This is a genomic window from Pseudarthrobacter sp. NIBRBAC000502772 (assembly GCF_006517235.1).
Lineage (GTDB): Bacteria > Actinomycetota > Actinomycetes > Actinomycetales > Micrococcaceae > Arthrobacter.
On record NZ_CP041188.1, the window covers coordinates 3,361,177 to 3,475,107 of the forward strand.

General features: G+C 65.7%; 97 protein-coding genes, 4 tRNA genes, 5 pseudogenes and 1 riboswitch (2 of these 107 cut by a window edge). Of the genes and pseudogenes, 31 read left to right on the top strand and 75 right to left on the bottom strand.

All coding sequences use genetic code 11. The features are described from left to right. A protein-coding gene (locus NIBR502772_RS15545; protein WP_141140869.1) for a beta-ketoacyl synthase crosses the window boundary here: on the top strand, positions 1-910 show its 3' portion. Its footprint begins 326 nt before the window's first position; 910 of the gene's 1,236 nt are visible here — the last part of the coding sequence; the start codon falls outside the window, past its left edge; its stop codon occupies positions 908-910. A gap of 154 nt (positions 911-1,064) precedes the next feature. Here NIBR502772_RS15545 and NIBR502772_RS15550 read toward each other — a convergent pair whose 3' ends face one another. The 16 genes from NIBR502772_RS15550 to NIBR502772_RS15625 form a co-directional block, all read right to left on the bottom strand. Next, positions 1,065-1,568, bottom strand: a complete 504-nt coding sequence (locus NIBR502772_RS15550; RefSeq protein WP_141140870.1) for a DUF3145 domain-containing protein — start codon at positions 1,566-1,568, stop codon at positions 1,065-1,067. Positions 1,569-1,843: 275 nt separating this feature from the next. After that, complete coding sequence (locus NIBR502772_RS15555; protein ID WP_141140871.1) at positions 1,844-2,770, bottom strand: tyrosine recombinase XerC; 927 nt, start codon at positions 2,768-2,770, stop codon at positions 1,844-1,846. Positions 2,771-2,820: 50 nt separating this feature from the next. Further along, positions 2,821-4,005, bottom strand: coding sequence for a DNA-processing protein DprA (gene dprA, locus NIBR502772_RS15560; RefSeq protein ID WP_141140872.1), 1,185 nt, complete (start codon positions 4,003-4,005; stop codon positions 2,821-2,823). Between the two features lie 13 nt (positions 4,006-4,018). After that, on the bottom strand, positions 4,019-5,563 hold the full coding sequence (locus tag NIBR502772_RS15565) for a YifB family Mg chelatase-like AAA ATPase (protein WP_141140873.1): 1,545 nt from the start codon (positions 5,561-5,563) through the stop codon (positions 4,019-4,021). Then, the gene (locus NIBR502772_RS15570) at positions 5,564-5,920 is read right to left on the bottom strand and encodes a YraN family protein (RefSeq protein ID WP_056349077.1); all 357 of its coding nucleotides are present in this window, start codon (positions 5,918-5,920) and stop codon (positions 5,564-5,566) included. Positions 5,921-6,043: 123 nt separating this feature from the next. Then, a complete protein-coding gene (locus NIBR502772_RS15575; protein WP_056349080.1) occupies positions 6,044-6,370 on the bottom strand; it encodes a DUF2469 domain-containing protein in 327 nt (108 codons plus the stop codon). 93 nt (positions 6,371-6,463) lie between these two features. Next, complete coding sequence (locus NIBR502772_RS15580) at positions 6,464-7,153, bottom strand: ribonuclease HII (protein WP_371706686.1); 690 nt, start codon at positions 7,151-7,153, stop codon at positions 6,464-6,466. A gap of 8 nt (positions 7,154-7,161) precedes the next feature. Beyond that, a complete protein-coding gene (gene lepB / locus NIBR502772_RS15585) occupies positions 7,162-8,013 on the bottom strand; it encodes a signal peptidase I (RefSeq protein ID WP_141140875.1) in 852 nt (283 codons plus the stop codon). Beyond that, positions 8,014-8,691 carry a signal peptidase I gene (gene lepB / locus NIBR502772_RS15590; protein ID WP_141140876.1) on the bottom strand — a complete coding sequence of 226 codons (678 nt, stop codon included), beginning with the start codon at positions 8,689-8,691 and terminating at the stop codon, positions 8,014-8,016. 84 nt (positions 8,692-8,775) lie between these two features. Beyond that, positions 8,776-9,135, bottom strand: coding sequence for a 50S ribosomal protein L19 (gene rplS / locus NIBR502772_RS15595; protein WP_056349088.1), 360 nt, complete (start codon positions 9,133-9,135; stop codon positions 8,776-8,778). A 243-nt stretch (positions 9,136-9,378) separates the two neighbouring features. Continuing rightward, positions 9,379-10,251, bottom strand: coding sequence for a tRNA (guanosine(37)-N1)-methyltransferase TrmD (gene trmD, locus NIBR502772_RS15600; RefSeq protein ID WP_141140877.1), 873 nt, complete (start codon positions 10,249-10,251; stop codon positions 9,379-9,381). After that, positions 10,252-10,782 (bottom strand): ribosome maturation factor RimM, encoded by a 531-nt coding sequence (rimM, locus tag NIBR502772_RS15605; protein WP_141142104.1) that lies wholly within the window; start codon positions 10,780-10,782, stop codon positions 10,252-10,254. Between the two features lie 112 nt (positions 10,783-10,894). Further along, positions 10,895-11,137 carry an RNA-binding protein gene (locus NIBR502772_RS15610; protein WP_056349097.1) on the bottom strand — a complete coding sequence of 81 codons (243 nt, stop codon included), beginning with the start codon at positions 11,135-11,137 and terminating at the stop codon, positions 10,895-10,897. Between the two features lies 1 nt (position 11,138). Further along, positions 11,139-11,555: a 30S ribosomal protein S16 gene (gene rpsP / locus NIBR502772_RS15615; protein ID WP_056349101.1), complete on the bottom strand. Its 417-nt coding sequence runs from the start codon at positions 11,553-11,555 to the stop codon at positions 11,139-11,141. Between the two features lie 211 nt (positions 11,556-11,766). Next, positions 11,767-12,204: a hypothetical protein gene (locus NIBR502772_RS15620; RefSeq protein ID WP_210412308.1), complete on the bottom strand. Its 438-nt coding sequence runs from the start codon at positions 12,202-12,204 to the stop codon at positions 11,767-11,769. 113 nt (positions 12,205-12,317) lie between these two features. Next, entirely contained in the window at positions 12,318-13,193 is an 876-nt protein-coding gene (locus NIBR502772_RS15625; protein WP_141140879.1) for a VOC family protein, read from the bottom strand. Between the two features lie 155 nt (positions 13,194-13,348). Then, a riboswitch (TPP riboswitch) is annotated at positions 13,349-13,456 on the top strand. Here NIBR502772_RS15625 and thiC point away from each other — a divergent pair. Continuing rightward, positions 13,451-15,268 carry a phosphomethylpyrimidine synthase ThiC gene (gene thiC, locus NIBR502772_RS15630; RefSeq protein ID WP_141140880.1) on the top strand — a complete coding sequence of 606 codons (1,818 nt, stop codon included), beginning with the start codon at positions 13,451-13,453 and terminating at the stop codon, positions 15,266-15,268. It overlaps the preceding riboswitch by 6 nt. Before the next feature lie 4 nt (positions 15,269-15,272). Here the strand turns inward: thiC and NIBR502772_RS15635 are convergent, their stop codons facing one another. Next, a complete protein-coding gene (locus NIBR502772_RS15635; RefSeq protein WP_141140881.1) occupies positions 15,273-16,007 on the bottom strand; it encodes an alpha/beta fold hydrolase in 735 nt (244 codons plus the stop codon). 103 nt (positions 16,008-16,110) lie between these two features. Then, positions 16,111-17,691 (bottom strand): signal recognition particle protein, encoded by a 1,581-nt coding sequence (ffh, locus tag NIBR502772_RS15640; protein WP_141140882.1) that lies wholly within the window; start codon positions 17,689-17,691, stop codon positions 16,111-16,113. A gap of 88 nt (positions 17,692-17,779) precedes the next feature. Here ffh and NIBR502772_RS15645 point away from each other — a divergent pair, with 88 nt between their 5' ends. Beyond that, a complete protein-coding gene (locus NIBR502772_RS15645; protein WP_141140883.1) occupies positions 17,780-19,183 on the top strand; it encodes a glucose-6-phosphate dehydrogenase in 1,404 nt (467 codons plus the stop codon). Positions 19,184-19,312: 129 nt separating this feature from the next. Here NIBR502772_RS15645 and NIBR502772_RS15650 read toward each other — a convergent pair whose 3' ends face one another. Next, on the bottom strand, positions 19,313-19,651 hold the full coding sequence (locus tag NIBR502772_RS15650; RefSeq protein ID WP_056349123.1) for a P-II family nitrogen regulator: 339 nt from the start codon (positions 19,649-19,651) through the stop codon (positions 19,313-19,315). Then, a complete protein-coding gene (locus NIBR502772_RS15655) occupies positions 19,648-20,997 on the bottom strand; it encodes an ammonium transporter (RefSeq protein ID WP_141140884.1) in 1,350 nt (449 codons plus the stop codon). The genes NIBR502772_RS15650 and NIBR502772_RS15655 overlap by 4 nt, the downstream gene beginning before the upstream one ends. A 227-nt stretch (positions 20,998-21,224) precedes the next feature. Here NIBR502772_RS15655 and NIBR502772_RS15660 point away from each other — a divergent pair, with 227 nt between their 5' ends. Continuing rightward, positions 21,225-22,466, top strand: a complete 1,242-nt coding sequence (locus NIBR502772_RS15660; protein WP_141140885.1) for an MFS transporter — start codon at positions 21,225-21,227, stop codon at positions 22,464-22,466. Positions 22,467-22,550: 84 nt separating this feature from the next. Here NIBR502772_RS15660 and ftsY read toward each other — a convergent pair whose 3' ends face one another. The 7 genes and pseudogenes from ftsY to coaD all read right to left on the bottom strand — a co-directional run bounded on the left by ftsY (position 22,551) and on the right by coaD (position 30,662). Next, complete coding sequence (ftsY, locus tag NIBR502772_RS15665) at positions 22,551-23,768, bottom strand: signal recognition particle-docking protein FtsY (protein WP_141140886.1); 1,218 nt, start codon at positions 23,766-23,768, stop codon at positions 22,551-22,553. Between the two features lie 55 nt (positions 23,769-23,823). Further along, positions 23,824-27,414 carry a chromosome segregation protein SMC gene (smc, locus tag NIBR502772_RS15670; RefSeq protein ID WP_141140887.1) on the bottom strand — a complete coding sequence of 1,197 codons (3,591 nt, stop codon included), beginning with the start codon at positions 27,412-27,414 and terminating at the stop codon, positions 23,824-23,826. Positions 27,415-27,555: 141 nt separating this feature from the next. Then, positions 27,556-28,503 (bottom strand): bifunctional DNA-formamidopyrimidine glycosylase/DNA-(apurinic or apyrimidinic site) lyase, encoded by a 948-nt coding sequence (mutM, locus tag NIBR502772_RS15675; protein WP_141140888.1) that lies wholly within the window; start codon positions 28,501-28,503, stop codon positions 27,556-27,558. 8 nt (positions 28,504-28,511) lie between these two features. Further along, complete coding sequence (rnc, locus tag NIBR502772_RS15680) at positions 28,512-29,252, bottom strand: ribonuclease III (RefSeq protein ID WP_141140889.1); 741 nt, start codon at positions 29,250-29,252, stop codon at positions 28,512-28,514. A gap of 21 nt (positions 29,253-29,273) precedes the next feature. Next, a pseudogene (gene rpmF / locus NIBR502772_RS15685) lies at positions 29,274-29,476 on the bottom strand (50S ribosomal protein L32). Between the two features lie 36 nt (positions 29,477-29,512). Further along, a complete protein-coding gene (locus tag NIBR502772_RS15690) occupies positions 29,513-30,037 on the bottom strand; it encodes a DUF177 domain-containing protein (RefSeq protein WP_141140890.1) in 525 nt (174 codons plus the stop codon). Between the two features lie 124 nt (positions 30,038-30,161). Beyond that, entirely contained in the window at positions 30,162-30,662 is a 501-nt protein-coding gene (gene coaD / locus NIBR502772_RS15695; protein ID WP_141140891.1) for a pantetheine-phosphate adenylyltransferase, read from the bottom strand. A 43-nt stretch (positions 30,663-30,705) separates the two neighbouring features. Between coaD and NIBR502772_RS15700 the strand changes: the two genes are divergently transcribed. Then, complete coding sequence (locus NIBR502772_RS15700; RefSeq protein WP_246848550.1) at positions 30,706-31,935, top strand: aminotransferase class I/II-fold pyridoxal phosphate-dependent enzyme; 1,230 nt, start codon at positions 30,706-30,708, stop codon at positions 31,933-31,935. Then, the gene (locus tag NIBR502772_RS15705) at positions 31,935-32,723 is read left to right on the top strand and encodes a spermidine synthase (protein WP_141140893.1); all 789 of its coding nucleotides are present in this window, start codon (positions 31,935-31,937) and stop codon (positions 32,721-32,723) included. The genes NIBR502772_RS15700 and NIBR502772_RS15705 overlap by 1 nt, the downstream gene beginning before the upstream one ends. Before the next feature lie 40 nt (positions 32,724-32,763). Here NIBR502772_RS15705 and rsmD read toward each other — a convergent pair whose 3' ends face one another. Genes rsmD through thiL form a run of 4 tightly spaced genes read right to left on the bottom strand, consistent with a single transcriptional unit; the run spans position 32,764 to position 37,652 of the window. Then, a complete protein-coding gene (gene rsmD, locus NIBR502772_RS15710; protein ID WP_141140894.1) occupies positions 32,764-33,387 on the bottom strand; it encodes a 16S rRNA (guanine(966)-N(2))-methyltransferase RsmD in 624 nt (207 codons plus the stop codon). Between the two features lie 9 nt (positions 33,388-33,396). Beyond that, the gene (locus tag NIBR502772_RS15715) at positions 33,397-35,679 is read right to left on the bottom strand and encodes an ATP-dependent DNA helicase RecG (protein WP_141140895.1); all 2,283 of its coding nucleotides are present in this window, start codon (positions 35,677-35,679) and stop codon (positions 33,397-33,399) included. Further along, positions 35,669-36,679 carry a DAK2 domain-containing protein gene (locus NIBR502772_RS15720; protein WP_141140896.1) on the bottom strand — a complete coding sequence of 337 codons (1,011 nt, stop codon included), beginning with the start codon at positions 36,677-36,679 and terminating at the stop codon, positions 35,669-35,671. Before NIBR502772_RS15720 ends, NIBR502772_RS15715 begins: the two co-directional genes overlap by 11 nt. 22 nt (positions 36,680-36,701) lie before the next feature. Then, positions 36,702-37,652: a thiamine-phosphate kinase gene (gene thiL, locus NIBR502772_RS15725; protein WP_246848814.1), complete on the bottom strand. Its 951-nt coding sequence runs from the start codon at positions 37,650-37,652 to the stop codon at positions 36,702-36,704. A 212-nt stretch (positions 37,653-37,864) separates the two neighbouring features. Here thiL and NIBR502772_RS15730 point away from each other — a divergent pair. After that, a pseudogene (locus NIBR502772_RS15730) lies at positions 37,865-38,367 on the top strand (DUF3515 family protein). 76 nt (positions 38,368-38,443) lie between these two features. Here the strand turns inward: NIBR502772_RS15730 and NIBR502772_RS15735 are convergent. The 6 genes from NIBR502772_RS15735 to leuC all read right to left on the bottom strand — a co-directional run bounded on the left by NIBR502772_RS15735 (position 38,444) and on the right by leuC (position 44,972). Continuing rightward, positions 38,444-39,592, bottom strand: a complete 1,149-nt coding sequence (locus tag NIBR502772_RS15735; protein ID WP_141140897.1) for a D-alanine--D-alanine ligase family protein — start codon at positions 39,590-39,592, stop codon at positions 38,444-38,446. Between the two features lie 2 nt (positions 39,593-39,594). Next, a complete protein-coding gene (locus tag NIBR502772_RS15740; protein WP_141140898.1) occupies positions 39,595-40,644 on the bottom strand; it encodes an NAD(P)H-dependent glycerol-3-phosphate dehydrogenase in 1,050 nt (349 codons plus the stop codon). Then, positions 40,644-41,411 carry a 1-acyl-sn-glycerol-3-phosphate acyltransferase gene (locus NIBR502772_RS15745; RefSeq protein ID WP_141140899.1) on the bottom strand — a complete coding sequence of 256 codons (768 nt, stop codon included), beginning with the start codon at positions 41,409-41,411 and terminating at the stop codon, positions 40,644-40,646. Before NIBR502772_RS15745 ends, NIBR502772_RS15740 begins: the two co-directional genes overlap by 1 nt. Positions 41,412-41,421: 10 nt before the next feature. Next, complete coding sequence (murA, locus tag NIBR502772_RS15750; protein ID WP_141140900.1) at positions 41,422-42,747, bottom strand: UDP-N-acetylglucosamine 1-carboxyvinyltransferase; 1,326 nt, start codon at positions 42,745-42,747, stop codon at positions 41,422-41,424. A 158-nt stretch (positions 42,748-42,905) separates the two neighbouring features. Then, positions 42,906-43,508 carry a 3-isopropylmalate dehydratase small subunit gene (gene leuD, locus NIBR502772_RS15755; protein WP_141140901.1) on the bottom strand — a complete coding sequence of 201 codons (603 nt, stop codon included), beginning with the start codon at positions 43,506-43,508 and terminating at the stop codon, positions 42,906-42,908. Between the two features lie 9 nt (positions 43,509-43,517). Then, positions 43,518-44,972 carry a 3-isopropylmalate dehydratase large subunit gene (gene leuC / locus NIBR502772_RS15760; RefSeq protein WP_141140902.1) on the bottom strand — a complete coding sequence of 485 codons (1,455 nt, stop codon included), beginning with the start codon at positions 44,970-44,972 and terminating at the stop codon, positions 43,518-43,520. Positions 44,973-45,085: 113 nt separating this feature from the next. Between leuC and NIBR502772_RS15765 the strand changes: the two genes are divergently transcribed. Both NIBR502772_RS15765 and NIBR502772_RS15770 read left to right on the top strand, forming a co-directional pair. Continuing rightward, positions 45,086-45,805 (top strand): IclR family transcriptional regulator, encoded by a 720-nt coding sequence (locus tag NIBR502772_RS15765; RefSeq protein WP_058932091.1) that lies wholly within the window; start codon positions 45,086-45,088, stop codon positions 45,803-45,805. A 46-nt stretch (positions 45,806-45,851) separates the two neighbouring features. After that, positions 45,852-46,391 (top strand): DUF1697 domain-containing protein, encoded by a 540-nt coding sequence (locus tag NIBR502772_RS15770; RefSeq protein WP_141140903.1) that lies wholly within the window; start codon positions 45,852-45,854, stop codon positions 46,389-46,391. Positions 46,392-46,396: 5 nt separating this feature from the next. Here the strand turns inward: NIBR502772_RS15770 and NIBR502772_RS15775 are convergent, their stop codons facing one another. From NIBR502772_RS15775 to NIBR502772_RS15790, 4 genes are all read right to left on the bottom strand, one after another. Next, positions 46,397-48,013: a GTPase gene (locus tag NIBR502772_RS15775; RefSeq protein WP_141140904.1), complete on the bottom strand. Its 1,617-nt coding sequence runs from the start codon at positions 48,011-48,013 to the stop codon at positions 46,397-46,399. Next, on the bottom strand, positions 48,010-49,725 hold the full coding sequence (locus NIBR502772_RS15780) for a dynamin family protein (protein WP_246848551.1): 1,716 nt from the start codon (positions 49,723-49,725) through the stop codon (positions 48,010-48,012). Before NIBR502772_RS15780 ends, NIBR502772_RS15775 begins: the two co-directional genes overlap by 4 nt. A gap of 217 nt (positions 49,726-49,942) precedes the next feature. Further along, positions 49,943-50,018: transfer RNA gene (locus NIBR502772_RS15785), tRNA-Glu, on the bottom strand. Positions 50,019-50,161: 143 nt separating this feature from the next. Next, a tRNA-Gln gene (locus tag NIBR502772_RS15790) sits at positions 50,162-50,233 on the bottom strand. Positions 50,234-50,531: 298 nt separating this feature from the next. Between NIBR502772_RS15790 and NIBR502772_RS15795 the strand changes: the two genes are divergently transcribed. After that, a complete protein-coding gene (locus NIBR502772_RS15795; protein WP_141140906.1) occupies positions 50,532-51,926 on the top strand; it encodes a hypothetical protein in 1,395 nt (464 codons plus the stop codon). A gap of 8 nt (positions 51,927-51,934) precedes the next feature. On the opposite strand, the gene NIBR502772_RS15800 is transcribed toward NIBR502772_RS15795, so the two are convergent. From NIBR502772_RS15800 to NIBR502772_RS15815, 4 genes are read right to left on the bottom strand one after another with little or no spacing between them, the layout of a single operon-like run. Then, positions 51,935-52,672: an HAD family hydrolase gene (locus tag NIBR502772_RS15800; protein WP_141140907.1), complete on the bottom strand. Its 738-nt coding sequence runs from the start codon at positions 52,670-52,672 to the stop codon at positions 51,935-51,937. Continuing rightward, positions 52,672-54,186: a glutamate--tRNA ligase gene (gene gltX, locus NIBR502772_RS15805; protein WP_141140908.1), complete on the bottom strand. Its 1,515-nt coding sequence runs from the start codon at positions 54,184-54,186 to the stop codon at positions 52,672-52,674. The genes NIBR502772_RS15800 and gltX overlap by 1 nt, the downstream gene beginning before the upstream one ends. A 20-nt stretch (positions 54,187-54,206) precedes the next feature. Then, the gene (locus NIBR502772_RS15810) at positions 54,207-54,983 is read right to left on the bottom strand and encodes a fumarylacetoacetate hydrolase family protein (protein WP_141140909.1); all 777 of its coding nucleotides are present in this window, start codon (positions 54,981-54,983) and stop codon (positions 54,207-54,209) included. Positions 54,984-55,038: 55 nt separating this feature from the next. Next, positions 55,039-55,836 (bottom strand): MBL fold metallo-hydrolase, encoded by a 798-nt coding sequence (locus NIBR502772_RS15815; protein WP_056349208.1) that lies wholly within the window; start codon positions 55,834-55,836, stop codon positions 55,039-55,041. A gap of 99 nt (positions 55,837-55,935) precedes the next feature. Between NIBR502772_RS15815 and NIBR502772_RS15820 the strand changes: the two genes are divergently transcribed. After that, positions 55,936-56,538 carry a hypothetical protein gene (locus tag NIBR502772_RS15820; protein WP_246848552.1) on the top strand — a complete coding sequence of 201 codons (603 nt, stop codon included), beginning with the start codon at positions 55,936-55,938 and terminating at the stop codon, positions 56,536-56,538. Positions 56,539-56,639: 101 nt separating this feature from the next. Here the strand turns inward: NIBR502772_RS15820 and NIBR502772_RS15825 are convergent, their stop codons facing one another. The 12 genes from NIBR502772_RS15825 to ilvD all read right to left on the bottom strand — a co-directional run bounded on the left by NIBR502772_RS15825 (position 56,640) and on the right by ilvD (position 73,558). Then, on the bottom strand, positions 56,640-57,752 hold the full coding sequence (locus NIBR502772_RS15825; RefSeq protein WP_141140911.1) for a branched-chain amino acid aminotransferase: 1,113 nt from the start codon (positions 57,750-57,752) through the stop codon (positions 56,640-56,642). A gap of 111 nt (positions 57,753-57,863) precedes the next feature. After that, positions 57,864-58,916: a 3-isopropylmalate dehydrogenase gene (locus NIBR502772_RS15830; protein ID WP_056349215.1), complete on the bottom strand. Its 1,053-nt coding sequence runs from the start codon at positions 58,914-58,916 to the stop codon at positions 57,864-57,866. Positions 58,917-58,959: 43 nt separating this feature from the next. Further along, the gene (locus tag NIBR502772_RS15835) at positions 58,960-59,640 is read right to left on the bottom strand and encodes a class F sortase (protein ID WP_141140912.1); all 681 of its coding nucleotides are present in this window, start codon (positions 59,638-59,640) and stop codon (positions 58,960-58,962) included. Positions 59,641-59,755: 115 nt separating this feature from the next. After that, complete coding sequence (locus tag NIBR502772_RS15840) at positions 59,756-60,577, bottom strand: hypothetical protein (RefSeq protein WP_141140913.1); 822 nt, start codon at positions 60,575-60,577, stop codon at positions 59,756-59,758. A 270-nt stretch (positions 60,578-60,847) separates the two neighbouring features. Continuing rightward, the gene (gene metG, locus NIBR502772_RS15845; RefSeq protein ID WP_141140914.1) at positions 60,848-62,407 is read right to left on the bottom strand and encodes a methionine--tRNA ligase; all 1,560 of its coding nucleotides are present in this window, start codon (positions 62,405-62,407) and stop codon (positions 60,848-60,850) included. A gap of 34 nt (positions 62,408-62,441) precedes the next feature. Continuing rightward, complete coding sequence (locus NIBR502772_RS15850; protein WP_056349225.1) at positions 62,442-63,197, bottom strand: ABC transporter ATP-binding protein; 756 nt, start codon at positions 63,195-63,197, stop codon at positions 62,442-62,444. Then, positions 63,194-65,989: an ABC transporter permease gene (locus NIBR502772_RS15855; protein WP_141140915.1), complete on the bottom strand. Its 2,796-nt coding sequence runs from the start codon at positions 65,987-65,989 to the stop codon at positions 63,194-63,196. The genes NIBR502772_RS15850 and NIBR502772_RS15855 overlap by 4 nt, the downstream gene beginning before the upstream one ends. 204 nt (positions 65,990-66,193) lie before the next feature. Then, positions 66,194-67,783 carry a phosphoglycerate dehydrogenase gene (gene serA / locus NIBR502772_RS15860; RefSeq protein WP_056349234.1) on the bottom strand — a complete coding sequence of 530 codons (1,590 nt, stop codon included), beginning with the start codon at positions 67,781-67,783 and terminating at the stop codon, positions 66,194-66,196. Between the two features lie 124 nt (positions 67,784-67,907). Further along, entirely contained in the window at positions 67,908-68,933 is a 1,026-nt protein-coding gene (ilvC, locus tag NIBR502772_RS15865; RefSeq protein ID WP_141140916.1) for a ketol-acid reductoisomerase, read from the bottom strand. 100 nt (positions 68,934-69,033) lie between these two features. Continuing rightward, positions 69,034-69,546: an acetolactate synthase small subunit gene (gene ilvN, locus NIBR502772_RS15870; RefSeq protein ID WP_028271611.1), complete on the bottom strand. Its 513-nt coding sequence runs from the start codon at positions 69,544-69,546 to the stop codon at positions 69,034-69,036. 2 nt (positions 69,547-69,548) lie between these two features. Then, positions 69,549-71,456 (bottom strand): acetolactate synthase large subunit, encoded by a 1,908-nt coding sequence (locus tag NIBR502772_RS15875; RefSeq protein ID WP_104061224.1) that lies wholly within the window; start codon positions 71,454-71,456, stop codon positions 69,549-69,551. Between the two features lie 380 nt (positions 71,457-71,836). Then, positions 71,837-73,558, bottom strand: coding sequence for a dihydroxy-acid dehydratase (ilvD, locus tag NIBR502772_RS15880; protein ID WP_141140917.1), 1,722 nt, complete (start codon positions 73,556-73,558; stop codon positions 71,837-71,839). 208 nt (positions 73,559-73,766) lie between these two features. Between ilvD and NIBR502772_RS15885 the strand changes: the two genes are divergently transcribed. The 3 genes from NIBR502772_RS15885 to NIBR502772_RS15895 all read left to right on the top strand — a co-directional run bounded on the left by NIBR502772_RS15885 (position 73,767) and on the right by NIBR502772_RS15895 (position 76,095). Continuing rightward, positions 73,767-74,762 (top strand): hypothetical protein, encoded by a 996-nt coding sequence (locus tag NIBR502772_RS15885; RefSeq protein ID WP_141140918.1) that lies wholly within the window; start codon positions 73,767-73,769, stop codon positions 74,760-74,762. Next, on the top strand, positions 74,716-75,903 hold the full coding sequence (locus NIBR502772_RS15890; protein WP_141140919.1) for a PQQ-dependent sugar dehydrogenase: 1,188 nt from the start codon (positions 74,716-74,718) through the stop codon (positions 75,901-75,903). Before NIBR502772_RS15885 ends, NIBR502772_RS15890 begins: the two co-directional genes overlap by 47 nt. 116 nt (positions 75,904-76,019) lie before the next feature. Next, positions 76,020-76,095: transfer RNA gene (locus NIBR502772_RS15895), tRNA-Lys, on the top strand. 97 nt (positions 76,096-76,192) lie between these two features. On the opposite strand, the gene NIBR502772_RS15900 is transcribed toward NIBR502772_RS15895, so the two are convergent. From NIBR502772_RS15900 to NIBR502772_RS15910, 3 genes are all read right to left on the bottom strand, one after another. After that, the gene (locus tag NIBR502772_RS15900) at positions 76,193-77,575 is read right to left on the bottom strand and encodes a family 16 glycosylhydrolase (RefSeq protein WP_246848553.1); all 1,383 of its coding nucleotides are present in this window, start codon (positions 77,573-77,575) and stop codon (positions 76,193-76,195) included. 309 nt (positions 77,576-77,884) lie between these two features. Continuing rightward, positions 77,885-78,100 (bottom strand): hypothetical protein, encoded by a 216-nt coding sequence (locus NIBR502772_RS15905; RefSeq protein WP_141140921.1) that lies wholly within the window; start codon positions 78,098-78,100, stop codon positions 77,885-77,887. A 22-nt stretch (positions 78,101-78,122) separates the two neighbouring features. Then, positions 78,123-78,578: a MarR family winged helix-turn-helix transcriptional regulator gene (locus NIBR502772_RS15910; RefSeq protein ID WP_056349254.1), complete on the bottom strand. Its 456-nt coding sequence runs from the start codon at positions 78,576-78,578 to the stop codon at positions 78,123-78,125. Positions 78,579-78,673: 95 nt separating this feature from the next. Here NIBR502772_RS15910 and bcp point away from each other — a divergent pair, with 95 nt between their 5' ends. The 8 genes and pseudogenes from bcp to NIBR502772_RS15950 all read left to right on the top strand — a co-directional run bounded on the left by bcp (position 78,674) and on the right by NIBR502772_RS15950 (position 88,753). Continuing rightward, positions 78,674-79,147: a thioredoxin-dependent thiol peroxidase gene (bcp, locus tag NIBR502772_RS15915; protein WP_141140922.1), complete on the top strand. Its 474-nt coding sequence runs from the start codon at positions 78,674-78,676 to the stop codon at positions 79,145-79,147. A 156-nt stretch (positions 79,148-79,303) separates the two neighbouring features. After that, positions 79,304-79,385: transfer RNA gene (locus NIBR502772_RS15920), tRNA-Leu, on the top strand. A gap of 267 nt (positions 79,386-79,652) precedes the next feature. Continuing rightward, on the top strand, positions 79,653-80,324 hold the full coding sequence (locus tag NIBR502772_RS15925; protein WP_141140923.1) for a fasciclin domain-containing protein: 672 nt from the start codon (positions 79,653-79,655) through the stop codon (positions 80,322-80,324). Between the two features lie 196 nt (positions 80,325-80,520). Then, a complete protein-coding gene (locus tag NIBR502772_RS15930) occupies positions 80,521-82,143 on the top strand; it encodes an ABC transporter substrate-binding protein (RefSeq protein WP_210412463.1) in 1,623 nt (540 codons plus the stop codon). 79 nt (positions 82,144-82,222) lie between these two features. Continuing rightward, a pseudogene (locus NIBR502772_RS15935) lies at positions 82,223-83,724 on the top strand (malate:quinone oxidoreductase). A gap of 84 nt (positions 83,725-83,808) precedes the next feature. After that, positions 83,809-87,060 (top strand): efflux RND transporter permease subunit, encoded by a 3,252-nt coding sequence (locus NIBR502772_RS15940; RefSeq protein ID WP_141140924.1) that lies wholly within the window; start codon positions 83,809-83,811, stop codon positions 87,058-87,060. Between the two features lie 113 nt (positions 87,061-87,173). Then, on the top strand, positions 87,174-88,283 hold the full coding sequence (locus NIBR502772_RS15945) for an LLM class flavin-dependent oxidoreductase (protein WP_141140925.1): 1,110 nt from the start codon (positions 87,174-87,176) through the stop codon (positions 88,281-88,283). After that, a complete protein-coding gene (locus NIBR502772_RS15950) occupies positions 88,283-88,753 on the top strand; it encodes a MarR family winged helix-turn-helix transcriptional regulator (RefSeq protein WP_141140926.1) in 471 nt (156 codons plus the stop codon). Before NIBR502772_RS15945 ends, NIBR502772_RS15950 begins: the two co-directional genes overlap by 1 nt. A 60-nt stretch (positions 88,754-88,813) precedes the next feature. On the opposite strand, the gene NIBR502772_RS15955 is transcribed toward NIBR502772_RS15950, so the two are convergent. Both NIBR502772_RS15955 and NIBR502772_RS15960 read right to left on the bottom strand, forming a co-directional pair. Beyond that, positions 88,814-89,620 carry a transglutaminase family protein gene (locus NIBR502772_RS15955; protein WP_141140927.1) on the bottom strand — a complete coding sequence of 269 codons (807 nt, stop codon included), beginning with the start codon at positions 89,618-89,620 and terminating at the stop codon, positions 88,814-88,816. A 70-nt stretch (positions 89,621-89,690) separates the two neighbouring features. Further along, entirely contained in the window at positions 89,691-90,506 is an 816-nt protein-coding gene (locus NIBR502772_RS15960; RefSeq protein ID WP_246848555.1) for a hypothetical protein, read from the bottom strand. A gap of 94 nt (positions 90,507-90,600) precedes the next feature. On the opposite strand from NIBR502772_RS15960, the gene NIBR502772_RS15965 reads away from it, so the two are divergent. The 3 genes from NIBR502772_RS15965 to NIBR502772_RS15975 are packed head-to-tail and all read left to right on the top strand — an operon-like array spanning position 90,601 to position 92,654. Further along, a complete protein-coding gene (locus NIBR502772_RS15965) occupies positions 90,601-91,263 on the top strand; it encodes a DUF1684 domain-containing protein (RefSeq protein WP_141140928.1) in 663 nt (220 codons plus the stop codon). A 31-nt stretch (positions 91,264-91,294) separates the two neighbouring features. After that, positions 91,295-92,143: a fumarylacetoacetate hydrolase family protein gene (locus NIBR502772_RS15970; RefSeq protein ID WP_141140929.1), complete on the top strand. Its 849-nt coding sequence runs from the start codon at positions 91,295-91,297 to the stop codon at positions 92,141-92,143. A gap of 19 nt (positions 92,144-92,162) precedes the next feature. Continuing rightward, the gene (locus NIBR502772_RS15975; protein WP_104061210.1) at positions 92,163-92,654 is read left to right on the top strand and encodes a GtrA family protein; all 492 of its coding nucleotides are present in this window, start codon (positions 92,163-92,165) and stop codon (positions 92,652-92,654) included. On the opposite strand, the gene NIBR502772_RS15980 is transcribed toward NIBR502772_RS15975, so the two are convergent. The 6 genes and pseudogenes from NIBR502772_RS15980 to NIBR502772_RS16005 all read right to left on the bottom strand — a co-directional run bounded on the left by NIBR502772_RS15980 (position 92,651) and on the right by NIBR502772_RS16005 (position 99,198). Beyond that, positions 92,651-93,805, bottom strand: coding sequence for a cysteine desulfurase family protein (locus tag NIBR502772_RS15980; RefSeq protein ID WP_141140930.1), 1,155 nt, complete (start codon positions 93,803-93,805; stop codon positions 92,651-92,653). The two genes, NIBR502772_RS15975 and NIBR502772_RS15980, sit on opposite strands and share 4 nt — an antisense overlap. Before the next feature lie 7 nt (positions 93,806-93,812). Beyond that, the gene (gene nadC / locus NIBR502772_RS15985; RefSeq protein ID WP_141140931.1) at positions 93,813-94,685 is read right to left on the bottom strand and encodes a carboxylating nicotinate-nucleotide diphosphorylase; all 873 of its coding nucleotides are present in this window, start codon (positions 94,683-94,685) and stop codon (positions 93,813-93,815) included. Continuing rightward, positions 94,678-96,483 carry an L-aspartate oxidase gene (locus tag NIBR502772_RS15990; RefSeq protein ID WP_141140932.1) on the bottom strand — a complete coding sequence of 602 codons (1,806 nt, stop codon included), beginning with the start codon at positions 96,481-96,483 and terminating at the stop codon, positions 94,678-94,680. The genes nadC and NIBR502772_RS15990 overlap by 8 nt, the downstream gene beginning before the upstream one ends. Positions 96,484-96,536: 53 nt before the next feature. Beyond that, positions 96,537-97,859, bottom strand: coding sequence for a quinolinate synthase NadA (nadA, locus tag NIBR502772_RS15995; RefSeq protein WP_141140933.1), 1,323 nt, complete (start codon positions 97,857-97,859; stop codon positions 96,537-96,539). Next, positions 97,856-98,565, bottom strand: a pseudogene (locus NIBR502772_RS16000) (NUDIX domain-containing protein). Before NIBR502772_RS16000 ends, nadA begins: the two are co-directional and overlap by 4 nt. A 157-nt stretch (positions 98,566-98,722) precedes the next feature. Further along, positions 98,723-99,198, bottom strand: a pseudogene (locus tag NIBR502772_RS16005) (Lrp/AsnC family transcriptional regulator). Between the two features lie 174 nt (positions 99,199-99,372). Between NIBR502772_RS16005 and NIBR502772_RS16010 the strand changes: the two are divergent. The 4 genes from NIBR502772_RS16010 (at position 99,373) to NIBR502772_RS16025 (ending at position 102,838) form a co-directional block, all read left to right on the top strand. Next, the gene (locus tag NIBR502772_RS16010; protein ID WP_141140934.1) at positions 99,373-100,752 is read left to right on the top strand and encodes an amino acid permease; all 1,380 of its coding nucleotides are present in this window, start codon (positions 99,373-99,375) and stop codon (positions 100,750-100,752) included. A 69-nt stretch (positions 100,753-100,821) separates the two neighbouring features. Beyond that, complete coding sequence (locus tag NIBR502772_RS16015; RefSeq protein ID WP_141140935.1) at positions 100,822-101,094, top strand: biotin/lipoyl-containing protein; 273 nt, start codon at positions 100,822-100,824, stop codon at positions 101,092-101,094. A 4-nt stretch (positions 101,095-101,098) separates the two neighbouring features. Next, positions 101,099-101,845, top strand: a complete 747-nt coding sequence (locus tag NIBR502772_RS16020; protein ID WP_246848556.1) for an alpha/beta fold hydrolase — start codon at positions 101,099-101,101, stop codon at positions 101,843-101,845. A gap of 345 nt (positions 101,846-102,190) precedes the next feature. Further along, complete coding sequence (locus NIBR502772_RS16025) at positions 102,191-102,838, top strand: phosphoribosyltransferase (RefSeq protein ID WP_141140936.1); 648 nt, start codon at positions 102,191-102,193, stop codon at positions 102,836-102,838. 86 nt (positions 102,839-102,924) lie between these two features. Here NIBR502772_RS16025 and NIBR502772_RS16030 read toward each other — a convergent pair whose 3' ends face one another. Continuing rightward, positions 102,925-104,259: an MFS transporter gene (locus tag NIBR502772_RS16030; RefSeq protein WP_141140937.1), complete on the bottom strand. Its 1,335-nt coding sequence runs from the start codon at positions 104,257-104,259 to the stop codon at positions 102,925-102,927. Positions 104,260-104,484: 225 nt separating this feature from the next. Between NIBR502772_RS16030 and NIBR502772_RS16035 the strand changes: the two genes are divergently transcribed. Next, positions 104,485-105,210, top strand: coding sequence for an IclR family transcriptional regulator (locus tag NIBR502772_RS16035; protein WP_141140938.1), 726 nt, complete (start codon positions 104,485-104,487; stop codon positions 105,208-105,210). A 43-nt stretch (positions 105,211-105,253) separates the two neighbouring features. Here NIBR502772_RS16035 and NIBR502772_RS16040 read toward each other — a convergent pair whose 3' ends face one another. From NIBR502772_RS16040 to NIBR502772_RS16055, 4 genes are all read right to left on the bottom strand, one after another. Beyond that, positions 105,254-106,543, bottom strand: coding sequence for an MFS transporter (locus tag NIBR502772_RS16040; RefSeq protein WP_141140939.1), 1,290 nt, complete (start codon positions 106,541-106,543; stop codon positions 105,254-105,256). Positions 106,544-106,670: 127 nt separating this feature from the next. Then, on the bottom strand, positions 106,671-109,748 hold the full coding sequence (locus NIBR502772_RS16045) for an AAA family ATPase (RefSeq protein ID WP_141140940.1): 3,078 nt from the start codon (positions 109,746-109,748) through the stop codon (positions 106,671-106,673). Continuing rightward, a complete protein-coding gene (locus NIBR502772_RS16050) occupies positions 109,745-110,926 on the bottom strand; it encodes an exonuclease SbcCD subunit D (RefSeq protein ID WP_141140941.1) in 1,182 nt (393 codons plus the stop codon). The genes NIBR502772_RS16045 and NIBR502772_RS16050 overlap by 4 nt, the downstream gene beginning before the upstream one ends. A gap of 71 nt (positions 110,927-110,997) precedes the next feature. Further along, a complete protein-coding gene (locus NIBR502772_RS16055; protein ID WP_141140942.1) occupies positions 110,998-112,011 on the bottom strand; it encodes an MIP/aquaporin family protein in 1,014 nt (337 codons plus the stop codon). A 142-nt stretch (positions 112,012-112,153) separates the two neighbouring features. Here NIBR502772_RS16055 and NIBR502772_RS16060 point away from each other — a divergent pair, with 142 nt between their 5' ends. Further along, positions 112,154-113,236: an ADP-ribosylglycohydrolase family protein gene (locus NIBR502772_RS16060; RefSeq protein WP_141140943.1), complete on the top strand. Its 1,083-nt coding sequence runs from the start codon at positions 112,154-112,156 to the stop codon at positions 113,234-113,236. On the opposite strand, the gene NIBR502772_RS16065 is transcribed toward NIBR502772_RS16060, so the two are convergent. Together NIBR502772_RS16065 and NIBR502772_RS16070 are read right to left on the bottom strand one after the other, a co-directional pair. Continuing rightward, complete coding sequence (locus tag NIBR502772_RS16065; protein ID WP_141140944.1) at positions 113,223-113,741, bottom strand: DUF4395 domain-containing protein; 519 nt, start codon at positions 113,739-113,741, stop codon at positions 113,223-113,225. The two genes, NIBR502772_RS16060 and NIBR502772_RS16065, sit on opposite strands and share 14 nt — an antisense overlap. A gap of 109 nt (positions 113,742-113,850) precedes the next feature. Continuing rightward, on the bottom strand, positions 113,851-113,931 hold the 3' portion of the coding sequence (locus NIBR502772_RS16070; protein WP_141140945.1) for an exonuclease domain-containing protein. It continues 912 nt past the right edge of the window; 81 of the gene's 993 nt are visible here — the last part of the coding sequence; the start codon falls outside the window, past its right edge; its stop codon occupies positions 113,851-113,853.

Genomic DNA, 113,931 nt, shown 5'->3' on the forward strand with positions numbered 1-113,931 from the left:
CGTCTGGACGCTGCTGGACGCGTGGGACACGCTGAAGGAAAAGGGCCCGCGCCGCGTCCTGCCCATGACGGTGCCCATGCTGATGCCCAACGGCGTCGCAGCGGCCGTCAGCCTTGACCTTGGCGCCCGTGCCGGCGCCCACACCCCTGTTTCGGCCTGCGCGTCGGGCACCGAGGCCCTTCACCTGGGGCTGGAGCTGATCCGCTCCGGCAAGGCCGACGTAGTGATGTGCGGCGGCGCCGAGGCAGCCATCCACCCCATGCCCCTGGCCGCGTTCTCGTCCATGCAGGCCCTCTCGCGCCGCAACGACGACCCCCAGGGCGCCTCACGCCCCTATGATCTGGGCCGCGACGGCTTTGTGATGGGCGAAGGCGCCGGCGCGCTGGTGCTCGAAGCCGAGGAACACGCCATTGCCCGCGGCGCCCGCATCTACGGCGAACTGGCCGGCACCTCCGTGACGGCTGATGCCTACCACATCACCGCCCCGGACCCCCAGGGCCTGGGCGCCACGCGCGCGCTGAAGGCAGCCATGTTCGACGGCCGGATCCAGGCCGAGGACGTTGTCCACGTCAACGCGCACGCCACCTCCACTCCCGTCGGTGACAAGCCCGAGTACACGGCCCTCCGCGCATCGCTGGGGAACCACCTCGACAACGTCGCAGTGTCCGCCACTAAGTCACAGATGGGCCACCTGCTGGGCGCGTCCGGTGCCGTGGAGGCAGTGCTCACAGTGCTTGCCGTGTACCACCGCAAGGCCCCGGTCACCATCAACCTTGAGAACCAGGACCCGGAGATCCCGCTCGACGTCGTCACGTCGGCGAGGGATCTGCCGGCGGGCGACATCGTGGCGCTGAGCAACTCGTTCGGCTTCGGCGGCCACAACGCCGTGATCGCTGTCCGCAGCATCTAGCAGCAGCGCGGGAACAGCAAGTACCGCAGACGAAGCAGAGGCCCCGCCATGTGGCGGGGCCTCTGCTTTTGCTATGGAGCGCCGCCTTCCCATCCGGCACGGCTTCTGCCGGGACAGCGGACAGGAAGTACGACGTCGTGATGTCCGACGGCGGTCAGCCCACCTGGTGCAGCCAGCGGACCGGTGCGCCCTCGGCTGCGTGGCGGAACGGCTCTAGTTCCTCGTCCCACGCCTCACCCAAGGCCAGGGAAAGCTCGTGGTACACGGCGGAGGGATCGCCGGCACCCGATTCGTAGGCGTAACGGATGCGGTCCTCTGAGACCATGATGTTGCCGTGGACGTCCGTTGTGGCGTGGAAGATTCCCAGTTCGGGGGTATGCGACCAGCGGCCGCCGTCAACTCCCTGGCTCGGCTCTTCAGTGACCTCGTAGCGAAGATGGGCCCAGCCGCGAAGGGAGGATGCCAGCAGCGATCCGGTGCCCGGGGCCCCTGTCCAGGAGAGTTCGGCGCGGAACATTCCGGGCGCGGCAGGCTGAGGGGTCCACTCTAGATCCGTCCGCTTGTCCACGACGGATCCAATGGCCCACTCAACGTGCGGGCACAGTGCTGTAGGGGCTGAGTGAACAAACAGCACACCGCGGGTCATTGCAACAGACATTCCATCCTCCATAGCTGTAGGTACGTCTTCCCCAACGACCTCTGCCTGGATGAAACTGCCCGGTGCTGTATGTTCCAGCGGCGGTGTTCCCTGCCTGATTATTAAGCTGTGTCCGGACTTGCGGGTGACGCGCGAAGCGAAGTAGCTTCAAGCGAAACTTGAAAGTTGCCGGACGTGACTCTTATTGTGCCGTACGCCGCGTAATTACGCCAGTGCGATTCGCCATAGGTGACACGGTCCTGGAATTACCCCGCGTTGGCGGTAATCCCTGGCGCTCAGGCCCGGGGATGGGCCTGCTGGTAGCTGCTCCGGAGCCGTTCAACGGACACATGGGTGTAGATCTGCGTGGTGGCGAGACTGCTGTGGCCCAGTATTTCCTGGACCGCACGAAGATCCGCCCCGCCATCGAGCAGGTGCGTTGCCGCAGTATGCCTCAGCGCGTGCGGGCCGGTCGCCGAGGTGTCGCCCAAAGCTTCGAAGAGTGCATTCACCACGGTCCTGACCTGGCGCTGGTCAACACGGTTTCCTCTCGTGCCCAGGAAAAGCGCCGGTCCGCTGTGGCCGGTCGCCAGGAGCGGCCTGGCCCTGCGGAGCCAGTCGTCCACGGCCACAGCGGCCGGGACGCCATAGGGAACCGTCCGTTCCTTGTTGCCCTTGCCGACCACCCGCAGGGTCCGGCGGTCCGGGTTGAGATCGTCCACATCCAAGGCGGCCAGCTCCCCCACCCGCAGCCCCGTGGCGTATAGGAGCTCCACCATGGCCCGGTTGCGCACCGGCACCGGCGACCCTTCAGCCGCGGCTTCTTCCAGACTGTCCAGCAGCCTGAGGAGTTGGTGGGACTGCAGCACCCCGGGCAGTGACTTTTCCGCCTTGGGAGCCCTGAGACGGAGGGCAGGGTCGGTCTCGATGAGTTCTTCCCGCATGGCCCATGTGGTGAAGGATCGCGCGGTGGCCGATCTCCGCGCAAGGGTGGCCCGGGATATCCCGGCCTGGCTCTGCGCCCCGAGCCAGCGTCGGAGAGTGCCCAGCTCCAGTTCCGGCAGATCCGTGACGCCCTCGGAGGTGGCGTATTCCAGGAGGCCTCGAAGATCGGACAGGTATGCCCGAAGCGTATGCCCGGACCGGGCCCGCTCGGCGGTCAGGTATCTGGCGAAGTCGGCAAGTGCCTGCTCAAATGCCCGGGACAGTTCCTGATTCTGCACTGTTCCACTGTCCCAGAACTCCGCGGGAATCCCGTGCCGGACACAGGCAACTACGCTAATTCCTTGGCCCGCTTCCAGCCGCCCCTTTCTGAAGCTGCGAGCCCCAGCAGGCCTAGCCTGCCCAGCCCGGCCCGCACGGAGTCCGCACTGAGGCCGGCCACTGCGCAGAGCTTGTCCACGGACGTGGTGGACCGCAGCGGCAGGGCGTCCAGAAGGATCAGATCCTCCAAGGTCAGTCCGTCATGGTCGGCTGCATGCGCTGTCCCGGGCGCCGCAAGACCCACGCCGCTGGGGGATGCCAGTTCGGCGATCTCCGCGGCGTCAGTCACGCAGACAGCCCCGCCATCCCGGAGCAGCCGGTGGCAGCCGGCGGAGTTGGCGCTGTGCACGGACCCCGGCACAGCTCCCACCGCGCGGCCAAGCGTCTCCGCGTGGTGGGCCGTGTTCAGCGCACCGGACCGCCAGCGCGCTTCGACCACCACCGTCACCGCGGCCAAGGCCGCGATCAGCCTGTTCCGCTGGAGAAAGCGGTAGCGGGTGGGCGCCGACCCTGGCGGCACCTCTGCGAGCACCGCTCCCTGGTTGCAGACCGCCCTCAGGAGATCCTCGTTGCCGGACGGGTAAAACCGGTCCACACCACCAGCCATCACCGCGATGGTAGGCACCGCCGCTGATCCCCCGGCCAGTGCTGCCCGGTGCGCGTGGGCGTCGATGCCGTATGCGCCCCCGGAAACCACGGTGAAGCCCCGCTGAGCCAGGGAGTAGGCGAGGTCCCCGGTCACCGAGGCGCCGTAGCTGGTGCTGTCGCGGGACCCCACCAGCGCCACGCTCCGGGCCGGATCGGGAAGCTCCTGTTCCAGGCCCCGCCACCAAAGACAGATGGGCTCCTGCATCCCAAGGTCCCCGAGCTGGGCAGGCCAGAGATCATCCGACGGGATAATCAGCCGGCCGCCAAGGCGTGCCATGGTGGCAAGGTCACGCTCGGGCGCCAGATCCGGAATGCGGGGAGCCCAGCGTTTGAGGGAGGCAGCCATGCCCGCCCAGCTGGTTCCGGCGCCGTTGTCCGCCAGCAGTCCGGTGATCTCCCGCTCCAGTGCCGGGCCGGCGGCCGCCTGACCCGTGGCGATTTTCAAGGCGTCGGGTGCGCCGGTCGCCTGTACCAGGGCCAGTCCGGCCGCGTCCTGCGGTTCCATGAGCCGCGACAGGGCGGCCCGGGCGATCCGTTCGTTGTCCATGTGGTTTCTTCCTTCACGCAGCTGCCGAGGCAGCCTGCCGGAGGCCAAGGGCCTGGCCGATGTCGTTGGTGTCGGGCATGTCGCGGTGCGACAGGTCCGCCAGGGTCCAGGCCAGCCGGAGAACCCTGTCATAGCCCCTGGCGGTCAGCACGCCCCGCTCCAGTGAGTGGTCCAGGATCCGCGTGGCGCCGGCCGGCAACCGCAGGGGGCCGCGCAGAATTCGGCCGGGCACCTGCGAGTTCGTTTCCATTCCCAGGGGCCGCAGCCGTTCGGCCTGGCGCCGGCGTGCGTCGCCTACCCTCCGTGCCACGGCGGCTGTGTCTTCTTCGGCGCCCGCCTGGCCGAAGTCGGCCAGTGACACGCGCTCCACCTGCAGCTGGATATCCACCCGGTCCAGCAGCGGACCGGACATCCTGGCCACGTAGCGGCGCCGCATCGTGGGCGTACATGTGCAGTCCAGGCCCTTTCCCGAAGCCTTGCCGCAGGGACAGGGATTGGCGGCAAGGACCAGCTGGAACCGGGCAGGGTAGGCTGCCGTTCCTGCCGAGCGGTGAATGACCAGCTCCCCGCTCTCCAGGGGCTGGCGGAGGGCGTCCAGGACGCGCCGTTCGTATTCCGGGGCCTCGTCCAGGAACAGGACACCGCGGTGTGCCCGCGACGCCGCACCCGGGCGCGGCAACCCCGATCCCCCGCCGATAATGGCGGCGGCTGTGGCCGAATGATGCGGGTTTTCGAACGGCGGCCGCCGCACAAGCTGAACGGCGGATGAGGGAAGGCCGCAGAGGGAGTGGATGGCGGTGACTTCCATGGCCTCATTGTCGGCAAGGTCCGGCAGGAGACCGGGAAGTCTTTCGGCCAGCATGGTCTTGCCCGCACCCGGAGGTCCGGTCAGGAGCAGGTGGTGGGCACCGGCAGCGGCCACCTCGAGCGCACGTCTGGCTTCGCCCTGGCCGGAGACGTCGGCCATGTCAGGAACAGCCTGGGCCCCCGGTTCGGAGTCCCCGTGACCGGCCTCGTCCTCCGGCTCGAAGTCCAGTGCGAGCTCTTGCGGGTCTGCACCGAAGTCGAGCGCCAGCCGCGCCAGCGTGCGGTACCCCTTGACGTTGGCTCCAGGGACCAGCGATGCTTCGCCGAGGTTGGCGTGCGCGACCACCACGTCCGGATAGCCGGCCTGCACCGACGCCATCACTGCCGGCAGGATGCCGCGCACCGGCCGTAGCCGGCCATCCAGCCCGAGTTCGGCGATGAAGACGGTCCGGCCGGTGGGCTTGATGTCATTTGCGGCCCTCAGGACTGCCATGGTCACGGCAAGGTCGAAGCCGGAACCGCGTTTGGGCAGCGACGCGGGGATGAGGTTGGCCGTGATCTTCCGCCGGCTCAGCGGAATTCCGGAATTCTTGGCCGCGGAACGTATGCGCTCCTTGGCCTCGTTGAGGGCGGCGTCCGGGAGGCCCAGGATCACGAATGCCGGCAGGGTCTGGCCAATATCGGCTTCTACCTCGACGATGTACCCGTTCAATCCCACCAGCGCCACGGAGTAGGCCCGGCCCAGCGCCATCTACCCCACCCCCTTGAGGTGTTCCACCAGGGGTTCGCCGCCGCCGTCGTCCACCACGGCAATGACGTCCACGCGCCGTAGCGGCATCCGAAGCTCCCGGTCCCGGCACCACGCCGAACCGAGCCGATGCAGCCGGGCGAGTTTGTCCGGCCCCACGGCTTCGAACGGGTGCCCGTAGTCCAGGGAACGGCGGGTTTTCACCTCTGCGATGACCAGGGCGTCACCGTCCAGGGCCACAATGTCTATTTCACCCTCGGCGCAGCGCCAGTTGCGTTCCACCACCAGCATGCCGAGCGATTCAAGATAGCCGGCGGCGAGTTCCTCGCCGCGCCGGCCCAACAGGTCTTTGGATTTCATTTCTACCTCCGCAACCAGCCTGCAGTGGCAGGACAGCGGAGGACAGCAGGCTATTCGCGTATGTGGGCAACCCGGGAAAACGGCCCCAATACAGCGGGGCTGTGGAGGAGCAGTGGGCCGGCGTCAGTTGCCGAGGTCAGCGTCCTTCGGCAGGGCAAGTTCCTCGTTGCGGGGCAGTTCTTCGACGTTGACATCCTTGAACGTCAGGACACGGACTGTCTTCACGAACCGTGCCGAACGGTACACATCCCACACCCAGGCATCCTGGAGCGTCAGATCGAAGTAGACCTCGCCGTCGGCGCTTCGGGCCTGCAGGTCAACGTGGTTTGCGAGGTAAAAGCGGCGTTCGGTCTCGACAACGTAACTGAAGAGCCCGACAACATCGCGGTATTCACGGTAGAGCTGCAGCTCCATGTCGGTTTCATAGTTTTCAAGATCCTCTGCACTCATGCTTCCATCTTGCACCATCCAGGGCGCCGCAGTCGCAGCGTCCCCGCCGCATGAGCTCCAGACCAGTGCGGCAGGCACTGGAGCGGCACGGAATCAGAGTTCGCCGCCCAGGAGGTTCCAACTCACCCGGTGGTACGGTGTGGCTCCGGCGGCGCGGAGCGCGTCCCGGTGAATTGCCGTGGCGTAGCCCTTGTTGACGTCCCAGCCAAACTCGGGGTATTCACCGTGCAGGCCGCGCATCTGCTCGTCGCGTTCCACCTTCGCAATCACGCTGGCTGCGGCCACGCTCAGGCACTGCATGTCCGCCTTGATCTTGGTGTGGACCGGGGAAGGCTGCCCCGCGGGCGAGAGCCAGTTGTGGCTGCCATCGAGCAGCACCACATCTGGGCTGATGCCAGCCGCAAGGATGTCCTGCCAGGCGCGCGTACCGGCCAGCCGCAGCGCAGCGATAATGCCCAATGCGTCGATCTCCCGCGCGGAAGCGTGTCCGACGGCGGACGCAACACTCCAGCGTCTGACCAGCGGTTCCAGCCGTTCCCGTTCGGCGGGGCTGAGGAGCTTGCTGTCCCGCACACCGGCCAGGGGCTTCTGGGTGTGGAGGTCCACGACGGCGATTCCGACGCTCACCGGTCCTGCCAGCGCCCCCCGTCCCACTTCATCCACGCCGGCCAGGTAACGGGCGCCCTGCGCTTTGAACGTCCGCTCATGCCGGAGCGTCGGTGCTTTGGAGCGGACCCCGTCCGTCTTGCGGGCTGGATCCTCGGACCCGGTGGCCGGAATCACTGACACTCCTAGCCTCCCGCAGGCACGTTCCGGAAGACGGCCGGATAATTGTCAAGGACAGTGATCCGGTTCAACGGCCATGCGATGACGGCGGCTTTGCCCTCTACGTCCACGAGGTCGACGAATCCGCCATTGGATTCCAGGTGCGAGCGGGAATCCGCGGAGTGGTTCCGGTTATCGCCCATGACCCAGACCTTTCCTTCCGGAACAACGACGTCGAAAGCACGGATCTGTGGTTCCTCAGCCCCGTTGACATAGGTTTCATCAATAGGAGATCCGTTGATGGTCAGTTTACCGCCGTCGTCGCAGCAGATCACTTTGTCACCGGGAAGCCCGATGACACGTTTGACGAGGTGCTGCTCGGAGTTGTCCGGCAGCAGTCCCACAAATATCAGGCCGTCCTGGACCCAGGTGAAAGGTCCATTCGGTTCCTCCGGTGCGGTGCTCAGCCAGCCCTTGGTATCACGGAAGACCACAACGTCCCCGCGTGAGAGGGAAAACGGCTCCGGAACCAGCAGGTTCACGAAGATGCGGTCGTTGACGTCCAGGGTGCTGACCATGGACTCGGACGGAATATAGAACGCGCGGAACAGGAACGTCTTGATCAGGAAGGACAGCACCACGGCGATCACCACTACCGTGGCAACCTCCTTCAGCCAGACAAAGAGCTGGCTGGGGGCGGCGGGCTCGGAAGTCGGTGCCGCGGATCGCCTGCCGGACTGTGGCGCTGCCGGGCTGCCATCCGCCACGCCGTCGGAGGTGCCGTCGCCGGAAATCGCGTTGGCGGACATACCGTCGGTGTCGGCACCGGGGGCGCCGTCGCGAGGCGGCTCAGGTGTCCGGGCATTGTTCTCGGGCATTTACTGTCCGTCCTCTGTTGTTGATCCTGCCGCTGGCGGCCGTGGTACTGCAGCAAATCTATCAAGTGGCCAAACGATCTGGACCGGCCTGCCGATGACATGGTCCATTGGCACCATGCCTCCGCCGGGCGCACCGAGCAGGCTGCGCGAATCAGCGGATGCCGAGCGGTGGTCACCGAGCAGCCAAAGCCTTCCGTCGGGCACCACGGCGCTGAAGACCTGCGTGCTTGGGCTGTCTCCGTCGAACAGATACGGCTCGTTGAGTGCCTCGCCGTTGACGGTGATCTTTCCGTCTGCATCGCAGCAAACCACGGTGTCCCCCGGCATGCCGATGACACGTTTGACGTACGTGGTGTCACTGCCGGCCAGGCCTAGCCACTGCCCGGCCGCTGCAAGGGTATCCAGAAGGGGGCCCTTCCCACTGTGCAGGGGAGCAAACGAACCCCGGCCGTCGAAGACCACAATGTCGCCCCGACGGATGGGTTCGGCATGGAAGTCTGTCCTGGAGACCAGGATGCGGTCCCCTTTCGCAAGGACCGGTTCCATGGATTCGGACGGTATGTAATAGACATCCAGCCACAGGGAACGGACCAGCCCGCTGATAGCCACCGCCAGGACAACTGCCAGGAACGCAAAACGCCAGCCCATTCGTCTGGGCTGGCGTTTTGTCTGGTCCATGATCCGTATTCCTGGGGCGCTGTTGCGAAGGGCTCCGGCGCTGGCCTGGTACGGCTGGGGCCTGCTTTGTAGGTCCCTGGGGACTTACTTCTTGGGCTGGAAGTCGCGCTTTTCCTTGATTTTCGCAGCCTTGCCGCGCAGGTCGCGCATGTAGTACAGCTTCGCGCGGCGCACGTCACCCTTGGAGACAACTTCGATCTTGTCGATGATCGGGGAGTGCACCGGGAAGGTACGCTCCACACCGACGCCGAAGGAGACCTTGCGGATGGTGAAGGTTTCGCGGAGACCGTCGCCGTGGCGGCCCAGGACGAAGCCCTGGAATACCTGGACACGGGAGTTCTTGCCTTCGATGATGTTCACGTGAACCTTGAGGGTGTCACCCGCGCGGAAGACAGGAACATCGGTGCGCAGCGAGGCTGCATCTACGGAATCGAGAATATGCATAATTGCACTCCTGGTGAACGCCACAGGTCATTCACTTTGGGTCACGGCGGGCAAGCCCGGAAGTACCGGAAATTACCGCCGAAAATTAAGTGGGGCCGGTTCCTTCACTGATTGAAGGTCCCGGGGTGTCCAGCTGTTGGTTGCGCTCCCCCTGTGGCAGGTGCGGACCCAGCAGACACAAAGACTAATTTTGCCACACTCGCGGGCCTACAGCCAATCGCCTTGGACCACGGACGCGCCGGTTCAGGTTGAGGCGTCGGTTCCGGTGTCCGTGCTGGTATCTGCCTGCCGTCGCGCCAGGAGGTGACCGTCGACGACGTCGTACCCGAGGTCGGCGAAGGCCGTCCGGTCGGCACGTGGCAGCTTCCCTGCGTCGAACGTTTCCAGGAGGTCCGGACGGCGTTCCGCCGTCCGCCGATACTGCTCGTGGCGGCGCCACTGCGCGATCTTCCCGTGGTTGCCGCTCAGCAGCACTGCCGGGACATCCCGGTCACGCCAGCTGGCGGGCTTGGTATACACGGGGTATTCCAGCAGCCCGTCCGAATGCGACTCCTCCACCAGGGAATCAGGGTTGCCCACGACGCCTGGCAGCAACCTGCCGATGGCTTCGACCATGGCCAAAACGGCTACTTCGCCGCCGTTCAGCACATAGTCACCAAGGCTCATGGGGCGCACCGTGAAATGCTCTTCCGCCCACTCGATGACACGCTCGTCGATGCCCTCATAGCGGCCGCAGGCAAAAACCAGCTGGTCCTCTTCTGCGAGCTCATGGGCAAGGGCCTGGTTGAAGCGCTCCCCTGCCGGCGACGGGACGATCAGAACCGGTTTGGCGGGCTCGGCCGCCGTGGCCTCGGCACCCGCTGCGGCTTCACCGGATCCGGCCACAGCAGCTGCGGCAACAGCAGCCAACGCCTGTGCCCAAGGCTCGGGCTTCATGACCATGCCCGCGCCGCCGCCGTACGGCGTGTCGTCCACTGAGCGGTGCTTGTCGGTGGTGAAATCACGCAGGTCATGGACGCGCAGGTCCAACAGGCCGTCCTGGCGGGCCTTGCCAATGAGCGAGAGCTCCAGGGGCGCCAGGTACTCCGGGAAGATACTGACGACGTCGATTCTCATCTACGCGTTTTCCTCCGCTTCGCCGTCGTTGACCTCAAAGAGACCGTCCGGCGGCGTCAGCAGGACGAAGCCACCGGCCACATTGACCTCCGGAACGATCTGCTCCACAAACGGGACAAGGATTTCCTTGCCGTCCGGCGTTTCAACCACGAGCAGGTCCTGGACCGGCAAGGTGTGCAGGGCGGCGATCTTGCCGACCACCTGCGACCCGACGCGCGCCTCGAGCCCTACCAGTTCGTGCTCGTACCAGCCTTCGTCGTCGTCCTCGTCCAGCTCTTCGGTTTCGATGAAAAGCTTGGCGCCGCGCAGGGTCTCTGCCTGGTTGCGGGTCTCGATTCCTTCGAATGCGAGCAGCAGGATGTCCTTGTTCCAGCGCGCACCCTCAACAATGAGCGGGCCGGCCGATGCAGGCTCCACCACAAACTCGGTACCGGGAACAAACCGGTCCCCCGGAGCGTCGGTCAGCACCTGGACCGTCACTTCGCCGCGGATTCCATGCGGTTTGCCGATTCGTGCCACCTGAAGCTGCATCTGTTCCTCTGTTTCGGTTTGTGGATTCTCCACGGTCTTGTGGTGAAAGCACTCCGGCCCCTCCACCGTTGCTGGTGGAAGGGCCGGAGCAAAAACTGATGTTGCTGAGCGCTTAGCGGCGGCGGTCGGTATCGACGACGTCGACCCTGACCGGCTCGCCGTCTGCCAGTGCCGCCACAACGGTGCGCAATGCCCGTGCCGTACGGCCCTGGCGGCCGATCACCCGTCCCAGGTCATCCTGATGAACACGAACCTCGAGGGTGTCCCCGCGGCGGTTGTTCTTCGAGCTGACCTTGACATCTTCCGGCGAATCAACGATTCCCCGGACGAGGTGTTCGAGCGCTTCTGCCAGCAATCTACTCAGCCTCGGTGGTCTCTGCTTCGGCCGGGGCCTCGGCTGCGTCAGACTGCTTTGACTTCTTGGTGATGGCTTCCGGGATGATCACGGAACCCTTTTCCGGGGCAACAAAGGCAGCCTTCGGAGCTTTGGTCTTCAGGGTGCCTTCCTGGCCCGGCAGGCCCTTGAACTTCTGCCAGTCACCGGTGATCTTCAGGATCGCGGCAACCTGCTCGGACGGCTGTGCGCCGACGCCGAGCCAGTACTGGGCACGGTCCGTGTCCACCTCGATGTATGAGGGCTCTTCGGTGGGGTGGTACTTGCCGATCTCTTCGATGGCACGGCCGTCACGCTTGGAGCGTGCGTCCATGACGACGATGCGGTAGTACGGTGCGCGCATCTTGCCAAAGCGCTTAAGGCGAATCTTTACGGCCACTTTTGTGGTCACTCCTGTTTCAGAAAAGGGGTGAACCGACGTTCTGCACCCGTGGGGCGGGCCATACTTGAGGGTTCGAAGGACAGGATCCGGACGCGGAGAGAGGGGCCACGCAGATCGAGTACCTGTTTATTGTGCCAGATCAGCGTCCGGATTTCGACTTGACACGTCGGGATGGGGCAGCGGGCGGACCCGGCGGGCCACGGCCGGCCTACGACGACCAGACATACACCCCGGTGCGTGCGGCGTCATCGACGGAGTTGGCAAGCTCAGCGAACTGCTGGACATACGTCCGGGCCTCGGCCACGCCGAACGGCATGTCATCCTGGGCGGCCCACTTTTCAGCGACGTCGTCCAGGACATTGCCTTCGCCTTCAGTCTCGTAGCTGAGCAGGTCCGCGAGCGCACGCACCATGGCCGGCGGGACCCCGAGGAGGGAATCGCTGGCCACGTCAACCATGGCCAGCTCGTAGTCCGCGCCACCGGCGTGCACAGCAACGCCGGCAAGGTCGCCAAGCTGCTCGATTTCGAAATCGCTGATTCCGGGAATCCGCAGGGCCTGGCCCGCCGGGGAGCCGCCTGCATCCAGGACGCCCGCCCGCTTCAGCGCGGCATCGTGAGTGGAAACAAAAATTTCAGTGAAACCCATGGGAACAGCCCTCATTCCGTCGACGGTGCGGCCTGGAAGGGCAGCAGCAAGTGCCACCCCGGCCGTTCAGAATCAGCCTAGTACAAGGCAGGCCGCACATTTGGCAGCCGCACTCAGCGGACGGCGACCCGGATATTGTTGCGCCACGGGTCCTCGAAGCGAAGCTCGGCGCCCGTGTGGTGCGAGGCCACACCGGCGACCTTCAGGCGGTCGGCGAGCGCTCCGACGTCATCCCCGGAAGGGACCTCGATGAGCACTTCGCCGAGGCCCAGGGTGTCCTTGCGGGGACCGGCTCCGCGGCTGTTCCAGACGTTCATCGCCATGTGGTGGTGATACCGGCCCGCTGAGACAAACAGTGCCTGCCCGTGCCAGCCGGCGGTCTTTTCGAAGCCCAGCGTGCCCACGTAGAAATCGTGCGCAGACTGGACGTCGCCCACCTGGAGGTGGACGTGGCCCACGCCGGCTTCGCTGGCCCGCTGGCCCGCCACGGATTCCTGGGTCAGGTGCTGCTCGAGGTAGCGCTGCGGCGGCAGTGCCAGGCTGTCCATCACTACATCCTTCCCGTTCCACGACCAGTTTTCGCGGGGCCTGTCCCAGTACAGTTCGACGCCGTTGCCCTCGGGGTCGTTGAAGTAGAAGGCCTCGCTGACGAGGTGGTCGGCGCTGCCGGTGAAGGACCGGGGTTCGTACTGGGCGGCGGTGGCTACCGTGGCGGCAAGCGAAGCCTGGTCGTCAAACAGCAGTGCGGTGTGGAACAGCCCGGCCTCTCCCCTGCCAGGCAGATTCAAGGACGGGGCGGCCGCGAGATGGACCAGCGGGCGTTGAAGGCGGCCAAGATAGACGCCGCCGTCCTGTTCCGCGACGATCTCCAGGCCGAGCGCACGCTGGTAGTAGTCGGTCATCAGCTTCATGTCGCCCACCTTGAGCATCACGGTGCCCATGGAGAGGTCGGCAGGAAGGAGATCCCGGCTGGTGGCTTCTGCAGTCATGTGAAAACTCCCGGTCCGTTGGCCTTCGGATGGAAGGCGGCTATGCTTCCAATTTACTTGAAGCTTCAATTTAATTCAAGTGGCGGAGCAGACAGACTGCGACCGCTTTCCGGTGATTGCTGTCACCAGTCCACCCTCGGCCTGTGGTAGCTTCGACTTGACCACACGGGAGCCCTTGCAGGGGCTGAGATCGGGCTGACGCAGCCTGCGACCGTTGAACCTGTCCGGGTAATGCCGGCGAAGGAAGTGAGTATTCATTGAATACACAAGAAACACAGCTGATCCCTGCCCAAAATGAAGCCGACGTGGATCAAACGCTCCAGCCTGAAACCCAGTCACTGAAGTCCCACTCGCTGGCGTTTATCAACGATGAGGCCACCGGGATCCGGGTACCCGTGACCGAGATCGCGCTGGAACCGTCGCCGAACGGGGAGGCGAACGGGCCTTTCCGGACCTACCGCACGGCCGGTCCGGGCAGTGATCCGGTGGTGGGCCTCAACCCGTTCCGCTCGGAGTGGATCGCCGCCCGCGGCGATACCGCGCCGTACAGCGGACGGGAACGGAACCTGCTCGACGACGGCAAGTCGGCAGTGCGCCGCGGCGCCGCCTCTGCGGAGTGGAAGGGCGGGCAACCGGTGCCCCGCCGCGCCGTCGAAGGCAAGACCGTCACCCAGATGCACTATGCGCGGCAGGGTGTCATCACCCCCGAGATGCAGTTCATCGCCCTCCGCGAGAATTGCGACGTGGAACTGGTCCGCAGCGAGGTGGCGGCCGGCCGGGCCATCATCCCCAACAACATCAACCACCCGGAATCCGAACCGATGATCATCGGCAAGGCCTTCCTGGTGAAGATCAATGCCAACATCGGCAACTCGGCCGTGACAAGCTCCATTGCCGAGGAAGTGGACAAACTCCAGTGGGCCACGCAGTGGGGAGCTGACACGGTGATGGACCTCTCCACCGGCGATGACATCCACACCACCCGGGAATGGCTCATCCGCAACTCTCCCGTGCCCATCGGTACGGTGCCCATTTACCAGGCGCTGGAGAAGGTCAACGGCGAGGCCAACGCCCTGACGTGGGAGATCTACCGGGACACCGTCATTGAGCAGTGCGAGCAGGGGGTGGACTACATGACCATCCACGCCGGTGTGCTGCTGCGTTACGTGCCGCTGACGGCCAACCGCGTCACCGGCATCGTCTCCCGGGGCGGCGCGATCATGGCCGGGTGGTGCCTGGCCCACCACCAGGAGAACTTCCTGTACACCCACTTCGACGAGCTGTGCGAGATCTTCGCCAAGTACGACGTCGCGTTCTCCCTGGGCGACGGACTGCGCCCGGGGGCTACGGCGGACGCCAACGACGCCGCCCAGTTCGCCGAGCTGGACACCCTGGCTGAACTGACCCAGCGGGCGTGGGAATTCGATGTGCAGGTCATGGTGGAAGGTCCCGGGCACGTCCCGTTCCACCTGGTGCGGGAGAACGTGGAACGCCAGCAGGAACTCTGCAAGGGCGCCCCGTTCTACACGCTGGGGCCGCTGGTCACGGATATTGCCCCCGGCTACGACCACATCACGTCCGCCATCGGCGCCACCGAAATCGCCCGGTACGGCACGGCGATGCTTTGTTACGTCACGCCCAAGGAACACCTTGGCCTGCCGAACAAGGACGATGTGAAAACCGGAGTGATCACCTACAAGATCGCCGCCCACGCAGCAGACCTTGCCAAGGGCCACCCCGGCGCCCATGAGCGGGATGATGCACTGTCCAAGGCCCGGTTCGAGTTCCGCTGGCGCGACCAGTTCGCGCTGTCCCTGGATCCGGTCACGGCGGAGGCCTTCCATGACGAGACGCTGCCGGCCGAACCGGCCAAAACCGCCCACTTCTGCTCCATGTGCGGCCCGAAGTTCTGCTCCATGAAGATCAGCCAGGACATCAGGGACGAATACGGTTCGGCAGATTCGCAGGCGGCCATTGCCGAGGCCTACAGCGGGATGCGCGAAAAGAGTGCGGAGTTCCTGGCCGCCGGCGGAAAGGTCTACCTCCCCGAGCTTCGGATCCCGGCCGGGAACTGACGGCTCAGGAAGCCTGAACCGAGCGTGACCTGCCGACGTCGGCGATGAAGGACCGGATGGCACGGTCACCTTCGGCAGAGTCCTGGGGCCGGTGTCCTCCCGCAGCGATGCGGTGCAGGGCACCGGTTTCCTGCAGATATCCGGCGATTTCCTCGTAGAGCGGTTCCCACCCACCCGTAAGGACCATGGTGGGGACGCCCGGAACTATGTGCAGCGGGGCCTCCCAGGACGGCGCCTGCAACCGGAGCCGGCGCGCCGACCGTTTTTCCTCCGGCGTGGTGGGCTCCTGCAGGTCCGCCGCGAACATTCGCCGCACGAACTCACGTTGGAAGTCTTCATCGCTGAGCTGGTGCCGGACGTCGAACAGCGGTTGCATCAGGGCGCGGTGCGCGGCCGTGGCCGGCAGTTCGGCGGTCAGGGACAGGCACGCCGGTTCTACCAGCGTGAGGGAATACACCAGTTCGGGGCGTTCGACGGCAGCCATCATGGCCGCAATCGCGCCCTCGGCGTGGGCAACAACATGGCCCCCAGCGGCCCCGCGGCCGTCATCGGCAAGTGAGCGCAGGATGATGGCGGTATCTTCGGAGAACGAGGACTCCACGGGTTCAGCGATGGGGTCAAAACCGTGCCGCCGCAGGAAGAGGGCGTCGTACGTCAGGGCCATGCCGTGCTGGCGCAGCCACGCCGCGGCACCGAAAGGTCCGGCGCCGTGCACGAACACTACCCGCTGTTTGAACATGACCCAACCCTATTCCACGGCACCGACATCCCAATTGGGCAGCAGCCAGTGTTGTTATGAGTGCCCACAACGACGCCTGCTGCTACCCAGTCGGGAGGGGTGGTTACTTGCCGAGGAACTTGTCGAATCCCTTGGGCAGGTTCAGCTGCGACGGGTCGAAGTCGCCGCCCTGCTGGCCGAACGCTGCCCCCGTGGGGAGCGCCTTCCCCGCCCCGGCCCGCCGGGCCTCGGCGTCCTTCAGCTCCTGGGCAGCCTTGGCAGGGTTGCCTGAGCGGGCCTTCTTCTTCGGGGCGTTCTTTCCGCCCTTCCGCGCACCGCCGGGGCCGCCCATGCCAGGCATCCCGGGCATTCCGGGCATGCCGCCGCCCTGGGCCATCTTCTTCATCATCTTCTGGGCCTGGCCGAAACGCTCCAGCAGGCCGTTGACCTCGGAGACATGCACGCCGGAACCCCGGGCAATGCGTGCCCGGCGGGAGCCGTTGATGATCTTCGGGGCGACGCGTTCGTGCGGCGTCATGGAACGCACGATCGCTTCGACACGGTCGATCTCGCGCTCGTCAAAGTTCTCCAGCTGCTCGCGGATGTTCTGCGCACCGGGCATCATCATGAGCATCTTCTTCATGGAGCCCATGTTGCGGATCTGCTGCATCTGGGAGAGGAAGTCATCCAGGGTGAAGTCTTCCTGGTCGGCGAATTTCTTCGCCATCCGGGCGGCTTCGTCCTTGTCCCAGTTCTTCTCGGCCTGCTCAATCAGGGTGAGGACGTCACCCATGTCCAGGATGCGGGAGGCCATGCGGTCCGGATGGAACAGCTCAAAGTCATCCACGCCTTCGCCGGTGGAGGCGAACATAACCGGCTTACCGGTGACCGACGCAACCGAGAGTGCGGCACCGCCGCGGGCGTCGCCGTCGAGCTTGGACAGCACGATGCCGGTGAAGTTCACACCCTCGTCAAACGCCACAGCCGTGTTCACGGCGTCCTGCCCGATCATGGCGTCGATCACGAACAGCACTTCATTGGGGACGATGGCGCGGCGGATCTCGCTCGCCTGCTCCATCATCTCGGCGTCAACACCGAGGCGCCCGGCGGTGTCAACAATCACGACGTCGTGCAGCTTCTGGCGCGCTTCCTCAACGCCGGCGCGGGCGACGGCGACCGGGTCACCAGCGGGGTGCTCCAGTTCCGAAGTGGCTCCGGGGTGCGGCGCGAAAACGGGCACGCCGGCGCGGTTGCCGACAACCTGGAGCTGCGTGACGGCATTGGGCCGCTGGAGATCACATGCCACCAGCAGGGGGCTGTGGCCTTGCGCCTTGAGCCATTTGGCGAGCTTGCCCGCCAGGGTGGTCTTACCGGCACCCTGGAGGCCGGCCAGCATGATGATGGTGGGACCGGTCTTGGCAAGGCGGATCCGGCGGGTCTCGCCACCGAGGATCTCAACGAGTTCCTCATTGACGATCTTGACGATCTGCTGGCTGGGGTTCAGCGCCCCCGATACCTCTGCCCCGAGGGCACGCTCGCGGACGCGGGCCGTAAACTCACGCACCACGGGAACGGCGACATCGGCATCCAGGAGGGCGCGGCGGATCTCCCGGACTGTGGCATCGACGTCGGCCTCAGTGAGGCGGCCCTTGCCACGGAGATTCTTGAAGGTTGCTGTCAACCGGTCAGAGAGTGAATTGAACACGCGCCGCGCACTTCTTTCAGTGGATTTACAGGGGGGACTCGACTATCTAGGGTACCAAGTCGGGCTTGCCGGATGGCATGCTGGCAGGGTGACCAGCCCAACAAGTGTAAAAACCCTGCTCATTCTGGGTGCCTCAGGCGATCTGACGGGACGCCTCCTGCTCCCGGGACTGGCCCGGCTGGTGGCGAGCGGCCGCGCCGATGGCCTAACCCTGGTGGGCGCCGGCTCCGATGCCTGGACGCCGGAACAGTGGCGGACCCGGGTCCACGAAGCCTTCGCCCCCGCCGTGGCGGCCGCCGACGCGGCTGGCAAGAAGGCACTCACCGCCTTGGCGGAAGCTACCCCTTACCACCAGCTGGATGTTACGGCGGACGGAGCCCTGGCGGCATTGTTGGCAGGGCTGGAAGGCCCCACCGCGATCTATTTTGCGTTGCCTCCCCATGTCAGCCAGCTGGCCTGCGAGTCCCTGCACCGCGACCAGGTTCCGGCCGGAACACGGCTGGTGATGGAGAAGCCGTTCGGCGCAAGTGTTGCCTCGGCCCGTTCCCTCAATCACACACTCGCCGAGCTGGTGCCGGAGGACCACATTCACCGGGTGGACCACTTCCTGGGCAAGGCGACGGTGCTCAACATCCTGGGCCTGCGCTTTGCAAACAATTTCCTGGAACCCGTCTGGAACCGCGAGCATGTGGAGAAGGTCGAGATCATCTTCGACGAGGACCTGGCACTGGAGGGAAGGGCGCGGTATTACGACAACGCCGGTGCCCTGCGCGACATGATCCAGAGCCACCTGCTGCAGATCATGGCCCTGATGGCCATTGAGCCTCCGGCCACCATCGGGGAGCGGGACCTCCGGGACGCCATCGCCACCGTGCTGCGCGCCAGCAGCATCAGCGCGCCGTACGCGAACTCCACCCGCCGGGCCATCTATACGGCGGGTTCGATTGCCGGCCGGGACGTCCCGGACTATGCGCAGGAGGAAGGGGTGGACGCAGCCCGCGGGACAGAGACCCTGGCGGAAGTCCGGGTGGAGATCGACAACTGGCGCTGGAAGGGGGTGCCGTTCATCCTTCGGTCGGGCAAGGCCCTCGGGGTGAAACGCAAGGAAGCCGTGGTCACGTTCCGCCCTGTCCCGCATCTGCCGGCAGGATTCACCGGCGTGGACTCCCCCAACCAGCTGCGGATCGGGTTCGGGCCGGATACCCTGGCGTTCGACGTCGACGTCAACGGCCCCGGCAGCATCTTCAGCCTGAGCCGTACAACGCTGAATGCGGAGCTCAGCGCTTCTGAGCTGCTGCCCTATGGCGAAGTGCTGGAGGGCGTCCTGACCGGCGATCCGCTGCTCTCGGTGCGCGGCGACACCGCGGAGGACTGCTGGCGGATTCTGGAGCCGGTGCTGAAGGCCTGGCAGCGGGGCACGGTGCCGCTGGAAAAGTACGACGCCGGTTCGGCCGGTCCCGCCGGATGGCCAACTTCCGCGGCGGCTGGCTAAGTGCTCGCTGGCTAAGCGGCGGCTGAGTAGGCCAGAACAAACGGAGCGGGCAGGGAGCCTTTTGAGGTTCCCTGCCCGCTCTTTCGTGTGGAACAGTCTGCTTTGCCGATCAATCAGCTTCCGGAACTGCTAGATGGCGGCGACGCCGCGTTCTCCCGTGCGGACCCGGACTGCTTCGAAGACGTCCACGGTCCAGACCTTGCCATCGCCCGCGCGGCCCGTGTTGGAGCTGGCGATGATGACGTCCAGGATGTCATCTGCCTGCTCGTCCGTGGCGAGGACTTCAACCCGGATCTTGGGCAGAAGGTCCACGTTGTATTCAGCTCCGCGGTAAACCTCTGTGTAGCCTCGCTGGCGGCCGTAGCCGCTGGCCGCACTGACCGTCAGCCCCTGGACGCCGTAGGACTCCAGGCCTTCCCGGATGGCTTCGAGCTTCTCCGGGCGGACGATAGCTGTGATCAGTTTCATGCTTCCACGCTTTCCTTGCCCGCTGCCGGTTCGGTCTTCTTGGCGCCGGTTGCTCCGCCGTCAGTGGCCGTTCCCTTGCCCTTGATCAGTTCGTGGAGCGGCTGGAAGCTCCCGCCGTGGCCGCCCACTCCGAACTCGTACGCCGTCTCGGCGTGCAGGCTGAGGTCAACACCAACGACTTCCTGCTCCTGCGAGACGCGGAAGCCCATGGTCTTGTGGATGGCGAAGGCGATGATTGCGGTGAGGATTGCCGAGTAAGCGATGGCGATGCCTGCTGCTGCGAGCTGGGCCCAAAGCTGGGTCGCGCCGCCGCCGTAGAAGAGGCCGCCGCCCACACCGTCGGTGGGGAGGGCGATGAAGCCCAGTGCAACCGTTCCAATGATGCCGGAGACCAGGTGAACGCCCACAACATCCAGGGAGTCATCGAAGCCCCAGCGGAACTTGAGGCCGACGGCCAGGGCCGAGGCGACACCGGCGATGACGCCGAGACCGAGTGCGCCCACCGGGCTGACGTTGGCACAGGCCGGGGTGATGGCAACCAGGCCGGCAACCACGCCGGAGGCAGCACCAAGGGAGGTGGGGTGGCCGTCGCGGATGCGTTCGGTGACGAGCCAGCCGAGCATCGCCGCGGCCGGGGCTGCGAGGGTGTTGACCCAGATCAGGCCGCCCTGCTCAGCAGTGGTGGCCGCGCCGCCGTTGAAGCCGAACCAGCCGAACCACAGGATGGCTGCACCGAGCATCACGAACGGGATGTTGTGCGGGCGGTGGTTGGGGTCCTTGCCGAAGCCGCGGCGGTTGCCGATGATCAGGACCAGGACGAGGGCTGCCACACCGGCGTTGATGTGGACCACGGTGCCGCCGGCGAAGTCGATGGCCGGGCCGAGTGCCTGGCCAATGGCGCCTTCAGGGCCGAAGAGGCCGCCGCCCCAGACCATGTAGGCCAGGGGGCAGTAGACGAGCGTGACCCAGACGGGGACGAAGAGGGCCCAGGCGCCGAACTTGGCGCGGTCAGCGATCGCGCCGCTGATGAGTGCCACCGTGATGATGGCGAAGGTGGCGGCGTAGCCGACCTTGATGAGCCCGTCCGGGCTGGTGATGCCTTCAAGGCCGAAGGTGGCGAACGGGTTCCCGACAATCTGCATGTAGCCCTCGCCGGAGCTCATCGAAGCGCCCCAGAGCACCCAGACCACGCCGACCATGCCGATGGAGATGAAGCTCATCATCATCATGTTCAGTGCAGCTTTGGCGCGCGTCATGCCGCCGTAGAAAAATGCCAGACCTGGTGTCATGAACAGCACGAGTGCTGCTGCCACCATGAGCCATACGTGACCTGCGGTAAGTTCCATGGTGCACGTCCTCCCTATGATCGATGCTGCGGAATGCTCCGCCTTACTAACGCCTTTTGCGTCCTGTATCGAGTGTGTCGCTGTCGTGTTTCGCCCGCGGAGGATTTACATTGCCGGATTGTTACAACAACCTCCCGAAAGTAAATGGTGCATATCTGGCTTGTTACGGTTATGTTTCACCACTGCCGCCGGCCACCGGCTGCCTACCTTGCAAGGATCCCCGCCCCATGACGGCAACATCACGCGTGAGCCGCGCCACAACACGGATCTTGTCCGTTATCCGCCCGCAGCGGCCCACGCTTCCGCGCGACATCAAGGTGATGCTCGCTGCGGCGTTCCTGATTGCACTCGGTTTTGGCCTTGTGGCACCGGTCTTGCCCCAGTTCGCCACCACTTTCGACGTCGGGGCAACGGCCGCCGCCGTGATCGTGAGCATCTTCGCCTTTATGCGGCTGGTGTTCGCGCCGGCCGGCGGGGCCTTGATCGGCCGATGGGGTGAGCGGCCGGTCTATGTGGCGGGGCTGCTGATTGTGGCGGTATCAACGGCGGCGTGCGCCTTTGCCCAGGACTATTGGCAGCTCCTGGTCTTCCGGGGGCTCGGCGGCGTGGGCTCGGTGATGTTCACGGTGGCTTCCATGGCCCTTGTGGTGCGGCTGGCGCCGCCGGAAAGCCGGGGAAGGGTATCCGGGGCTTACGCGTCCGCGTTCCTGATCGGCAGCGTCCTGGGCCCCGTGGTGGGCGGGCTGCTCGCCGGATTCGGCTTGCGGGTGCCGTTCCTTTGCTACGCCGCCGCGCTGGTCCTTGCTGCCGCGGTGGTGCAGACCCAGCTCAGCCATGCGCCGTCCGCGGACCGGTCCACAGTGGGCCGCGCCCCGGACATGCGCTTCGCCGAGGCCTGGGGAACTGGTGTGTACCGCTCGGCGCTGCTGTCCAGCTTCGCCAACGGCTGGGCCACATTCGGTGTGCGGATGGCCACCGTCCCGCTGTTTGCCGTTGCTGCGCTGGGTGCCGGTCCCGAGGCCGCCGGCCTTGCGCTGGCCGTTTTCGCCGCGGGCAATGCCGCCGCACTGACGTTCTCCGGCCGGCTGGCGGACAGCCTGGGCAGGCGGCCCTTGATGGTCGTGGGGCTCCTGGTCGCCGGGCTCGCCACGGCCGCCATCGGCTTCACGTCCCACCTGGGCTGGTTCCTCGCCGCATCGGTTGTGGCCGGGGTGGGGTCCGGCCTGCTGGGACCTGCCCAGCAGGCCGCCGTCGCGGATGTCATTGGCAATGAGCGGTCCGGCGGGCGGGTCCTGGCGGCCTACCAGATGACCTCGGACGTCGGGGCCATTGCCGGACCGGTCCTGGTGGGCGTCCTGGCGGACCGGCTGGGCTACGGCTGGGCATTCGGCGTCACCGGCGGTGTGCTGGTGCTCGCGGCGGCCTGCTGGTCCGTGACCCGCGAGCCGCTGAAACGCATCGAGGGGTGAGGTCCCGCTGCTAAAGCCTGTGCTTAGCGGCTTAGCGGCGGGAACTCACCCCTCGTTGGTGTCGACCCGGTGTAGACCCGGTCCCTAGTTCAGCAGGGCGTCGACAAAGCCCTCAACTTCGAACGGAGCCAGGTCATCGGCGCCTTCGCCAAGACCGATCAGCTTGACCGGCACGCCGAGTGATTTCTGGATGGCCACCACGATGCCACCCTTGGCGGTCCCGTCCAGCTTGGTCAGGACGATGCCGGTGATGTTCACTACCTCGGAGAAAACGCGGGCCTGGTTCAGGCCGTTCTGGCCGGTGGTGGCGTCCAGCACCAGCAGAACCTCATCCACCTCGGCCAGCTTCTCGATGACTCGCTTGACCTTGCCGAGTTCGTCCATGAGGCCGGTCTTGTTCTGCAGGCGGCCCGCCGTGTCAATCATGACAACGTCGACTTCCTGCTCAATGCCGGCCTTGACCGCCTCATAGGCGACGGACGCCGGGTCCGCGCCGTCGACGTCGGACTTCACGGTGGGAACACCCACACGCTGGCCCCACGTGGCCAACTGCTCCGCGGCTGCCGCGCGGAACGTGTCCGCCGCGCCCAGCAGGACGTCCTTGTCCTCGGCAACGAGCACGCGGGCGAGCTTGCCCACGGTGGTGGTCTTGCCCACGCCATTGACGCCTACCACCAGCACGACGGCCGGCTTGTCCGCGTGCCGGTCGGTGCGCAGGGCGCGGTCCATGGTGGGATCCACGAGCTTGATCAGTTCCTCGCGGAGCAGTGCCTTGACCTGCTCAGGGGTCCTGGTGCCGAGCACTTTCACGCGCTCCCGCAGGGCGTCGACCAGCTGCATGGTGGGTTCAGTGCCGAGGTCGGCCAGCAGGAGGGTCTCCTCCACTTCATCCCAAACGTGTTCATCGATCTTGTCGCTGGACAGCAACGCGAGCAGGCTCTTGCCGAGGATGTTGTTCGACCGGACCAGGCGCTCCCGCAGGCGGGCCAGGCGGCCGGCGACGGGAAGGGGCGTCTCAACCTGGATGGTTTCCAGGCCCGCCACGTCATCAGGTACATCGGTGACTTCGAGGTCTTCGAGGTCTTCGAGGCCGACGCCGGCGGGAGCGTTGCGCTCGGCCGGAACCACCGGCGCGTCCTCGAGCAGTGTCCCCCCGCCTTGCGGGGTGGCGGGATCATTGGCGTCGCGCGTCCCGGGGTACTGGGTGATGTTCTTCCGCGTCTTCAACAGGACCGGGATCAGCCCGCCAATAACCGCCAGGGCAGCAACAATGGACAGAATAATGGGGAGGATGTCATTCACTCCCCTAGCTTCTCACAAACGTGGCAGGCGTCCGGGTCTGCCACCTGCGCGGACTCTAGACGTCGGCGCCCAGCCGCTGGCTGATGACGGTGGACACGCCGTCCCCGCGCATGGTGACGCCGTACAGCGCATCAGCCACTTCCATGGTCCGTTTCTGGTGGGTGATCACGATCAGCTGGCTGGACTCCCGGAGCTCTTCGAAGATGGTGATGAGCCGGCCGAGGTTGGTGTCATCAAGGGCCGCTTCGACCTCGTCCATCACATAGAACGGCGAGGGGCGGGCCTTGAAGATAGCAACCAAAAGGGCGACGGCGGTGAGGGACCGTTCGCCTCCTGACAACAGTGAGAGGCGCTTGATTTTCTTGCCGGCAGGTCGCGCTTCGACTTCGATTCCGGTGGTGAGCATGTCCGAAGGGTCGGTGAGGACCAGCCGGCCTTCGCCGCCGGGAAAGAGGCGTTCAAAGACGTGGACGAACTGGTCCCGGGTGTCCTCAAAGGCCTCGGTGAAGACGCGCTGGACCCGGTCATCCACTTCCTTGATGATGTCCAGCAGGTCCTTACGGCTGGATTTCAGGTCCTCCAACTGGGTGCTGAGGAACTGGTGGCGTTCCTCCAGAGCCGCAAACTCCTCCAGCGCCAGCGGGTTGACCTTGCCCAGGGCTGACAGGTCCCTCTCGGCTTTCCGGAGGCGCTTCTCCTGCTCCTCGCGGACAAAGGGCTTGCCTTCGGGGACCGGTGTGCCGTCGTCGTCCACGGGTGTCCGCAGTGCCGCCCATTTGTCCCCGCTTTCCTCCGCGGGGACGGGCACGGGAACATGCGGGCCGAAGTCCGCCACCAGCACGTCGGGGGTGATCCCGAGTTCCTCGATGGAACGTGTTTCCAGGGCTTCAATCCGTGCCCGCTGCTGGGCGCGGGCCAGTTCGTCCCGGTGAACCGAGTCGGTCAGCTCTGCCAGTTCGCGGGCCAGCGCATCGTTGGTTGTCCGGGTCGCCAGCAGGGCACCGTCCCGCTCTTCCCGGTTCTCTTCGGCGAGGTCGCGTTCACGCCGGGCCAGCTCGACAGAAACGTCGATGAACCGGATTGCCAGCTCCACCGCAGCGGAAACGGCGGCCGCCCGTCTGGCCTGGATCCGACGGCGCCGCGCCCGTTCTGCAGCCTCTTCACGCGCCCGTCGTTCGGTGGCCGCGGCCCGTTCCAGCGAGAGGGCCCGGTTGCGGGTGGCGGTCAGCTGCTCTTCCGTGCTGCGCAGCGACAGCCTCGCGTCCATCTCCGCGGACCTGGCCAGGGATGCGGCCAATGCGAGCGCATCACGGTGTTCGGTGGAGGGTTCCTCTTCGGCCGGCGCCTCCTGCGCCGCAGCCAGCCGCGCCGCAACGGCGGCGAGCGCCTGTTCCTCGGTCACAACATTGGCCTCGGCCCTGGCCAGGGAGGTGGCCAGCCTGTCGCTTTCGCCGACGGCGCTGCGAAGAATGGAGTTCAGGTGGCCGAGCTTTTCGGCCACGGCCGCGAGCCGGGCGTCGGAATCGTGCAGGCGGTCCAGGGCAGCCTCTGCCCTCGTCTGGGCCTCGGCGCGCCGGACCTCGGCGCCGGCCAGGGCGAACCTGTTCCGTTCCAGATCCGCGGTGACAACGGCCAGCCGGGCCTCAGCGTCGTCCACGGCGGCCTGCACCTCAAGTAAGGACGGCGCCTTCGCCGAGCCTCCAGTCACTGTGAGGGCGGTAAACACGTCCCCGGCCCGTGTCACGGCTGTCAGGTCCGGGCGTTCGGCAACCAGAAGCCCCGCACCGTCCAGGTCTTCAACGATTGCCACCCTGGTCAGGAGCGCGGCCACGGCGGGTGCGGTCACGCCCCCGCCGAATGCCAGGTCCACAGCCCAGCGTGCGCCTGCCGGCAAGGGTCCGCCCGGGCCGGAGTTTGCGTCCGGCAGGGGCAAAGCAGACTCCAGCAGCAGGGAGGCACGCCCCGCATCGTCGTCCTTCAGGAGTTGCACCACGACGGCGGCCACGGCTGGGTCCCGGACCACTATCGCTTCGGAGGCATCGCCCAGTGCCGCGGCAATCGCCGTTTCATAACCCGGCTGAATGGTGAGGCCCGAGGCAAGCGTGCCCACAACGCCAGCCAGCCCGGAGTTGAGGGCGTGCGCCGCGCCGTCTTTTCGGTTAAGGCCGAGCTGCAGTGCGTCCCGTCGGGCCACGAGGGCGTCACGTTGGCGGACAGCTTCTCCCCCTGCGGAGGTCAGATCGGCAATCTCCTGGACGACGGCGTCGAGCCCTGCGCTGGCGTCCTCGTAGTCGGCGTCGAGGCTTTCCTCCCCCTCTTCGACCCCCGCCACCTGGGTTTCCAGGGCGGTGAACTCCGACTGGGCCCGGCGGCGGCGTTCCTGTCCGGCGGCGAGTGATTCCCGCAGCCTGCCCAGTTCGGCCTGCGCTGATTCAACCCGCGATCTTGCCGCACCAACTTGTCCGGCAAGTTTCGCCAGGCCCTCGCGCCGGTCCGCTGCGGCCCGCAGGACGGCAGTCAGCCTTTTTTCCTCGGCAGACGCCTCGAGTTCGGCCCCGGTCTTCGCAGCCGTCGCTGAGTCCAGCGCGCTGCGCCGGTCCAGGATGTGGCGCTCCAGCTCCGTCAGCTCGTCCCGGACCCGGACGGCCTGCCGTTCCAGCTGCTCAGGATCCCTGCCCGAGTACGGTTCAGCATCAACGGCGCCCAGCAGCCGGCCGCGTTCCTGGGCCAGTGAGCCCAGCGAACGGAGCCGTTCCCTGGAAGCGGAGAGCCGGTACCAGGTATCCCGCGCGGCGTTGAGCTTGGGCGTGGCCTCGGCGGCGAGCTGTTCCACAGCTGCCTGCTGGCGGCGCCCCTCCTCCAGCTGCCGCTCCACGACGGCACGGCGGGCCTTCAGCGCCGTTTCGTCAGCCACGTCCTGCTCGAGTGAACTCTGCTGCTGGACGAGGTCGTCGGCCAACAGCCGTGCGCGTGCGTCCCGGACATCGAACTGGACCCGCTGGGCGCGGCGCGCCACATCAGCCTGCTTGCCGAGTGGTGTGAGCTGGCGCCTGATCTCCCCCGTCAGGTCGCTCAGCCGTTGCAGGTTCGCCTGCATGGCCTCAAGCTTGCGGACCGTTTTTTCCTTGCGGCGGCGGTGCTTGAGGATCCCGGCCGCTTCCTCGATGAAGCCGCGGCGGTCCTCCGGAGTGGCGTGCAGGACCTTGTCCAGCTGCCCCTGGCCCACGATGACATGCATTTCCCGGCCCATCCCGGAATCCGAGAGCAGTTCCTGGATGTCGAGCAGACGGCAGCTGGCGCCGTTAATGGCGTATTCAGAGCCCCCGGTGCGAAAGAGGGTCCGCGAGATGGTGACCTCGCTGTATTCGATGGGCAGCGCTCCGTCAGCGTTGTCGATGGTCAGGGACACATGGGCCCGGCCCAGCGGCGGCCGCCCGGAAGTCCCGGCAAAAATGACGTCCTCCATTTTGCCGCCGCGGAGCGTTTTGGCTCCCTGCTCCCCCATCACCCAGGAGAGGGCGTCCACCACGTTGGACTTGCCGGAACCGTTCGGCCCCACCACTGCCGTGACTCCGGGCTCAAAATCGAAGGTCGTGGCCGACGCAAACGACTTGAACCCACGGACGGTAAGGCTTTTGAGGTGCAAGGTGTTTCTGGTCTCCTGAATGGCTGAAGCGGCTGCTTTGCTGCCCCAAATCTACTGCGTCCCTGCGGGTTTCCACGGATTTCCGGGTGTCTGTCCCTGCACCGGGCAGCGCCCGATCATGGCCGGCAGGGCGGCAGCGGCCTACCAGCGGCCGTTGCGCGGGCGCGGCTGACAGACCGGGCAGGTGTAGGACGAGCGGTTCATGAACAGCTCGCGGCGGAGTATGGAGTTAATCCCGACGGCGGCACAACGGCTGCAGGGTTTCCCTTCCCGCCCGTAGGCGTTCAGGGAGCGGTCGAAGTAACCGGAGGCCCCGTTGACGTTGACGTACAACGAATCAAAGCTGGTCCCGCCGGCGGCAAGTGCGTCCAGCATGACTTCGCGCGCGCTGGTGATGAGCCGTTCCGCGTCGCCGCGTCGCAGCGTGTCGGTGGGCCTGGCGTAATGCAGTTTTGCCCGCCACAGGGACTCGTCGGCATAGATGTTGCCGATGCCTGATACGAGACCCTGGTCCAACAGCGCGCGTTTAAGGCCCGTCTTGCGCTTCCGCAGCCGGCTGTAAAAAAGGTCAAAGGAAAACGCCGGGTCCAGGGGATCCCGGGCGATGTGGGAGGCTTCCTCGGCGATGAACGCAACGGGAGATTCCGCCTGGCCGCCCGGGCCGCCGTCGTCCGTGGGAACCATGCCGGTGACGAACAGCCCGCCGAAAATCCGCTGATCCACAAACCGGAGCTGTTCAGGCATACCGGCCACGGGACTCAGGCGCAGCCTGACCTTGAGGTGTTTCTCGTCGGGCATGTCCGCGTCCTGCATCAGGAGCTGGCCGCTCATCCCGAGGTGGGCCATCAGTGCGACGGTGGGCGTGTCGGTGGCGCCGGGTGTCTCCCTCAGCGGCATCCAGAGGAATTTTCCGCGGCGCACCACGTCCACAACCGTGGCACCCTGGAGGTTGCCTCTGAAATCCTCGGCGCCCAGGGCATGGCGGCGGAGGGAACGCGAGTCCAGCACGTCCACCGATGTGATGGTCCGGCCGCGGACCCAGCTCACCAGTCCGCGGCGGACTACTTCGACTTCAGGCAGTTCGGGCACGGCTCAGCCTAGACGCTGCGGGAGGACTCTGGTGATGTGCCCTCCGCCGCTGAGGCCACGGCGACTGCCGCGCTTGGGGAGAGCTGCCGCCAGGCGTCCGCGGCAGCTTCCTGCTCCGCTTCCTTCTTCGAATGGCCCGACCCATTGCCGTAGGGCTTGCCGCCGATATTCAGGACAGCCGTGAAAGTACGGGCGTGGTCCGGCCCGGCCCCCTCAACGGCGTAGTAGATCGTGCCCATCTGCCGGCTGGCTGCCAGTTCCTGGATGCTGGTCTTCCAGTCCGTGCCGGCGCCGAGTGCGCCCGCATCCCTCAGGAGCGGCCCAATCAGGCGCATGACCAGCTGGCGGGCAGTCTCAATGTCGTTGGACACGTAAGTGGCACCAATGAGTGCCTCCATGGTGTCCGCCAGGATGGAGGCCTTGTTCTTGCCCTCGGTGAGCTTTTCGCCCTGCCCAAGGTAGATATAGTCCCCGATGCCCAGGCTGCGGCCGATGCCGGCGAGGGCGCGCGTGCTGACAACCGCAGAGCGGCGTTTGGCGAGGTCGCCTTCGGGCAGTGTGGGGTTGTCCCGGTACAAGGCATCGGTCACGGAGAAGCCCAGGATGGAGTCGCCCAGGAATTCGAGCCGCTCGTTGGTGGGGATGCCGCCGTTTTCGTAGGCGTAGGAACGGTGTGTGAGAGCAAGACGAAGCGTCCCGGCGTCAATGGAGACACCGAGACGCTTCAGAAGCTCTTCAGTTGAAGACATCATGTCAGCCAAAGCGGCCGATTAGACGTCTGCGACCTTGCGGCCCTTGTACTCAAGGAACAGCGCGGTGCCAGCCGAGTCGGTAACGACCTTTGCCTGGTGCGGCAGGCTGTAGGTAACCTGGCCGTTTTCGACAGTCTTCACCAAGTGGGGGCAGTTGCCTTCCACTGGGAGCGGCGGGCGCGGGTATTCGAGCGAGACATTTTCCGCTTCGGGACAGCCACGGCTAACTCATTTCTCTCTAGACAAACACGTACAAATCAGTTTTGCCGGTCAGGCTTAGCCAAGTCGGCTAGGGCAGCCCAGCGAGGATCTACGATCTCGTGGTGATGCCCCGGCTCGTCTTCCAGGCGGACTCCACATTCGGAGCAAAGGCCCTGGCAGTCTTCCCGGCACACCGGCTGGAACGGCAGCATGGTTACAACTGCGTCCCGCAACACCGGCTCAAGATCGATAACATCGCGCTCGACTCGATATTGCTCTTCTTCTTCTTCTTCGTCCGAAAGCACAACGCCCTCGTAGAAGAAAAGTTCTTGCACATTGACCTCAAGGTCATACGCAAGGGGATCCAGGCATCTGCCGCATTCGCCTTTTACTTCGGCGACTGCGGTTCCTGATACCAGGATTCCTTCGTGTACGGCCTCAAGCCTCAGATCCAGCTCGATGTCCGAGCCTTCCTGAACGCCAATGAGTGCCACACCAAGATCACTTGGTGCGGGTACATGTTCCTTCAGTGTCCGCATGCTGCCCGGGCTGCGCCCGAGATCCTTGACGTCGAACGCCAAGGGCGAACTAGCATCTCGTTTAATGAGAACTCCTGTTGAACATATGACCGACGTACCATCTTAGCCTGAAGAACCGCAGGGACTCAAACCAGGCGACGGACGGCCGTCGAAGTACCGGACTAGCCTACCCTCTTGCCGGCTGATCGGGCGCAGACCCGCCCGCGAGCAACCTTTTATGTACCGACCGGGGCACATAGTCGGACACGCTGCCACCCAGACCGGCCACCTCTTTGATCAGGGTGGATGACAAATGCAGGTAGTGCGCCTCCGCCGGCAGGAACACCGTTTCCACGCCGCTGAGCTGGCGGTTCATCGTGGCCATCGGAAGTTCGTAGTCGAAGTCTGAGGATGAGCGGAGACCTTTGACGATCGCGGAGACACCGCGCTGGCGGCAGTACTCGGCCAGGAGACCGTCGCCCACCGGTTCCACCACAATGCCTTTGAGGGATGCCAGGGTTTCGCGCGCCATATCCAGACGGTCCCCCAGGCTGAACATGTACTTCTTCGCATAGTTGGTCGAAACCGCCACGATCACCTCATCGAAGAGGCCGGCGGCACGGGCGATGACCTCGAGATGGCCGTTGTGAATGGGGTCAAAGGATCCGGGGCAGACAGCGCGTCTCATGCACCGAACCTACCGCATGGGACGGCCGGGATACCATGACTGGATGCATCCACCACGGGACCTTTCCATGCCCACCGTGCCTGCCCCGTGGCAGCGCACCGCCTCAGGCGCCAATCTGCTGGGACCTGCCGGCCAACTGGGCGTCACCATCTTCGAAGAGATGACCACGCTGGCGGCGCAGACCGGCGCCATCAACCTCGGGCAGGGCTTTCCTGACGAGGACGGACCGCGGGAAATCAAGGCGGCAGCGATGGCCGCCATCGAAGCCGGGGCCAACCAGTACGCGCCCGGCAAGGGCATCCTGGAACTGCGTGAGGCCGTGTCTGCCCACCAGGAGCGGTTCTACGGGCTGGCTCCTGACCCGCACACAGAGGTCATCATCACTACCGGCGCCACAGAGGGGATCGCCGCAGCGTTGCTGGCGTTCGTCGGCCCTGGCGATGAGGTGCTGACGTTCGAACCGTTTTATGACTCGTACGGCGCCGTCATCGGCCTGTCCGGCGCCACTCACGTCACCGCCCCGCTGCTGGCTCCCGACTTTTACCCGGACATGACGGCCATGGAGGCGGCCTTCACCGACCGCACAAGAGTGGTGCTGTTGAACAACCCGCACAATCCCACCGGTGCCGTCTTCCCCCGCCATGTTCTGCAGCGCGTCGTTGAGCTTGCCGCAAAGCATGACTGCCTCATCATCACCGACGAGGTGTACGAGCACCTCACCTTCGGCGCCAGGCACATTCCTGTCGCCACCCTGCCGGGTGCAGCTGAGCGGACCATCACCATCTCGTCCGCCGGAAAGACCTTCTCCTTTACTGGCTGGAAGATCGGTTGGCTGACCGGCCCGGACCATCTGGTGGCGGCTGTCCGGACGGTCAAGCAGTTCCTGACTTACAGCTCCGGTACACCGTTCCAGGCCGCCATTGCGACCGGCCTCGCACTGCCGGATGAGTTTTACGAGGGCGTTGCGGCCACTCTCCAGAAGAAACGGGACATCCTCAGCGAAGGCCTTCGCGCCGCAGGATTCGACGTTTACACGCCGCAGGGCACCTATTTCGTCAATGTGGACACCGCACCCCTTGGCATTGGCGACGCCGTGGACCTGGCCCGCAGGCTGCCCGGACTGGTGGGAGTGGCCGCGATCCCCGTCCCCGTGTTCTGCCACCCGGAGGGCGCGGAACGGACACGGAGCCTGCTCAGATTCGCGTTCTGCAAGAAAGCGGAGCTCCTCGAGGAGGCCGCCGCCAGGCTGGCGACCCTCAGCGGAAAGCTCTGATGGCGGATCCCGGCGGCACACGTTCCACGCGGTTCCTGCGGACCACGGGACAGCACGCCTCCATTGAGCCCGATGCTTTCACCGATGGCGGCTACGTCCTGAGCATCGGCGGGGCCGAGCAGTCCCACGTTAACCTGGCGCATCCTGAGGAAATCTTCTACGAGTACCTGCGACGGATCGGCCATCTGGTGGATCTCGCCGCTCCCGAAGGCCGGCCAATCACCGCACTCCATCTTGGGGCCGGAGCCCTGACCCTTGCGCGCTACATCCAGGCGACGAGGCCCGGATCCGTACAGTATGCGGTGGAGCTGGAACGCGAGCTCCTCGACTTTGTCCTGCAGCAACTCCCCCTGCCTGACGGTACCGACCTGCACACCGTCATCGGCGATGCCCGCGACGCCCTGGCGGACCTGGACCCGGAACTTCAGTTCGACGTCGTGATCCTGGACATCTTCTCCGGACCGGAAGCCCCGGCCCATATCGCCTGCCAGGAGTTCTACCAGGAGGCCCGTGCACGCCTTGCACCGGAAGGCGTGCTGATCGTCAACGTGGGTGATGAACCCGGACTGACCCTGGTGCGAAGCCAGGCCACCGCCATGCGCCGCGCCATGACCGACGTGGCAGCCTTCGCCGAAACCGGGATGTTCGCGGGCCGCTACCCCGGCAATATCATCCTCGCCGGAACGCAGACTCCGTGGCCCGCAGCCTGGACAGCCGACCTGACGGCACGAGGCCCCCACCCCGCGAAGGTTCTGGCCGGCGTGGACCTGGATAAGCTGGCCGGCTGAGCCGCAGACTCCCCGCGTCCCAGTCGTCCCGGGCCAGGCCCTAAGCCTGCTTCGGCGGCTGCTCCTCAATAACAACGTCCGGCGTGATGGCGTCCGGCACAAATGGCTCGGCGAACCAGAGCCGCGTTTCGCCGTACTTCTTCTCGGCAAACCGTTCCAGGCCGGCGGGCCAGAACGGCTCCGGTGAACGCGAGGACCGCTCCACCACTACCACGGCCGCCGGAGCCAGATGATCGGCGAGTTTGCCCAGCACCGCCGACAGGGCAGGGTCATCCAGCGGATAGGGCGGGTCCAGGAACACCAGGTCCCAGCTGGCCGTCTCCGCCGTGCGCTCCAGGAAGGACTCCACCTTGGACCGGTGGACCGTCACTGACTTGCGGCCCAGTACGCCGTTGATCAGGTCCGCGTTGCGTTGGCACACGGAACTGGCCTTGGCATCGAATTCCACGAGGTCGACGGCCTCAGCGCCCCGGCTGCCGCTCTCCACGCCCAACGATCCGGACCCTGCGTACAGGTCCAGGACCCGGGCGCCGGCAATGATCCCGAATGCGTCGAGCCGGGAGAACAGTGCTTCCTTCACGCGGTCGGTAGTGGGCCTGGTCAGGGAGCCGGGGACGCTGACCAGGGGGGTCCCGCCTGCGGCGCCCGCGATGATGCGGCTCATGGCCGCCTCCTATCCGCGCTCAAGGAACGCCTCCTTCTCGGGGTTCAAGTACTCGTCAATGGCCTCCGCCAACCGCGGATGCCGCGCCAAGGCCGGATCCGAGCCCACAATTTCCTGGGCGTCCTGGCGCGCCTGCGCAATGATGTCCTCGTGTTCCAGCACGCGCAGCAGTTTCAGGGTGGAGCGGCCGCCGGACTGCGAAGCGCCCAGGATGTCGCCCTCGCGGCGCAGCTTCAAGTCCTCCTGCGACAGTTCGAAGCCGTCCGTGGTTGCCGCCACGGCATCGAGCCGGCGCCGGCTCGGGTGCCCGCGTTCGAGGTTGGTGACCAGCAGGCACGTTCCGGGAAGCCCGCCACGGCCCACCCTGCCGCGCAGCTGGTGCAGCTGGGAAATGCCGAAGCGGTCGGCGTCGAGGATCACCATCAAGGTGGCGTTATGGACGTCAACGCCGACTTCGATGACTGTGGTGGAGACCAGGAGCTTGGTCCGGTTGGCGGTGAAGTCGGCCATCGCGGCGGATTTCACCGCGGTGTCCAAACGGCCGTGCATCGGCCCAAGGGGCACACCGGCCAGGGCCGGCACCTGCTGGAGATGTTCGACGACGGCGGTCACTGACGCGAGCTCCCGCGCACCGCCGTCGCCCGCCAGGTCAGCCGCGGAAGGTTCCGCTTCCCCCGGGCTGAAGTCGCCGTCGTCGTCTGTTCCGATCCTGGGGCACACCACGTACACCTGGTGCCCCGCGTCGATCTCCTCACGGGAACGGGACCAGATGCGGTCTGCCCAGCCGGGGTTCTCGGCGAGGCCCACCACATGCGTGGAAATCGGCGCCCGGCCGGCGGGCAGTTCGTCCAGGATGGAGGTTTCGAGGTCGCCGAAGACCGTCATGGCAACGGTACGTGGAATGGGCGTGGCCGTCATGACGAGGAGGTGCGGCGGTTTGTTGGCCTTTGACCTGAGGACGTCCCGCTGCTCCACACCGAACCGGTGCTGCTCGTCCACCACGATCAGGCCAAGGTCGTAGAACGCGACGTTGTCGCTGAGCAGCGCGTGCGTGCCGATCACGATCCCGGCCGTGCCGGATGCGGCGTCCAGCATGGCCCGTTTCCGGGCGCCGGTGGGCATGGAGCCGGTGAGGAACGTGACCTGCACCGCCCCCTCGGCCAGGCTGCCCAGCAGCCCGTCCGCGGACAGCATCGGATCGCGGGACAGGGAACCCAGGGTCCGCCGGATGGAATCGAAGTGCTGGGCGGCGAGGACCTCGGTGGGCGCCAGGAGGGCGGCCTGCCCGCCGGCATCCACTACCTGCAGCATGGCCCGCAGCGCGACGATGGTTTTGCCCGAGCCGACCTCACCCTGCAGCAGCCGGTTCATGGGGCTGTCCTGCGCCAGCTCCGTGGCCAGTGTTTTTCCGACGGCGGCCTGGCCGCCGGTGAGCGTAAAGGGCAGCTGCCTGTCGAACGCCGCCAGCAGCCCGTCGGAGGCCGGGCGCCGTGCCGTGGCTTCCTCGGCCGCAAGCTGGGCACGGCGCCGCGCCAAGGCCGCCTGCAGGACCAGGGCCTCCTGGTAGCGCAATCGCTCCTGGGCCTTCATCCAGTCAGCCTGCGATTCCGGCCTATGGATGAGCCGGTAGGCCTCGGCCACGGGAAGGAATTTCTCCCTACGGGCCACCGCCTCCGGCAGCGGATCCGGCAGGGCATCCAGATCCACGGTTTCCAGGAGCGTGGCGATGACTTTCTGAATCGACCAGCTGGTGAGCTTTGCGGTGGCCGGGTAGACCGGGATGGGCATCGCGGCGAGCTTTTCGGGGTCCATGGCCGGCATGTCCGGGTCCTCGTCGAGGAGGTGGAAGTCCGGGTTGGTCAAGCCCAGGGACGCTCCGTAGCGCGTCACCTTGCCGGAGAACATCACGCGCCGGCCCGGCAGGAGCTGCGCCTGTGCCCGGTGTCCGCTAAAAAAGGTGATCTTGAGAGTTCCGTGCCCGCTGCCGGGCCCCACCGCGGAAAGGCGCGGACGGCCGTGGGAGGCGGCGTCGTCGGTGATCACAACGTCCGTGATGGAACCACGCCGCGTATACATCTTGCGCGTGCTGTTGGAGAGCACCCGTGCAAAAAGCGTGACCTCTTCATCCAGCGGCAACTCGCTGATGGGCGTCAGTTCGCCGCGGTTCAGGTAGCGGCGCGGGAAGTAGTTCAGGAGGCCGCCGACTGTGGCGATGCCCAGGTGCTTCTCAATGGCCGACGCTGACCGCTTTCCGATCAGGCGTTCCAGGCCCAGGCCCAGTTCAGCGCTCATGCCCACTGGAGTTCACCGGAGCTGGTTCGGGTTCGCGGGCCAGGGCCAGTTCGCTGACCGAAATGTCGCTGGGCTCGCCGAGGGAACGGATCAGGGCGACCGCGGGTGCGGCGTCGGGGACGTGGACATGGACGCGCCACCGGTAGCTGCCCTCAGCATCGGCCATACTGTCCACCTGGCTCATGATGACGGACTCGCCGACCTCGTCGAGCCGCTGGCGAAGCGTGGCCGCGCTGAGCGGCGAAAGGCTGATGGTGCACATGACCTCAACGCCGTCGTCAGCCGGCATATCGGCGTGGATGTGGGGGTCCTGGACGTCGAAGCCATGCAGCCCGTCGAGGAGTTCGCCCTGCAGTTCTTCGCCCAGGACGGCGGAGCGGAGGCAGTCAAGGATGAGCAGCATGCCAACGCCCCCGGCATCGACCACATGCGCGGCTTCAAGGGCCGCCAACTGGCTCTCGGTGCTGACTACTGCCCTGAGCGCCCCGTTGACGGCAGCGTCGAGGGCTTTGCCCAGGGCCTGGTTGCTGTCGTCGCCGTTGTGGCCGGCGTCCACTGCCGCGGCGGCCCGTGCGGCGGCTTCCATTACCGAAAGCATGGTGCCTGGCACGGGGTCGCTCAACGCGGACCAGGCCCGGATCTGGGCACGGTTCAGCGCGGCGGCCAGGAGGGTTGACGTCAGGCGGGTGTGACCGGCCAGGGGTTCAGCCGCGGCGCAGAGAAAGACTGAGAAGAGGGTTCCGGAATTGCCGCGGGCCTGCTCCATGGCGGCCCTTCCGGCACGCGCCAGCACCGCTCCGACATCCGTCTGGCCGGCGTCAGCCGGGACTGCCGCGCCCTGGACCGCAGGGCCGCTGTGCAGGGCACGGGCGGCCGCCCGAACGGTCAGGTAAAGGTTGGTGCCGGTGTCACCGTCCGCCACGGGGAAGATGTTGATGGCATTGAGGCGGTCGCTGTGGTTGGCAATGGCGGTTTCAGCCTTGTCCAACCACCGCTTCATCGCTTGCGCGTTGGCGGCAACCTTAGTCTGCAAAGTGATCCCATCCCCCGGTGCCAACGGCGTGGCCCGCAATTGTGACGCCCGGAAGTGTGGCGCTTCCCAAGGCTTGTACTGAGCCTATCGCAGTGAATCCGGCAGGCAGCTGAACGCCGGCCGGGAATGTGGCCAGCAGCCCGTGGTCCTCTCCCCCGCCCAGCACCCAGGCCATGGGGTCAGTTCTGAGAAGGTCCGACGCCGGACGCAGGACTTCCGCGAGAGGCTTCAATGCCGCGGGGTCAAGGTCAAGGACGACGCCGCTGGCGGCGGCGAGGCGGCCGCCGTCGCGCACCAGGCCGTCCGATATATCCAGCATGGCAGTGGCTCCGGCTGACCTGGCCAGCGGCCCCGCGGACAGTGGCGGCCGTGGCCTGCACTGCACTGCCACGAGCGCCCATTGCGCGGGCACCAGGGATTGCACAGCAGCCTCTGCTTCCAGGAGCGCAAGCCCGGCCGCGGCCCTGCCCACCGTACCGGCCAGGGCCACAACGTCGCCCGCACGGGCCCCCGACCGCAGGACCGCGTTGCCGCCAGCCAATGTGCCCAGCACGGCGACCGTCACGGAGATTTCCCTGCCGCGGCCCAAATCGCCCCCCGCCACCGAACAGTCTGTTGCCCCGAGTTCCCTGATTCCCGCTGTCAAGCCGTCGGCCAGGTCCGCCACCCAGCTGACAGGGGTGTCGGGCGGCAACGTGAGGCTCACCACCAGCGACGTGGCCACGCCGCCCATGGCGTTGATATCGCTGAGGTTCTGCGCCGCCGCCTTCCAGCCGACGTCGAAGCCCGTGGTGCGGTACCCGTTGGGCCATTGGAGCCGGAAGTCCTGGTCCTGCACCTGGGTATCGATGCTGATTACTGTCCTGCCATCCGGAACGGCGATAATGGCGGCATCGTCCCCCGGGCCAAGCAGGGTTGCCGAACTGTACGTTCCGGCCATTTCCAGCCGCGGAAAGATCCGGGCCAGTAGTTCGGCTTCGGACAGCGCGGCGACAGTCAGCGTTTCTTCAGTCAACGGAATTTCAGGCACGCCCCTACGCTACAGCGCGGCGCCGACATTGCTGGTCCGCCCCTTGTTGTGGAGGTCCTCACGACGGGCGTCCGGTCCTTCCTGCGTCCCGCTCCATGTGGCGGCGACGCTAGGCTGGATGGATGCGCAATCCCCGTTTTCCCTTGCCTGTCCGCGTGTCCGGAATCCTGCTGACCGCGGCCCTCGCTGGAGCCGCTTTGTCCGCCTGTGCCCCGACTGTGGATGTCACCGCCGCAGGCGACGCGGCGAACCCGGCCTGCGCTCCGATGATGGTGGCCCTTCCGGACGCCATCGGCGACGCTGTCCTGCGGAAAACCAACAGCCAGGCCACCGCCGCCTGGGGGACCCGTCTCAGGTGATCCTGCGCTGCGGCGTCAACGTTCCAGGCCCAACGACGGACCGGTGCGTGAGTGTCAACGGCATCGACTGGGTTATCAAGGAGGGCGATCCGGTGTGGACGCTGACTACCTTCGGCCGCGAACCCGCCACGGAAATCCTGATGGATCCGGAGAAGATCAGCTCCGCAACTGTCCTGGCGGATCTTTCCGCCTCAGCCGGAAAGATCCCGGCCAGCCGGAACTGCGTGGGTCAGGAAGACCTGCAGAACATGCCGTCCAGTCAGTAGGGTCCCGGTGGTGGGCCCACGCCGGCAGGGTTCCCTGGCCGAAGCGGAGCGAGGTTAGGGGACCGGTGGGGACCGGTCAGCGCAGGCCTGTCTTCCGGTTCAAGGCCAGATGGATCAGCTCATCAATCAGGTCCGCGTAGTTCAGGCCTGATGCTGCCCACATCTGCGGGTACATGCTTTTGGGCGTGAACCCGGGCATAGTGTTGATCTCGTTGATGATCAGTTCGCCGTCGGGCGTGTAGAAGAAGTCCACGCGGCTCAGGCCTTCCGCACCCACAGCGTCGAAGGCAGCTGCCGCGAGTTCCCGGACCCGCACGATGGCTTCCTCAGGAATGTCGGCGGGGCAGCTCAGCGCGGCGGCGTCGTCCTCAACATACTTCGCGTTGAAATCGTAGAATTCGTGCGTTCCGGCGGCGACGGAAATTTCGCCCGGCATGGACGTCCGGGGGGAATCGGTCCCGCGTCCTTCCAGGACCGCGCACTCAATCTCTCGCCCGACGATGCCGGCCTCGATGACCAGTTTGAGGTCGTGGCGCCGGGCTTCCTCGACGGCGGCGTCGAGTCCCTCGAGCGAGTCCACTTTGGAGATCCCCATGGACGAACCCGCCCGCGCCGGCTTGACGAACACGGGAAAGCCGAGCTGGTCCACCTGTTTGCGGACGGCCTCCGCGTCCTTGACCCACTGACGGTCCGTGACGGCAATGTAGGGCCCCACGTGCAGCCCGGCGGCCTCGAACACAACTTTCATGTAGTGCTTGTCCATGCCCACAGCCGACGCAAGCACGCCGGCGCCGACGTAGCGGGTGTCGGACAGTTCCAAGAGTCCTTGGATGGTGCCGTCCTCGCCAAAGGGACCGTGAAGCAGCGGAAACACAACGTCCACCGTGCCGAGTTCCAGCGGGACCTGGTTCGGTGAGGTGACGATCAGCTGGTGCTCGCCGCCGACCTCAGCCAGTGTCACCGTTTCCGACGACGGCACGACCTCCGGCAGAGACGACGCGGACAGCGACCACTGGGCGGTATCCCCCGCAACCAGCACCCACTGCCCGGATTTGGCGATGCCGATGGGGATGACATCGTACTTGTCTTTGTTGATGGCGCCCAGGACGCCGGCGGCGGTCACGCAGCTCACGGCATGTTCACTGGACCGGCCACCAAAGAGGACCGCGACGCGGGGTTTGGCCCGGGGGGCGGAGTCCGCTGCGGTCAGGTTTTCATCGGACATCGTCAGTAATCGCCTTCGGGTTTCAGGTCCCGGGCCAGCAGCAGCGGCCCCAGTTGGTCAACGGACAGTTTGCCGGCCAGGACGGCTACGACGGCGGCGGTGATGGGCATGTCGACGCCCAGTTTCCCCGCTAGCTCGTGCACGGCCTGGCCGGATTTGATGCCTTCGGCTGTTTGGGTCATCTTCAGTGCCAGCTCGTCAAGAGTGAGTCCCTGGCCCAGCAACCGGCCGGCCGTATGGTTTCGCGACAGAGGCGAGGAACACGTCGCCACCAGATCCCCCAGGCCCGCCAGCCCGGCCATGGTCCGTGCCTCGCCACCGAGGGCAAGGGCGAGCCTGGATGTTTCGGCCAAGCCTCGGGTGATCACGGAGGCCTTAGTGTTGTCCCCCATCTGTTTACCTTCACAGATGCCCACGGCCAGCGCTATGACGTTCTTGACGATGCCGCCAATTTCCACGCCGACGACATCCGCCGTGGTGTACGGACGGAAGTACGGTGCGGTGCAGCTCCTCGCGATCCAGCCCGCGGCCGCCGCATCGGAACAGGCCACCACAGAAGCAGTCGGTTCCTCCCGGGCGATCTCCATGGCCAGGTTGGGACCGGAAACCACGGCAATGCGGTCCTTGGGAATCCCCAGTTCGTCGCTGATCACCTCACTCATCCGGGAGTCCGTGCCGAGCTCCAGGCCCTTCATCAGGGACACCACCATGGCGTCAGCGGCGATCAGCGGCTTCCATTCACGGAGCTGGAGTCGCAGTGACTGGGCAGGAACGGCCAGGACCACCAGGTCCGCGCCCGCCAGCACCTCGCTGACGTCTGTGGACGCTGTGATGCTGGGCGGCAGCTCTGTGTCCTTCAGGTACTGGACGTTTCGGTGCGTGCTGTTGATCTGCTCCACTACTTCGCTGCGCCGGCCCCAGATCCGGATGCTCCGCTGTTCCCCGGCTGCCCGAGCCGCATCGGCGAGGATCTTGGCGAACGTTGTACCCCAGGAACCGGCGCCCAGGACGGCGACAGACCGGGCGGAGCCCTGACGGCTTCCGTCAGCCATCAGGTGGCATCCGCAGCGTCGTCAGGATTGCCACGCTCAACGAAGCGACCGTGCGTGGCTTGATTGTGCTTGGAAGGGTCCCAGCGTTCGGCGGGAGGCTCCTCCCCGCGGATGTCGGCCAGCAAACCGGTCACGGCATCCATGATCTTCTCGGTAGCCGCGGTCAGCGTTGCTTTGTCCAGCGGCCGGCCCATGAACTGGCTGAGGTCAACGGGCTTGCCCACCATCACCCGGGACGTCCTGCGCGGGAAAAGGTGGAACCGCTTCGCATAACGCGGGAACACCTCATGGGCGCCCCAGTGCGCGATCGGCACCACGGGAATGCCGCCTTCCAAGGCAAGGCGGGCAGCGCCGGTGTGGCCCTTCATCGGCCACAGCGCAGGATCGCGGGTGAGTGTACCTTCGGGGTAGATAATGATGGCCCCGCCGTCCGCCACAATCTCCTGGGCGAGCTGCAGCGAGCGGTTCGCTCCCGCCGTCGAGCGTTCCACCGGGATCTGCCGGGTGGCCCGCAGGACCGCGCCCAGGACCGGAACCTTGAACAGCCCGGCCTTCGCCAGGAAGTGCGGGGCGCGGTTCTGGTTGTAGAGAATGTGCCCCACGATCAGCGGATCGATTTCCGTGCAATGGTTGGGCGCGGCAATGAACCCGCCGGCGGGGAGGTTCTCGAGGCCTTCCCACTTCTTGTTCATCATTGCGTTCAGCACCGTGCGCACTATGGCCGCGACCACAACGAAAGTGGCCCGGCTCTTGGCCGTTTCCTTCACGTACCCACCGCTACTTTGTCGAGGTGATGTCGAAGTCGGCGCCGAGGCCGGACAGCTTTTCGGTGAAACGTTCGTAGCCGCGGTTGATGATGTCGATCCCGGTCACGCGCGACGTGCCTGAAGCGGCCAGCGCCGCGATCAGGTGGCTGAAGCCGCCACGCAGGTCCGGTACGTCGATGTCGGTGCCCTTGAGCTGGGTAGGACCGGAGATGACAGCGGAGTGGAGGAAGTTGCGCTGGCCGAAGCGGCACGGCACGCTGCCCAGGCACTCGCGGTGCACCTGGATGCTGGCTCCCATCCGGATGAGCGCATCGGTGAAGCCGAACCTGTTTTCATAGACGGTCTCGTGGACGATCGACACACCTTCGGCCTGGGTCAGGGCCACCACCAGCGGCTGCTGCCAGTCGGTCATAAAGCCGGGGTGCACATCCGTTTCCAGGACCAGCGGGTTGAGCTTGCCACCCCGGTGGTAGAAGCGGATGCCGTCCTCGCCGATGTCCATGCCGCCGCCCACCTTCCGGTAGGTGTTCAGGAACGTCATCATGTCCCGCTGCGAGGCGCCTTCGACGAAGATGTCACCGCGGGTCACCAGCGCTGCCGAAGCCCACGACGCCGATTCGTTGCGGTCCGAAAGGGCACGGTGGTTGTAGCCGCCCAGGTCCCGGACGCCTTCAATGCGGATGGTCCGGTCGGTCTGGACGCTGATGATGGCGCCCATCTTCTGCAGCACGGCAATGAGGTCGATGATCTCAGGCTCGGTGGCGGCGCCGGAAAGCTCGGTGATCCCTTCGGCGCGGGTGGCGCTGAGCAGCACCTGCTCCGTGGCACCCACCGAGGGGTAGGGCAGATTGATCTTGGCGCCATGCAGGCCCTTTGGAGCCGAGATGTGAATGCCGCCCGGGCGCTTTTCCACCACGGCGCCGAACTGGCGGAGCACGTTCAGGTGGTAGTCGATGGGCCGGTCACCGATCTTGCAGCCGCCAAGGTCCGGAATGAAGGCCTCACCGATCGCATGGATCAGGGGTCCGCAGAGCAGGATGGGGATGCGCGAATCACCGGCGTGGGCATCGATCGCCGTGCTCGGGGCGGTTTTGGCCGCCTTCGGATCCAGGGTGAGGTCACCGCTGACGGGATCCTTGACCACCGTCACTCCGTGCAGCTGCAGGAGCGAGGTGACAACCTCGACGTCCTTGATCTCCGGAACGTTCCGCAACACCGACGGCTCGTTGCCCAATAATGCTGCCACCATGGCCTTGGGAACAAGGTTTTTGGCCCCCCGGACGCTGACGCGGCCTGTAAGCGGGACTCCGCCGCGGATTGTCAGAACACTACTCATATACCGGTTTCCTTACGATTACTCGCCCCAAAATCCTTGCAAAGGCTCCAGCTAAGCATAGGAGGTTGCGTTACCGAACCGAAATACGGGCGCCGAAAGCCTCCGGCGCGGCGCCGTACAGGCGGCTCCGTCCGGGGCGGGAAATTCCGCGCTCCCGCTCAGGAAAGGCGGGCCGGAAGCGTTGTGGGCATAAAGGCCGGACGGGTGGCCTCGAAGGCAGTGATGTCATCTTCGTGCTGGAGTGTCAGGCCAATGTCGTCCAGGCCCTCCAGGAGGCGCCAGCGCGTGTAATCGTCGATTTCAAAGGGTGCCACGATGGTGCCGCAGATGACAGTCTTGGAGACGAGATCAACGGTGACTTCGGTGCCGGGAGCGTTCTCGAGCTCTTTCCAGATCAGCTCGATGTCGTCCTGGGCGAGCTCAGCGGCCAGCAGACCCTGCTTGCCGGAGTTGCCGCGGAAAATATCAGCGAACCGGGACGACAGGACGGTTTTGAAGCCGTAGTCCTTCAGCGCCCAGACGGCATGTTCACGGGACGAACCGGTGCCGAAATCCGGGCCCGCCACCAGGACGGAGCCGGCGTTGAACGGCGCCTGGTTCAGGATGAAGGCCGGGTCCTTGCGCCAGGCGGAGAACAGTGCGTCCTCGAAGCCGGTGCGGGTGATCCGCTTGAGGTAGACCGCGGGGATGATCTGGTCCGTGTCAACGTTGCTCTGGCGCAGCGGCACGCCGACGCCGGTGTGGGTAGTGAACTTTTCCATGGCGGCCTCCTAGGCTGCGTCGGTGCGGATGGCGGCGGATTCGGGAGCCGGATCGAGGTCCGACGGCGAACTCAGGGTGCCACGGACGGCCGTGGCCGCTGCCACCACCGGAGATACCAGGTGAGTGCGGCCGCCCTTGCCCTGACGGCCTTCGAAGTTTCGGTTGGACGTCGAGGCGCAACGCTCCCCCACCTCCAGCTGGTCCGGGTTCATGCCCAGGCACATCGAGCAGCCGGCGAAGCGCCACTCGGCGCCGAAGTCCTTGAAGACCTTGTCCAGGCCTTCGGCCTCTGCCTCCAGCCGCACGCGGGCCGAACCGGGCACCACCAGCATCCGGATATTGGGGTCCTTCTGGCGTCCGCGGATGATGTCCGCAGCAGCCCGGAGGTCTTCCATGCGCGAGTTGGTGCAGGAGCCCAGGAAGACCGTGTCCACCCGGATGTCTTTCATCGGCGTACCTGCGGTCAGTCCCATGTACTGCAGGGCGCGTTCGGCGGCAGCCTTGGCGTTTTCGTCGCCGAAGTCCTCCGGGGACGGCACCTTGGCGGAAAGCGAAACACCCTGCCCTGGGTTGGTGCCCCAGGTGACGAACGGCTCCAGCGTGTCGGCGTCCAGGGCCACCTCGACGTCGAACGTGGCGTCGTCGTCGGTCCTCAGCGTGTTCCAGTGCTCGACGGCGGCATCCCAGTCGGCACCCTGTGGCGCGTGCGGGCGGCCAAACATGTAGTCGTAGGTGATCTGGTCCGGGGCCACCAGGCCGGCGCGGGCACCGGCTTCGATGGACATGTTGCAGATGGTCATGCGGGCTTCCATGGACAGCGCGCGGATGGCGGAACCGCGGTATTCCAGGACGTAGCCCTGGCCTCCGCCGGTGCCGATCTTGGCAATCACGGCCAGGATGATGTCCTTGGCGGTAACGCCGGGGCGCAGCGTGCCTTCGACGTTGATGGCCATGGTTTTGAACGGCTTCAGGGACAGCGTCTGGGTGGCCATGACGTGCTCCACTTCGGACGTGCCGATGCCCATGGCCAGGGCACCGAACGCGCCATGGGTGGACGTGTGGGAGTCACCGCAGACGACGGTCATGCCAGGCTGCGTGAGGCCAAGCTGCGGGCCGACCACGTGCACGATTCCCTGTTCCGCGTCGCCGAGCGAGTGCAGGCGGACGCCGAACTCCGCGCAGTTGTTGCGCAGCGTCTGGATCTGCGTGCGGCTGGTGAGATCGGCAATGGGCTTGTGGATGTCCAGCGTGGGAGTGTTGTGGTCCTCCGTGGCGATGGTGAGGTCCGGGCGGCGCAGCTTGCGGCCGGCCAGGCGCAGGCCCTCGAAGGCCTGCGGAGAAGTCACCTCATGGACGAGGTGAAGGTCAATGAAGAGGAGGTCGGGCTGGGCATTGGCTCCTTCGCCCTCGCCTTTGCGCACCACATGTGCGTCCCAGACTTTCTCGGCCAGTGTCTTTGCCACGGCCATCTCCCTTCACTGCTGTTTGGCTGTTTGGTTCCACTGAACCAGCAGGGCTGCATTTTGTGCCAGCCCAAAGATTTGCATCTCAGATAATGAGACGGCAATATCATTACATGGACAATTCTAGTGGAGTCGGTGTCATTGATAAAGCGGCCCATGTGCTTGATGCATTGGAGGCCGGCCCCACCACGCTGGCACAGCTGGTGGCCGCCACAGGCCTGGCCCGGCCCACGGTGCACAGGCTCGCCCTGGCCCTGATCCATCACCGGCTGGTAAGCCGCGACATCCAGGGCCGGTTTGTCCTCGGCAGCCGCCTGGTGGAGCTGGCCTCAGCCGCCGGCGAGGACCGTCTCATCGCCTCTGCCGGGCCGGTCCTGATGCAGCTGCGCGACGCCACCGGCGAAAGCTCCCAGATCTTCCGCCGCCAAGGCGAATGGCGTATTTGTGTCGCCTCCGCGGAACGCCCCATCGGCCTGCGCGACACCATCCCCGTTGGCACCAAGCTTTCCATGAAAGCCGGCTCCGCCGCCCAGGTGCTGCTCGCCTGGGAAGACCACGACCGGCTTCTCGAGGGCCTGCAGGCCGCCCGTTTCACCCCCACCGTGCTGGCGGGCGTACGACGGCGGGGCTGGGGACAGAGCCTCGGCGAACGCGAGCCCGGGGTCGCCTCAGTCTCGGCACCGGTCCGGGGACCGTCCGGACGCGTGATCGCCGCGGTCTCGATCTCCGGCCCCATCGAGCGGCTCACCCGCCAGCCGGGCCGCCTCCACGCCGAGGTGGTTTGCAACGCCGCGCGGATCCTCACCGAGGCACTGCGCAAGGGCAACGACTGAAGGCTCGCCTCCGTCCAGGCCTGGCTGCCCCGGCTAGGCTGTCGGCATGAACAGCTACGCAGTCTTCCTCCGCGGGATAAATGTCGGCGGGATCAACATCAAGATGGCGGACCTCAAGACTGCGCTTGCATCGCAGGGGTTCGCGGACGTCAGGACCCTGCTGGCCAGCGGCAATGTAGTGCTTGCCAGCGACGAGGATCCTGCCGCGGTCAAACAGACGTTGGAAAAATGCCTGCGTGACGTGTTTGGCTACGATGCCTGGGTGGTGGTGTTAACGGCCCAGCGGGTCTCCGACCTCGTGGCGGCCTGCCCGTACCCGGCAGACGACAAGGCAACGCACACCTACATCACGCTGGCATCGGACACCGCCATGCTCGATGAGCTTGAAGCCGCCGGCGCAGGCTTTGAAGGTACCCAGCAGAAACGCCTCGGCCCGGAGGCATTGGCCTGGCTGGCTCCGGCCGGCGGGACGTTGGACAGCCCGTTCAGCAAGATTTCGTCCAAGGCCAGGTTTAAGGCAACCACTACCACCCGGAACCTGCGGACGCTGATCAAGGTCAGGGACGCCGCAACCGCACTGGCGTAACTACCTTAGTTTCCGCCCGCAACCTTCAGTGCGGCGTTGAAGGACGCGAGCCTGCTGACCTCAATCTCAACCGGCTCCACTACGAAGTCCCGGGCAACCTCGCCCACCGCTGCCCGCAGCCGTTTCCTGGCCCGGGCTGCGCGCGCCCTCGCGGCTCCTGAGCCAATGAATTTTCCAGTCAGTGCCAGGAAGATCCCCAGCACCACACCGCCGCCGATCAACAGCGTCGGCACCGGCCAGCCCTCCACCTTGGGAACCTCGGGCACGGGCAGCTGGAGATAGCCGAGCCCGGCCAGCACACCCAGCCAGCCGAGGCCGCCCAGGACCGTCAGCAGCGCGAGCCACTGGACCACGTTGAACACGCCCCACCACCAGGACTTCCGGGACGCCATCAGGTCCGTGCCTGCGATGGCCTGGTCCAGGGCATCCGGCAACGCCTCCCGCCCTTCCCGGGCGGCACCCCTGATCGCGGCACGCCACGGTCCGGGTGCGCCCGCACTCGCCGCGTCTGCAAACTCACGGACAGCAGCATCCGTCCGGGCGCGTTCCGGGGCGCCCGCGGCCGGGAGTGAGGTCCGGTTAAGTTGGGACGGGGAAGAGCTTCTCAGATTGAGCCGGCGGAGCGGATCAGGCCGGAACCGCACCAGCCACCGCGTCACGGGCCACCCCGTGCGGCGCGTCGACTCGATGCGGTAGGACCGCGCAACTGCGTCCACCACCACGGGCACGTTGGCGGCCGTTGCCAGCTCATCGGTGAGCCGGGATTTCGACGCCGGCCTGACACCGGCGGCTTCCCCGGCGCCAGCGGCTTCCCGGAGTTGCCCCGAGGCCCGCGAAACGTCCGCGGCCAGCCGCTGCGAAAGTGCCTGGCGCTGCACCACAACATGTCGGATGGCGCCCCGGACCTTGTCCACGCCGGTGCCCTTCAGGGCGGATGCGCCCAGGACCTGAACCTTGCCCAGCCCGTCGCGGGCAAGGATCCCTTTCAAGGACTCCAGCACAGGCTGCACGTCCCGTTCGGGCAAGCGGTCCACCTGGTTGAGGACCACCAGGGTCACGGCGCCATGGGCGGACAGGGGCGCCAGGAAATCGTTGTGGACCGCCGCATCGGCGTACTTTTGCGGATCCAGGACCCAGACCAGGACATCAACCAGGCCAACCATGCGCTCCACGATCGCGCGGTTCGCGGCCCTGGTGGAGTCGAAGTCAGGCAGGTCCAGCAGGATCAGCCCCGTGCGCTCGTCGGCGAAGCCGGCCACGGGCTCGGCATGGTGGCGGTTGCGCACCTCAAGCCAGTCCAGCAGCGGCTCGCTGCCGTCCGCTCCCCAGACACCTGCCAAAGGTTCCGACGTTGTGGGGCGGCGGGCGGCCGCCGTCGCGATTTCAGCGCCGCTGACCGCGTTGAAGAGTGACGATTTTCCGCTGCCGGTGGCACCGAAGAACCCAACAACAGTGTGATCAGCCGACAGTGACCGCCGGGAGCTCGCGCGTTCGAGGAGCTGGAACACCTCGTCGAGTGCCGCATCCGGCAAGACGCCTTCAGCGAGTTCGCGGGCATCGTTGAGTGCTTCGAGCCTGCGGTCCAGCTGTGACGCCTCACGGGCTACGCTGTGGCGGCTCATGCCTTTTCCGCCAGCCGGGCCAGGGCAGCGGCGTGGCCTGTCAGGATCCGGCCGGTGTCCGCGCCGCCCTCCGGCAGGCGTTGGAGGAATTTCTGCTGCTCTGCCTGCAGCAGCCGCTGGCAACGGGCATGGAGGTCATCCCGCGCAGTCTTCGCAAGCCGGCGGACCGCGTCTTCGCCGAACACTGCCTCGAGCAGTTTCTGCCCGACGACGGCGGTACCGCCCGCCACGCCGATCTCCAGCCCGGTGAGGCCGGCGGTCATGGAAAACACCACGATCATCAGCGCGGCACCCAGTCCGTTGATCCCGAAGGAAAGCCATCTCGCCTGCGTGCGCTTGCCTTGCCCCTCCGTGCGAATCAGTTCCATCAGGCCGGTCTGCCAGGCCCGGATCTCCGCCGCAGCCACCTCGGCAAAGCCTGGGCTGGTGCCGGACAGATCGTCCGTCCCCAGGAGCTCGCGGCCGGCCGGGTCCGAGCGCCAACGCCGGTCAGTCTCTTCGCCGGCGTTGGCGGCCTCGTCCAGGATGACGGCCTGCAAACCCGTTTCGATGGCGGACTCGACGCGTACGGCCGGCGTCGGCTCGCCCCGGAAGAAGGCTCCCACGCGGTCCCGCAGCCGTCCGATGTTCTGTTCCAGCGCCCGGAAGAATTCCCCTGTTCCGACGAAGTCCTGCCAGCGCGCCAGGACTTCCCCGCGGAGGAGGGCGCCGTCCTTTGTTGCGTCCAGGATCCGGGTTCCGGCATCGCGGTAGGCGGCCTCAGCGCCTGCACGGAGCGCGTCCGCGGCACGCTCCTGCCCCTGGACCGCGTGCGCCACCGCACCGACCCGCCCGGACAGCGCCTTCACCGTCCCGTTGAGGGTACGGCGGGCAATTTCGGACCGCCCAGCGGCGTCGGCAGCAAGTTCCTGCAGCCAGCGCCGCAGCGGCTCTACGGCGCTCGTTGGCAGCATGCCAAGATGGTCCAGGTCCGTCTCCGGCACAATGAACAGTCCGGCATCGCCAAGGCCTTCCTGCCGCAGCAACGCGCGGAGATCTGCACTGACTTCGGCTTCCGCCTCCGCCGGCACACGGTCCAGGACCACGGCCACCATGATGTCCCGCGAGGACGCGTCCAGAAGCAGCTTCCACGGGACCGCGTCAGCGTAGCGGTTGGCAGTGGTCACAAAAACCCAGAGGTCCGCGGCGGCCAGCAATTGACCGGCAAGCCGGCGGTTGTCGTCGGAAATGGAGTCGACGTCGGGAGCGTCAAGCAGCGCGATCCCCTGCGGAACAGCCTGGTCGGCCACCAGCACCAGGGAGGAAATGGCCTCCGCATCGGGTGTTGCACCGGCCCGGCTGGCCGGGACGGGTTCCGAGGAAACAGTCCCCCGGATCCGGCTGAGGGTGGGCAGCACACGGTAGCCTTCGAACCAGCCGGCATCGGCCGGGTGGTGCAGCAGAATGGGCTGCCGGGTGGTGGGCCTGATGGCGCCGGAGCGTGTGACCGGGTGCCCCACCAGGGCGTTGACCAGCGTTGACTTGCCGGCGCCCGTGGAACCCCCGACGACGGCAAGGAGCGGTGCGTCCAGGCTGCGGTACCGCGGCAGGATGTAGTCGTCCAGCTGGGCCACGGCGTTCCGAGTGTCCTGGCGCGCCTGTTCGACGTCCGCAAGGGCGAGCGGCAACGACACGGCGGACAGATCCCCACGCACGGCCTCAAGCAAGGCCACGGCCGGCTCCGACGCCGCGTCGGGCCGGCCCGGCTGCGTTCTCGGTGCGCGCTTAGGCGGCGGAGGCTGCGTGGGAGGAAGCCCGTCTGAGGAGGTCACAGGATCATCATGCCAGTTGCGCCGGCTTTTCCACCGGGCCCCGGTTTTGTCCTATTAAACCGCAGCGCAGCCTCCACAACGAAAAAACGGCCCCGGGCTGATGCCCGGGACCGTTCGTTGGTGACCCCAGCGGGATTCGAACCCGCGTTACCGCCGTGAGAGGGCAGCGTACTAGGCCGCTATACGATGGGGCCGCGTACTTCCAGGAAGTTTTCACTTCCAACCGGCGCCAGGCCGGTTTGCTAAGTGAGTATTTCATACACTCAGCGCGCGTTTCAAATCGGCGAACCGATCTGAAACCACTGATTTGCCGCGGTTAGCCTGCGACCAAACAGAGCTGGGATACCAGGACTCGAACCTAGAATGACGGTACCAGAAACCGTAGTGTTGCCAATTACACCATATCCCAATGATACTTTCGGGCCGGAGTTTCGGGCTTCAAGCCGCGCTCCGTGCGCCTCAGCACGAGAAATTACTTTACCCGAGACTTTGGGCTGGCACAAATCGACACCGAAGACCAAAGGGCCTAAACCCCTTGCCAGATCACCCGGAATAAGTTTACTCTCGGTAAGTTACCCGAGAGTAACCACTCACTGCCTTTGCTGCAGGCCCTTCGGAATGTCGTTTTGCGTCCGGACTGCCGCCCCTGGTCCAGGTGGGTGGCCGGCAGATTTCACACTGCCGGCAAACCGTCGAGAGGACCCACCGTGACACAAAGTCGTGCCGCCGCGCCCACCAAGACCCGAACCCGGGCACAGCAGCTTGCTGTCGCCGTCCTGGCCCTGATGCTGATTGCTTTGCTTGGGTTTTACACCCTGGTCACCGGCAGGATCACCGACGGATCGGCCAAGCTGATGGACGGTGCGGGCCAGGCCTCGGACGGCGCTGAGCAGCTCAAGGACGGCGCCGGCCAGCTGGCGGCCGGCGCGGGCCTGGCCGACACCGGTGCCGGCAAGCTCTCCTCCGGCGCCGACAAAGTCCTCCTGGGTGTCAGCGAGAAACTGGCCCCGGGCGCTGAAAAACTGCAGTCCGGTGCAGACCAGCTCGCCGCCGGCGCTGTCAAGATCGAAACTGACGTCAACAACAAGCTCGCGCCCGGCGTGTACAAAGTGGACGACGGCGCCCGAAAGCTCGCCGCCGGAGCCACCCAGCTCGCCGCGGCACTGACGCCTACGGCCGCCGGAAATGCCGAGAACAACCTTGCGGACGGCGCGACTGCGTTGGATGCAGGTGCGGCCCGCCTGGCCTCCGGGACGGGCGAGCTGGCCGCCGGAACGGCCCAGCTGAAGGGCTACCGGGGATCGAACAACTCCCCCGAGGCAGGCACCGGCATGGCAGCATTGGCGCAGGCCCTTGAGCTGCTGGAGGCGGCGGCCTCGGACCCGCTTCAGGGTCTGGTGCCGCTGGCCGTAGTCAAGGACAAGATCGCCAAGATCACCGCTGGAGCCCATAGGCTCGACGCCGGGGCGCAGCAACTGCAGGCTGGCGCGGGGAAGCTCAATGACGGAGCGGCACAGTTGCACACTGGAACAGGGCGCCTCACCGCCGGCTTCGCCACCCTGGGTGAAAAGCTCAACAGTCGCGATCCCAACAACCCCGGCGTTGTGCTCGGTACCGAACTGCTGGCCGCCGGAACTGCCCAGATCCGCACCGGCATGGACGGCGTGCCCGGCAATGCCGACCGCCCGGGCCTGATCAACGCCGTCGCCAGTATTACTGAGGGCACCTCACGGCTGGCGGACGGCACGTTGGCGTTGAATGCCGGGATCAAGGGCGATCCGGCCGATCGCTCAAACCCCGGCCTGCTCCATGGCTCCCAGGCGCTGGCTGCGGGCGCGTCGGAGCTGGCCACAGGCAACACCAAGCTGGCCTCGGGATCGACAGAGCTGGCCACGGGTGCCGAGAAACTTGCTGATGGCAATGCCCGGATTGCGGATGGCACGGACACCCTGTACACGAGCGCAGCGGCCGTCTCGCCCACCAGTATGGTGGGGAAGTCGGATACCGCCGTTGCCCTCTGCCTGGTTGCTGTGCTTGTGCTCGGATCCGTGGGCATCTACCTGGTGCTGTGGAACAGGCGAAGGCTGCAGTCTGCGGAGTAAGCGGCCGGTCAGCCCAGCAGCTGTGACAGCGAGGTGACCTTGTGACCGGTGAAATCCGGCGCAGGCTCCCCCACCCTGTTGAGCCAGACGCCTATCAGGCCCGCCGCCGTCGAACCGTCTGCATCCAGCATTCTGTTGTCCCCAACGTAGAGCGTCTCCTCCGGGGCAGTCCCCAGCAGACGGACTCCTTCGAGGTAGATGGCCGGCTCGGGCTTGGCAACGCCTACCGTGTCCGTACCAACCAGGCGGCGGACGCGTTCCAGTCCGGCGCCGTCGAGCTTGGCCCGCTGGTAGTCGTGCACGTTGTTACTGACGGCACCGTAGGGGATGCCGGCAGCATCCAGCAGGTCCAGGAGCGGAAGCACGTCCTCAAAGGCACGTACATACGTGGGCTGCAGCCGGCCGTAGGCCGAGAGCCACCCGTGCGCTTCTTCACCGTCGGCAAGATCCACACCGAAGTGCCCCAGGGCGGCGCGTCCCCGCAGCAGGCGCTGGTCGTTGAAGGTCAGCTCCCCCGCCAGGTACCGGTCGTAGTAGTGCGTGGTCTCGTGCGTGAAGATCCTGCCGAAATGCTCCCACCCGGTCTGGTCCAGACCGGGCAAGAGGTGCTCGCTGACCTCACGCAGGGCGGTGGTCATGGCGTATTCGAGGTCCACCAGGGTGTCGTCGATGTCGAAAAGGACGCCCCGGATGGACCCGAAGCGTGTGCTCAGGACTCCGTCAGCCGTGGTGCCGGTGGTAGACATCAGCCGCGGAAGGTGCGGAGCCGGCTCAGGGACGAGCCCTTGCCCAGGATCACCATGGATTCGAAGAGCGGCGGCGAGATCCGGCGCCCGGAGATGGCCGTGCGGACAGGACCGAAAGCCAGCCGCGGCTTCAGCCCGAGGTCCTCCACGAGTGCCTGCTTCAGGGCCGTCTGGATTTCCTCCGGGTTCCAGTCCTGAATGGGCTCAAGGGCGGCAAGGGCGGCGTCGAGGACTTCGGTCAGGTTGGCGGGCAGGCCCTTAAGGGCGTCGTCTGCGACGTCGATCGCGTCGTCGGCCTTGAACAGGAAGGCGAGCATCTCCGGGGCCTCCCCCAGCAGGGTGATCCGCTCCTGGACGAGGGGTGCGGCCTCGGTGAGGATCTCCTCCTCCCGGTCCGTGAGGATCTCCCCTACCAGGTCCGCGGCCCGGAGGTACGGCACCAGGCGCGCACGGAAATCGGCCGCCTCAAGCAGCCGGACGTGCGTGCCGTTGATGGCCTCTGCCTTTTTCAGGTCAAAACGTGCCGGGTTGGCCAGCACATCGTGAATGTCGAAGTGCTCCACGAGCTGCTTGACAGTGAAGATGTCCTCGTCGGCGCTCAGGGACCAGCCCAGGAGGGACAGGTAGTTCAGCAGGCCTTCGGGAATGAAGCCGCGTTCGCGGTGCAGGAACAGGCTGGATTCGGGGTCGCGCTTGGAGAGCTTCTTGTTGCCCTGGCCCATGACGTAGGGAAGGTGGCCAAACTCCGGCATGTACTCGGCCACGCCGATGGCGTAGAGGGCACGGTACAGGGCGATCTGGCGGGGCGTGGAGCTGAGCAGGTCTTCGCCGCGCAGCACGTGCGTGATTCCCATCAGGGCATCGTCCACCGGATTTACCAGCGTGTACAACGGCGCGCCGTTGGCACGGACCACCGCGAAGTCCGGCACGGAGCCGGCCTTGAACGTGATCTCGCCGCGGACGAGGTCCTTGAACGTAAGGTCCTCGTCCGGCATCCGCAGGCGCAGCACGGCCTGGCGGCCTTCTGCCTTGTACTGGGCCAGCTGTTCCTCGGTGATGTGACGGTCAAACCCGTCATAACCCAGCTTGGGGTCGCGGGAAGCCGCACGGTGGCGGGCTTCGATTTCAGCCGGGGTGGAGTAGGACTCGTAAATGTGGCCGCCGGCCTTCAGCTTGGCGATGACATCCTGGTAGAGGTCGCTGCGCTGGGACTGGCGGTACGGCTCGTGCGGGCCTCCCACCTCGACACCTTCGTCCCACGTGATGCCCAACCACTTCAGCGCATCCAGCAGCTGGTGGTAGCTTTCCTCGCTGTCCCGCGCCGAGTCCGTGTCCTCGATGCGGAAGACCAGGGTTCCCTTGGTGTGCCGGGCATAGGCCCAGTTGAACAGCGCCGTCCGGATCAGGCCCACGTGCGGGGTGCCCGTGGGTGAGGGGCAGAACCGCACCCGGACCGGGGTTTCGGCAGTGACGGACGGGATGGCGGCAGGGTTCAGCGCGGAGGCAGTAGTCATAGTGATTCCAACTTTACCCGTCAGCGGCGGACCACCGGGTTGGACAGGCGGCCGATGCCCTCGATCTCCACGTCGTAGCGGTCCCCCGCGGTGACGAGGTCGACGCCGGCCGGGGTGCCGGTCATGATGACGTCCCCGGGGAGCAGTGTGAAGGCCCGGGACACGATGGAGACGATTTCCCGGACGCCGCGGATCATCTGGCTGGTGCTGCCGTCCTGGCGCAGTTCGCCGTTGAGCCAGCCCTTGATGGCCAGGTCTTCGGTGTCCAGCTCGGTCTCGATCCACGGTCCGAGGGGTGCCGACGTGTCGAAGCCCTTGGCCCTGGCCCACTGCAGGTCCGTTTTCTGGACATCGCGGGCGGTGAGGTCGTTGCCGCAGGTGTAGCCGAAGATGACGTCGTCGACGCGGTCTTCCGGGACGTCCTTGCAGATTCGGCCGATGACCACACACAGTTCGGCCTCGAACGAAACCTCGTCTGAGAATTCCGGCAGCACAATGGGGTCGCCTGGGCCGATGACAGAGGTGTTCGGCTTCAGGAACAGGAGCGGCTGCTGCGGGACCTCATTGCCCAGCTCGGCGGCGTGCTCGGCGAAGTTGCGGCCCACGCCGATCACCTTGCTGCGGGGAATGATCGGGGCCAGGAGCCGGACGTCTTCAAGCTTGTGCTTGACGTGGGTGCGCTCCACCCCGTTGAAGAAGGGGTCACCGTTAATGACAGTGACTTCCTCACTGCCGGGCTCACCTTCAACAACGCCGTAGAGGGGATCAGAATCGACTACAAACCTGGCAATACGCATGGTGGCTAGCCTACCGTCTTGAGCGGCGGCACCTGCCCTGCGTCACGCCGTCCTGTCAGCCGCCGGGGAGCCCACGCAGGTAGTCAAGTTGCGCGGCCACCGACATTTCGGCTGCCCGCCGGACGGAAGGTTCGACGTCGGCGTACACGTCGTCTGCCACGTCAACCACCGTCGCGTCCCCGCCATGCCGGACAAGTGCCGCGCGGATCTGCGCCAGCCGCTCGTGCCGGTGCTCGCGGTAGGCACGGGCAATGGCCGCCAGGGAGGGAAGCACCGGCCCGTGGGCCGGCAGGACGGTGGCCGGGCCAAGTGCTTCGAGCCGGTCCAGGGACCGCAGGTAATCCCCCAGCCTGCCGTCCGGGTAGTCCAGCATGGTGGTCCCGCGGCCCAGGATGGTGTCGCCGGTCAGCACTGAGCCGTGCGGGCCGTCGTCGGGAAGGTGGAAGCAGGCGGAATCCGAGGTGTGGCCCGGCGTGGCCAGGACCCGGACCGCCACTCCCGCCGCCTGGATGGTCTCGCCGTCCTGCAGTGGCTCGCCGCCGCCGTGGCAGTGCCGGGGATCGGCGGCGCGGACCGGGGCGCCGGTGAGCTCATGGAGCCGCTGGGAGCCTGCCGTGTGGTCAGCGTGCCGGTGCGTCACGAGAATGAGTTCCACGGGGCCCACATCCGCGAGGCGGCGAAGGTGGCCCTCGTCCGCCGGACCCGGATCCACCACCACGGATGTACTGGCGCCGGGGGCGGAGACGACGTACGAATTGGTGCCGTCCAGGCTCATCGGCCCGGGGTTGGGTGCCAGGAAGAAAGCCGTCAGTGGGCTGGCAGCGACTGGAATGCCGCTCGAGGTGGAGTTCACTGCACTATCTTCGCATCAGGACGGCACGGAATAACCGCACCCCCGGGGCGGGTTATGGCTGGTGAACCCACCGCCCAGAGAGAGCAGCCAGGCACCACCATGAGCACTTCACCCACCATCTCGCTGTCCGAACTGTTGTCCGGCGCCGACGCCGCGGGACACGACCATGCACTGACGGAGAAGAACAGCGGCCTGCAGCACATCCACAACCACGCGACCGGGGCCATCGTCTGGTTTCCCACGTGGCAGAAGTTCCGTGAGACCAACGACTGGCGCGAGGCGGTGGACGGTGTCGCCGAGGATTTCCGGTCACATATCGAAGACGTCGACGAATGGGCGGCCACGTTCCTGGCTGAGGATCTGGCCATACTCCTGGAGCGCGCTGCTGCCTCCGGCGACGCAAACGTTTTTGTCCAGGACAATCTCACGCACCACCTGACGCGGACCTGGGCTATTGCCGACGCCGTCGCTGAGGCAACAGGGAAGGACCTGCCCACCGGAGGCACCCAACAGACCATCTTTGCTGACTATCCCTATGACGTTTACTCCCAGGACGGCGGCGCCTTCGCCACCGCACTCTGGAACGACGTTATCGATGCCCGCCGCAACCGTGCCCTGGCCGACGAAGCGGCACGGAAGGCCCTGAAGCCGGTCTCGCGCAAGGCCCTGAAGAACGCTGCCCGGAAGGCCACCCGCCGCTGAGGGTGCCTTGCAACAGCAACGCGGGGTCACTTAACGCCCATTCCGATGGAGATAGCGGGCGTTAATTGACCCCGCGTTGTCGTGGCCAGGGTTGCGGAGGCTTAGGCCAGGCGGGTCAGCCAGCCGTGGGTGTCCGGCACGGTTCCGGTCTGGATGCCCAGGAGCTGTTCGCGGATGGCCATGGTGGTCTCCCCCGCCTTCGCGTCCTCGGAGCCGATGAATTCGGTGGTGTCCTTCAGGACACCGATCGGGGTGATCACCGCTGCGGTGCCGCAGGCGAAGACCTCGGCGATCTCACCGGAGGCCACGCCGTCGCGCCATTCATCAAGGGTGATCTTGCGCTCCGTCACCTCACGGCCCATGTCCTTGGCAACCTGGATAACGGACATCCTGGTGATTCCTTCCAGGATGGTTCCGGTGAGTGCAGGAGTCACGAGGGATCCGTCCTTCATCACAAAGAACACGTTCATGCCGCCGAGCTCTTCGACGGCGTTGTCGTTGAACTGGTCCAGGAAGAGGACCTGCTTGCAGCCGTTGGCCTCAGCCTCCTGCTGGGCGATGAGGGAGGCTGCGTAGTTGCCCCCGCATTTGGCGTCGCCTGTGCCACCGCGTCCGGCGCGGGCATACTCCCGCGAGATCCAGATGGACACGGGCTTGAGTTCGCCGCCGAAGTAGTTGCCGGCGGGCGATGCGATCACCCGGAAGGAGACTTCCCGCGCTGCCCGGACACCCAGGAACGCCTCGGTGGCGATCATGAACGGGCGCAGGTACAGGGCCTCGCCGTCACCGGCGGGAACCCATTCCTTGTCCGCCTGCACCAGTTCCCGGATGGCGCCCAGGAAGTACTCCTGGGGCAGTTCCGGAAGCGCAAGGCGTCGTGCCGACTTGTTCAGGCGGGCCGCATTCGCCTCCGGACGGAAGGTCCAGATTGAGCCGTCAGCGTGGCGGTATGCCTTGAGGCCTTCGAAGATCTCCTGACCGTAGTGCAGCACCGCGGCAGACGGGTCCAGGGAGATGGGTCCGTAGGCCTCAACGCGCGCGTTGTGCCAGCCACCCTCACCTTGCTCGTCGACGCTGTAGTCGACGACGGCGGTGTGGTCGGTGAAGTAGTTGCCAAATCCCGGGTTGGCCAGGATGGCTGCACGCTCTTCAGCTGACTTCGGGGTTGCCGAGAGCTGCTGGTTAAATTCGACGCCATGGGCGGTCTGAGTCATGGTTCCTCCACGATCGGCTGCCTTCTGAATGTGGTTCAGCACTGAACCGCAGGGCAGCATTTGGTGATTCGAAACTAGCTTACGCCGGTTAACCGAGTCTCAAGAGCAGGCCTAGAGCGCTGCGGCGATGGCGTCCCCGACGGCGCTGGTACTGCGGGCGCCGCCGTCGCGGGTTTCGACGTCGGCGATCACCGCAGCTTCGATCCTGCGGGCCGCGGCGGTGTAGCCGAGGTGGTCCAGCAGGAGCACCGCCGACAGGATGGCCGCGGTGGGATCTGCCTTCTGCTGTCCGGCGATGTCCGGGGCCGAACCGTGGACCGGTTCAAACATGGAGGGGGCGGTGCGGTCCATGTTGATGTTGCCCGACGCCGCCAGCCCGATGCCGCCGGTGATGGCTGCAGCGAGGTCAGTGAGGATGTCGCCGAAGAGGTTGTCGGTGACAATGACATCGAAGCGCGAGGGGTCTGTGACCATAAAGATGGTGGCCGCATCAACATGCAGGTAATCGTGGGTGACCTCGGGGAATTCCTGGGCCACCGCCTCGACGGTGCGCTTCCACAGGTGGCCGGCGTAGACCAGGACGTTGTGCTTGTGCACCAGGGTCACATGCTTGCGTTCCCGGGCGCTGGCGCGGCGGAAGGCATCGCGGACAACGCGCTCCACGCCATACGCCGTGTTCAGTGAGACCTCGGTGGCCACCTCGTGGGGTGTGCCGGTGCGAAGCGAGCCGCCGTTGCCCACATACGGACCCTCGGTTCCCTCACGGACGACGATAAAATCGATGGTGCCGGGATTGGCCAGCGGGCTCCCGACTGTTCCGTACAACCGCGACGGCCGCAGGTTGACGTAGTGGTCCAGGCTGAAGCGGAGCTTGAGCAGCATCTCCCGCTCGATGATGCCAGACGGAATCCGGGTGTCGCCGGGGGCGGCACCGACAGCACCGAAGAGGATCGCGTCCCGTGTACGCAGGTCGGCGAGGACCTCATCCGGAAGGGTCTCGCCGGTGGCCAGCCAGTGCTCGGCACCGAGCTGGTAGTGGGTCTGCTCGAGGACAACGCCTTCAGCGGCGACAGCCTTCTCGAGGACCTTCAGTGCCTCGGCAATGACCTCCGGGCCAATGCCGTCACCGGGAATGACAGCGAGATTGATCGTGGATGCGCTCATGCTCCAAGAATATTAAGATGATCCGCATGCCGGACAATCTGTCTCATTTGCTGAGACGAAGGGTTGGGTCCTCCGGTGAGGCCACCACCACCACGTTGGTGCCCCAGGCATCACCCGTATAGCAGGAAATCAGGACCAGCCTGTTGGGTGCCACCTGCCAGATGGGGCTGTCTTTAAGGCCGGACTTGACGTAGGTAGTCACGGAGTCCACCAGGTAGGCCACTTCGCCCGTGGCCGTGGCCACGGTCAGCCTGTCACCTGCCGCCGCCTTGGTACTCAGCCGGTTGAACGGCGCATCCCGGTCCGTCCAGCTGTGCCCGGCGATGTACGTGGTATTGACCGAGCCCGCGCCGGGGGCACCGTAAGGCGACAGCCAGTAGCCGTCCATGGTGGGGGGCGGCACGATGGTCTGGGTGGCCTGGTCCTCGCCGGTGGGCACGAGCGGATGGACCACCACATCGATGTCTGCGGCCGGGTACACCAGCCGCTGCGGCGGCGACGCCGCCGGACCCGCCGGGACCGGGGCGCCGGTGTCCGTGGAGGGCGTGGGGGTGGACGGCGCTGGGGCCTGGGTGGTCGGCTGCACAGCCACCGCGGTCACGGTCGGCGAAGCCCCCGGCCCGGCCAAGAAGGGGAGAAACCCGAACGCCAGGTAGGCCAGCACGCCGCAAAGCACCACGAAGACGATGCTTTTGGTGGTGAAGAGCCTTCGATCGCTGTCCATGGTTACCCCGCTTGTGAGTCGGATTTGCCTGGTTTGCCGGCAGGCGCCGTGCCCTTGCGGCCACGGCGCCTGCCGGTGATTCAAACAGCGCCCCTGCGGGCGCCAGTAGCCGGCGTCATTCCTTCCGGGGCCGGGATACGGTACCGCTGGCTGCCAGGGTCCTGCGGGCAGCCACTCCCGCTGCAGCGAGCATCATCACGACGATGCCAGCGGCCCAGGGGGCGATGGAAACGTCAGTCGAACCTGCCACTGCAGTCTGGACATTGAAACCAGGGTTGTTGGCGGCTACGGCACCTTGACCCGCCGGCGCACCCACAACGGCACCTCTGGGAGTTTCGCCCGGCGTCACCGGAGTAACAGCAGGCGGGACTACCGGAGGAACAACAGGCGGCACTACTGGCGGCACGGTCGTGGGAACGCAGTTGTTGTAATAGGTTGCCTGCCCGTTAGCCGTCCAGTTCTGGCCTGCAGGCAGCACCTTGCCGTTGTTCGGCGGGATGATGTCTTCAGTGTGCTGGTGGTTGGCATTGGCGTGGCCGTTGAGCCCCTGCAGGGCGATCGTAATCGGCCTGTACGGGTTCGTGTCCGAGCCGGTGGCGTGGCAGATGCTGATCTTGTGATCGCCGTTGCCATTGCCGTTACCCTCGCCTGGTGCGGCGCAGCCTGCATTCCAGATGCTGGCCTTGTCAAGGTTCTGGCCTCCGGGTAGGACTTTCCCGTCGTTGGCCGGAATGATGTCCTCATGGTGCTGGTGGCCCACGTGGGCGTTGAGCGCGTTGAGGCTGATGGTCACCGAGCTGTAGGAATTGCTTTCCGAGCCGGTGGCGTGGCAAATGGTGATCTTTTTCTCGTCCTCAGAAGGCGTCGCGGTGGCCGGCGCTGTGGCACCCAATAGCACAAGACCCGCGACACCAAAAGCGGCAAGGATCCGTTTCATTTCCGTCTCCATCCATTGTCTGGTCCAAACTGATCAGACAAGTGGAAGAACGGCGCCAACCCCGACACGGAGGGCTAAAGGCAAACGGACAGCATCGGGGGCGACGGTTCTCCCAGATGCGAATCATCAGTTTGCTAACCAGATAAGGCTAGACAGACGGGCACCATGATGTCTCCAGTACTCAGTACCCGCCTTACAAGGTGGGCCCTACTGACCGGCCCCGGAACCGTACTCAGTCCGCGTACCAGCAAGTAGCCAGCAGGGACATACCTAGGCTTCGGCCGGTTCCTCATACTTAGGGAAGACGGGCGCCGGTGCCGGCAGCGGAGTTCCGGCGACAATAGGTGTGGTGAGCGCGGAGAACTGGCGGGATCCGCCGTCGGGCTGTCCCAAGGTGTCCAACAGCGCGGCCGTGGCCGTGGGCACCACTGGCTGGGCCAGGATAGCCACGATGCGCAGTACTTCCAGCGTCACATACAGCACGGTGTTCATGCGTTCGACGTCGGTCTTCCGCAGTACCCAGGGAGCCTGCTCGGCAAAGTAGGCGTTGGTGTCCCCCAGGACGCCCCAGATGGCCTCGAGTGCGCGGCTGAATTCCTGCTTTTCGAAGGCGGTCCGGGCAGTCTCCAGGAGCCCGTTGGCCTGTGCCAGGATCGCGGTGTCTTCAGCCGTGAACGCACCCGGAACCGGGACGCGGCCCTCGCAGTTCTTGGCCACCATGGACAGCGAACGCTGCGCCAGGTTGCCGAAGTTGTTGGCCAGGTCCGAGTTCATGCGGCCCACGATGGCCTCATGGTTGTAGCTGCCGTCGGCGCCGAACGGGACCTCTCGGAGGAAGAAGAACCGTACCTGGTCCAGCCCGTACTGCGCCACGAAGTCTGCGGGTGCCACCACGTTGCCGAGCGACTTGGACATCTTCACACCGTTGTTGTGCAGGAAGCCGTGGATCATGACGCGCTTGGGCAGCTCAAGGCCGGCACTCATCAGGAACGCCGGCCAGTAGATGGCGTGGAACCGTGAGATGTCCTTGCCGATCACATGCACATCGGCGGGCCAGAACTTCTTGAAGGACTCCGAATCGACGTCCGGGTAGCCGACGCCGGTCAGGTAGTTGGTGAGCGCGTCCACCCAGACGTACATCACATGCTTGTCGTTGCCGGGGACGGGGACACCCCAGTCGAACGTGGTGCGGCTGATCGACAGGTCTTCGAGGCCGCGCTTGACGAAGCTGATGACCTCGTTGAAGCGGGACTGCGGTGCCCCGAACTCCGGCTGGGCCTCGTACAGCGCCAGCAGGCGGTCCTGGTAGGAGGACAGCCGGAAGAAGTAGCTCTCCTCAGCGGTCCACGTCACCTCGGTGTCCGTCTCCTTGGAGTACCGCACGCCGTCGTCCTTGACCAGGGTGTCGTCCTCCACGTAGAAGGCCTCGTCCCGGACGGAGTACCAGCCCTCGTACTTGGACAGGTAGATATCGCCGTTGGCTTCCATCTTCTTCCAGATGGCTTGCGACGCGGCGTAGTGGTCAGCGTCCGTGGTCCGGATGAAGCGGTCGTAGGTGATCCCTAGCGCGGCGTGGGCAGACTTGTAAATTTCCGCGTTGCGGTCCACCAGCTCCTTGGGCGTGACGCCTTCCTTCTCGGCCGCCTGCGCAATCTTCATGCCGTGCTCATCCGTGCCCGTCAGGAACATCACGTCAAAGCCATCAAGCCGCTTGAAGCGCGCCATGGCGTCGGTGGCGATGTACTCGTAGGCATGTCCGATGTGCGGAACACCGTTCGGGTAGGTGATGGCCGTGGTGATGTAGAACGGGGTTTTGGCTGTTGCGCTCACGTGCGGACGTTACCTTTGGTGCGAAGGGGCAGGGCTAGATCAGTTCAGTCAGCGTATCGCTCAGGCGGACCAGTTCGTGGTCGTGTGAAGCGACCAGTACCGCGATGCCGTCCGAGGTGGTGTCCTTGAGGATGCTGATGATGCGGTTGGCGGAGGCCCTGTCCAGGCTGGCCGTGGGCTCATCAACCACCAGGACGCGCGTACCCAGGATCAGGGCGCGGGCGATCGCCACACGCTGGCGTTCACCACCGGACAGCTGGGCCGGACGGTGCCGCATCCGGCGGCCCAGGCCCACCAGGTCCAGGAGGTCCTTGGCCATGTCGCGGCGCTGGTCCACCTCGCCGTCGGGCACGGCCGGCAGGAGGACGTTCTCGAGGGCGCTCATGCCGTCGATCAGGGCGCCGCCCTGGTCTACATAACCGATCAGGGCCCGACGGCGGTCGGCGATTTCGTCGTCGCCCATGCTTTCAAGGGAATCCCCTTCCCAGAAGACACGGCCCGACGTCGGCAGGGTCAGTCCCGCCCCCACTGTCAGGATGCTGGTCTTGCCGGATCCGCTTCGGCCGGCCACGCAGTGCATCTCGCCGGCGTGCAGCGTGAGGTCGAAGTTCTCCACAACACTGACGGCTTCGGCACCGCTTTTACCGCCGCCATAGCGGATGGTGATGTCGCTCAGTTCCAGCGGGGTCCCGTGGTCCGCGGCCTTGACGATGGTGTTGGCACGGGTCTGCAGGGGCGACTCAGCCGAGCCGGACCTCCGGCTCCGGTAAACGTTCGTCTCGTTTGTCATTGGACCACTTTCGTTGCAATCGGTATCCAGCAAAGTACAGCCACGAGGCCGGCGACGCCGGCCCATAGCGCGGCATACGGGGCAAGGAGGAGCCCGATGCCCAGCGCGCCCAGGACGCCCAGCGGCAGGGCCACCGTGCCCACCAGCGCGTTTTCGAAAAGACGGACCTGGCGGAGCATGTCCGGGTTCCAGCCCATGGCCTCAAGGATGCCCAGGTACTGGCGTTTGGCGTTCAGCTCAAACCGGCCGGTGACCAGTGTCAGGACCAGCCCCACGGCGACCCCGGCGAGTGCCAGGAGCATACTGGGCATCGCCACGCTTGCTGCGGCCAGGCCGCTGAGGGCGCTCGCTCCGGCAGCACGGGGGATGTCGATGAGCAAGGCAACCAGCCCGCCCACCGCGGCTCCGAACACGCCGACTGCGACGGCCAGGGACAGGGTGTTGAACTTGTTCGTGCTGAGCTGCCGGTTGGCAAAGGTCAACGGGGAGTCCACCGGGATCAGCCGCTCGTCGTGCTGCGGTTCCTGGTCCACCTCATCACGGTGGCGCAGCTGTTGGGCGGCGAAGAAGGCCGCTGCCGCATACAGGACCAGGACGGAGGCTGAGACGATGGCTGTGGTCACGCTCCAGCTCACCAGGCTCAGGATGATCCCGGCTACCGCGAGCAGCGCGGCGCCGACACCGAATTCCTCAAGCACCCAGTTCCTGATGCGCACCTGGGTCCAGCCCATGGCCCGGAGGGTCCCGGCTTCACGTTTGCGTTTGCGGATGTAGCTGACGGTGGAGGCGCCGGTCAACAGCGCGGCTCCGCACAGCGTCAGGAAGAGCAGAGTCACGTTGGTCCCGGTGAGGGAGCCTGAGACTGCGTCCGCTGCATTCTGCCGGACCCAGGACTGCTGGACAGTGCCCAGCGCTGACTCCTTGCCGGCGTCGTCCTTGGAGTATCCGGGGACAAAAATGCTGGCGTCCTCACGGGCGGAACCGGCCACAACAGTAGCCTCAAGACCCATTTCGCGGATCTCGCTGGCCAGCTTTTCGACGTCGGGCTGGGCTTCCTTCCAGCTTCCGGGGGCCTTGGCCCGGACACGTACGGCATCGATCACGGCGGCGTTGTCCTTATAGCCGCGTGCTGCGGCCAGGCCGTAGAAGTCGGTGATGGCACCGGCCGACTGGCTCGCCAGTCCAGTGGCACTGAGTGAAGGCTTGAGTTCGGTATCGGTGACCGTTTTGCCTTCGGCGTCCTTGGTGAGGGTAAGCGGAGTGGGGTCGTAGCCACCCAGCGGAAGGCGGTTGACGTCGCCGGCGGCCTTCTCCACAGCCGCGGGGTCGAAGGTGCCGTAGACCATGGCCAGCGGAGCCGCGAGCTTCTCCCCTGTTGCCAGGTCTTCCCGGTAGGACCGTTCATCCACGGGTTCACGCTGCGTCTGGTCCACCGGGGCGCCGTTGGCACCCTTCTCCGGCAGGCGGTTTACGGTGACCCAGTCGCGGGGAACGGCGGTCTTCTGGACGGCACCGTTGGCCGCAGCCTCGCCGTCGGTATACTTCGGCGCGGCAGCGAAGTCGGTGCTCCACGTAGCCGGGGTGTAGAGGCCCTGGTTGAAGTTGCCGGCGCTGCTGAGGAGACCGGAGTGATCGGTGGAGCCGGGCCAGGACAGAGCGAACGGGTCCTTGGACACAAACGGCAGGTAGTCCTTGCCGAGGGAACGCGTGGCGGTGCCGACGTCCTTGACAACCTTGCCCGCAGCGTCGATCTCCTCGATCTTCACGTTGTACTTAAGGTCCAGGGACGTACCGGAACGGACAACCAGGGGAATGGCCTGCGAGTCCGCGGTCAGCTGTCCGCTGCGCTTCGCCTGCTGGTACTGCGTCATCAGCGGTGCCCAGTACTTGAGCTTGACACCGAGGAAGTCAGGGCCCTCGTTGAGCTCTTCCAGGCTGATGCCGTTGGTGAAGAGGCTTTCGAAGTGCCGGCCGATGGCTCCGGCGTTCCGCGCGTCAGCGGGCGGGGCCTTCTCCAGCGGGGCGAGGAAGTCGCCTGCCGAGCCGAGCAGTGCGCGCTCGGAGACGGGGTCGACGGCGACGACGGACTCGGTAACTTCGGGAGACAGGGGCAGTGACACCGAAAGGTTGAACAGGTTATGTTCGGAGCCACCGGCTGGTGCGGGGAATTTGATGCCCGTCTCGCCTGCTGGTGGTGCGATCCGGATGCTGGTGCCACCGGCCGTCTGCTCCTCGACGAGTTTGGCCTTACCCAGGCTGCCCTCGGCCGTGGACTTGAACAGGGTCTGCTCGGAGACACCGTCGGAGCTGACGGCGCTAGCGGTCAGGCGGTACTTCTTGGCAGTGTCGCTCAGGACGGACTCGGCAGCAGGCCATTTGCTGGGATCTGTGGCGCCGGCGGCCTGGTCCGTGGTCGCTGTGCCTGCCAGCCCGGAGTTGTAGCCAAGGTAGTCCATGGCGTCGAGCCGTGGCGCTTCCAAGTTCTGCGTCACGCGGGACACCAGGCTGATGGGGGCCGCCACGGACGTTCCGGAAAGCTTCCGGATGCTCTCGAGCTGGTCAAAGCCGATGCCTCCGCCACCGTTGGCGATCTCCGGCTGCATCAGCGCCCCGGAGCCTGCCTTGGCTTGGACCAGGACGTCGTAGAGACCCCGCGAGTTCTCATCCACCGTTCGGTTGAGTGCGGCCTGCGACTGGCCTTGGACGAGGACCGACAAGCACATGGCTGCGATCAAGATGGCCGCGGTCAGCAGCAGCACTTTGCTTCTGATGAACCTCTGGACGGCGTTCATTGGGCTCCCTGAAACCTGGATTGCGTGCGCACACCGGGATCCGCAGGCGGCGGATATATAGGATTTCCTGCCTGGTGTGCAAAAAGTATTGGCCGGTCTGCCGGCGTGGTCCTGAAACAGGACCTAGCCATTGTAAGCAGACCGGCCAATCATACGTGGCCGACGTTAAGGTTCGGTCACGCGTAGTTGATGGCGGTGCAGTTCTTAGTCCTCGAGGTCCACTTCGCGGACCATTTCGGCGCCGATGCCTGCCTTGATGGCGTCAAGCACCTGCTGGGGAACGGAACTGTCGATGGTCAGCAGTGCCAGAACCTGGCCGCCTTCCGCCTGCCGTGCCACCTGCATGCCGGCAATGTTGATGTTGTTCATGCCCAGGATGTGTCCGATGGTTCCGATCACACCCGGCCGGTCGGCGTAGGCCACCACTACAAGGTGCTCGCTGATAGGGATCTCAACGTCGTAGCCGTTGACGCCGACGAGCTTCTGGATCTGCTTCGGACCCGTGAGCGTACCTGCCACGGAGATCTGGCTGCCGTCGCTCAAAGCACCCCGGATGGTGAGGACGTTGCGGTAGTCCTCCGCTTCCGCCGTCGTGATGAGGCGGACGTTGATGCCGCGCTGTTCGGCGATGACCGGGGCGTTGACGTACGAAACCTGCTCGGTCACCACATCGGCAAAGATGCCCTTGAGCGCGGCAAGTTCCAGGACCTTGACGTCCAGCGCCGCGATCTCGCCGGCCACCTCGACGTCGATCTGCGTCAGGGAGGCGTGGGTCAGCGCGGTGAAGATCCGGCCCAGCTTTTCGATCAGCGGGATGCCCGGACGGACATCGGAGGCGATCACGCCGCCGGCCACGTTCACGGCATCCGGTACGAGTTCGCCGGCCAGCGCCAAACGCACGGACTTGGCAACCGAGACGCCTGCCTTCTCCTGGGCTTCATCGGTGGATGCGCCCAGGTGCGGGGTGACCACCACGTTGTCCAGGGCGAAGAAGGGAAGGTCCGTGCTGGGTTCCTTGACGAAGACGTCCACGGCCGCGCCGGCGATCTGGCGGTCCTGCAGGGCTGCGTAGAGCGCCTCTTCGTCCACGAGGCCGCCACGGGCCACGTTGACCACGTAGGCGGTGGACTTCATCTTGGTGAACGCGTCGGCGCCGAGCATGCCGACAGTTTCCGGCGTCTTGGGCATGTGGATTGTGACGAAGTCCGACTGGCTCAGCAGTTCATCGAGGGTGACGAGCTTAACGCCGAGCTGCGCGGCGCGGGCCGAGGTGATGTACGGATCGTAGGCGAGGATTTCGGTGTCGAAGCCCTGGAGGCGTGCGGCAACGAGGGCGCCGATGCGGCCGAGGCCGATGATGCCGATCTTCTTCTCGAAGAGTTCGATGCCGGTGTACTTGGAGCGCTTCCATTCACCGTTTTTCAGCGCGGAGCTGGCCTGCGGGATGTGGCGTGCGAGGCTCAGGATGTGGCCCACGGTCAGTTCCGCTGCCGAGATGATGTTCGACGTCGGGGCGTTGACCACCATCACGCCGGCCTGTGTGGCGGCTTTAATGTCAACGTTGTCCAGGCCAACGCCGGCGCGGGCGATGACCTTGAGGTTCTTCGCGGCGGCAATGGCTTCGGCGTCCAGGTGGGTGGCGGAGCGGACCAGGATGGCGTCCACGTCCGCGATGGCGGCGAGCAGCTGGGACCGGTCGGAGCCGTCAGTCTGGCGGATCTCGAAGTCCGGGCCGAGGGCCTCGATGGTGGCGGGCGAAAGTTCTTCGGCGAGCAGTACTACGGGTTTTGACACGAGTGATCCTCTGCGTTGCAGTCCTTGGGATGGAACAAGTCTAGGCGGACGGAAAGGCCGGGCTCACATTGTTAAGTGAACCCGGCCTCATGATGGCACCCCGAGGGGCACCGGCACAGCAGACTTAGCGGGCCGCGGAGCCGTCTACGTAGTCCTCGTCCGTCTGCTGCCAGGCGAACAGGGAGCGCAGCTCGCGGCCAACGGCCTCGATCGGGTGCTGCTCAGCCTTGGCACGCAGGGCCATGAACTCGGCGCCGCCGTTGTCCTGGTCGTCAATGAAGCGCTTGGCGAAGGCACCACTCTGGATGTCGCCGAGGACAGCCTGCATGTTTTCCTTCACCGCGGGGGTGATGACGCGCGGGCCGGAGACGTAGTCGCCGTACTCTGCGGTGTCGGAAACGCTCCAGCGCTGCTTGGCGATGCCGCCTTCCCACATGAGGTCAACGATGAGCTTGAGCTCGTGAAGCACCTCGAAGTAGGCGATCTCCGGCTGGTAGCCGGCCTCGGTCAGGGTCTCGAAGCCGTACTGGACCAGCTGGGAAACGCCGCCACACAGGACAGCCTGCTCGCCGAAGAGGTCGGTTTCGGTCTCTTCGGTGAAGGTGGTCTTGATGACGCCGGCGCGGGTGCCGCCGATGGCCTTGGCGTAGGACTTGGCCAGGTCCCAAGCTGCGCCGGAGGCGTCCTGCTCCACGGCGATGATGTCCGGGATGCCACGGCCGGCTTCGAATTCGCGGCGCACGGTGTGGCCCGGAGCCTTCGGAGCGATCAGGATGACGTCAACGCCCTCAGGCGCCTCGATGTAGCCGAAGCGGATGTTGAAGCCGTGGGCGAAGGCAAGTGCCTTGCCGGGGGTCAGCTTGTCCTTGATGGACTCGTTGTAGATCGAGCGCTGGTGCTGGTCCGGTGCCAGGATCATGATGACGTCGGCCCATTCGGCGGCGTCGGCAACGGTCAGGGCCTTGAAGCCTGCTTCTTCGGCCTTGGCGATCGACTTCGAGCCTTCCTTGAGGGCGATGACAACCTCGACGCCGGAGTCGCGCAGGTTCAGCGCGTGGGCGTGGCCCTGGGAGCCATAGCCAACAATGGCGACCTTGCGACCCTGGATGATCGACAGGTCGGCGTCGTCGTCGTAGAACATTTCAGTCACTTGGGTAACTCCTCTTGAGCGTTTTTCACTGGGTAATTAGTCTGGGGTGTTGCGGTACTGCACGGGCATTGCGCCGCAGGTGGGGCCGGGCCCCGCCTTACTAAGCGCTGCGCAAAGCCCTGTCACTCATGGAGCGGGATCCCCGTCCAACGGCCAGGGTGCCGGACTGCACAATTTCGCGGATGCCGAAGGGCTCAAGCACTGAGAGCAGCGCCGTGAGCTTTTCGGGGTGGCCTGTTGCTTCAATGACCACGGAGTCTGTGGAGACGTCAACCACTGAAGCACGGAACAGGTCTGCAGCCTGGGTCACCTGCAGACGAGTCGCGGCATCCGCACGTACCTTGACCAGGATGTGGTCTCGCTGTACGGAAGATTCGGAGGTCAGCTCAACAATCTTGATCACGTTGACCAGCTTGTTGAGCTGCTTGGTGACCTGTTCAATGAGGTCACCGTCGGCGTCGACGACGACGGTCATCCGGGACATGCCCGGAACTTCAGTCGGGCCCACGGCCAGGGAGTTGATGTTAAAGGCGCGTCGGGCGAACAGGCTCGCGACGCGGGTCAGCACACCGGGCTTGTCTTCAACCAGAACGGACAATGTGTGGCGGGTCATGTTCAGTCCTCCTCTTCCCATTCCGGGGTCATGTTGCGGGCAACCTGGATCTGGTCGTTGCTCACGCCGGCGGGCACCATCGGCCACACCATGGAGTCGGGGCTCACGACGAAGTCGATAACCACGGGGCGGTCATTGATTTCGAGGGCCTTCTGGATAGTGGCATCAATATCCTCGTCCCGCTCGCAGCGGAAGGAAGCGCAGCCGTAGGCCTCCCCCAGCTTGACGAAGTCCGGGATCCGCACGGTTTCGTGGCCGGTGTTGAGGTCCGTGTTGGAGTAGCGGCCCTCGTAGAACAGGGTCTGCCACTGGCGGACCATACCCAGAGAGGAGTTGTTGATGATGGCAACCTTGATGGGGATCTTGTTGATGGCGCAGGTGGCCAGTTCCTGGTTGGTCATCTGGAAGCAGCCGTCGCCGTCGATGGCCCAGACCACACGGTCCGGCTCCCCCACCTTGGCGCCCATGGCAGCTGGTACGGCATAGCCCATGGTGCCGGCGCCGCCTGAGTTCAGCCAGGCGTGCGGGCGCTCGTACTTGATGAACTGCGCGGCCCACATCTGGTGCTGGCCAACGCCGGCAACGTAGATGCCTTCGGGGCCGGTCAGCGCGCCGATGCGTTCGATGACGCGCTGCGGGGCGCTGAGCCCGTCCTCCGGCTCGGTCCAGCCCAGCGGGTAGGTTTCCTTAAGGTTGTTAAGGAACGCCCACCAGGTGGTGAGGTCCGGCGTGCCGGCGGATTCGAACTGTGAACGGACAGCCTCGGTGAGCTCGGGGATGATTTCCTTGACGGATCCCACGATCGGCACGTCGGCGGTGCGGTTCTTGGAGATTTCGGCGGGGTCAATATCCGCGTGGATCACCTTGGCGTTCGGCGCGAAGGACTTCAGGATGCCGGTCACTCGGTCATCGAAGCGTGCTCCAAGCGTGATGAGCAGGTCGGACTGCTGCAGCGCCGTGACAGCGGAAACGGTCCCGTGCATACCCGGCATGCCCACGTGCTGCGGGTGGGAATCGGGGAACACACCGCGCGCCATCAGGGTAGTGACAACGGGCGCGCCCGTGAGTTCCGCCAGTTCGCGGAGTTCCTTGGAGGCGTGTGCCTTGACCACGCCGCCGCCCACGTAGAGCACCGGCTTGGTGGCCGCAGCGATCAGCTTGGCTGCTTCGCGGACCTGCTTGTTGTGGCCGCGCGTCACCGGGCGGTAGCCGGGGAGGTCGATCTTCGGCGGCCACGAGAAGGTCATCTGACCTTGCTGGGCGTCCTTTGCGACATCCACGAGGACCGGGCCGGGACGTCCGGACGAGGCCAGGTGGAAGGCCTCCGCCATAACGTGCGGGATGTCGTTGGGGTCGGTCACCAGGAACGAATGCTTGGTGATCGGCATGGTGATGCCAACAATGTCGGCTTCCTGGAACGCGTCGGTGCCGATCACACCGCTGGATACCTGGCCGGTTATGGCCACCATCGGCACCGAATCCATGTGGGCATCCATGATGGCCGTAACGAGGTTGGTGGCACCGGGTCCCGAGGTGGCGATACAGACGCCCACCCGGCCGGTAACCATGGCATAGCCTTGCGCGGCGTGGCCGGCTCCCTGTTCGTGACGGACCAGTATGTGATTCATGCTGGAGGCCATCAAGGGGTCATAGGTAGGCAGGATCGCGCCACCAGGCAAACCAAAAATATCGTCGACGCCGAGTTCTTCGAGCGATCGGACAATAGCTTGCGAGCCGGTCATCACCGTTGGGGGTACAACGTTGTTCGGCCCAAGGACAGGAGAGACAGCGGCAAGATCAGCGACGACGGCGGCCTGGTCAGCCGTTCGGTCGGCGCGTTCCGGAGCCTTGGGGGCTCCAGCGGACTTATTAGCCATCAGCGAGGGGCTGATCGGCGATCCTTTGCTCATCGGACTCTTCCTTGTGGATCATCTGTGTACTCGGAAATGCGGAAATAAAAAAACCCCTCAGCCTTGCGGCTTTTCGAGGGGTTGCGCGTGACGGTTCGTTACCAGTCGGGCTAGTGGGCCACGCGCTTGGTAAGGACGACGGCTGCATCTGCAGCGGCGCAGCTGGTAACGAATGCGATCATGCGTTCAGTTTTCCCTCTGTGTGAGATACATGTCAACGAGGACTGTGCGCATCTCACAGTGTGGACACCATTGTCCACTGGTTGGCCACATTCCCCCAACTGGGACGCAGTAACTGTCGTTATGAGCGCTCATAACGACAGTTACTGCTACGTAGTTGGGCTCAACCAAGCGGCCGGAGGTTGAGGAACGAAACCGTGCTACCCGCAGTATGCGCCCGTGGAGGCGCTGTGGACCAGCTTGGCGTACTTGGCGAGCACACCCTTGGTGAACTTGGCCGGGAGGGGCTCCCAGCCGATCTTGCGGGATTCGAGCTCGGCCTCATCAACCAGCAGGTCGAAGCTGCGGGCCGCGATGTCCACGCGGATCCGGTCCCCGTCCTTGACGAAGGCGATGGGGCCGCCGTCGACAGCTTCCGGTGCCACGTGGCCGATACAGAGGCCGGTGGTTCCGCCGGAGAAGCGGCCGTCAGTGAGGAGCAGGACGTCCTTGCCCAGCCCGGCGCCCTTGATGGCGCCCGTGATGGCGAGCATCTCGCGCATGCCGGGGCCGCCCTTGGGGCCTTCGTAGCGGATGACTACAACGTCGCCAGCCTTGATCAGGCCCTCATCCAGGGCGGCCAGGGCACCCTGCTCGCGCTCGAAGACGCGGGCGGTGCCCTCGAAGACGTCGGCGTCGAAGCCGGCACTCTTCACCACAGCACCCTCGGGCGCCATGGTGCCGTGCAGGATGGTGATGCCGCCGGTCTTGTGGATCGGGTTGTCCATGGCGCGGAGGATCTTGCCGTCCAGGTCCGGCGGGTTAATCGCGGCGAGGTTCTCGGCCACGGTCTTGCCCGTGACGGTGAGGCAGTCGCCGTGCAGCAGGCCGGCGTCGAGCAGTGCGCGCATGATGACCGGCACGCCGCCGATCTTGTCCACATCCGTCATGACGTAGCGGCCGAACGGCTTCAGGTCACCCAGGTGCGGGATCTTGTCGCCGATGCGGTTGAAGTCCTCCAGGTTCAGCTCGACTTCAGCTTCGCGGGCGATGGCCAGGAGGTGCAGGACGGCGTTGGTGGAGCCACCGAATGCCATGGTCACGGCGATGGCGTTTTCGAACGCCTTCTTGGTCATGATGTCCCGGGCGGTGATGCCAAGGCGGAGCAGGTTGACCACTGCCTCGCCGGACTTGCGGGCAAAATCATCACGACGGCGGTCTGCCGAGGGCGGGGCGGCGGAGCCGGGGAGGGACATGCCCAGGGCTTCGCCGATGCAGGCCATGGTGTTGGCGGTGTACATCCCACCGCAGGCGCCTTCGCCGGGGCAGATGGCCTTTTCAATACGCGTCAGGTCTTCGAGGCTCATCTTGCCGGCGGCGCATGCCCCGACGGCTTCGAAGGCGTCAATCAGGGTGACTTCCTTTTCGGAGCCGTCCTCAAGCTTGACCCAGCCCGGCATGATGGAGCCGGCGTACAGGAACACACTGGCCAGGTCCAGGCGGGCGGCAGCCATCAGCATGCCGGGGAGGGACTTGTCGCAGCCGGCCAGGAGGACCGAGCCGTCAATGCGCTCGGCCTGCATGACGGTTTCGACGGAGTCGGCGATGACCTCACGGGAAACGAGGGAGAAGTGCATGCCTTCGTGGCCCATGGAGATGCCGTCGGAGACGGAGATGGTGCCGAACTGCATGGGGAAACCGCCGCCTGCGTGGACACCTTCCTTGGCGCCCTGGGCCAGCCTGTTCAGGGAGAGGTTGCAGGGAGTGATTTCATTCCAGGAACTGGCAACGCCGATCTGTGGCTTCGCGAAGTCGTCATCGCCCATGCCGACGGCGCGGAACATACCGCGCGCGGGGGCGGCATGGATCCCGTCGGTGACGACCCGGCTGCGGGGTTTGATGTCGATCTTGTTCTCGGTTGCTGTTTGGGTGTCCTCACTCATGGGTCAAAGTCTATGACTCGGATCGGGACGCCAACGACCCGAACAGCCCGTTTGGCCGATTTTCAGGAATATTTCGATCAAATGGTGGACTCTCGTCTCAAATTCTGAGATGGGCCCCTGCTGGCCTGCCGGAACCTAGACAGTCCCGTTGGCGCCGACGTACCGTCAGGGAACGGCAACCATGCCATCCGGACTGAAGGGCCCTGCTATGGATTTTGTCTTCTGGATTATCCTCATTGTGCTGATCGTGGGCGTTGTGTGGTGGCTGCTGAACCGCAGCAGTTCCTCGAACACCGGCGACTCCACGCCGATCCGGACGGACGGCGGCCTCGCCGGCGGAAGCGCAGCCGCCTCGGCGGAAGCTGCGGGCACGGCGGGCATCCCCGGCGCTGCGGGCTTCGGCGCTTCTGAGCCGACACCCCCGACGACGGCCGACGAGGCGCCCGATCGGTCCAGCACGGCAGAATCCCAAGAAGCCGGCGGTGGGCACAAGGACGGCGGTGAAGAAGCCGGCGTTGAAAAAGACACCAGCGTCGGGCAGCACATCATCGCCGAACCCGACGTTGCCGGTTCCGCTGTTACTGCTGGTGCCGCAGATACCGAACAGTCATCCCCCGAGTCGGCTGGCTCTGGGGAACGCGGCCGACCTGAGCAGCCGGCTGGGCAAGAGGAGCCGGCTCGCCCGGAGTCGCTAGCAGCCCAGGAACCTGGCAGCACGGAGAGTGTGAGCCGGCAGGCAGACGAAGCCGAGTGGGAAACCCAGTGGTCAGAGGCAAGTGCACCAGCCCCATCCGCCGCCAGCCACCGGCCGGCCGGCGAAGCGTCCACCGTAATTGCCGACACCCCAATGTCCGAAGCGCCACCGGCGCAGGGCACCGAATTTGTGCACCACCCGGAATACACGGAGCCCCATGCGCCCACGCTGCCCGGCGCCGAAACGGCCGCTGCGGAAGCCGAAGCCGCTGATACACCGGAACCGACCGGGCATCTCGCCGCGGACCAGCCCTACGGCGCAGGTTCCGCGTCGCCCGGCCCGGATGGAAGCGGTCCGGCGGATTTCGAGGTCAAGGCCGACGCCGGAGCGATGGTCTATTACGAGGAGGGGCATCCGGACTATGAGCAGACGAAAGCCGACGTCTGGTTTGAGTCGGCGGCCCATGCGGAAGCTGCCGGCTTCCGCGCCCCCCGGCGGACGCGTATCTGACCGGACGCAGGCGCACTTTCGGGCCCTCGCGGCGGCCAAGCCCACTGCGGGCGCCTTCGCAGTGTGCCTGGCCGTGCTGCTGTCGGGCTGCACGGGGGACGCCAACGATGCCCCCACCGGCAGTATCACAGGAACCGGGACCAGCACAGGCAACGGGATCGGGACCGGCCCGGGTAACGCCACGCCACCGGAGGTTGTGGCACGGCTCGATCTCCAGCTCGACATTCCCTGGGCCGCGGTATTCCTGCCGAACGGAACCGCCGTCGTCTCCGAGCGCGACTCTGCGCTGCTGAAAGCTGTCCGTGATGGCAGGGCGACCACCATCGGCCAGGTCCCCGGCGTGGCTCCTGGCGGTGAGGGAGGCTTGCTGGGACTAGCCCTCTCGCCCGGCTTTCCGTCCGACAACTACCTTTACCTGTACTTCACCTCGGAACGGGACAACCGCATCGCCCGGCTGAAGCTGACGGAACAGCCTGACGGATCCCTGGACCTTGGCGACCTCGAGGTGGTCTTTTCCGGAATCCCGAAGGCATCAACCCACAATGGCGGCCGGATCCGCTTCGGCCCGGACGGGTTCCTGTACGTGGGCACAGGCGACTCCCAGCGCCGCGAACAGCCACAGGACCGCAACGCTCTGGGCGGGAAGATCCTGCGGCTGACTCCGGAGGGTGACCCCGCACCTGGCAACCCATTCGGCAATGCCGTGTACAGCTTGGGGCACCGAAACGTCCAAGGACTGGCGTGGGACAGCGCCGGCCGGCTCTGGTCCAGCGAGTTCGGCCCGGACGTCAACGACGAGCTCAACCTCATCGAGCCGGGAGCCAACTACGGCTGGCCCGCAGTAACCGGCGCACCGCACCGGGAGGGGTACCACGACGCGAAGGTGGTGTGGCCTTCGACGGCGGACTCCTCACCCAGCGGCCTGGAAATTGCCGGGTCGACGGCCTACCTCGGCGCCCTGCGCGGGCAACGCCTCTGGACGGTGTCCCTGTCCGGCGAGGAGGCAAACGCTCCTGTGGCCTATTTCACACGCGAATACGGCAGGATCCGGGACGTCATCCGGACTCCCGACGGCGGCTTCTGGCTGCTGACCAACAACAAAAACCCTGATTTTGTGCTGGTTCTTGCCCCTCCCGGCTGAGTGCGGGGAGCATCGGGGCCTCGATTTCACATGGGTCGGAAGTTCGTGTAGAGTTTCATGTCGTTGCGGAGATCAACCGGGAAAGAAAAAGCCCGGAAGGTCACCACATAAGAGATGCACCTCTAGCTCAATTGGCAGAGCAATTGACTCTTAATCAATGGGTTCCGGGTTCAAGTCCCGGGGGGTGCACCACAGAAACCCCGTCTTCATAGGCCACAAGCCTGAAGGCGGGGTTTCGCTTTGCCCTGAAAATCGCTGTGGGGCATTTGCGGTGATCGGAACCAGGTATTTAGCCAGGGCTTCGAGACCCGCTGTCAGTCTGCATTCCGCCAGAAACGGGACGGAATTCCCACGTATAAGAGCCGTCAGCCTTGAGGCTCATCCGTAGGTGACCCCATGTGTCGCTAAACTTCCGCTGCACATAAGTGGGGCTGCTGGTGAACGCCCGGAGGCCGATTCCACCAGCGGACACCTGAAATTGTTGCATCCCGTCCGCAACGCACTGGTCCTCGTTGTTTATCGGGCAGGTCCGCTCATAATTGTGCTGTGAGCCGGACAGCAACACACGAACGCGGTTCGCCCAGAAGACGTCAATCCAGGGCTTCGCCTTGGAGAAGCGGGCGTGGCTCGATGTGCTGCTGGTGAAATACGGATCATGATACATAACCGCCAGATGCCTTCCAGCGGCCTTTGCAGCTTTCAGGTCGGCATCCATCTCCGAGGTCATCGCTTGCGCCCGCGCAGCGTTATAACGCCATGTGGCCGTAGGCGCTACAAGAATGTGCCAGTTGCCCTTGTCGAACGAATACCAATCAAGAGCGTCTTGGAACCGTACAATATCGGAGCTGGTCGCGCTCTTCACCGTGGACACACACTGCCCATCCATGTACCGGTCAACGTCGTCATTCTCGCCGGGTTCAACATCATGATTCGGGCCAGCGGTCCAGTACGTCTTGGCCTTAGCCGGACCCCACAACTGGTCGTAAGCCTCGAGCGCGGTGCAGGTGCCGTTGTCATACTGGAAATCGCCCAGCGCAAGGAAGTTGTCCAGCGAACCGTCGTTGAGACCGGCGATGATACTAGCCGCGTTCTTACCACTGTGCGACGTGGCCGACGTGTTACCCGCAGGGTTTATATCCCCGGTGGCGGCGAACTCAAACGACTCATCGGATGGCGGCGGCAGGGCAGCGGGAGTTGGATCGCCAGCCGCATAGACGCGAACCCAATCCACTCGCATCTCGCCAGGGCCGTTAGCAGTGCTGTCTGGAACCCAGTCCAGTTGTAGCGTCTGGTGCATCGGTCCGGGAGGCTGGTGCGCGGAGTTCTTGTCCTCAAACCACTTCACCCCATCGACGTAGCCGACCATCCCATTCGGAGACCAGTCAACCGCGTAGTTGTGGAACTGACCAACGTCCAGAGCCTTAGACGCCGACGTCACCGTGTCCGAACATCCATGGTGGTAGAAGAACTTGATGACGTTCCAGTCACCCATCGTCTCCGCGTAGTTAACTTCGCCGTCACACGGCCACTTCCCGCTATCCGGCCACAGGAGCGCCACCATGTGGTACTCATCGTCACCCGACCCGGCCGCACGGACCTCCCACCGGCCGTACTTCTGGCGCCCAAACTTCGCGCTCATTCCAGCGGTGGTGCCGTCCGGTGTTCCAGTCATGACCATTTGCGAGCCGTCTACCGTGACCTGCTGGGGACTCCGAATGCCATTCCCCGCGTGCCCGGCACTGTTGTACACGGACCACTTCGCGGCGTCCGGGGCGCCGGTGTAGTTAAACTCGTCGCCAGCGGTCGGCGTGCCCCAGTTCAGATCTGTCGCGGCCGAGCCTGTCGTTGGCGTAGCAGGCGTCGGCGTGGCTGATGTGGCGACCGGCGCCGTCGAAGTTACTGCCGGTTGAGTTGACGGGGCCGAGCAGCCAGCCAGGAAGATTGCCGCCACCCCAAGCGCGACCAAGTGTTTCCGCATACGTCAGATGATAAGGGCATCGAGCGGCGAGACCAATGGCCAGATGCCGCTGGTGATATTGAAGAGTTCACTTTGTAAAGCGACCATCAATGCACCTCCTGAAAGTGCGCCCTGAACCGCTGCAAAATCACGCGGCAAAGACGCCACTTCTGGACGTTTCAGGGTACAAACCAAAAAGGCACCACCACCGCGGAATCTTGCAGTAATGGTGCCAGTCAAATTTACCGGATTCCCGGGATCGCTAGCTGAGCGGGGCACCGTCCACCAGGGCGCGGGTTGACGGCGAGGCGAACTGGCTGGCCAGCTCCCTGACCACAGCCTGGAGCTCCTGCCGCAGGGCGTCAGGGTCAATGGTTGCCGCGGCAAGCACCGCGCGTTCCATCTCAACGGCTGCGGCTGCGGCTTCCCGTCCGCTGTCCGTGAGGGACACCACCTGGCTGCGGCGGTCCGACGTGCTGCGGACGCGGGCAATGTGGCCATGGGACTCCAACCGGCTCAGGGTTTTACCCATGGTCTGGGCCTGAACGCGCACATATTGGGCGAGTTGGGCCTGTGTCATCGGCCCCTGCGCTGAGAGGACTTCGATAGCGATCACGCCGGCGTGCGTCAGCCCGATGGCGCTTAGCTTTTCGTTCCAGGAGTGTTCTACGAGGCGTGCCGCAGTGGACAATAGGCGCCCAGTGGGCCAGCGATCCATGTCAGGCATACCAGCAAGTATAGCTAAGGCTGGTTAGCACCGGTCGTGGATGCTTACTAAACTGGTGTGTTCCGCCTGCAACGAGGAGATTAACAGTGGCTGACAGACTCTTGACCGGCGACGTAGCGCCCGGCTTCACCCTGAAGGATTCGTCGGGTAAAGACGTCAATCTGGCTTCCGGCCACAGCGGCAGCACCATCGTCTATTTCTACCCAGCCGCCGCCACGCCCGGCTGCACGAAACAGGCCTGCGATTTCCGCGACAGCCTGGCATCCTTCACGTCGGCCGGTTATCGGGTCCTGGGCGTCTCCCCCGATTCCGTGGACAAACTTGCTGCCTTTGCCGCCAACGAGGACCTTAGCTTTCCGTTGCTTTCGGACGAGGACCATGCCGTGGCCGAAGCCTATGGTGCCTGGGGCGAAAAGAAGAATTACGGACGGACCTATGAGGGACTGATCCGCAGCACCGTGGTGATCGATCCCGATGGAAAAGTGGCGCTTGCCCAGTACAACGTCCGGGCCACCGGCCACGTGGCCAAACTCCGGCGCGACCTCAACGTGGACGCGTAACGCATTACGCGGGAAGTGGCGCCAGTACGGCGCGGCAGGAATCGGCTGACCGGAACCCCGCCGGCCCGAGGCTACAATGGAAACTGGCATCCGCCGTCGTACGTTTTATCCGTAGGCCATCTGGCCAAGGTTGAAGACAACGGCAGCAACTGCCAAGCGCGAGTGGTGAAATTGGCAGACACGCAGGATTTAGGTTCCTGTGCCTTCGGGCGTGGGGGTTCAAGTCCCCCCTTGCGCACACTTACACCGAGATCCCGGGCCCACAGGCCCGGGATCTCCGTCATTTAACTGCGCAGCTACCGTGTTCTCCTGGCTTTCCCTGCGGGCTGGCCGCGAATCTAAAAAACTCTTGGCGATCCACCCATCCGCTTCCGTGCTCCGGCCGAATACCCATTGAGACACCAGCCAAGGGCCGGTGCCCAACAGTCGGGAAAGGCCACGCGGCAGGCACAACGTCTGCAGCAGGCAAGAAATCGGCAGAAACCAAAAAACAAGGAGAACCGAAATGCAGTCATTCAAGCGCACATCCTTCACCGTCGCAGGCGTTGCAGCTGCAGCCCTGCTGAGCCTTACCGCCTGCGGTGGAACAGCAACCACAACCCCGAGCTCCTCCGCTCCGGCCGCCGCACCGTCAGCAACGAAGATGGCCCCGTCACCGTCCGCCAGTGCTGCTGCCATGGATCCGGCCGCAAACCTCGTTGGCGCAGGCTGCGCCGGCTACGCAGAGAAGGTCCCCACCGGGGCAGGCTCGGTTGCTGGGATGGCCCTTGACCCGGTAGCGGTCGCGGCATCCAACAACCCCATCCTGACCACCCTCACGGCAGCTGTCTCCGGCAAGCTGAACCCGAAGGTTGACCTGGTTGACACCCTTAACGGCGGCGAGTTCACGGTCTTCGCCCCGGTGGATGACGCCTTCGCCAAGATCGATGCCGCCACCATCGAAACGCTCAAAACGGACGACGCCCTGCTGAGCAAGATCCTGACCTACCACGTGGTCCCCGGCCAGATCACCCCGGACAAGATCGCCGGCACACACGCCACGGTCCAGGGCGGATCGGTCACCGTGACCGGCAGCAAGGATGCCCTCATGGTTGATGGCGCCAGCGTGATCTGCGGCGGCGTCCAGACGAAGAACGCCACCGTTTACCTGATCGACTCGGTGCTGATGCCCAAGTAGTCCGGCTTTCAAGCCCAGAGGCCTGTTCCGCAACCGGAACAGGCCTCTGGCGTGTGCCCAGGGAGCACCGGGGTGTGTCAACTAGACTGTGTCCTTGGCCCGCAGTCCGCGGCGCCGGCCAGAAGCAGCCAGAGGTGATAGACGAGTGCCCAGCAGTACTTCGCGGCGAACGGTCATCAGGACCGGCGCCGTTTTTATGGCGTTAGGCCTGACCTCCTGCACCGGCAACCCACCGCCTTCGCCCTCGGCAACGTCTCCTTCAACGGCGCCCGCCGGCGCTGAACCCACTGAAACGTTCACGTTCGGCACGGCGTCCCAGCCCCTCGGCCTGGACCCCGCGCTCTCCAACGATGTGGAAAGCTACCGGATCACCCGGCAGATCCTCGAGGGCCTGGTGGGTGTGGACCAGACCACCGGAAAACCTACGCCGCTGCTGGCAACGGAATGGTCCGAGGAAAACGAAGGCCGCTCGTACACGTTCAAACTCCGCAGCGGCGTCTCGTTCCAGGACGGCACGCCCTTCAACGCCGACGCCGTGTGTGCCAACTTCAACCGCTGGTTCGCCTTCTCGGCGGAACTGCGGCGCCAAGCGCCGGGAAGCTCGTTCAAGAGCGTGTTCAAGGCACATTCCGACGACGCTGCGCTCTCCATTTTCAAGAGCTGCACGGCCCTTTCCGCTGACACTGTCCGGATCGACCTGACCCAGCGCTTCACCGCGTTCCTCCAGGCGCTCACCCTGCCGGCGTTCGCCATCGCATCCCCGGCCGCCCTGACAGCGGGCACGGCGGATATCCTGGATCAGACCCGTGCCGGAAACCCGGTCTCCCGGTTCGCCACCAACCCCGTCGGCACAGGACCGTTCAGCCTGGCCGCCTGGGACGAGGCCAGCGTCCGGCTCATCAGCCACAAAAACTACTGGGGTGACCGCGGGCAGATCTCCACCATTAATTTCGTCACGTACGACCACCCCCAGACGCGGCTTCAGGCCCTTCTGGACGCCAAGATCGACGGCTACGACGCCGTCACGGTGGGCAACTTCGATCAGCTGGTCAAGCGGGGCATGCAGATCGTCCAGCGTGATCCTTTCTCGGTGATGTACCTGGGCATCAACCAGGAAATTCCGGTCCTGCAGAACGAAAAGGTCCGGCAGGCCATTGAGCTGGCCATCGATAAGGAAACCCTGATCCGCAAGTTCTTCATCGACAACACCGCCAAAGCCTCACAGTTCGTTCCTCCGAAGATCAGCGGTTTCAATAATGACGCTCCCGCCCTGGGCCACGACCCGGTCAAGGCCAAGGCCTACCTGACCGAAGCCGGCTACACCGGGGAAGAGCTCAGGTTCTACTATCCGCTCAACGCCACCCGCCCCTATCTGCCCACGCCGGAGAAAATCTACGCCGAGATCAGCAGGCAACTGACCGCCGTCGGCTTCAGCATCAAACCCGTCCCGGTGGACTGGTCCGAAGGCTACCTCCAGAAAGTGCAGTCACCCGGGGACCACGGGCTTCACCTGCTCGGCTGGAATGGCGCGTATGCCGATGCCGATAACTTTGTGGGCCCGCTGTTCGGCGAAAAGAACGGCGAATTCGGCTACCAGGACCCGCAGGTCTTCTCCAAGATCAACCGCGCCCGCGGCCTCCCTGCCGGCAAGGAACGCGACGAGCAGTACCACACCATCAACGCCCAGATCGCGGCCACTGTGCCGGCGGTTCCCATCGCCTTCCCCATCTCGGCACTCGCTCTCTCGGACCGCGTCAGCAGCTACCCGGCGTCCCCGGTACTGAGTGAAGTTTTCACAAAAGTACAGCTAAAGCCTTGACGGCCCGGCCCAATTTCAGTATGCGGGCCGCCCGGGGATATTCTTTGACAGCCAGAGCCGCTGCTATCGGAGACTGATTGTGACCTTCATATCCAAGACCCAACATGCCGACGTCGTACTGATTGGCGGCGGCATCATGAGCGCCACGCTCGGGCATTCATCAAGCAGCTTGAACCGAACTGGACCATCTCCCTGTTCGAACGACTGGACCAGCCCGGACTGGAAAGCTCCGACCCCTGGAACAACGCAGGAACGGGCCATGCCGCCCTGTGCGAGCTGAACTACTCCCCCGCAGCCAAAGACGGCTCGGTGAACCCGGCCAAGGCCCTGCTCATCAATGAACAGTTCCAGCTGTCCCGCCAGTTCTGGTCCCATCTTGTGGAAGAATCCCTGATCGGCTCGCCGAAGGGCTTCATCAACACCGTCCCGCACATGAGCTTTGTCATCGGCGAGGACAACACCAAATTCCTCAAGACCCGCTACGAAGCGCTCAAGCCCCACACGCTGTTCCGCAGCATGGAGTACTCCGAGGACCACGCCCAGATCGCCAAATGGGCGCCGCTGATCGTCAAGGGCCGCGACGCGAAGCAGCGTATCGCCGCCACCCGGGCAACCGAGGGGACCGACGTCGACTTCGGGGCACTGACCCGTGAGCTCACCACCTACCTCGGGAACAACGGCGTCGAAATCAATTACGGCCATGACGTCAGCGGCATCTCCAAGGCGTCCGACGGCGGCTGGGACCTTTCGATCAAGCACCCGGCTTCCGGGGAACACGGCAAGATCCACGCCAAGTTTGTGTTTGTAGGCGCCGGCGGCGGCGCACTGCACCTCCTTCAGGCCTCCGGCATCCCGGAGAGCAAGGGCTTCGGCGGATTCCCCGTGTCCGGCCAGTTCTTCCGCTGCACCGACGAGAAACTTGCCGCCCAGCACAGCGCCAAGGTCTATGGCCAGGCTTCGGTGGGCGCGCCGCCCATGTCGGTCCCGCACCTTGACACCCGGTACGTCGACGGGAAGCGTTCGCTCCTTTTCGGCCCTTATGCCGGCTTCTCCACTAATTTCCTGAAGAACGGCTCGTACCTTGACCTGCCGTTGTCCATCCGGCCCAGCAACATCATCCCGATGCTTGCAGTCGCCAAGGACAACATGGACCTCACCGCGTACCTCGTCAAGGAAGTCGCCAAGCGCCACGGGGACAAGGTGGAAGCGCTGCGCGAGTACTACCCCGAAGCCAAGGACGGCGACTGGGAGCTGATCACCGCCGGCCAGCGTGTGCAGATCATCAAGAAGGACCCGAAGAGGGGCGGCGTGCTGCAGTTCGGCACGGAAGTCATCGCCGGCCGCGACGGCACTATCGGGGCGCTTTTGGGTGCGTCGCCCGGCGCGTCCACAGCGGTGCCCATCATGATTGAACTGCTGCAGAAGTCCTTCCCGAAGGACTTCAAGGGCTGGCAGGGCAAGCTCAAGGACATGATGCCGGGCTACGGCGTGAAGCTGGATGAGAATCCGGAACTGGCTGCCGAACTTGAGACGGCAACGGCCAAGGCATTGCAGCTGGAGAGCATTTCCGCCAACCACTGACGCCCGGCATTCCGGCCGGCAGGCCCGGCTGGACGGTCCGGTCCGGTCCGCAGGAGTCCGTCAACCCCACAGGAGAGACCCGCGATGTTCCGGCTGGCACAACTTTCATTGGCAAACCGGGCGCTGATCGCGCTGATCACCGTCTTCGCGACGGTGTTCGGCGTGATCACCATGTCATCGCTGAAACAGGAACTCATCCCCTCCATTGAGTTCCCGCAGATCACCGTCCTCTCCGCCATGCCCGGCGCGTCGCCCGAGGTGGTGGACAAACAGGTCAGCGCACCGCTCGAAACCGCTCTGAACGGCGTCGAAGGCCTGGAGTCCACCTCCTCGACGTCACGTAACGGCGTCTCGCAGATCTCCATGGTGTTCACCTACGGGACAAACCTCGACCGCGCCCGGAACCAGATCGACCGCGCCATCTCCAACGCCAAACGCTCCCTGCCGGAGGACGTGCAGCCGCAGGCCATCGCGGGCAGCATCAGCGACTTCCCCATCGTGTTCCTGGCAGTGTCCTCGGACAAGCCCCTCAGCGAACTGAACGCCGACCTGGCACGCCTCTCCGTTCCCCGGCTCCAGAAGATCGACGGCGTCCGGGGAGCCGACGTGACCGGCGGCGCCACCCAGCACATCGAGATCATCCCCCGGCCCGAGGCGATGGTCGCCAAGGGCGCCACGATCGAGTCCATCCGGAACGCCCTCTCCAACAACGGCGCGCTGATCCCGGCCGGGACCATCCAGGAGCAGGGCAAGACGCTATCCCTCCAGATCGGCAGCCCGGTGGATTCCCTGGACGCCATCAAGGCACTCCCCCTGGGCGGAGCCAAGGATGCCGCGACCATCGGCACGGTGGCCGACGTTAGCCTGCAGGATGACGAACGGACCTCCATCACCCGGACCAACGGCCAGGAGACACTGGCGGTGTCCGTGACCAAGAAGCCCGAGGGCGACACCGTGGGAATCTCCCACGCCGTGAACGACTCGTTGGCGGCACTGGAGGCCGAGCTGGGGTCCAACGCAAAGTTCACGGCGGTGTTCGACCAGGCCCCGTTCATCGAGAAGTCCATCAAGGACCTCACCACCGAGGGCCTGCTCGGGCTGGGCTTCGCCGTCGCCGTCATCCTTGTTTTCCTGATGTCAGCCCGCTCCACCCTTGTTACCGCGGTCTCCATTCCGCTGTCGCTGCTGATCACGTTCATTGGCCTGTCCGCGACCGGCTATTCACTGAACATCCTGACCCTGGGCGCGCTGACCATTGCGATCGGCCGCGTGGTGGACGACTCGATTGTGGTGATCGAAAACATCAAGCGCCACCTCAGCTACGGGGAGGAGAAAGTCCCCGCGATCCTCACCGCTATCCGGGAGGTGGCCGGCGCCATCACCGCCTCCACCCTGACCACCGTGGCGGTCTTCCTGCCCATTGCCTTTGTGGGCGAGCTCGCCGGCGAACTCTTCCGGCCCTTCGCCCTGACAGTCACCATGGCGCTGCTGGCATCCTTGCTCGTATCGCTGACCATCGTTCCTGTCCTGGCCTACTGGTTCCTCAAGAGCCCCTCCGGTTCCGCCGCCGCCGGTTCGCCCGCTGCAAGTTCGCCCGCTGCCCGCGAAACTGCCGCCCGGCTTGCTGCCGCCGCCCGTGCCCAGGCCCAGGAGGCCGAACAGAAAAGCCGGCTACAGCGTGCCTACCTGCCCGTCCTCAGCAAGACCCAGAAGCACCCGGTGCTGACCCTGGTGGCCGCCGTTCTGGTGCTCGGCGCCACGGCCGCCATGACGCCGCTGCTGTCCACCAACCTCCTCGGCGATTCCGGCCAGAACAGCCTGACTGTCCGCCAATTGATGCCGGCGGGCACAAGCCTGGCCGACACCAGCGCCGCCGCCATCAAGGTCGAGGACGTCCTCCGCGGCATCGAGGGTGTCAAGAATGTCCAGCTCACCTCCGGCAACGCGCAGGCAGGTTTTGCCGCCCTGACGTCTTCCGGAGCCGCCAACTCCACGTTCACGGTGGTGACGGATGAAAAGGCGAATCAGGCGAAGCTCCAGGAAACCGTCCGGGCCGAAGTGGGCAAGGTGGCCGGTTCCGGGAAGATTACCGTCGGCACGCAGCAGGGTGGCTTCGGGACATCCTCTACGGTGGACATCACCATCAAGGCGGCAACGTCCGAGGACCTCCGGACGGCCAGTGACGCCATGGTTCAGGCCATGACCGGCGTGCCGGCGACCAGCGAGGTGGCAACCAACCTCGCGGCCAGCCAGCCGGTGGTCCAGGTCAAGGTTGACCGGGCCAAGACCGCGGCAGCCGGGCTGAACGAGGAACAGGTGGCCGGCGTCCTGGCTGCCACCATCAGCCCCATTCCCGCCGGGACGGTCCGGATCGACACCAACGACTTTCCGGTCCAGATCGGCGAGGGCACCCGGTTTACCAGCATTGATGCAGTGCGCAACATCGCACTCCCTGCATCCGGCTCCCCCGTCACGCTGGGCAGCATCGCGTCCGTGGAACAGGTGGACGTGCCGGTCTCCATAACCGCCAGCAACGGCCAGCGGACCGCCAAAGTGTCAGTCACGCCGTCGGGCTCCAACCTCGGTGCGGTGAACGCGGAGGTGCAGAAGCGCCTCACGGCCGTCAGCCTCCCCGCAGGGGTCACCGCCGAACTCGGCGGCGCCACCACCCAGCAGGCCGAGTCCTTCCAGCAGCTGGGCCTGGCGCTCCTCGCCGCGATCGCGATTGTCTATGTCATTATGGTGGCCACGTTCAAGTCGCTGATCCAGCCCCTGATCCTGCTGGTGTCCGTTCCCTTTGCCGCCACCGGCGCCGTGGCCCTGCTGCTGGCCACGGGCGTTCCCCTGGGCCTGCCGTCGCTGATCGGCATGCTGATGCTGGTGGGCATCGTGGTCACCAACGCCATTGTGCTCATCGATCTCATCAACCAGTACAGGCAGCCACGCGACGGCCGCGGCGGGATGACCGTGGCGGACGCAATCACCCATGGCGCCAGGCAGCGGCTCCGCCCCATCCTGATGACCGCGCTGGCCACCGTTTTCGCGCTGACACCCATGGCGCTTGGCCTGACCGGGGGCGGCGGCTTCATTTCCCAGCCGCTGGCCGTGGTGGTGATCGGCGGCCTGGTTTCTTCCACGGCGCTGACCCTGGTGCTGGTTCCCGTGCTGTATCGGCTCGTCGAGGGACGGCGGGAAACAAAAGCACTGCTCCGTGCCATGCAGCAGCGCCCGGAGTTTGCGGAAGCCGACGACGTCGATGCCGAGTTCCGCGACTGGACCACCGGCATGGTGCCCCGCGTCACTGGCCGCCGTGCCGCTCCGGGTGACCCCCTGTAACACCTGGAATATTCTCGCCCGGGAGGCGTTATATCCGTCGATACATGCAAATGCATGAAAATCGGGTATAGTGGAAGCAAGCCCAGAGTAGTCCAGGAAACGGAAGGCACACCATGCAGATCGGCGTATTCAGCGTCAGTGACATCACCACTGACCCCACCACCGGCCGGACCCCCACGGAGAACGAACGCATCAAGGCGGCCGTGGCGATCGCCAAAAAAGTCGAGGAAATCGGCATGGATGTCTTCGCCCTCGGCGAGCACCACAACCGCCCGTTCTTCTCGTCCTCGCCCACCACCACGCTCGCGTACATCGCAGCGCAGACCGAGCGGATCACCCTCTCCACCGCCACCACGCTGATCACCACCAACGATCCGGTCAAGATCGCCGAAGACTTCGCCATGCTGCAGCACCTGGCCGACGGCCGCGTGGATCTGGTCCTGGGCCGCGGCAACACCGCTCCGGTGTACCCGTGGTTCGGCAAGAACATCCAGGACGGCGTGGAACTGGCCATCGAGAACTACAGCCTGCTGCGCCGGCTGTGGGACGAGGACACGGTGAACTGGTCCGGCAAGTTCCGCACGCCGCTGCAGAACTTCACCTCCACCCCGCGACCGCTCGACGGCGTGGCCCCCTTTGTGTGGCACGGCTCCATCCGCACGCCGCAGATCGCCGAAGTGGCCGCCTACTACGGCGACGGCTTCTTCGCGAACAACATCTTCTGGCCGAAGGAGCACTACCAGCAGCTGATCGGCATGTACCGTGAGCGCTACGAGCACTACGGCCACGGCAAGGCGGACCAGGCCATCGTGGGCCTCGGCGGGCAGTTCTTTATGCGGAAGAACTCCCAGGACGCCGTGAAGGAATTCCGGCCCTACTTCGATAACGCGCCCGTCTACGGCCACGGCCCGTCGCTGGAGGACTTCACCTCCCAGACACCGCTGACGGTGGGCAGCCCGCAGGAAGTCATCGAAAAGACCCTGACATTCCGCGAGTACTTCGGCGACTACCAGCGCCAGCTGTTCCTGATCGACCACGCAGGCCTGCCCCTGAAGACTGTGCTGGAGCAGCTTGACCTGTTCGGCGAGGAAGTCCTCCCGGTCCTCCGCAAGGAATACGCTGCCCTCAAGCCCGCCCACGTGCCGGATCCGCCCACGCATGCCGGCCGCGTGGCCGCGCTGATGGCTGCACCGGCGCCTGAAACTGCCCCTTCGGAGGCGTGATGGCTGCCAACGGAAACGAATCACCCATCCGCCTGGCGGCGGAAACCTGGGAGTCCCTGTTCCGGGCGCAGGTTGCCGTCATGCGCAGGCTGCAGGCCGGAGCTGCCTTCCGAAAGGTGGCCATCAACGAGTACGACGTCCTGTTCACGCTGTCCCGGTGTCCGTCCGGCTGGCTCCGGCTCAACGAACTTAATGACCACGTCCTGCTGAGCCAGTCGAGCCTCAGCAGGCTGGTTGAGAGGCTGGAAAAGCGCGGCCTTGTGGTCCGGATGGCGGCCCCCGACGACGGCCGCGGCGTGCTGCTGAAGCTCACCGAGGAGGGGTCTGCCCTCCAGAAGGAGATCGGCCGGGAGCACGTGCGGGACATCTCCAGCCTGGTGGGGCCGGCCCTGACGGCTGCCGAGCAGAAGGAACTCCAGCGGCTGACCGAGAAACTCCGGCATTCCGTGGGGGCGCGGCCGGCAAAGTAACTGCCCGGGGAATATCTGGCCGGGAAGTAACTGCCCCGCAGTGGCCGGGCCCTACGGGAACTAGCCCAGCATGACCAGCTTGGCCGGATCTTCCAGAGGCAGCTGGCCGTTGACCACAGCGCTGACGCGCAGCTCGTTCAGCGTGAGGCGCCCGCCCACTGTGGACAGGAATGCGGTGTCCGAGGAGTCCCGGCCGGCGGTGATTCGCAGCATCGACTCCCGCGGGGCCAGCCCCGTGGGGTCGATGACGTGCCAGGCGCCATTGACATGTGCCTCGGCTACCGCGTGGAAATCCATGGGGCTCAGCCCCGGCGCGTACACGGCGGTGAGCCGGGCCGGGACGTCCTTGGAACGCAGCAGGGCGATGGCCAGGTGCGCGAAGTCCCGGCACACTCCCCTGCGGTGCAGGAGGGTTTCCACGGCGCCGTCAGTTCCCCTGGAGGACCCGCTGATGTACCGCAATTCCCCGAAGACCCAGCTCCGCACGGCCTGGAGCAGTTCGGCGCCGTGCAAGCCGCCGAATTCGGCATAGGCCGTGGGCAGGAGCCGGTCCGACTCCGCGTAGCGGCTTGGCCGCACGTAGCGGATGAGCTCAGCCAGGGTGGCTTCTTCGGGAACGGCCTGCCCGGCCACCGTCGCTGAGTACTCAACGGTGACCTCTGCGGGTTCAGTGAGCTCCATATAGTGCAGGCGGCCGCCATGATGGTCCGTGAGTTCCTGCAACGGAACCGGCTGACCGTCGGCCGTGACAGCCAGGGATTCATCAAACGAGGTGTAGCCGGGATTCCCGGCCACGGCGATGGCCAGGGCTGCCTTCGTGTCGGCGATGGTCCTGAAAACCATACGTGCTGAAACGGTGCGTTCCATGTATCTCCGGGGTGTGAGGTAGTGGCAGAACTTCCCGCGCTGGCCCGGGGTTGAGGGGCCAGGGGCAGGACTAGTTTTTGATCTCCAGAGACATTAGCATCCGTTGGACGTTCGCGAATTCCGAGCTCTCGTCCACGTACTTTTCGGCCTGTCCCAGGGTGTCAAACGCCTTCGCGGGGGCCACCTTCTCATCCGGGGCGAAGGCCTTCAGGACTCCGAGGTCACCGAACGAGTAGTCTCCTTTTCCTGCCGGGCCACGGACCACATTCCGCAGTTCGCAGGCCTGGCCGTCAGCCCCGCCCACAATGTTGGTGATGCCGTAGGAACCGAAGTAGCGGTAGCCTTGGATGACGCGGAACACCACGTGCGGGGTGATAATGCCTTCCCCCGTCAGGCCGGGAAGCTCCACCGGCACGCTGCTGATCACAACGTACGGTTTCCGGGCAGCCTCGGGGCACTCCGACGACGACGGCGGCAGTCCTGTCCGCAGCGTGGCCACCACCGTGCCGTCCGGCTTTTTCACCTCGATCTTCAGGGCACCCGGCAATGTCCCGTCCTCGGGCGTGACGGACTGGGCGATCCATTCCTCCGGCAGGTCGAAGCTGACAGTCTTCGCCGGATCGGTAAAGGTCTTCCAGGCAGCAGCTGTTGCGGCCGGGCCGGGTGCTGCGGACGTCGGGGCGCCCGCGGTGGCAGAAGGATCCGACGACGGGGACCCGGTAGCGCCGGCGGTTGAGCCCGTGCTGGCGCCAGGGCTGGCCGATGTCTCCGGCTGCGCTGTCCACGCCGAATCGCTGTTACCAGGCGCGCTGCAGCCGGCCGCCAGGCCACCGGCCATCAGCAGCGCTACCGTCCGCACGCCCCACATTGCCGCCTTGTGTGTCATGCAGCCAGCCTATCGGCGGGCGACGGTGGGCAAGGGCCGGAGCCTCGTGTCGCCGTCGGACATTCCCCGCGCGCAAGGGACTAGGCTGGTGCCTATGGCGGATGAGCAGTACGGCGCGGACCTTGAGAGCCTGGCGGACATCTCCGCCATCGACATTGCGGACTGGCGGCTGCGGACGTTTGCCCTGTACGACACGGTACGGAAGGTTGCCGCTGAAGATCCGGCGGAGGCCCATTCCCTGTGGCGGCATGAACGCGACCGGATGTTCGCAACGCATCCGGCCTCGGCCCTCAGCGCCAGGGACAAAGCGCAGTTCTCCGGCCTGAAGACGGCCGATTACGATCCCATCTACCGCTTCTATGTGCCGCTGACCCTTGAGGGAGCCGGCCGGGAAATGACCGTGGAAACCGCCACCGACGGCGTGGTCCGGTTTGTCCGGTTGGGCACGTTCGATCTTCCCGAACTCGGCCAGCTCGGCGTGTGGAAGCTGCACGGCTACGGCGGCGGGATCTTCGTTCCGTTCCGCGACGCCACGGCCGGCCAGCCGGGGGGAACCTACGGCGCCGGCCGGTACCTCCTGGACACCATCAAGGGCGCGTTCCACGGGGTCCACGGCTCGGGGGCGGACGCGGAGTTTGTCCTGGACTTCAACTTTGCCTACAACCCGTCCTGCGCCTACAACGAGGCCTGGTCCTGCCCGCTGCCCGGCCCGTCCAACCGCCTGGCCGTGGAGATCCCGGTGGGCGAGCTGTACTGAGCCTGCCGGCCGGAGGACGTAGGATGTCATCATGACTGCCAGCGCTCCCCGCCGCCTTGCCCGTGTCCGCCCCCTGTCCCCGGCTGTGGCCGACGAGCACTTCTTCGTGGCCAATGACGCCCCGGACTTCGGCTCCGACGCCGGCCGGTCCTGGACAGTCGTTGAATCCCCTTTTGGGGCGTCCCGTCCCAATGCCAATTACCCGGCCCGGCCCGGCTGGGAAGCCGGCACAGCAGTAGACCAGGACTCGTTCACGTTCCTGGCGCCGTCGGTCCCCCTCAACGTCTTCGGCATGGCGCACAACACCGGTCAGGCAGGCCGGGGCCTCCCGCCGCAGGCCTTCCACAAGGCGGCCTCCAGCGTGATCGGCCCGGGCGAGGCCATCGAGCTGAGCTCCACGGTGGGTTACGTTGACCCGGAAGCCGAACTGACCGTCGTCGTCGGCCGTCCTGTCCGCGGCCTTACGCTGGAGACCGCCCGCAGCGCCATCCTGGGCTTCACCATCGGCAACGACGTCTCGGCGCGCGATCTGCAGAAATCGGACGAGCTGTGGATCAGCGCCAAGAGCCAGGACACTTTCACCCCCGTGGGCCCCTGGATCGTGACGGACCTCGACGACTCGGACCTGTCCATCAGCATCGTCCACAACGGCACCGAGCTGCAGGCCGCCCGCAGCACCGATCTCGGCTGGAAGGTGGACGAAATCCTGGTGTACCTCAGCTCCTTTATGACCCTGCACGCCGGCGATCTGGTCCTGACCGGCTTCCCGGCGGAGTGTGCCCGCATCCACCCCGGGGACACAGTGGTGTGCCGCGTGGAGGGCATTGGCGAGCTCAGCAACCCGGTCACGGCGGCGTCCTGGGAGGAAACCCCCGCCTGACATGTGTCAGGCTTGACGCATGGAATCCCCTGCTGCGCCCGCCGCCCAGCTGACGCAGCAGCCCACGCGCGGTGCGCCGGCAACCAAGCATTACCGCGGAATCTTCAGATTTCCGCTGGTGCGGCAGCTCCTCCGCTTCACGGGCGTCGGCATCATCTGCACGGCAACGTCCCTGGCGCTCTATGCGTTGCTGCGGCCCTGGCTGGGACCGCAGCTGGCCAACGCGGCCGCCCTGGTGCTGACATCTTTGATGAACACGGCACTGAACCGCAGGCTGACGTTCAAGATCTCCGGGCAGCGCCGGATGGCCCGCGACCACCTCAACGGCATGATCGTCATCGCCGTGGCGCTGGTCATCACAGGCGGCAGCCTGGGCGTGCTGCACTGGCTGCACCCGGACGCCACCGTGTCCGATGAGCTGTGGACCACCACCCTGTCTGGCTTCGCGGCCACCGCCGTGCGGTTCACGATGCTGCGGCACTGGATCTTCCGCCGCGCCCGCCACATCTAGCGGCCGAGGGTCCGGACGCTCCCGACGGCGGTGCCCACGGCCGCCGCCGCCTGCTCCAGTTCCTCGGATGTCACCGCTGAGGTGAAACTGAACCGCACAGCGGTCTGAGCGACCTCGGCGTCATAGCCCAGCGCGGTCAGCACCGGCGACGGCGCATCCGAGCCGGCGGCGCACGCCGAACCGCTCGAGCACACCACACCCTGCCGCTCCAGCTCCAAGAGCACGGATTCGCCGCTGGTGCCGGGGAAGCAGAACGACGCTACTGACGGCAGCCGCTCCGTGCGGTGCCCGGTGAGCAGGGCTCCCGGGACCGTGTCCAGGATGGTGGCGATGAAGTCTTCGCGGAGCCCTGCCACTCGGGCGGCCAGTTCCGGCCGTTCGGCGTGGGCGAGCGTCAGGGCGGTGGCCAGCGCCACCGCTCCTGCCACGTTTTCGGTCCCCGACCGCCGGCCGCGTTCCTGCCCGCCGCCGTGCACCAGGGGTTCGACGCGGGTCCGGCCGCGGACGTACAGCACGCCGCAGCCTTTGGGCGCGCCGAGCTTGTGGCCGGAAATGCTCAGGGCATCGACTCCCAGCGCCTTGACATCCAGGGGCAGCCAGCCGGCGGCCTGGACGGCGTCTGTATGGAACGGGATGCCCTTCGCGGTGGCCGCTGCAGCCAGTTCCGCAACCGGCTGGATGGTGCCCACCTCGTTGTTCGCGTACATGATGCTGACCAGAGCGGTCTCCGGCCGGAGCGCGGCTGCGAGCGCCTCAGGCGTCACCCGGCCGGCGCTGTCCACCGGAACCACATCCACGGTGAACCCGTGGAACCGCTCCAGATACCGTGCGGACTCCTCCACGGCGGGGTGTTCGACGGCGCTGATCACCACGCGGTTGAGCCTCGGGTCCGCGGCCTGCCGTGCCAGGGCGATGCCCTTGAGCGCGAGGTTGTCCGCCTCCGTTCCGCCGGAGGTGAAGGTGACCTCGCCCGGGCGGCAGCCGAGCACCTTGGCCACGGCGGCGCGGGCGCCTGCGAGCGCAGCAGCAGCGGCCTCGCCCAGGGTGTGGTGGCTGGAGGGGTTGCCGAACTCGCCGCTCAGATAGGGCCACATGGCCTCGAGGACTTCGCGGCGGACAGGCGTGGTGGCGGCGGCGTCGAGGAAGATCATGGCGGTGTCAGCCGGCCCTCAGTTCGACGTCCAGCCCCAGGTCCAGGGCAGCCACGCTGTGGGTGAGGCCGCCGATGGAGATGACGTCCGCGCCCGCGGCCGCGATGTCCGCCACGGTGCCGAGGTTGACGTTGCCACTGGCTTCCACGATGGCGCGGCCGGCCACCTGCTTGACGCCTGCACGGAGCTCCTCGAGGGTGAAGTTGTCCAGCATGATGGTGTCCACGCCTGCTGCGAGAACAGGTTCGATCTGCTCGGCGCTGTCCACCTCCACTTCGAAGTGCGTGGTGTGCCCCAGCTGGGCCCTGGCCGTGACAAGCAGGGCGGTGAGCTTGGCGGGGTCGCCGCCGGTCATGACGGCCAGGTGGTTGTCCTTGGCCAGCACGGCGTCGGAGAGGCTGTAGCGGTGGTTCGCTCCCCCGCCGCAGCGCACCGCGTAGCGCTCCAGCACGCGCAGGCCGGGGGTGGTCTTGCGGGTATCGGTGATGCGCGCTTTGGTACCTTCGACAAGCTCTACGAATTCCGCGGTCTTGGTGGCGATGGCGCTCATGCGCTGGACCAGGTTCAGCCCGACCCGTTCGGCCAGCAGCACGGAGCGGGCGCTGCCCCTCACCCGTGCGAGATGGGTTCCGGCGATGAACGCTTCACCGTCTGCAAGCAACAACTTCACATCCGTCTCCGGATCAATGAGCTTCATGGCGTCGCGGAACACCGTTCCACCGCTGAAGATGCCGGGCACGCGGGCGTTGAGCACTGCCGTGGCGCGGGCGTCAGCCGGGATCAGCAGTTGGGAGGTGATGTCGCCGCTGGGCGCGTCCTCGGCAAAGGCCCGCTCCAGGATGTCCCGGACGGGTGCTGCGGGGAGGGTCAGGCTAGTCATTAACGAGGCTCGCTTTCCGGCTCATGGTGTAACGCTTGTCAAAATGTTCGACGGCGGCATCCGCGGGCACGCTGTCGCTGCGGTAATGCGCCCCCAAGGATTCCCGCCGCTCCCGCGCGGCATGCACCAGCAGCTGTGAAGCCAACAAAAGATTGGCATCCTCATGCTCCCGAGGATCGAAGGAATCAGGAACACTCTCAGAGGGTTCGACGACGGCCCAGGAGCCAAGAGTGGCCCCCGCCTCCCGCAACAACGACCCATTCCGGATCACCCCAGCGTTAGCAGTCATCAACCGCCGAAGCGCCACTCGGGAAAACGGCACCGCCTCACCAAACGACGTCTCGCGAGGACCAGGTGCCGGGACCGTTTCAAGCTGCCAGGGAATGGACGCTGACGCGCCGTTGAACGGTGCTCCCGTAGCGTGCGCGGCCTCCACGAAGTCGTGGGACAGCGGTGCGGAAGCGTGCGTCAAGGGGAGGCCGCCCGCGGCCGAGACAGCACGCGGAGCATCGGTGTCCACCGACGGAACGTGCCCAAGGAACGCAGCAACGGCCCGCCGCCCAAAGACCAAGCCTTCAAGAAGGGAGTTGCTGGCAAGCCGGTTAGCCCCCTGGACGCCGGTGCAAGCAACCTCACCGGCGGCAAGCAACCCAGGCACCGAGGTCCGCCCGTAGAGGTCGGTAAGGACCCCACCCATCCAGTAGTGCGCGGCTGGTGCCACGGGGACGGGTTCGCGGGTCCAGTCGACGCCGGCTTCGCGGGTGCGTTGGGTGATGGTGGGGAAGCGCTTGGCCAGGTAGCCCTCGCCCCGCCGGGCCTCGACCACCATGGCGTCAAGGAATACGTGCCCGTTGGGATCCCCAAGGGTCGCGAGGTGCAGGGCGATGCTGCGGGCGACGACATCGCGCGGGGCTAGCTCCGCGTCGACGTGATAGGCGGGCATAAAGCGTTCGCCGTTAGCGTCCAGCAGGATGGCGCCTTCGCCGCGGACGGCTTCGGAAATCAGGAGCGGTTCGGTGCCGTTGCCGGCTGCCTCAAGGGCATCGGCCGGCAGCACCATGCAGGTGGGGTGGAACTGGAAGAACTCCAGGTCCGCCACGGCGGCTCCGGCCCGCCAGGCGAGCGCCAGCCCGTCGGCAGTTGCCACGGCAGGGTTGGTGGTCTGGGCGAACAGCTGGCCCGCTCCCCCGGTGGCCAGGAGTACGGCATCGCCGTGGACGCCGAGTTCCCGCCCGTCGTGGAGGAAATTCGCACCCGCCACGCGGCCTTCGGTCTGCGACAAGGACGTGACCTGGGCGTGCCCGATGACCTGGATCCGGCCAGCGGCCTGCGCATCCAGGACGGTCCTGATAAGTGCCCTGGCCACACCGGCACCGGTGGCATCGCCGCCGGCGTGCAGGATCCGCGGCGCGGAATGGGCGGCTTCGAGCCCGAGCGAGGGGTCGCCGTCGTCGTCCATGTCGAAACGCACGCCGAAGCGTTCCAAGCCGGCGATATCCAGGCGGGCCTCCGTGCAGAGGACGCGGACAGCCTCCTCGTCGCAGTGCCCGGCCCCGGCCTTCAGTGTGTCTGCGATGTGCGCGGCCACAGTGTCCCCGGGCGCGGGTTCGTCGAGGACGGCGGAGATGCCACCCTGGGCGTAGTACGTGTTGCTGTCCGCGAGCGCGCCCTTGGTCAGCAGCACCACTTCGGCGCCGGCGTCGGCGGCCAGCAACGCGGAGTACAGTCCTGCGATGCCGCTCCCGACGACGATCAGCCGCCGGGGTGCCGGACCACCGGCTGGGCTCTCTGCGCTCATGTGGGGCTCGTTTCGGTTTCCGGGGTTACAGGAGGTGGACTACAGCGGACGGGCTACAGCGGACGCGAGGCGAGCATACGCTCGAGCGCGGTCTTGGCGTTGTCCTGGACGGAATCGTCCACGCTGATGCGGTTGACGATGCGGCCTTCGACGAGTTCCTCCAGGACCCAGGCGAGGTAGCCGGGGTGGATGCGGTACATCGTGGAGCAGGGGCAGATCACCGGGTCCAGGCAGAAGATGGTGTGCTGGGGGTATTCTGCGGCGAGCCGGTTCACCATGTTGACCTCCGTGCCGATCGCGAACGTGGTCGGTTCGGTGGCGGCTGCGATGGCCTTCTTGATGAAGTCGGTGGAGCCGGCGGAATCGGCGGCGTCCACCACCTCCATAGGGCACTCGGGGTGCACAATCACGTTGACGCCGGGGAACTCGGCGCGGGCCTTTTCGATCTGACCCACGTTGAAACGCTTGTGGACCGAGCAGAAGCCGTGCCAGAGGATCACGCGGGAATCGAGCAGGGCCTGTTCGTCGTTGCCGCCCAGTTCCTTGCGCGGGTTCCACATGGGCATCTGCTCCAGCGGCACACCCATGGCTTTGGCGGTGTTGCGGCCCAGGTGCTGGTCGGGGAAGAAGAGGACCCGCTGGCCGCGTTCGAAGGCCCATTCCAGGACCACTTTGGCGTTGGAGGAGGTGCAGACGATGCCGCCGTTCCGGCCGCAGAAAGCCTTCAGGGCGGCCGAGGAATTCATGTAGGTGACCGGAATGACCGGAACCCTCCCCTCGGCATCGGCCTCGGTACCGAAAATCTCTTCGAGCTGTTCCCAGCATTCCTCGACGGAGTCGGTGTCCGCCATGTCCGCCATGGAGCAGCCGGCGGCGAGGTTGGGCAGGATGACGGCCTGTTCCGGGGTGGAGAGGATGTCCGCGGTCTCGGCCATGAAGTGCACGCCGCAGAAGATGATGGCCTCAGCGTCGGGCCGGGTGAGGGCGGCATTGGCCAGTTGGAAGGAGTCGCCCACAAAGTCGGCGTACTGGATGACCTCGTCGCGCTGGTAGAAGTGGCCCAGGATCACTGCCCGGTCCCCGAGCTTTTCCTTGGCCGCCCGGATGCGGACATCGAGCTCGGCATCGCTGGCGAGCTTGTATTCCTCCGGCAGCTGGCCCTGGCGCGGCGTGGCGGCCGGGGCAACGTCCGCGCTGGAGGCGCCGGGTCCGTAGGCAGGGGCACCCGCGAGGGCTTCGGCAAGGTCGTATTCCCACGGGCCCTTGGCGAGCGCCGGGCTGCAGGTGGATGCTGTTTTGCCTGCTGCCGTGCTGCGGGCCGCGCTTTCGGCTTGTTCGCGCGTGATCAGCTGGATGGCTGTGTTGACGCTGCTCATGGTGTGCTCCTGTTATCGGGGTCAAGGCCGGGACGGCCGGTGAAGCGGTAAAGACGTGGCGGGCGGTGCTTGCCGCCCTGGAGGTATTCGCCGGTTTCTTCGATCTCCGGCGTGGACGTGAGCTGGCGGCGGAAGTTGGCCGGGTCCAGCCGGGTGTCCAGGACGGCTTCATAAACCTCCCGGACCTGGGCGAGCGTGAAGTACTCCCCCAGGAAGTGGTAGGCCACGGAACCGTAGGCCAGCTTGTTCCGCAGGCGCCGGAGCGCGTACTCAACAATGGCGTTGTGGTCGAAGGCCAGGTCCCCACCTTGTCTGCCCTGAACCACTTCACGTTCTCCGATTCGTCGGCCAGGGCGGCCTCGGTGGGCTGGACCAGCGCCCAGTACACGATCGACACCACGCGCTGGGTGGGTGAGCGGTGCAGCCCGCCGAACGCGTAGAGCTGCTCCAGGTAGCTCGGCGTGAGTCCGGTGGTTTCCCGGAGGTTCCGGGATGCTGCATCCTGCAGGGATTCAACATGCGTGAGCGGTCCGCCTGGGAGGGCCCAAAGATCCTTGTACGGTTCACGGATCCTGCGGACCAAGGGAAGCCAAAGGGTAGGCCGGCCCGAGGATTCGCTGGGCCGCAAGGCAAAGATGACGGTGGAGATGGCGAGCGAGGGGGCTGCGGTGGCCCGCTCGGAGACGTTCGCTGAGCTGCTGTACACGGTCACTCACCCGCTCCCTGCTTCTGGGCTTCATTGCCATCACTTAGTTATAGTCATTTTGACTAGAACTGATTCTACGGCCCCGTTACTCTGATTCAAAATGTTTCGCCGCCCCACGCGAGTGGACGAGGGGTCCTTGGGCTGGTCTCGGGAGACCTTACCCCGGCTGCCTGGCGGCTGCGGCTTCGAGCAGGTTCAGTGTCCTGCCCTGGAAGTGGGTGTTAAGGACAATCACGGACGACGCGCGGAGCACGGTCCTGGTGGCGATCATCGCATCCAGAAGACGCTGCAGGTCCGGATTGGACCGTGCGGCGATCCTCGCCATGAGGTCCGAACTGCCCGAAAGGGTGTGGACCTCGATCAGTTCCGGGGTGGCGGCCAGCGCCTCGGCCACGCGTCGTGGCCCAGGTCCTGGTTGATGGTCAGTGAGCAGAAGGCCACCACCGGGAAGCCGAATTTTGCCGGGTCAGGCCGGGGCCCACGAGCTGATCACGCCGGTCTCCGCCATCCTGTCCAGCCGCGATTGGACGGTGGCGCGGACGACTCCCAGGACCCTCGAAGCCTCCAGCACCGAGCCCGCGGAGTGTCAGTAAGGAATCGGACAATTTTGGCATCCAGGGCATCCACCTTCATACAATCCCCTTCATGTACCGCCATGGGGTAAGCAAGTTGCTAACCAATAATCGTCCGAGTGATTCAAAGTGCCGTTATCGTTCCACAACCCCTGCCCGCGGGCCAGCGACTTAGGCGGTAAATTCAAGTGGTCCCCGCGGGGGCACCACCCCAATCCCAAGAAGGTTCACAGGCATGACATTGAAGTCCACGGCAGTGCGGCCGAAATCCCACCTCGGCTACTCCATGAAACCCCGGCAGCTCACTATGATGGGGTTGGGCAGCGCCATCGGCGCCGGCCTGTTCCTGGGTTCGGGGGCCGGAATCCAGGCCGCGGGGCCCGCCGTGCTGATCTCGTACCTGGTCGCCGGGACACTGATCATCCTGGTGATGTGGGCACTCGGCGAGATGGCCGCTGCGAATCCCACCAGCGGCGCGTTCTCCGTTTACGCCGAGCGGGCGCTCGGAAAAACCGCCGGCGCCACCGTGGGCTGGCTGTGGTGGCTCCAGCTGGTGGTGGTCATCGCCGCGGAAGCCCTGGGCGCAGCGGGCCTGCTGTTCTCCGTCTGGCCGGTTATCCCCGTCTGGGCCCTGGCATTCATCTTTATGGTTGTGTTTACGGCCATCAACCTGACGGGCGTCAAGAACTTCGGCGAGTTCGAATTCTGGTTTGCCATCCTGAAGGTTGCCGCCATCGTGGCGTTCCTGGCCGTGGGGGCCGCCCTGCTGCTGGGTCTCCTGCCCGATGTAGCTTCGCCAGGACTCGCTAACATCACCACTGATTTTGCCCCCGCCGGGCTTGGCGGCATCGCCACCGCATTGTTCGTGGTGATCTTCGCCTTCGGCGGAACCGAGATCGTGGCCGTGGCCGCCGCGGAAACGGAAGATCCGGAGCACAGCGTGGGCAAGGCGATCCGGACGGTGTTGTGGCGCATCCTGGTCTTCTATATCGGATCGGTTTTTGTCATCGCGGCCGTCCTGCCGGTCTCCTCCGAAGGACTCGCCTCGCCATTTGCCGGCGTGCTCGACGCGGCCCGGATCCCGGGCGCCGGAACGGCGATCACCCTGGTTGCCGTCGTCGCGCTTCTCTCTGCACTGAACGCCAACCTCTACGGCGCGTCCCGCATGGTGTACTCGCTCGCCGAACGCGGCGAGGCTCCCCGGTGCCTGGCCAGGCTCAGCGGCGCCAGCGTGCCCATGGTGGCGGTGGGCGTGTCCGTGGCGTTCGGTTTCTTCGCCACGGTTCTGGAGCTGCTGTTCCCGGACTGGATCCTGCCAGCCCTGTTCCAGCTGGTCGGATCCACGTGCCTGGTGGTCTGGGGCACTGCCCTTGTTTCGCAGCTGATCCTCCGGCGCCGGGCGGACCGGGAAGGTGCCGAACTTCCGCTGCGGATGAAGGGTTTCCCGGGCCTGACTATCTTCGGGCTGGTCCTCCTGGGCCTGATCTTCGCCGTCGGCTTCAGCGCGGAGAGCAGCCGCGGACAGCTGCTCAGCACGTTCGTTCTGGTCGCCTGCCTCGCGGCAGCCTGCTGGCTCGGCGCCCGGCTCACGAAGTCCCGCCACACACCAAAGTAGCTCGCAGTTAACGTCGCCATTTCGGTTTATGGCGACGTTAACTGCCAGCCAGTTGGGTGAGGAGCGACCGTGCTTGACTGCCTGGTTTCACCCGGCGATCAGGTGGAGCGTAACCAGCCGCTGGTGGAGGAGGAAACCAGCAAATCCGCTGTTGAACTGCCCAGTCCGCAGGCAGGTAAAGTGGTCCGTATCTTCGGTGGGGCAGGCGACAGGATCAATGTCGGCGAACCCCTGATCGTATTCGAGGTACCGGACAACACTGCCGGAATCGTGGGCACGGTCCCGAAGGATGAGGCACCGACGCGCCGGGTCCGCCTGAGCGCCGTACTTGATGAGGACTGACAGCATGAGCGGCAGGCACACAGGCGAGATGCATTCCCACACCGTTGAGGGCACTGACCCCCAACTTTTTGTGGAGGTGCACGACCCCCAGAACGACGCCGGACTGCGCCCTGTGCTGCTGCTGCACGGCTTCTCCTCTTCCAGCAAGCTCAACTGGCATGACACCGGCTGGGTGGCGGCCCTGCTGGAGGCTGGCCGCCGCGTCATCACCGTGGACCTGCCAGGACACGGCCGCAGCGGCGCCCCCGAGGACATGGACTCCTACTCCCCCAGCCGGATCCGCGCGGATCTGCTGCAGATAGCGTTCGACGCCGGCGTGCGGCCATTGCACGACGGTGACCCCACCAGCGGGGTGGACGTTGTGGGCTATTCCCTGGGCGCCCGGCTCGCCTGGGAATTCGGCGCCACCCAGCCCGAGATCGTCCACCGCCTGGTCCTGGGCGGACCGAACATCGCCGATCCGCTGGCAGCCTTTGACCTCATCGCCGCGCAGAACTACCTCGCCGACGGAACCCCATCGCGGACGAGTCCACGGCCGGCCTGCTCAAGATGGCCATGCTCCTGCCGAGCAACAACATCTTCGCGCTGCTGTCCCTGGTGGATGCCATCAAGGCCGAGCCCTTCGATCCCGCCGAAGCCGTACCCCACATGCCGATGCTCCTTGTGGCCGGCGACCAGGACGAACGTGCGGCCACCATGCCGCAGCTTGCCGCACTCGGAATCCGGGCAGGATCCATGGCTGAACAGCTGACGTTGCCTGGCCGCAACCACACCAACGCCATCACCAGCCGCGCTTTCAAACAAGGCGCCATCGCTTTCCTGGGGGTCTGACCACTGCGCGGCCGATCCCTGCGCGGCTGATCCCTGACGGGGATTTCATAGCTCCCGCATAGGTTCCGCTGCGTGCTGGTGGTTTTCACGAAGGGTACCGACCTGAGCGACATCCCTGAACGGACTGTTGTGATCCAGGAAATCACCAAGGCTGTTACCGCCGCCCTCTCGTAACTGAGCAGCAGTGTGAGGAAGTATCCCCGGTTCCCGGCGCGGCAGCAGAAGGTAGGCTGGAAGCGTGGCGGAGACAGCCGGAGAGGGAACAATGAGCACGCGTTTTGAAGACCGCACCGATGCCGGTGAACGGCTGGCGGCGGTGCTCACGCAGTTCCGGGAACGCCCCGACACCATCGTCCTGGGGCTGGCCCGCGGCGGCATCCCTGTGGCCGCCGCGGCTGCCAAGGCCCTGTACCTGCCACTCGGCGCCGTTCTGGTCCGGAAACTCGGCATACCCGGCCACGACGAAACAGCGTTCGGTGCGCTGGCCTGGTCGGGAGGCCGGATAGTGCGCCTGCTCAACCGTCCCTTGATCACCCGCATTCTGGACCACGGCGTCCGCCAGGAGTGGCTGGACGAAGTGGAGAAACGCGAGAGGGCCGAGCTGCTCCGCCGGGCCGCGACTTACCCGGGGATCAGCAACGACCTCACCGGTCAAACAGTTCTACTGCTCGACGACGGCCTGGCCACCGGAGCCACCATGCGCGCTGCCGCCGAGGCAGCCCGTTCCGGTGGTGCGGCACGCGTCGTCGCCGCAGCGCCGGTGGGTTCGGTGGAAGCCTACACGGCCGTGTCGCGGGTGTGCGACGCCGTGCTGTGCCTGCATCTGCCTGGCAAATTCCGCGCCGTTGGCAGCTTCTACCGGCACTTCGAACAATTGACCGATGAGGACGCCATCAGCCTGCTGAACCAGTAGGCCCGACGGCAACACCGGGCCCGGAACGCCAAACGGCGGGTCCAGGCCAGATGGCCCGAGCCCGCCGTTCTGCGATGCGTACAACTTTAGTGGTGGCTGCTGACGCCGAGCGGGTTGCCCTTCGTCTCCTTGGCAAGCACAACCCCGACAGCCGAAATCACGCACAGGATCATGATGTAGATGCCGATGGATCCGGTCCATTTGGTGCTCTGCAGCAGAGTCTCGGCAATGGTTGCGGCGAAAGCACCACCCAGGATCGCACCGAACGCGTACCCGATGGAGATGCCCGAGTAGCGGACATTGGCCGGGAACATCTCGGCGTACATCGCCGACATGGGGCCGTAGGAGAGACCGAGTCCGATGGTCAGGACGAAGAGCGCCACGCCGTAAAGCCAGATGTTCCTGGTGTCGATCAGGGCAAACATCGGGATCATCCAGACGAAGATGATCGCGTACCCGATCAGGAACGTCTTGACCCGGCCGATCCGGTCTGAGAGCCAGCCGCCGGCGAGCGTGAAGATCAGCCAGCCGAAGGAGGCGAGCGTGGTGGCGAGCAGGATTTCCGGGACCGCCATCTTCAGCGTCCTGGTGGCGTAGGAGATGAAGAAAGCGATCAACAGGTAGCCAGCGGCATTGTTGCCGATGAAGATCATGGTCGAGTAGAGCACGGGCCTCTTATGGTTACGAATGAGCTCACTGAGGGGCGCCCTGCTTTCGGCCTTTCGGGCCGCCATCTCCTGGAAGACGGGGCTCTCGGCCACGGCCCGCCGGATCAGGTATCCCACCACAATCAGCACGATGGACAGCAGGAACGGAACCCGCCAGCCCCACGAAGCAAAGTCTTCCTTGGACATGTTCGAGTTGAGTATGAAGAGCAGGCCGGTGGCCAGGATCATGCCGACCGGGACGCCGATCTGCGGGTACGCGCCGAACACGCCGCGCCGGCTCTTGGGGGCGTGCTCCACTGCCATCAGGGCAGCGCCGCCCCATTCACCGCCGGCGGAGAAACCCTGGGCAATGCGGAGGATGATCAGCAGGATGGGGGCCCAGACGCCGATCTGCGCGTACGTCGGCAGCATGCCGATCAGGGAGGTGGCTGCGCCCATCATCAGGAGCGTGAAGACCAGCATGGCCTTGCGTCCGAGCCGGTCACCAAGGTGGCCGGCAACCACTGCACCCAGCGGGCGGAACAGGAAGCTGATGCCGATCAGCGCGAAGGACAGGATCTGGGCCAGGCCCGGATTGGATTCGTTCAGCGGAGCCAGGAACAGCGGGGACAGCAGGGTACCCGTCAGTTGGGCGAAGATGAAGAAGTCGTACCACTCGATGGTGGTGCCGACCAGCGTTGCTGCGAGGACCTTGCGTTCCTCGTGCTTGCTGCTCGGGCCCGCCTCGGAATCGACGCGTGAAGTTTCGGTCATTGGAACTCCGTGGCTTGGGGCAACCTGGTTGGGATAACGGCTGCCGACGGTGGATTAAGGCCGTCCGATTTACTGATCGAACGGTCAGTTAGTATGACGTTACGCGAAGATGTGATGAAACGCACTATTTTTCTTGATTCTCCGCGCGGATCAGTTCAGTCCGAGTGAGGGAAGCACCGTCACGGCACCCGGGCAGCGCCCGTGCAGCCGCCTAGGATGGGACGCATGACGCCTACCGCAGTCCCCGCCGGAGCAGCTCAGGCTTCGCCGTCCCAGACCCTGTCGCGCGGAATCCGTGCGCTGGAAATCCTAGCGGCCGCGGAGACTCCCTTGACCATTGCGGAACTTGCCGACGCCATGGGCGTTCACCGTTCCGTGGCCTACCGGATCCTGCGGACACTGGAGGACCATTCCTTGCTGGTGCGCGATGACGCGGGCAGAGTCCAGCCGGGGCCCGGGCTGGCTGTCCTGGCACGGGGGGTTGCCCGCAACCTGCAGACGGCGGCACTGCCGGAACTGACGCAACTCGCGAATGCCCTGACCATGAGTGCCTTTGTGGCCGTCTGGGACCGCGATGACTGCGTCACGCTGGTCACCGTGGACCCGCGGCATACCGGGGCCGCCATCGTCCAGCACCCCGGCTCCCGGCATCCCATCAGCGCCGGTGCCCCTGGCATTGCGATCCAGTCCGCCTATTCAGAAGCTGAGTGGCATGCGGCAGCCCCGGGAATCCCCTACCGGCCCGAGGCGGGAACCGCGCGGCAGCTGGGCTATGCCGCCAGCCACGATGAAGTCATCGCCGGAGTCTCCTCCGTGGCTGTTCCGGTCATGGTCCCGGCCGGCCGGCCGGCCGCGCTGGCCGTCGTCTATATCCGGGCAGCCCAGAATCCGGACGAAATCGCCGCTGCGCTGTTGGCGGGTGCCGCGCGCATTGAGGCCCAGCTGGGCTGACCATTGCACACGCCGCCTGGCCGTGACCAGCGCCCGGCGTCGATCAGTGGCGTTTGCGGAGAGTAACGGCGGCCGCGGCACCAAGCACCAGCAGGCCTCCGGCGGCAATCACCGGCACAATGAAGGCGGCGTGATAGCCGTGGGCCTGCGCCAGCTGGCCACCAACGGCGGCCCCCAGTGCGGTGCCCGCCACGATCCCGCTTGCCAGAGCTGTCATGACGGTCCCCAGCCTTTCCACCGGCGCCACCAGGCCTCCGATCGCGAAGACTGTGACCATCACGGGGCCCACGGGCAATCCCAGGATCAGAAGCACCGCAATCATGCCGCCCAACGATCCGGGCACGAGCAGCAACAACGCGAGCACCGTCATGAGTGCCGCGCTGACCAGCCACCGGCTGGCGGGAGTGAAGCGCTGGGGCCAGTACGCCACGGACAGGGCTGCGGCGGCCGAACTCAGTCCCATGACCGCATACAGCAGTCCGGCGATTTCCGAGGTGGCGAAACTGGCGGAGAAGGAGCTCAAAGCCGTCTGGGCGGACCCGAAGAACGTGCCCATGGCCACCATCGCCAGGACGGGCAGTGCGACGGCGGCGGGAATCCTCGCAGCCTTGCGCGAAGCTGCCGAGCCCCGGTTCAGGGGAACCGCCTTGTGCGTGGAGTGCACCGCAAAGGCGGGCACCAGCGTGATGGTCATGGCTGCAGCCAAGGCCAACGGCAGCCATGGGGCCACAAGGCTGGCCAGGATTCCCACCAAAGCCGGCCCCAGGACGAACGTCAGCTCATCAGCCGTGCCTTCGTACGACAGGGCCGTGTCCAGATCCCTGCCTGCCTTCGCTCCCGTGCCCCTCGAGGTGAGCGCCATCCAGCGCACCCTGGCCAGCGGCCCTACCTGCGGGCAGCTGGCCCCAGCAAGGAATGCGGCGGCGATCACTGCCGCGGGAAAAGACCCGGCTTCGGGCGCAGCCCAAGCCGTCCCGATGAGGGCGAGGACAGCCAAAGTATTGAGCACCGCCGCCACCAGGAGTACGGGCCGCTGCCCCCTGCGGTCTGCGAGGGCACCAAAAACCGGGGCGCCGAGGGCCGAGCCGATCCCCACAGCACCAGCGGCAGTGCCACCCAGCGCGTAGGAGCCGGTCACGGACGTAACAAGCGTCAGGGCGCCGACAGTAAGCATGGCCAAGGGCAGCCGGGCGAACAGGCCAAGCGGGATAAAGCTGCGGCCTGCGAGGTGCGGGAGCCTGGCGAACCGTCCCGTGGGCGGAGCCAGCGCAGCGGAGGCAGGCGCAGCATCAGGAGCGAGCGGCGCTTCCAGGGAAGCGGGCAGGGAGGACATTGTTGAAGAATTCAAGGTTCCGGGCTCGTTCAGTAATGCGCATCGTCCCTCCTCCCGATGCGCGCGACCCGGTAACTATCCGATTATAGAGGCCGGCTGGGGCCATTCCAGCCCGGCATGGCCGCCGTCACACCAGCGCTTCGGCGGCGTCGGAAATGCGGAGCGTGGAACCGTTCCGGCCCTTGAGGACCTGGAGCTGGGTTCCGATACGCTGTTTCATTTCCCCCACATGACTGACGAGACCCACAACGCGCCCGCCGTCGCGAAGGCCTTCGAGGGCATCCATCACCTGTTCCAGGGATTGTTCGTCGAGGCTGCCGAAACCCTCGTCCACAAAGAGCGTCTCGATCTGGATGCCGCCGGACTCCTGCTGCACAACATCTGCCAACCCCAGGGCGAGTGAGAGGGACGCCATAAAGGACTCGCCGCCGGAAAGGGTGGAAGTATCCCGGCGGTGCCCGGTCCACAGGTCCACGACTTCAAGGCCCAACCCGGATTTCGCGCCCCGCGCGGCCTTGGCGTCTGAATGCTGGAGCAGGTAGCGGCCATCGCTCATGGCCACCAGGCGTTCGGAAGCAGCCAACGCCACCTGTTCAAGCCGTGCCGCGAGGACGTAGCTGTTCAGGCTCATGCGGTACGTGTTGTCTCCTCGGCCTGCGGCGGTATCAGCAAGGGCTGTCAGCAGCCGGGCGCGTTCCCGCGGAACCCGCCCGGAACCGGCAAGCCGTTCGTAGTCATTGCGGACAGCGGCCAGCGATTCCACACAGCGCACGGCCATACCGGCGGCAAGATCGGCGGCGCGTGCCTCCTGCCCGGCCTGCTCCGCGGCGGTTTGCAGCTCCGCAATGAGGGCTTCATCCACCGCGGGATGGGCTGCGGCTTCCGTCCGTGCCAGCAGCAGATCCTCGGATGCGAACAGCTCGGCAATCCGCGCCTGTTGGTCGTGGCCTGCCCGGACCTCAGCCAGCAGGGCGTCGGCGTCGGTGGCCGACAGCAGCTGAGCCCGGGCTTCAACGTCAGAACTGAAACCAGCCTCCGGCAACGCCAGGTCAAGCTGGATCCGCGCTTCCTCGGCCCTGGACCTGGCCCTGCTGAGCAAGGCCTGGGCCTCCACGGCCTTCTCCAGTGTGGCAGCAGCGTCCTGCAGCGACCGCAGCCGGTGTGTGAGGCTGCGGTGGCCGCCACGCAGGGCGGAGAGCGCCTCGTCAAGCGACGCCAGCTGGTCCACCAGCCCCGACAATTCAACGGCGACCTGCGCGAGTTCGGATGCCGCTCTGTGCCTAGCGGAATCCGCTGCGGTAAATCTGGTTTCGGCTGCCTCAAGCTGCTGCCGGAGGTCAGCGAGGTTTTTCACCGCCAGCTGCGACTCTCCGGCGGCAGTGCGGGCTGTCTCGAACGCCGCAAGCGCTTCCTCTTCGGGGGTGTCCCCGCCCTGGCCTTCAAGAACGGCCATCAACTGGTTCGCGTCGCCCAACTCACGGGCCCGCGCTGCCAGGTCTTTCTCCGCAGACTCATGGTCGTGCTGGGCGGCTTCCTCGGCCTGGCTGAGGCCCAGCGCTGACGCCGCAGCCTCCGCGGGAGCCGGGTGGTCCGCACTGCCGCAAACCGGGCAGGCTTCCCCCTCGGCCAGCTGGGCGGCGAGTTCGGCGGCGGCGTTGGCGAGTCTTTCCTCGCGCAGGTCCAGCCAGCGGAGTTTCTTCTCGAGCTGGATCTCCCGGGACGCCGAGTGGCGCTCGGTGGCGAGCGCCTGCGCCGAACGGGCAGCCGCGTAGCGCCGGACAACGTCAAGAAGTTCCTCGGCCGCAGCGGCTTCCTTGGCATGCATGATCGCGGCTGAGGCCAGTTCCGCCAACGGCTCCAGGCGTGCCGTCAGGGTTTCCTGCTCCGTGCGGAGGGCCTGCAGCGAAACGCCCAGGTCAATGTCCTTTTGGGTGAGTTCCTTCTGCTTCGTGCTGAGTGCGGCACGCGTGGCAACGAGCGAATGGAGGCGTTCTTCGTCCGGCAGCCTGGCCTCCACCACGGCCAGCAGGGACCGGAGACGGCTCAGCTCACCGTCGATGTCAAGGGCCCCCGCAGCGGAGAGCCCGCCATCGGAGTGGTCCGCATCCAAGGCGCCAAGGTCCAGCTGGTCCAGTTCGGGGTCTTCATCCGCCGCCATGCGCAGCAGTGTGATGGCGGATTCCATGGCTCCCGCCGCGTGCCGGACCTGGGTCTGGCTGGACTGGACTGCTTGCAGCTGGCCCGAGAGCACCTCGGCGCGGCGGTGCTGTTCGAGGCGGGCGGCATGGACCTCCAGTGACGGCAGGGTTGCCTCTGCGGCTGCTTTCCGGGCCTCGGCGGCTGCCAGTTTGCGGTGCCGTTCCCGCCGCGCGGACTCGCTCTCCAGCCGGCCGGAGGTGTGCCTGCTGACAGCTGCTGCGGCCTCCGCCGCGGCAGCCAGTTCCCCAGCGCGGTGAGCCACTGATTCCTGCAGCCATTCGATCCGGGCAGAAGATTCCTCCTGGGGAGGAGCTACGGAATCGTCAATGGCCAGCGCAGCGGCCTCGGCTTCCGCCCGCGCCGCCAGCAGCTCAAGCTCCGCGTTCAGCCGGGCAACATCGTTCCGCGCGGCCTGTGCCTGCGCCGCCAATTCCTGTTCCAGGGCCTCGAACCGCTGGGTGCCGAAGAGCTTCTGCAGCAGTTCCAGGCGATCGGCTGCCTTGGACCGCAGGAAGGCGGCAAAATCGCCCTGCGGCAGCATCACCACGCGCGTGAACTGTTCCCGGTCCATTCCCAGCAGGGCGGTGATTTCAGCGCCGGCTTCGTCATTGCGTCCGGATCGCTCAGTCCACGTTCCGCTGATGCGTTCCCGGAGGAGGGTTTTGGCCTGCTGTGTGGTGAAGCCGTTCTTCCCCCGAGCACTGGGTTTATCCCAGGCCGGCGACCTGGTGACTTCGAAGTGGCGGCCCTGGGCGGAAAACTCGCAGGTTACCGCCGGTTCGAGCGACGGCTCGGCATGATCGCTGCGCAGGCGCTTACCATCCTGGCGCGCCCCGGGCACGGATCCGTACAGCGCAAAGCAGACGGCGTCCAGCACGCTGGTCTTCCCTGCCCCCGTAGGCCCGTTAAGGAGGAAGAGTCCGTGTGCGCTCAACCTGTCGAAGTCGATTTCCTCGGTACCCGCAAAGGGCCCGAAGGCGGAGATGGCAAGGCGGTGGATCCTCATAGCGATGCCTCCGTCAGGCGTACGTTATCCAGCGCCGCGGCGATGGCCGACCGCTCGGCGTCGTCCGCGTCCCGCCCCCGCACATGATCGAGGAATCCGCAGCAGAGCGAGAGATCATCCTGGGCTTCGGCGAGCCGGCTGCTGTAACTCTTGGACGCCTTGACGGCGCCGCCCTGCGGATCAAAGCCGAGGACCAGCGTGTCCGGAAAACGGGCCCGCAGCCGCTCCATGGCCTGCGGCGGCCGCTGCTCATCCGTGAGGGTGATCTGGCAGTACGCCCCTTCGGCCCAGGAATGTTCCGCGGACTCCAGGAGCTCCGAGATATCGCCGCGGAGCACGGCCAGCTTCCGCGGGGCTTCCCACGACAGTTCCGATACGCCGGTCACCCCGTCCGGGCCGACGTCGATCAGCCAGCCTCCCTTGGTGTGCTTGGCTTCGGAGAACGAGTAGGCCAGGGGCGACCCCGAGTACCTGACCTGCGGCGACAGGGTCTGGCGGCCGTGCAGGTGACCCAGCGCGGTGTAGCTGAATCCGTCGAAGAGGTCCAGGGGCACGGCTCCGATTCCCCCGATACTGAGGTCCCGTTCGCTGTCTGAGCTGATCCCTCCGCTGGCGAACGTGTGGGCGAGGACCACCGAATGGACGGTTCCCGCTGCGCTGCGCTCCGCGAGGTCTGCCCGGATGCGGTCAGTGGCGGCGCGGGTGACTTCGAAGTGGCTGGCTGTTTCTGCACCGAGTTGTTCGGCGACGAGGCGCGGTTCCAGCCAGGGGATTCCATAGATGGCCAGGACGGCACCGGGCGTCCCGCCGTCACCCGTCTCAAGGGGCAGGACGACGGGCTGGTCAAGGTCCGCCAGCCGGGTCCGCAAGTGGACGCCGCCACGTTCCAGCAGCCGGGAGGCGAAGCCCAGCCGGATGGCGGAGTCGTGGTTGCCGGATGTCAGCACCACTGTGGCGCCGGCCGCCGTGAGCCGCACCAGGGCATCGTCCAACAGCCCCACGACGTCGACGCCGGGCAGGGCGCGGTCGTAGACATCACCGGCGATCAGGACGACGTCGACCGCATTTCCGGTGACAGCGCTGACGAGCTGATCAACGAATGACCGCTGGGCGTCCAGCATCCCGACGCCGTGGAAGGACCTGCCCAAGTGCCAGTCCGATGTGTGCAATAACCGCATATTCTTACGCTAGCGGCTGCCACCGACAGTTTAGGAAACCGCCGCAACAGGCCGTTGCCCAGTCAGGCCAGCTAGCCGCGCTTTCCGTCGAAGAATTCCTGGGCCTCGTCGCGGCTGTCCGGCTCGTCCGCGGCGGCATGAGCCGGTGCGGGCTTGGCCGGAGCAGGTGCCTTGGCGGGCACCGCAGCGGACTCGTCGGCGACGCCGCCATCGACGTCGGTGTCCTCGTCGTCGTCGAAATCCTCAACGTCGTCGGCCTCACTGCCGTCATATACTGACCCGTCAGCAGCTGATCCAGCGGCCGAAGCAGTAACGGCAGCAACCGGCTCGGCGAACCCCCGGAAGACCAGCCCGGCGATGGCTGCGCCCGCCAAGGGAGCAACCCAGAAAAGCCACAGCTGCTCAAGGGACCAGCTGGAGCTGAAGACGGCCGAGGCCGTGGCGCGTGCGGGGTTGAACGGCGCGTTGCCCACGGACAGGCCCAGCTGCAGCAGAACGGCGAAGGCGAGGCCCACGGCTACGGCGGCTGCCGTTTTGTTGATGTTGTTGCGTGCGGTGGTGCCCAGGAAGACTGCAACCAGGATGGCGGCCCCGAGTACTTCCAGCAGGAGCACACCGGCGAGGGGCGCCTGGATGATGGAATGTTCGCCGAATCCGGCGGTCACAGTGTCGAACGCCGTGCGGCTGTCCTGGATGCCCGGCAGGGTCCGAAGGATGCCAAAGAGTGCGAGGGCGCCGAGAAGTGCACCCACCAGCTGCGCGCCGATGTAAGCGGCGGCGTCACCGAGCCGGATCCGGCCGGCGACGGCGTGGCCAACGGTCACTGCCGGGTTGAAGTGTCCGCCGGAAACGTAGCCGAAGGCAAGCATGGCCGCGGTCACCGCGAGACCTGCTGCGAGCGCGGCCGGCAGCGGGCTGGACTGCGGGATGGAGAACAGCGGCACGCCCAGCCCAGCCACCACGATGAAAAGGCTGCCAAAGGCTTCCGCAGACAGCCTGGACACCAGCCCGTGCCGGATTTCGCCACCGCTTCCGGCAGTCAGCCCGGGGGCGGGATCACGGTGGACGGGCACAGGCGTAGTCATGGTGGGGCAATCCTTATCGTTGGGGTTTGGTGCCTTTGCATTCTGCCAAGGGATTCTGGGCGTTGGCTGAGTCCGAGCTTAGTGGACGGACGGCGTGGCGCCCCGGCGCGTTCCACCTTCGCCCCACGGTAAATTTGCTGTCATGAGCATTGAACCGGACGCCGTTGCCGCGCCCCCGCTGAAGTCCCGCATCCACGGCTGCCTCCTGGGCGGCGCCCTGGGAGACTCGCTGGGGTACGCGGTGGCGTTCGACCCGATCGAGGCCATTCGCCAGCGCTTCGGCCCCGCGGGCCTGACGGACCTGGCAGCGCTCGACGGCGGCAGCCACTTTTCGGACGACACGCAGCTGACGCTGTATACCGTGGACGGGCTGGTGGAGGTGCTCGAATGGGCCAATGACGGCGTGGGCGCCGATGCGAACGCCTGCGTGTGGCTGGCCTACCTCCGCTGGCTGGACACCCAGGGTGAGTCTGTGCCGCCGCAGGCGCCGGCGCAGCCGCCGCGGTGGATCGATGGGAACGAGGTGCTGAGGCACCGCCGCGCCCCGGAAGAAACGTGCATCAGCGGACTGGCCACGGGTGAAATGGGAACCGTCTACCGGCCCGTGAACTCGGACTCGAAGGATCGCGGAACAGTGATGAGGTCGGCCCCGTTCGGCCTGATTCCCTTCATAGCGTCCGACGCCGTCTATAAGTTGAGTGCCGACGCCGCCTCCCTGACGCACGGCCATCCGTCCGCACGGCAAAGTGCCGGCAGTTTCAGCCTGCTGATCCACCGCCTGGTGGCCGGTGATACCCTGGCGGACGCGGCGGCGTCGGTCCTGACCGAAGTGCGTGGCCTGAAGGATCTGGCGGCGGAACTTCCCGAGCGGCTTGAAACGGCCATCCGCTGTGCGGGAACAGGCGTCCTGTCGCCGGAGGAACTGGTTCGGCAGCTCGGCGAGGGCTGGGTCGCGGAGGAGGCGTTCGCCGTCGGGCTTTATGCTGTCCTGGCCACAGCGCCGGGCGCGGACTCCACACTGTCGCCGCAAGACCATTTCCGGGCAGCCCTGGCGCTGGCCGTCAACCACAGCGGCGCCAGCGATTCCACGGGATCCATCGCCGGAAACATCCTGGGTGCCTACTACGGCGAAGAGTGCCTGCCCCCGGAATGGCTCGACGCCCTTGAAGGGCCGGACGTCATCCGCGGCATGGCCGATCTGCTGGCGGGCGTTACAACCGCTTGAGCGCGACGTTGTTGCAGGCCTCGCAGATGTCCTCCGGGATCAGGCCCCGGCGCTGCAGCACTCCGAAGATAACGCAGCCCAGGCAGAATCCGGCGAAGGCCTCCAGCGACGCAGCCGCGATGAGTACCGCGAGCGCAATCCAGGCTGCAGGTGCGGCACCGGCAAGGAACAGGATCAGCGCCGTCGTGGACACCGCCGCTCCCATGCCCTGGGCAAAACGCTTGGGCGGTCCGGGAACCAGGCGAACGCGGCCCAGACGGGGAGCCAGGACCTTGACGGAGAGCAGGGCCAGCGGCGAAATCCGTGGGCCGAAGAGCACCCGCAGCCAGAAGCCCGCGGCGATCAGCACGAGTCCCCAAACGGACCCGCTCAGCAGTGTGGCGCCCGCGAGGAGCACCACCAGGCCGGCTGTGATCCGGGCCGCGTATTCATTGACGGGGTTGGGAAAGGCGAACACGGCGGACCAGTTGATTCCGGTTGTTTGGCCGTCCGATAGTTTGCTCATCCTGCAAGGCTAGGAGCCGGGCACGCCGCAGGGAAGATTTGTTGCGCCGGATGAACACCGGGCCGGATCCGTGCAGCCGGAATCACCGCATGCAGACAAGGCGTGCGGCTCAGCCGCCCACCATCTGCAGGAACTCGCCTTCGGAGAGTACTTCGATGGGCTGGCCGCGATCGTGGAGCTCCAGGACTCG

What these genes read in the sequence shown, in the direction of transcription:
- gltX (WP_141140908.1), bottom strand. Translation starts at nt 54,186, where the DNA reads ATGACTACTGCCTCCGCGCTGAACCCTGCCGCCATCCCGTCCGTCACT.
- murA (WP_141140900.1), bottom strand. Translation starts at nt 42,747, where the DNA reads ATGAGTAGTGTTCTGACAATCCGCGGCGGAGTCCCGCTTACAGGCCGC.
- NIBR502772_RS16065 (WP_141140944.1), bottom strand. Translation starts at nt 113,741, where the DNA reads ATGAGCAAACTATCGGACGGCCAAACAACCGGAATCAACTGGTCCGCC.
- rplS (WP_056349088.1), bottom strand. Translation starts at nt 9,135, where the DNA reads ATGCATATTCTCGATTCCGTAGATGCAGCCTCGCTGCGCACCGATGTT.
- NIBR502772_RS15885 (WP_141140918.1), top strand. Translation starts at nt 73,767, where the DNA reads ATGGATTTTGTCTTCTGGATTATCCTCATTGTGCTGATCGTGGGCGTT.
- NIBR502772_RS16035 (WP_141140938.1), top strand. Translation starts at nt 104,485, where the DNA reads ATGACGCCTACCGCAGTCCCCGCCGGAGCAGCTCAGGCTTCGCCGTCC.
- NIBR502772_RS15955 (WP_141140927.1), bottom strand. Translation starts at nt 89,620, where the DNA reads ATGGAACGCACCGTTTCAGCACGTATGGTTTTCAGGACCATCGCCGAC.
- NIBR502772_RS15720 (WP_141140896.1), bottom strand. Translation starts at nt 36,679, where the DNA reads ATGAAGCGGTGGTTGGACAAGGCTGAAACCGCCATTGCCAACCACAGC.
- NIBR502772_RS15830 (WP_056349215.1), bottom strand. Translation starts at nt 58,916, where the DNA reads ATGAGCGCATCCACGATCAATCTCGCTGTCATTCCCGGTGACGGCATT.
- NIBR502772_RS15705 (WP_141140893.1), top strand. Translation starts at nt 31,935, where the DNA reads ATGGCGGATCCCGGCGGCACACGTTCCACGCGGTTCCTGCGGACCACG.
- NIBR502772_RS15960 (WP_246848555.1), bottom strand. Translation starts at nt 90,506, where the DNA reads ATGACACACAAGGCGGCAATGTGGGGCGTGCGGACGGTAGCGCTGCTG.
- NIBR502772_RS15910 (WP_056349254.1), bottom strand. Translation starts at nt 78,578, where the DNA reads ATGGATCGCTGGCCCACTGGGCGCCTATTGTCCACTGCGGCACGCCTC.
- NIBR502772_RS15890 (WP_141140919.1), top strand. Translation starts at nt 74,716, where the DNA reads ATGCGGAAGCTGCCGGCTTCCGCGCCCCCCGGCGGACGCGTATCTGAC.
- NIBR502772_RS15980 (WP_141140930.1), bottom strand. Translation starts at nt 93,805, where the DNA reads ATGATCTTCCTCGACGCCGCCGCCACCACGCCTGTCCGCCGCGAAGTC.
- NIBR502772_RS16055 (WP_141140942.1), bottom strand. Translation starts at nt 112,011, where the DNA reads ATGACTACGCCTGTGCCCGTCCACCGTGATCCCGCCCCCGGGCTGACT.
- NIBR502772_RS15660 (WP_141140885.1), top strand. Translation starts at nt 21,225, where the DNA reads ATGACGGCAACATCACGCGTGAGCCGCGCCACAACACGGATCTTGTCC.
- NIBR502772_RS15700 (WP_246848550.1), top strand. Translation starts at nt 30,706, where the DNA reads ATGCATCCACCACGGGACCTTTCCATGCCCACCGTGCCTGCCCCGTGG.
- NIBR502772_RS15740 (WP_141140898.1), bottom strand. Translation starts at nt 40,644, where the DNA reads ATGGCTGACGGAAGCCGTCAGGGCTCCGCCCGGTCTGTCGCCGTCCTG.
- NIBR502772_RS16040 (WP_141140939.1), bottom strand. Translation starts at nt 106,543, where the DNA reads ATGTCCTCCCTGCCCGCTTCCCTGGAAGCGCCGCTCGCTCCTGATGCT.
- NIBR502772_RS16010 (WP_141140934.1), top strand. Translation starts at nt 99,373, where the DNA reads ATGACATTGAAGTCCACGGCAGTGCGGCCGAAATCCCACCTCGGCTAC.
- NIBR502772_RS15550 (WP_141140870.1), bottom strand. Translation starts at nt 1,568, where the DNA reads ATGTCTGTTGCAATGACCCGCGGTGTGCTGTTTGTTCACTCAGCCCCT.
- NIBR502772_RS15840 (WP_141140913.1), bottom strand. Translation starts at nt 60,577, where the DNA reads ATGAAACGGATCCTTGCCGCTTTTGGTGTCGCGGGTCTTGTGCTATTG.
- NIBR502772_RS15715 (WP_141140895.1), bottom strand. Translation starts at nt 35,679, where the DNA reads ATGAGCGCTGAACTGGGCCTGGGCCTGGAACGCCTGATCGGAAAGCGG.
- NIBR502772_RS15735 (WP_141140897.1), bottom strand. Translation starts at nt 39,592, where the DNA reads ATGTCCGATGAAAACCTGACCGCAGCGGACTCCGCCCCCCGGGCCAAA.
- NIBR502772_RS16030 (WP_141140937.1), bottom strand. Translation starts at nt 104,259, where the DNA reads ATGACCGAAACTTCACGCGTCGATTCCGAGGCGGGCCCGAGCAGCAAG.
- NIBR502772_RS15635 (WP_141140881.1), bottom strand. Translation starts at nt 16,007, where the DNA reads ATGTTCAAACAGCGGGTAGTGTTCGTGCACGGCGCCGGACCTTTCGGT.
- NIBR502772_RS15965 (WP_141140928.1), top strand. Translation starts at nt 90,601, where the DNA reads ATGGCGGATGAGCAGTACGGCGCGGACCTTGAGAGCCTGGCGGACATC.
- NIBR502772_RS15565 (WP_141140873.1), bottom strand. Translation starts at nt 5,563, where the DNA reads ATGGCGCTGGGCCGGGCCTACTCCGTGGCGCTGGTGGGATTGAACGGG.
- nadA (WP_141140933.1), bottom strand. Translation starts at nt 97,859, where the DNA reads ATGAGCAGCGTCAACACAGCCATCCAGCTGATCACGCGCGAACAAGCC.
- NIBR502772_RS16050 (WP_141140941.1), bottom strand. Translation starts at nt 110,926, where the DNA reads ATGCGGTTATTGCACACATCGGACTGGCACTTGGGCAGGTCCTTCCAC.
- rimM (WP_141142104.1), bottom strand. Translation starts at nt 10,782, where the DNA reads ATGCAGCTTCAGGTGGCACGAATCGGCAAACCGCATGGAATCCGCGGC.
- dprA (WP_141140872.1), bottom strand. Translation starts at nt 4,005, where the DNA reads ATGGACAACGAACGGATCGCCCGGGCCGCCCTGTCGCGGCTCATGGAA.
- lepB (WP_141140875.1), bottom strand. Translation starts at nt 8,013, where the DNA reads ATGCCCGAGAACAATGCCCGGACACCTGAGCCGCCTCGCGACGGCGCC.
- thiL (WP_246848814.1), bottom strand. Translation starts at nt 37,652, where the DNA reads ATGGCCGGAACGTACAGTTCGGCAACCCTGCTTGGCCCGGGGGACGAT.
- NIBR502772_RS15850 (WP_056349225.1), bottom strand. Translation starts at nt 63,197, where the DNA reads ATGACAAACGAGACGAACGTTTACCGGAGCCGGAGGTCCGGCTCGGCT.
- NIBR502772_RS15625 (WP_141140879.1), bottom strand. Translation starts at nt 13,193, where the DNA reads ATGACTGCAGAAGCCACCAGCCGGGATCTCCTTCCTGCCGACCTCTCC.
- NIBR502772_RS15825 (WP_141140911.1), bottom strand. Translation starts at nt 57,752, where the DNA reads ATGACTCAGACCGCCCATGGCGTCGAATTTAACCAGCAGCTCTCGGCA.
- NIBR502772_RS15975 (WP_104061210.1), top strand. Translation starts at nt 92,163, where the DNA reads ATGGAATCCCCTGCTGCGCCCGCCGCCCAGCTGACGCAGCAGCCCACG.
- NIBR502772_RS15925 (WP_141140923.1), top strand. Translation starts at nt 79,653, where the DNA reads ATGCAGTCATTCAAGCGCACATCCTTCACCGTCGCAGGCGTTGCAGCT.
- NIBR502772_RS15650 (WP_056349123.1), bottom strand. Translation starts at nt 19,651, where the DNA reads ATGAAACTGATCACAGCTATCGTCCGCCCGGAGAAGCTCGAAGCCATC.
- ilvN (WP_028271611.1), bottom strand. Translation starts at nt 69,546, where the DNA reads ATGACCCGCCACACATTGTCCGTTCTGGTTGAAGACAAGCCCGGTGTG.
- rsmD (WP_141140894.1), bottom strand. Translation starts at nt 33,387, where the DNA reads ATGAGCCGCATCATCGCGGGCGCCGCAGGCGGGACCCCCCTGGTCAGC.
- lepB (WP_141140876.1), bottom strand. Translation starts at nt 8,691, where the DNA reads ATGGACCAGACAAAACGCCAGCCCAGACGAATGGGCTGGCGTTTTGCG.
- NIBR502772_RS15570 (WP_056349077.1), bottom strand. Translation starts at nt 5,920, where the DNA reads ATGAAATCCAAAGACCTGTTGGGCCGGCGCGGCGAGGAACTCGCCGCC.
- NIBR502772_RS15900 (WP_246848553.1), bottom strand. Translation starts at nt 77,575, where the DNA reads ATGACTGGAACACCGGACGGCACCACCGCTGGAATGAGCGCGAAGTTT.
- NIBR502772_RS15930 (WP_210412463.1), top strand. Translation starts at nt 80,521, where the DNA reads ATGGCGTTAGGCCTGACCTCCTGCACCGGCAACCCACCGCCTTCGCCC.
- NIBR502772_RS15775 (WP_141140904.1), bottom strand. Translation starts at nt 48,013, where the DNA reads ATGAGCCGCCACAGCGTAGCCCGTGAGGCGTCACAGCTGGACCGCAGG.
- NIBR502772_RS15770 (WP_141140903.1), top strand. Translation starts at nt 45,852, where the DNA reads ATGAACAGCTACGCAGTCTTCCTCCGCGGGATAAATGTCGGCGGGATC.
- ilvD (WP_141140917.1), bottom strand. Translation starts at nt 73,558, where the DNA reads ATGAGTGAGGACACCCAAACAGCAACCGAGAACAAGATCGACATCAAA.
- NIBR502772_RS15970 (WP_141140929.1), top strand. Translation starts at nt 91,295, where the DNA reads ATGACTGCCAGCGCTCCCCGCCGCCTTGCCCGTGTCCGCCCCCTGTCC.
- nadC (WP_141140931.1), bottom strand. Translation starts at nt 94,685, where the DNA reads ATGACTAGCCTGACCCTCCCCGCAGCACCCGTCCGGGACATCCTGGAG.
- NIBR502772_RS16020 (WP_246848556.1), top strand. Translation starts at nt 101,099, where the DNA reads ATGAGCGGCAGGCACACAGGCGAGATGCATTCCCACACCGTTGAGGGC.
- NIBR502772_RS15835 (WP_141140912.1), bottom strand. Translation starts at nt 59,640, where the DNA reads ATGGACAGCGATCGAAGGCTCTTCACCACCAAAAGCATCGTCTTCGTG.
- NIBR502772_RS15765 (WP_058932091.1), top strand. Translation starts at nt 45,086, where the DNA reads ATGGACAATTCTAGTGGAGTCGGTGTCATTGATAAAGCGGCCCATGTG.
- rnc (WP_141140889.1), bottom strand. Translation starts at nt 29,252, where the DNA reads ATGTCTTCAACTGAAGAGCTTCTGAAGCGTCTCGGTGTCTCCATTGAC.
- NIBR502772_RS15800 (WP_141140907.1), bottom strand. Translation starts at nt 52,672, where the DNA reads ATGTCTACCACCGGCACCACGGCTGACGGAGTCCTGAGCACACGCTTC.
- coaD (WP_141140891.1), bottom strand. Translation starts at nt 30,662, where the DNA reads ATGAGACGCGCTGTCTGCCCCGGATCCTTTGACCCCATTCACAACGGC.
- NIBR502772_RS16045 (WP_141140940.1), bottom strand. Translation starts at nt 109,748, where the DNA reads ATGAGGATCCACCGCCTTGCCATCTCCGCCTTCGGGCCCTTTGCGGGT.
- NIBR502772_RS15655 (WP_141140884.1), bottom strand. Translation starts at nt 20,997, where the DNA reads ATGGAACTTACCGCAGGTCACGTATGGCTCATGGTGGCAGCAGCACTC.
- NIBR502772_RS15990 (WP_141140932.1), bottom strand. Translation starts at nt 96,483, where the DNA reads ATGAGCGCAGAGAGCCCAGCCGGTGGTCCGGCACCCCGGCGGCTGATC.
- NIBR502772_RS15945 (WP_141140925.1), top strand. Translation starts at nt 87,174, where the DNA reads ATGCAGATCGGCGTATTCAGCGTCAGTGACATCACCACTGACCCCACC.
- NIBR502772_RS15820 (WP_246848552.1), top strand. Translation starts at nt 55,936, where the DNA reads ATGAGCACTTCACCCACCATCTCGCTGTCCGAACTGTTGTCCGGCGCC.
- NIBR502772_RS15940 (WP_141140924.1), top strand. Translation starts at nt 83,809, where the DNA reads ATGTTCCGGCTGGCACAACTTTCATTGGCAAACCGGGCGCTGATCGCG.
- NIBR502772_RS15950 (WP_141140926.1), top strand. Translation starts at nt 88,283, where the DNA reads ATGGCTGCCAACGGAAACGAATCACCCATCCGCCTGGCGGCGGAAACC.
- trmD (WP_141140877.1), bottom strand. Translation starts at nt 10,251, where the DNA reads ATGAGAATCGACGTCGTCAGTATCTTCCCGGAGTACCTGGCGCCCCTG.
- NIBR502772_RS15855 (WP_141140915.1), bottom strand. Translation starts at nt 65,989, where the DNA reads ATGAACGCCGTCCAGAGGTTCATCAGAAGCAAAGTGCTGCTGCTGACC.
- leuD (WP_141140901.1), bottom strand. Translation starts at nt 43,508, where the DNA reads ATGGAAAAGTTCACTACCCACACCGGCGTCGGCGTGCCGCTGCGCCAG.
- NIBR502772_RS15620 (WP_210412308.1), bottom strand. Translation starts at nt 12,204, where the DNA reads ATGGGTTTCACTGAAATTTTTGTTTCCACTCACGATGCCGCGCTGAAG.
- NIBR502772_RS15875 (WP_104061224.1), bottom strand. Translation starts at nt 71,456, where the DNA reads ATGAGCAAAGGATCGCCGATCAGCCCCTCGCTGATGGCTAATAAGTCC.
- NIBR502772_RS15810 (WP_141140909.1), bottom strand. Translation starts at nt 54,983, where the DNA reads ATGCGTATTGCCAGGTTTGTAGTCGATTCTGATCCCCTCTACGGCGTT.
- NIBR502772_RS15575 (WP_056349080.1), bottom strand. Translation starts at nt 6,370, where the DNA reads ATGAGTGCAGAGGATCTTGAAAACTATGAAACCGACATGGAGCTGCAG.
- NIBR502772_RS16060 (WP_141140943.1), top strand. Translation starts at nt 112,154, where the DNA reads ATGAGCATTGAACCGGACGCCGTTGCCGCGCCCCCGCTGAAGTCCCGC.
- NIBR502772_RS16025 (WP_141140936.1), top strand. Translation starts at nt 102,191, where the DNA reads ATGAGCACGCGTTTTGAAGACCGCACCGATGCCGGTGAACGGCTGGCG.